This is a genomic window from Winogradskyella aquimaris, from assembly GCF_042676105.1.
GTDB classification, from domain to species: domain Bacteria; phylum Bacteroidota; class Bacteroidia; order Flavobacteriales; family Flavobacteriaceae; genus Winogradskyella; species Winogradskyella aquimaris.
Genome location: NZ_JBHTJQ010000008.1, coordinates 1 through 89,580 on the forward strand (window position 1 = coordinate 1; position 89,580 = coordinate 89,580).

The 89,580-nt window shown below is 34.0% G+C and carries 62 protein-coding genes and 1 tRNA gene; 34 read left to right on the forward strand and 29 right to left on the reverse strand.

Annotated features, from left to right (window positions below; translation table 11 throughout):
- From ACFQ1K_RS06520 to ACFQ1K_RS06530, 3 genes are all read right to left on the reverse strand, one after another.
- The coding region (locus ACFQ1K_RS06520; RefSeq protein ID WP_386133983.1) for a hypothetical protein at nucleotides 1-1,734 on the reverse strand (1,734 nt) is incomplete at its 3' end.
- Between the two features lie 12 nt (nucleotides 1,735-1,746).
- Nucleotides 1,747-2,883 (reverse strand): tail fiber domain-containing protein, encoded by a 1,137-nt coding sequence (locus tag ACFQ1K_RS06525; protein WP_320556695.1) that lies wholly within the window; start codon nucleotides 2,881-2,883, stop codon nucleotides 1,747-1,749.
- A gap of 176 nt (nucleotides 2,884-3,059) precedes the next feature.
- Complete coding sequence (locus ACFQ1K_RS06530) at nucleotides 3,060-6,383, reverse strand: CHAT domain-containing protein (RefSeq protein ID WP_320556694.1); 3,324 nt, start codon at nucleotides 6,381-6,383, stop codon at nucleotides 3,060-3,062.
- A 167-nt stretch (nucleotides 6,384-6,550) separates the two neighbouring features.
- On the opposite strand from ACFQ1K_RS06530, the gene ACFQ1K_RS06535 reads away from it, so the two are divergent.
- The 4 genes from ACFQ1K_RS06535 (at nucleotide 6,551) to ACFQ1K_RS06550 (ending at nucleotide 11,268) form a co-directional block, all read left to right on the forward strand.
- The gene (locus ACFQ1K_RS06535) at nucleotides 6,551-7,732 is read left to right on the forward strand and encodes a CHASE2 domain-containing protein (protein ID WP_320556693.1); all 1,182 of its coding nucleotides are present in this window, start codon (nucleotides 6,551-6,553) and stop codon (nucleotides 7,730-7,732) included.
- A complete protein-coding gene (locus ACFQ1K_RS06540) occupies nucleotides 7,725-8,516 on the forward strand; it encodes a hypothetical protein (RefSeq protein ID WP_320556692.1) in 792 nt (263 codons plus the stop codon). Before ACFQ1K_RS06535 ends, ACFQ1K_RS06540 begins: the two co-directional genes overlap by 8 nt.
- 463 nt (nucleotides 8,517-8,979) lie before the next feature.
- Nucleotides 8,980-9,534 carry a LemA family protein gene (locus ACFQ1K_RS06545; protein ID WP_320556691.1) on the forward strand — a complete coding sequence of 185 codons (555 nt, stop codon included), beginning with the start codon at nucleotides 8,980-8,982 and terminating at the stop codon, nucleotides 9,532-9,534.
- 3 nt (nucleotides 9,535-9,537) lie between these two features.
- Nucleotides 9,538-11,268 (forward strand): DUF2207 domain-containing protein, encoded by a 1,731-nt coding sequence (locus ACFQ1K_RS06550; RefSeq protein WP_320556690.1) that lies wholly within the window; start codon nucleotides 9,538-9,540, stop codon nucleotides 11,266-11,268.
- 357 nt (nucleotides 11,269-11,625) lie between these two features.
- Here the strand turns inward: ACFQ1K_RS06550 and ACFQ1K_RS06555 are convergent, their stop codons facing one another.
- Together ACFQ1K_RS06555 and ACFQ1K_RS06560 are read right to left on the reverse strand one after the other, a co-directional pair.
- Entirely contained in the window at nucleotides 11,626-14,895 is a 3,270-nt protein-coding gene (locus ACFQ1K_RS06555) for a VPS10 domain-containing protein (RefSeq protein WP_320556689.1), read from the reverse strand.
- A gap of 316 nt (nucleotides 14,896-15,211) precedes the next feature.
- A complete protein-coding gene (locus tag ACFQ1K_RS06560) occupies nucleotides 15,212-16,660 on the reverse strand; it encodes a YiiX/YebB-like N1pC/P60 family cysteine hydrolase (RefSeq protein WP_320556688.1) in 1,449 nt (482 codons plus the stop codon).
- Between the two features lie 227 nt (nucleotides 16,661-16,887).
- Here ACFQ1K_RS06560 and ACFQ1K_RS06565 point away from each other — a divergent pair, with 227 nt between their 5' ends.
- The 9 genes from ACFQ1K_RS06565 to ACFQ1K_RS06605 all read left to right on the forward strand — a co-directional run bounded on the left by ACFQ1K_RS06565 (nucleotide 16,888) and on the right by ACFQ1K_RS06605 (nucleotide 39,140).
- Nucleotides 16,888-18,435 carry an ankyrin repeat domain-containing protein gene (locus ACFQ1K_RS06565; RefSeq protein ID WP_320556687.1) on the forward strand — a complete coding sequence of 516 codons (1,548 nt, stop codon included), beginning with the start codon at nucleotides 16,888-16,890 and terminating at the stop codon, nucleotides 18,433-18,435.
- Between the two features lie 13 nt (nucleotides 18,436-18,448).
- Nucleotides 18,449-19,867 carry an alpha/beta hydrolase gene (locus ACFQ1K_RS06570; RefSeq protein ID WP_320556686.1) on the forward strand — a complete coding sequence of 473 codons (1,419 nt, stop codon included), beginning with the start codon at nucleotides 18,449-18,451 and terminating at the stop codon, nucleotides 19,865-19,867.
- Between the two features lie 22 nt (nucleotides 19,868-19,889).
- Nucleotides 19,890-21,314, forward strand: coding sequence for a hypothetical protein (locus ACFQ1K_RS06575; RefSeq protein ID WP_320556685.1), 1,425 nt, complete (start codon nucleotides 19,890-19,892; stop codon nucleotides 21,312-21,314).
- A gap of 6 nt (nucleotides 21,315-21,320) precedes the next feature.
- Nucleotides 21,321-23,297, forward strand: coding sequence for a caspase family protein (locus ACFQ1K_RS06580; protein WP_320556684.1), 1,977 nt, complete (start codon nucleotides 21,321-21,323; stop codon nucleotides 23,295-23,297).
- Nucleotides 23,298-24,602, forward strand: coding sequence for a CHAT domain-containing protein (locus ACFQ1K_RS06585; RefSeq protein WP_320556683.1), 1,305 nt, complete (start codon nucleotides 23,298-23,300; stop codon nucleotides 24,600-24,602).
- A 121-nt stretch (nucleotides 24,603-24,723) separates the two neighbouring features.
- Nucleotides 24,724-28,578: a CHAT domain-containing tetratricopeptide repeat protein gene (locus ACFQ1K_RS06590; protein ID WP_320556682.1), complete on the forward strand. Its 3,855-nt coding sequence runs from the start codon at nucleotides 24,724-24,726 to the stop codon at nucleotides 28,576-28,578.
- Nucleotide 28,579: 1 nt separating this feature from the next.
- Nucleotides 28,580-31,792 (forward strand): CHAT domain-containing tetratricopeptide repeat protein, encoded by a 3,213-nt coding sequence (locus ACFQ1K_RS06595; RefSeq protein ID WP_320556681.1) that lies wholly within the window; start codon nucleotides 28,580-28,582, stop codon nucleotides 31,790-31,792.
- 16 nt (nucleotides 31,793-31,808) lie between these two features.
- Nucleotides 31,809-34,796, forward strand: a complete 2,988-nt coding sequence (locus tag ACFQ1K_RS06600; protein WP_320556680.1) for a caspase family protein — start codon at nucleotides 31,809-31,811, stop codon at nucleotides 34,794-34,796.
- A gap of 18 nt (nucleotides 34,797-34,814) precedes the next feature.
- Complete coding sequence (locus ACFQ1K_RS06605; RefSeq protein ID WP_320556679.1) at nucleotides 34,815-39,140, forward strand: caspase family protein; 4,326 nt, start codon at nucleotides 34,815-34,817, stop codon at nucleotides 39,138-39,140.
- Nucleotides 39,141-39,164: 24 nt separating this feature from the next.
- On the opposite strand, the gene ACFQ1K_RS06610 is transcribed toward ACFQ1K_RS06605, so the two are convergent.
- From ACFQ1K_RS06610 to ACFQ1K_RS06620, 3 genes are read right to left on the reverse strand one after another with little or no spacing between them, the layout of a single operon-like run.
- Entirely contained in the window at nucleotides 39,165-39,941 is a 777-nt protein-coding gene (locus tag ACFQ1K_RS06610) for a hypothetical protein (protein WP_320556678.1), read from the reverse strand.
- The gene (locus ACFQ1K_RS06615; RefSeq protein ID WP_320556677.1) at nucleotides 39,920-41,089 is read right to left on the reverse strand and encodes a CHASE2 domain-containing protein; all 1,170 of its coding nucleotides are present in this window, start codon (nucleotides 41,087-41,089) and stop codon (nucleotides 39,920-39,922) included. The genes ACFQ1K_RS06610 and ACFQ1K_RS06615 overlap by 22 nt, the downstream gene beginning before the upstream one ends.
- Nucleotides 41,090-41,989, reverse strand: a complete 900-nt coding sequence (locus tag ACFQ1K_RS06620) for a hypothetical protein (protein ID WP_320556676.1) — start codon at nucleotides 41,987-41,989, stop codon at nucleotides 41,090-41,092.
- A gap of 709 nt (nucleotides 41,990-42,698) precedes the next feature.
- Between ACFQ1K_RS06620 and ACFQ1K_RS06625 the strand changes: the two genes are divergently transcribed.
- The 6 genes from ACFQ1K_RS06625 (at nucleotide 42,699) to ACFQ1K_RS06650 (ending at nucleotide 49,421) form a co-directional block, all read left to right on the forward strand.
- Nucleotides 42,699-43,826, forward strand: a complete 1,128-nt coding sequence (locus ACFQ1K_RS06625; protein ID WP_320556675.1) for a helix-turn-helix domain-containing protein — start codon at nucleotides 42,699-42,701, stop codon at nucleotides 43,824-43,826.
- 85 nt (nucleotides 43,827-43,911) lie between these two features.
- Nucleotides 43,912-45,294, forward strand: coding sequence for a S41 family peptidase (locus ACFQ1K_RS06630; protein ID WP_320556674.1), 1,383 nt, complete (start codon nucleotides 43,912-43,914; stop codon nucleotides 45,292-45,294).
- Between the two features lie 228 nt (nucleotides 45,295-45,522).
- Nucleotides 45,523-47,148, forward strand: a complete 1,626-nt coding sequence (locus ACFQ1K_RS06635) for an alpha/beta hydrolase-fold protein (protein WP_320556673.1) — start codon at nucleotides 45,523-45,525, stop codon at nucleotides 47,146-47,148.
- A gap of 144 nt (nucleotides 47,149-47,292) precedes the next feature.
- Nucleotides 47,293-48,345, forward strand: a complete 1,053-nt coding sequence (locus ACFQ1K_RS06640; RefSeq protein ID WP_320556672.1) for a response regulator transcription factor — start codon at nucleotides 47,293-47,295, stop codon at nucleotides 48,343-48,345.
- A gap of 78 nt (nucleotides 48,346-48,423) precedes the next feature.
- Complete coding sequence (locus ACFQ1K_RS06645; RefSeq protein WP_320556671.1) at nucleotides 48,424-49,161, forward strand: hypothetical protein; 738 nt, start codon at nucleotides 48,424-48,426, stop codon at nucleotides 49,159-49,161.
- Nucleotides 49,162-49,347: 186 nt separating this feature from the next.
- Nucleotides 49,348-49,421 (forward strand) — tRNA-Pro (locus ACFQ1K_RS06650).
- Between the two features lie 15 nt (nucleotides 49,422-49,436).
- On the opposite strand, the gene ACFQ1K_RS06655 is transcribed toward ACFQ1K_RS06650, so the two are convergent.
- Complete coding sequence (locus ACFQ1K_RS06655) at nucleotides 49,437-51,479, reverse strand: HD family phosphohydrolase (protein WP_320556670.1); 2,043 nt, start codon at nucleotides 51,477-51,479, stop codon at nucleotides 49,437-49,439.
- 113 nt (nucleotides 51,480-51,592) lie between these two features.
- Between ACFQ1K_RS06655 and ACFQ1K_RS06660 the strand changes: the two genes are divergently transcribed.
- Together ACFQ1K_RS06660 and ACFQ1K_RS06665 are read left to right on the forward strand one after the other, a co-directional pair.
- Nucleotides 51,593-52,771, forward strand: coding sequence for an acetyl-CoA C-acyltransferase (locus tag ACFQ1K_RS06660; protein ID WP_320556669.1), 1,179 nt, complete (start codon nucleotides 51,593-51,595; stop codon nucleotides 52,769-52,771).
- 9 nt (nucleotides 52,772-52,780) lie between these two features.
- The gene (locus ACFQ1K_RS06665; RefSeq protein ID WP_320556668.1) at nucleotides 52,781-53,530 is read left to right on the forward strand and encodes a C40 family peptidase; all 750 of its coding nucleotides are present in this window, start codon (nucleotides 52,781-52,783) and stop codon (nucleotides 53,528-53,530) included.
- Nucleotides 53,531-53,582: 52 nt separating this feature from the next.
- Here ACFQ1K_RS06665 and ACFQ1K_RS06670 read toward each other — a convergent pair whose 3' ends face one another.
- Nucleotides 53,583-54,869 (reverse strand): tetratricopeptide repeat protein, encoded by a 1,287-nt coding sequence (locus ACFQ1K_RS06670; protein WP_320556667.1) that lies wholly within the window; start codon nucleotides 54,867-54,869, stop codon nucleotides 53,583-53,585.
- Nucleotides 54,870-54,897: 28 nt separating this feature from the next.
- On the reverse strand, nucleotides 54,898-57,432 hold the full coding sequence (gene gyrA / locus ACFQ1K_RS06675) for a DNA gyrase subunit A (RefSeq protein ID WP_320556666.1): 2,535 nt from the start codon (nucleotides 57,430-57,432) through the stop codon (nucleotides 54,898-54,900).
- Between the two features lie 262 nt (nucleotides 57,433-57,694).
- On the opposite strand from gyrA, the gene ACFQ1K_RS06680 reads away from it, so the two are divergent.
- Nucleotides 57,695-60,247, forward strand: a complete 2,553-nt coding sequence (locus ACFQ1K_RS06680; RefSeq protein WP_320556665.1) for an ATP-dependent Clp protease ATP-binding subunit — start codon at nucleotides 57,695-57,697, stop codon at nucleotides 60,245-60,247.
- Nucleotides 60,248-60,329: 82 nt separating this feature from the next.
- The gene (locus ACFQ1K_RS06685) at nucleotides 60,330-60,701 is read left to right on the forward strand and encodes a hypothetical protein (RefSeq protein WP_320556664.1); all 372 of its coding nucleotides are present in this window, start codon (nucleotides 60,330-60,332) and stop codon (nucleotides 60,699-60,701) included.
- A gap of 15 nt (nucleotides 60,702-60,716) precedes the next feature.
- Here the strand turns inward: ACFQ1K_RS06685 and hutH are convergent, their stop codons facing one another.
- Nucleotides 60,717-62,252, reverse strand: coding sequence for a histidine ammonia-lyase (gene hutH, locus ACFQ1K_RS06690; RefSeq protein WP_320556663.1), 1,536 nt, complete (start codon nucleotides 62,250-62,252; stop codon nucleotides 60,717-60,719).
- A gap of 124 nt (nucleotides 62,253-62,376) precedes the next feature.
- On the opposite strand from hutH, the gene ACFQ1K_RS06695 reads away from it, so the two are divergent.
- Nucleotides 62,377-63,729: a TlpA family protein disulfide reductase gene (locus tag ACFQ1K_RS06695; protein ID WP_320556662.1), complete on the forward strand. Its 1,353-nt coding sequence runs from the start codon at nucleotides 62,377-62,379 to the stop codon at nucleotides 63,727-63,729.
- Nucleotides 63,730-63,769: 40 nt separating this feature from the next.
- Here ACFQ1K_RS06695 and ACFQ1K_RS06700 read toward each other — a convergent pair whose 3' ends face one another.
- Complete coding sequence (locus ACFQ1K_RS06700) at nucleotides 63,770-65,332, reverse strand: NAD(P)H-hydrate dehydratase (RefSeq protein WP_320556661.1); 1,563 nt, start codon at nucleotides 65,330-65,332, stop codon at nucleotides 63,770-63,772.
- Nucleotides 65,333-65,409: 77 nt separating this feature from the next.
- On the opposite strand from ACFQ1K_RS06700, the gene ACFQ1K_RS06705 reads away from it, so the two are divergent.
- A complete protein-coding gene (locus ACFQ1K_RS06705) occupies nucleotides 65,410-65,925 on the forward strand; it encodes a GNAT family N-acetyltransferase (RefSeq protein ID WP_320556660.1) in 516 nt (171 codons plus the stop codon).
- A gap of 83 nt (nucleotides 65,926-66,008) precedes the next feature.
- Nucleotides 66,009-67,100 carry a T9SS type A sorting domain-containing protein gene (locus ACFQ1K_RS06710; protein WP_320556659.1) on the forward strand — a complete coding sequence of 364 codons (1,092 nt, stop codon included), beginning with the start codon at nucleotides 66,009-66,011 and terminating at the stop codon, nucleotides 67,098-67,100.
- On the opposite strand, the gene holA is transcribed toward ACFQ1K_RS06710, so the two are convergent.
- Nucleotides 67,097-68,104 carry a DNA polymerase III subunit delta gene (holA, locus tag ACFQ1K_RS06715; RefSeq protein ID WP_320556658.1) on the reverse strand — a complete coding sequence of 336 codons (1,008 nt, stop codon included), beginning with the start codon at nucleotides 68,102-68,104 and terminating at the stop codon, nucleotides 67,097-67,099. The two genes, ACFQ1K_RS06710 and holA, sit on opposite strands and share 4 nt — an antisense overlap.
- 48 nt (nucleotides 68,105-68,152) lie before the next feature.
- On the opposite strand from holA, the gene ACFQ1K_RS06720 reads away from it, so the two are divergent.
- From ACFQ1K_RS06720 to ACFQ1K_RS06730, 3 genes are all read left to right on the forward strand, one after another.
- Nucleotides 68,153-68,602 (forward strand): type I restriction enzyme HsdR N-terminal domain-containing protein, encoded by a 450-nt coding sequence (locus ACFQ1K_RS06720; RefSeq protein WP_320556657.1) that lies wholly within the window; start codon nucleotides 68,153-68,155, stop codon nucleotides 68,600-68,602.
- Nucleotides 68,603-69,595, forward strand: coding sequence for a glycosyltransferase family 2 protein (locus ACFQ1K_RS06725; RefSeq protein WP_320556656.1), 993 nt, complete (start codon nucleotides 68,603-68,605; stop codon nucleotides 69,593-69,595).
- Between the two features lie 149 nt (nucleotides 69,596-69,744).
- Nucleotides 69,745-70,605 carry an OmpA/MotB family protein gene (locus ACFQ1K_RS06730; protein ID WP_320556655.1) on the forward strand — a complete coding sequence of 287 codons (861 nt, stop codon included), beginning with the start codon at nucleotides 69,745-69,747 and terminating at the stop codon, nucleotides 70,603-70,605.
- Nucleotides 70,606-70,678: 73 nt separating this feature from the next.
- Here ACFQ1K_RS06730 and ACFQ1K_RS06735 read toward each other — a convergent pair whose 3' ends face one another.
- The 4 genes from ACFQ1K_RS06735 to ACFQ1K_RS06750 form a co-directional block, all read right to left on the reverse strand.
- A complete protein-coding gene (locus tag ACFQ1K_RS06735) occupies nucleotides 70,679-73,069 on the reverse strand; it encodes a YfbK domain-containing protein (RefSeq protein ID WP_320556654.1) in 2,391 nt (796 codons plus the stop codon).
- A gap of 91 nt (nucleotides 73,070-73,160) precedes the next feature.
- Nucleotides 73,161-74,243: an AMP-binding protein gene (locus ACFQ1K_RS06740; protein ID WP_320556653.1), complete on the reverse strand. Its 1,083-nt coding sequence runs from the start codon at nucleotides 74,241-74,243 to the stop codon at nucleotides 73,161-73,163.
- A complete protein-coding gene (locus ACFQ1K_RS06745; RefSeq protein ID WP_320556652.1) occupies nucleotides 74,243-75,181 on the reverse strand; it encodes a CPBP family intramembrane glutamic endopeptidase in 939 nt (312 codons plus the stop codon). The genes ACFQ1K_RS06740 and ACFQ1K_RS06745 overlap by 1 nt, the downstream gene beginning before the upstream one ends.
- Nucleotides 75,181-76,218, reverse strand: coding sequence for an o-succinylbenzoate synthase (locus ACFQ1K_RS06750; RefSeq protein ID WP_320556651.1), 1,038 nt, complete (start codon nucleotides 76,216-76,218; stop codon nucleotides 75,181-75,183). The genes ACFQ1K_RS06745 and ACFQ1K_RS06750 overlap by 1 nt, the downstream gene beginning before the upstream one ends.
- Nucleotides 76,219-76,278: 60 nt before the next feature.
- Between ACFQ1K_RS06750 and ACFQ1K_RS06755 the strand changes: the two genes are divergently transcribed.
- Nucleotides 76,279-77,184, forward strand: coding sequence for a sterol desaturase family protein (locus tag ACFQ1K_RS06755; protein ID WP_320556650.1), 906 nt, complete (start codon nucleotides 76,279-76,281; stop codon nucleotides 77,182-77,184).
- Nucleotides 77,181-77,972, forward strand: a complete 792-nt coding sequence (locus ACFQ1K_RS06760) for an SDR family oxidoreductase (RefSeq protein WP_320556649.1) — start codon at nucleotides 77,181-77,183, stop codon at nucleotides 77,970-77,972. Before ACFQ1K_RS06755 ends, ACFQ1K_RS06760 begins: the two co-directional genes overlap by 4 nt.
- On the opposite strand, the gene ACFQ1K_RS06765 is transcribed toward ACFQ1K_RS06760, so the two are convergent.
- The 3 genes from ACFQ1K_RS06765 to ACFQ1K_RS06775 are packed head-to-tail and all read right to left on the reverse strand — an operon-like array spanning nucleotide 77,973 to nucleotide 80,440.
- Nucleotides 77,973-78,650 (reverse strand): metal-dependent hydrolase, encoded by a 678-nt coding sequence (locus ACFQ1K_RS06765; RefSeq protein ID WP_320556648.1) that lies wholly within the window; start codon nucleotides 78,648-78,650, stop codon nucleotides 77,973-77,975.
- A gap of 30 nt (nucleotides 78,651-78,680) precedes the next feature.
- Entirely contained in the window at nucleotides 78,681-79,586 is a 906-nt protein-coding gene (menA, locus tag ACFQ1K_RS06770; protein ID WP_320556647.1) for a 1,4-dihydroxy-2-naphthoate octaprenyltransferase, read from the reverse strand.
- A gap of 14 nt (nucleotides 79,587-79,600) precedes the next feature.
- Nucleotides 79,601-80,440: a 1,4-dihydroxy-2-naphthoyl-CoA synthase gene (locus tag ACFQ1K_RS06775; RefSeq protein WP_320556646.1), complete on the reverse strand. Its 840-nt coding sequence runs from the start codon at nucleotides 80,438-80,440 to the stop codon at nucleotides 79,601-79,603.
- A gap of 114 nt (nucleotides 80,441-80,554) precedes the next feature.
- Here ACFQ1K_RS06775 and ACFQ1K_RS06780 point away from each other — a divergent pair, with 114 nt between their 5' ends.
- Nucleotides 80,555-80,962: a hypothetical protein gene (locus ACFQ1K_RS06780; protein WP_320556645.1), complete on the forward strand. Its 408-nt coding sequence runs from the start codon at nucleotides 80,555-80,557 to the stop codon at nucleotides 80,960-80,962.
- Between the two features lie 23 nt (nucleotides 80,963-80,985).
- On the opposite strand, the gene ACFQ1K_RS06785 is transcribed toward ACFQ1K_RS06780, so the two are convergent.
- The 5 genes from ACFQ1K_RS06785 to ACFQ1K_RS06805 form a co-directional block, all read right to left on the reverse strand.
- Nucleotides 80,986-81,834, reverse strand: coding sequence for a CvfB family protein (locus ACFQ1K_RS06785; RefSeq protein ID WP_320556644.1), 849 nt, complete (start codon nucleotides 81,832-81,834; stop codon nucleotides 80,986-80,988).
- 108 nt (nucleotides 81,835-81,942) lie between these two features.
- Nucleotides 81,943-82,281 (reverse strand): DUF2853 family protein, encoded by a 339-nt coding sequence (locus ACFQ1K_RS06790; RefSeq protein ID WP_320556643.1) that lies wholly within the window; start codon nucleotides 82,279-82,281, stop codon nucleotides 81,943-81,945.
- Between the two features lie 104 nt (nucleotides 82,282-82,385).
- Entirely contained in the window at nucleotides 82,386-84,146 is a 1,761-nt protein-coding gene (gene menD, locus ACFQ1K_RS06795) for a 2-succinyl-5-enolpyruvyl-6-hydroxy-3-cyclohexene-1-carboxylic-acid synthase (protein WP_320556642.1), read from the reverse strand.
- 30 nt (nucleotides 84,147-84,176) lie between these two features.
- A complete protein-coding gene (locus tag ACFQ1K_RS06800; RefSeq protein ID WP_320556641.1) occupies nucleotides 84,177-85,292 on the reverse strand; it encodes a chorismate-binding protein in 1,116 nt (371 codons plus the stop codon).
- Between the two features lie 3 nt (nucleotides 85,293-85,295).
- A complete protein-coding gene (locus ACFQ1K_RS06805) occupies nucleotides 85,296-85,721 on the reverse strand; it encodes a PaaI family thioesterase (RefSeq protein WP_320556640.1) in 426 nt (141 codons plus the stop codon).
- A gap of 54 nt (nucleotides 85,722-85,775) precedes the next feature.
- Between ACFQ1K_RS06805 and ACFQ1K_RS06810 the strand changes: the two genes are divergently transcribed.
- Nucleotides 85,776-86,414 carry an alpha/beta hydrolase gene (locus ACFQ1K_RS06810; protein WP_320556639.1) on the forward strand — a complete coding sequence of 213 codons (639 nt, stop codon included), beginning with the start codon at nucleotides 85,776-85,778 and terminating at the stop codon, nucleotides 86,412-86,414.
- 1 nt (nucleotide 86,415) lies between these two features.
- Nucleotides 86,416-86,991: a GNAT family N-acetyltransferase gene (locus ACFQ1K_RS06815; protein WP_320556638.1), complete on the forward strand. Its 576-nt coding sequence runs from the start codon at nucleotides 86,416-86,418 to the stop codon at nucleotides 86,989-86,991.
- A 66-nt stretch (nucleotides 86,992-87,057) separates the two neighbouring features.
- Here ACFQ1K_RS06815 and ACFQ1K_RS06820 read toward each other — a convergent pair whose 3' ends face one another.
- The 3 genes from ACFQ1K_RS06820 to ACFQ1K_RS06830 form a co-directional block, all read right to left on the reverse strand.
- Complete coding sequence (locus ACFQ1K_RS06820) at nucleotides 87,058-87,381, reverse strand: YtxH domain-containing protein (protein WP_320556637.1); 324 nt, start codon at nucleotides 87,379-87,381, stop codon at nucleotides 87,058-87,060.
- A 246-nt stretch (nucleotides 87,382-87,627) separates the two neighbouring features.
- Entirely contained in the window at nucleotides 87,628-88,653 is a 1,026-nt protein-coding gene (locus ACFQ1K_RS06825; protein ID WP_320556636.1) for a DUF6090 family protein, read from the reverse strand.
- Between the two features lie 61 nt (nucleotides 88,654-88,714).
- Nucleotides 88,715-89,437: a DUF6090 family protein gene (locus ACFQ1K_RS06830; protein ID WP_320556635.1), complete on the reverse strand. Its 723-nt coding sequence runs from the start codon at nucleotides 89,435-89,437 to the stop codon at nucleotides 88,715-88,717.
- Nucleotides 89,438-89,580 lie beyond the last annotated feature (143 nt).

Consider the following 89,580-nt stretch of genomic DNA (forward strand, 5'->3'; position numbering starts at 1 on the left):
GATCAAATCAGTGTTCTGTACCTCGCCGTTACCATCTATATCAGCGTTGTCGTAACCATTAATTCCACGGAGTATCTCAACCTCTAGCCTATCTGTATTCTGTACCTGCCCATCACCATTGAAATCTCCAGAATAGAGCGCTAAAGTGCCATCAGGTAAAGTCGCTATCGCGTTGTTACCACCATCTACATCATCTATAAACAATGTGAAATTGAAAAATGATGTATTACCTAAAGTTAATGTTAATGTTTGTGCCGATAGCACACCAAGATGATTACGATGGCTTACTGATATATAGTAGTCTGCTTCAGGTACGTCAAAATTCAAGGGTGAAATTCCGTCCACCGCAACAATATCACCATCGCGTTGTAATAATGCAGATGTTTCAGAGATAACATTGCTTATATTAAAATCTTCCCTAAGCTCAACCCATACCCAATCTACAATAGCATCAGGACCTGAAATCGTAAAGACAGATGGGTCACAACTTAACGCATCAATGTAAGGACTCAATGTTGGAATCAATCCATTTACTCTCAAATCATCTCCCATCAAGAACTCCTCACCTGGAGCTGAGTTGGCCGCAAACCCTTGAAGTTTAACTTTGCCATCTACCAATATGTCACAAGATTCTACTATTGTTACAAAAACAGGTTCTCCTGCACAATCTGCCAAAAACGCCTTTGCGTTAAACTGATAGGTCCCTGGAGCTGTAATTTCCGTCAAGGGCGGAGTATTGGGATTAGCTTCCAAATCATCTGTTTCATTATACCATAAACTTGCTGGGTCAAAAATATTTCCATTTAAATCTGCTTCATTAAATGGACTCGTATCCACATCTATCTGAATTTCCAATTCTTCATATAATCCAATTAAATCAATATTACTAAAGTCACATCTCGTAACTGTAATATTCGGACCTGGATCAAAAGCGACGGTCACAAAATTAGCAGTACATTGGGTCGTACTTTCCACCGAAATACTCTCGGTACCGATTGAAATTGAAGTACTGACTTCGACATCAAAAATATAGGTAAATTGGCCCGCTCCAGTATCTGGAAAACGAACCGTAGTCCCGCTTCCTTCTTGAGAAGCTCCTGGCACTCCTGTTGATTGAGAGATGTTAAAGGTTGATGAATTATATTTAGGATCTGTGTAATCAACACCGGTATCAATGTTATTGAGATCAAAGGTGTTCTCACAGATAGCATCTCCATTTCCATTAAAAAAACCAGCACCTGCAAATTCATTAAATATTATGGATGAAGATATATAGTTAAAGTTACCTAGATTATCAGAAATTTCAAACTCTACCTGAACAATAAGTCTGTCTTGTATATCATCAAAATTAGGGTCTTCTAAAAACGTGCTAATCACAGTATAATTAATGGCAAAATTACCGCAAGGTGAAGTATTTACTAAAGTTTCAAAATCCTCTAACCATTGATTTACCTCGGATGTATTTCCTAATCCATCATAAACTAATATTAATTCATCTGGTGCTTCAATTGAGTTAATATCACAGTTTTGAAATGGTCCAATAAACCCTTCTGATATTATTAATGATCCTGTATTTACTTCATTAACCGCTACTTCTCCTATGGAGTACAACACCTCCAAACTTGAACCAGTGGAACTTGCTCCACCACTATCAATACTACTCTTTTCGACCGTTTGACCAAAGGAAAAAAATATGGAAAAGAAGCATAAGCTATTTAGAATAATCGATTTCATAATGCTTTCAGATTAATCTCGATTTTCTAAAGCTTCTACTCGTCTTAATAGGTCTTGTAAAAGTAATTGTTGCGCCTCAATTGTCTCATTTTGTTGCTCAATAATCTCTTGCTGTTCCTTTATGCCTGCTGTAAGTATTGGAATAAGTCCAATATAATTTACTCCAAGATACTCTATTATAGGATCTTCTTTTGTTTTGCCTGGTTGGATGTTGGTAGATACCAGATTAGGAAATACCTCTTGCAGCTCTTGCGCTATAAATCCTATCTGTGGTGCACTAGACATATTCATTTTTTTAATATACTCTTGTTTTATATTGTAACTTGTAGGATTTAGCTGAGCAATAGATTCCAAGGCATTATTTACGGTCTCGATATTAGTTTTTAATTTACGATCTGAAGCATTGATTAGGGCTCCAGTATATGCAAGATCACCAGAGGCATAGACCGCATAGTTTGTTGCCCCACCAGATGCAAAGCCGAAAATACCATAATTAGTGCCTGTATTCGATCCAAAGGAACCCCCATAGGTTCCATAATATGATCCGCTGCCCGAAGCCGTAACTTGACCACGAACACCCATATAGCCAGCTACACCAAATACACCATAACCATAAAAATCAGTTACAAGATTCTCACCGTAAACACCTGCATTATCAACCGATCCAATATGATTTTTAATTCCATTAACCGCATGATCAGTAAAATTAATTGAGTTTTCATTGACAGTTAACTTTCCATTTATAGTTACATCGCCTGAGGGAAAACCAGAAGAATTTAGAGCGTAAAGAGCATAAGGAACTGTTTTGAAATCTGTTGTACCAATATCAACATATCCAGAGCCTGAATCGATCTCAGTTCTTAAGGAAGTTGTTCCTCCACTCCAATCTATATTTGAAAAAATGTCACTTGTAGTTCCTGCGCCAATATTTACAATCGCAATTCCATTAGCATCAGTATCAGTGTTATGTATTTCTTGATAAACTTGAGATGCATCAACAAATATTGTAAATCTTATGGTAATATTTTGATTAGTCAATGTATTTCCCTGGTCATCTTTGACCAAAGCTTTATAGTTTATAGAATTGTTTTGGGAAAAGGATAAAAAAGTTACCAAAAGGGCAAGCCCTAGAAAATATGTTTTTTTCATTTAAAGAGTAAAAGCAATACTCAAAACATCCGAGCTTATTCTGATTTGGGAAAGAAACTACCTTAAGAAAGCGTTCTAAGTATTTGGTTAATAGCATGCTCAATTTAGGAAAAAAAAATTATATCAAATTAAAATAGTCTCAATTTCATAAAAAATACTCAATATGAGTATAGTAATTACTCAAAAAGAACAAAAGCAGCCCATTTACTTGGCTGATTTCTGTATTTCTTAACCATTTGCCTTTGCGTTTGAATAAAAGCTAAATTTATGGATTGTCTATTCAACCAATTATGGTAGAATGATTCCATAAATTCTGACGTTTCGAAATCAGGGACTTCCCATAAACTCATAATGATCTTATTTACACCTGCCATTTTAAAAGCTCTTTGTAACCCATAAACACCTTCACTTCCCTCTATATCTCCTAAACCTGTTTCACAAGCGCTCATTACAACCAAATTAGTTGCAGACAAATCTAAGTTAGAAATCTCTAGGGCTGTTAGAATACCATCCTCAATTATATTGAGAGGTTTACGAGTATATTTCCATGCGTAATTAGCATTAGCCAATATTAAACCTGAACGTAATAATGGATCTTGTGCTAACCGGTATTGATCTTCCATACTCAATTTGGATTGGTTACGACTTTGAAAAGAACTGTTTTCAAAGAAATAACCATGGGTTGCAATATGAATTAAACTAGGGCTAGAACCATCAAGACGTTTAAAACTTTCTTCAGTTGCTTCATTATTTGTAAGTAAGGATGCAGAAACATTAAACTCACTCAATATTTTGTTTATGCTGTTGATCTCTGATACTGTTCCTTCTAAATAGGTCCATGATTCTCCCCTGGTTTTTGTGCCTCGGACCTGACTAAATGAAAAATCATCAGTAGTATCTCCAAATGATGGTTCTACTTCAGTCTCAATTTCATTTTGCTTAAAGTCATAATTAACACCACCTATTAATAGTGAGGAATTAACGGCAATATTATCCCGTAAGTCTATTAAATTATATGTGCTGCTTAATTGTATTAAATTATATTTTTCAATAATTGGCACGTTATCTTTAGTTAGGGCTGCCAATGCGATCTGATTTAAAATACCTGTTGAAGAAAAATAGATGGTCTCGCTATTAGAAACAATAGATTCAAGTGGTTCCCATATTAATGAATACGTTTCGTCAGAAGTATAAATTCTGTCAATATCCATAACATTTAAGACATTCTTTAGTTCATTTTCCTTGAACAATGGAATCACTTTTGGCTCCATATTTGAATTATTGAAAACATAAGCTAAATATTGGATGTTCTCCGATAAAGATCCGTTTTCTACTATATTGAAATGAGCAAACTCAACAGCTATCTCATTTGGTTCCAAATAATTTTGGATATCCTTCCAATTTCGAAGGAATGATTGGCTTTGATTAAAATTTTTAGAATGTAAACGTACCAGTGAAGTCTCCGAACTATTAATGATTTGCTTTAGACTATCAACGTTTAAAGTTCTTTTGGATATAGGTTCCGTTAAAACTTTAGCTAACAATTTTTTTAAGCTTTTATACTCTTGTAACTTGTGGTTAATCGAGTTATCATTTAATTGCTTTAAATCTCTAAGTAATCCTTTGGTATTATTTAATAACAACCCTTTTAACAAAAGTTGATTGTTTAAATTGAGTTCTTTTAAATCACCAATTTGAATATCTTTAGTAAATGCAATGGACTGCATATCATCAAAATGTTTTGAAATCATTTTGAGGAATGCTTTCTTTTCTATTTCACTACTGAAACGAAATATTTTATCGACCTGATTTAAAAATACATTATTGGATTCCTTTAAAATTGCTACAGCATTATCATTTTCGTTTAAGCCGAAATAAGTTTCACTTCTTGTCTTTAAAAACCTCCCATAATCTTCATGATCCGAACCTAGAATTAACTTAATATTATCTGCAGCATTATCAATTAAAGGTTTGGCTTTTGAATACTGTTGTGTTAAGTTATAGAGCTTGGCCAGATCATGGTTACGATTGTAATAATCTTCATCATCTGGTAAATTATTATTTTTAAAATATGCTATGTTCTTCTTCATAAGCGCTTCAGCATTCTTTACATCACCTAATTGAAATAGGGTTTTTGCATAATCATTGAGCATATAACTATAAAACTCATGCCACTTCTCACCTTCTTTAACCTCAACTGCCTGTAACGCTTGTAAAAAATATGTTTTAGCCTCTTCATATTTACCTTCTTCAAAATATAACTTCCCTATATTATTTAAAAGCTTGGCAAATTCTTGATGCTCTTTCCCATGAGATAGCTCCATAGATTCTAGGGCTAATTCATAGGTTTCATGTGCTTTATCAAATCGACCTATATTTTCATAAAAATAGCCCATATCCATAAGTCGGGTACTCTTGGTATAATTAGAAATTCCTTTTACAGAAAGCGCAAGGTCACAATAGTGAATAGCCTTTTGATAATCCCCGAGCCTGTCATAGCAAAGACCTATATTACCTAACACAATGGCATAATTATCTAAATTATCAAATCCTTTTTCGATAAAAACATTCTGAACTTTCTCGTAAGCCTTAATCGACTCTTCATAATTATTATTCTCTTTTTCTATTCGACCGAGCATGTAATTTGCAAGTAAATATTCCATGCTTTCAAAATCACCCTTTTCTTCATAAATTCTAATGGCTTCAGTCTCAAAAAAAGCAGCCTTTTCAAGAAGGCCATTGCTTAAATAAATTTCACCAAGTTTATTGAGTTTATTTGTATAATCTGCGTGTTCCTTACCTTTAGTATTGCTAATATTACTAAGTATTTTCTCCGCAGATTGGTCTGCTTCTATTCTTTGATTTAATCGTAAATAAACATTAACCAAATCCGTTAATACATCGTTCTCAGACAATTCATCTGAAGTTTTATTTTTGATTATTGACAATGCCTTTTCCAAATTATTCTTTGCGTTTTCATAATTTTTTAAGGAAGCTAAATAACTTTTTCCTAAACCATTTAATACTAATGCGTAGTCTACACTCAACGTGTCACCTGCTTTTTTTAATGTAAATACTCTATCATTATTTAACAGGATAGCCTTTGAAACATAATTGTATCTTAATGCCATATTGGCTAAATGCTCAATTTTTTTAGAAAAAGTAACTCGATCTGATAGATTTAGAGATTCTGAAAAACTAAATATAGCATCAGTTAGATTTAATGAGTCAATAGTTTGTACAGATTTAAGCTTTAGATTGACCTCATAATAGGCTATTAAGGATTTGCCGTATTTTTCTTTATTCCTAAAATATTTCTCTGCAATCATGAAGGCCCTTTCAAGAGGCGCTAAAGCTTTTGAAATTGAATCATTTTTTAAATAATTAGTTCCTTCTTTATAATGTAATTTCCAATGACTTCTTTTTAATTCTTGGGAGAGCAATACTGATGTACAACAAATGAATACAGATACTAAACAATACGTTTTTATTGATTTCATAGGTTCATTAAAAGCAAATTATTAGTGTAGATGTAAAAATTTGAAGCGATTGAATATATCTTCTTTAAACCAAATATCAAAATAAGTAACCTCATAAATTGACATATAATGCTTACCAAAAGCGTATTATAAAATATTGATTATATTAGTAATGCTATTAATTCATAATGAAAACATCTACAAAACGGCTACTAACTAGTGCTTTTTACAGTTCACTCGTTTCTTGCATTATCTTAGGGATACTTTCAATTGCCTTTTTAAATATTCGGTTTTTTAATCCATTTGAAAAAGCATTTCAAGACTTTAGTTTTTTGGATGTGTACTTTTCAGAACAATTAAATGAAGACCCGAGCATCAATTCTGAAATTGTTCTTGTTAACATAGAAAAACATGACAGAACTGTTATTACTTCTCTGTTGAATTCTATAATAAAGGCTGACCCAAAGGTCATTGGTTTTGATATTATCCTAAAAGAAAAAAAACTTCATGACGCTGCCGACTCCTTATTGGCCAGACTTCTTAAAAATGATAAAATAGTGACCTCATTTGAGATTACTGAACAAGGTCTTATAAAGAATGATGATTTTTTTGGACACAATCCGAATGAAAGTTTTGTCAATTTCAATTTCAATGAAGAAAACGTTATAAGAAAATTTTTAGGTGTAAAGGAAATTGATTCTCAAATTTACTATTCCTTTGCTGCTAAAGTTGTTCAAAAATATATGAGCCAAGAGTATTGGATTAAACAAGATTTTAATAATAAACTAAAATCTGAACAATACATTAACTACAGTGGAAATTTAGAAAAATTCCCTGTATTGTCTGGCACGGACTTACTATTTAATGAACAAGACTTGTTTCTAAAAGACAAGATTGTTATCCTAGGCTATCTTGGTGTATCAGACATGGTTAATGATTATGATATTGAGGATAAAGAATGGACTCCTCTGAATAAGGAAATCACAGGAAAAAGTGATCGTGATATGTATGGTGCTGTTGTACACGCCAATATCATCAATATGCTTATCAAAAACAATACAATTAAAACAATTTCTAACTTTTGGTTGATTTTATTTACTATCCTCTCTATTTACTTATCTACAGTTGTTTATTTAAGATTATACATAAAATATAAAGACACATATGGAGTAAGAATTCAGATATATCAGCTTATCTTCTCGATTGTTCTTCTTCTAACTTCATTTTGGTTTTTAAGAAATAACATTGTTTTAAAACCCATATTAATTATTCTAGGTATCATCGTTTCTGGTAGTTATTTTGAGTATCATGATGAGGTATTCAAATTTTTGAGCAAAAAACTTAACATAAAAATCAATCATTATGAGTAAATCTACTGTCTATATTTTTTTCTTTTTTCTTGTTTGCAATACCATCTTTGCTCAAAATGAGTACTTATTTGTATTAAGATGGAAAGGACAGCCTTATCTAGTGGAAAAGGACTCAACAATACAAATTACAAGAGGCGCTGCCATTAACAAGAAAACCAAGTTAGTAATGGGTAGAAATGATGAAATAATTTTAATCAATGGTGATGGCAATGCAATTAAACTATACGAAACAGGTACTTTTAAGTTCAAGGAACTAGTCAGCTTACCACCATTAGAGAATAATAGCAGCTACTCAAGAAAACTAATGAACTATTTCATAAAAGAATTTACCTACTCATTAAACAATGACAAAGTAAAAAGTGGCGTTGTTTACAGAGGTGATTACGTGGAATTAATTCAACCTCTTGACAGTACAAAGTTCTACCAAGATGAAATTACCTTTAACTGGACTGCCATTGAAAATAAAACCAAACCCTATTACTTCATTATTAGAGAGGCTGGTTCAACTGAAGCTACTATGATCGGCTGTTACAGCAATAAAATTAGTCTTTTAGTAGATGGTGTTAATTTAAAGGTTGGGCAATCATACCAATGGACTGTAGTTGAAAGCAAATACGAAAATCTCGAAAAAATTAATTACAAGACTTTTACATTACTGGATGACAGTTCCTACCAAAATATTAAAAAAGAAGTCGATTACTTATCTGAATTTTTAGGTTCCATTGGTTTTTCTGAAAATGAAATTGAATCTATATTGTGTAATGAATACAAAACGTGTTTTTGATCATTAAAAATAATGATAATCCCTATTTTTATTTCCAAAAATTTTTAATTTGATAAAACATAAAAAATGTTGTTTCACCATTGCTTCACCAAGAAATCAAGGGAAGCTGGAAAATAAGGTAAATAAAGGCTTTAGCGATTTGAGTTTAATTCCTGTCGCGATCACAGAAAGCCATGTCAGTAATGACGTGGCTTTTTTGTTTCCTTAAATTTTAGAAGGAATCTATCTCAAATTTTCACTTCACTCTTGTTTCGTCATCAGAAGAAAGGAATCATCATCATGTCTTTAATTTAGGGGCATTCTAATTTTTTGGTTCAAATCCAATCTCCAGCTAGACTTTAGGAAATCGCCTTTAGTGGCTTCGTGTCAAAACATGCGCTTGAACATGATCTGATAAAACGCAAATCATCGTAAGATTATTAGTATTTTTTCAATACCTTTAATGGTATTAAAATTCAACACGATGATAGGATTATATATTTTTCTTGGTTTTTTAGTTTTGTCCGCATTTTACGGCATTGGCATTTACAACCGATTGGTAAAATTAAGCACGCTGGTCGATGAGGCTTGGAGTGGTATTGACGTGCAATTAAAAAAGCGCTATAATTTAATACCTAATCTGGTAGAAACTGTAAAAGGCTATGCAAGCCATGAAAAGGAAACTTTTGAAAATGTCACGAAGGCCAGAAGTCAAGCACAAAACGCCACAACGGTTGACGAACAACAAGCGGCTGAAAATCAGTTGAACAAGGCCTTAATCAATTTATATGCCGTGGCGGAACAATACCCTGAGCTAAAAGCCAATGAGAATTTTTTAAACCTGCAAAATGAATTATCGGTGATAGAAGGTGATATCGAAAAATCCAGACGTTATTATAATGGCACCACACGCGATTATAACATACTCATTGATTCGTTTCCGTCTAACATAGTTGCAGGACTCACCAAATTTGAAAAAGCAGCATTTTTTGAAATTGAAATGGCGGCAGAACGAGAAAATCCACAAGTAAAATTTTAAGCCTTGCGACAACTTTTATGCCTTTTACTTTTATTGAGCAACGTATGGGCTTCGTTTGCACAAAGCGAACGTGTACTGTCGTTTCATTCAGCGATTGTAGTCGATACCTCAAGCAGCATTACGGTAACAGAGTCCATAAAAATCTATGCTAAAGGATTTGTTTTTAAAAGAGGTATTACACGTACCATCCCAACCGTAAGTGCGGATAGTTCCGGCAACAGTGTAAAGCACAATTTTAAGATCCTAGCTGTAGAAAGGGATGGCAGGCCATCAAAATACCACACTAATAGTGGGAGTGGCAGCACTACCATTTATGTGGGAGACAAAGACGTGTTTTTAAGTGAAGGTACGTACGACTACACCATAACTTATCGCATGGGTGGACAAATTCGCTTTTTTGAAGATTATGATGAACTTTACTGGAATGTCAATGGTTTTGATTGGGCCTTGGATTTTGGTGAAGTGTCCTGCGACATTTCCCTGCCAACAAGTGGTACAATCATTCAGGAGGCCTGTTATACTGGACGCTATGGTAGCAGCAGTACAAACTGTAGTATAACACAAGTTTCTGATAATCGGATACGCTTTAGTGCTGGTCAAATGAACGCTGGCGAAAACTTAACTGTGGCTGTGGGGTTCAACAAAGGTAGTGTGACCCAACCTCCTCCACCTCCACCTCCAACATTTTTGCAAAAGTTTGGTGCCCTACTATTAAGCACCTTTATCAGTTTGGTACTCTTGTTTTATTATGGTTATACCTGGTTACGATTTGGTATCGATCCACCAAAGCCCACCGTTATTCCTCAGTTTGAAATCCCAAACAACATGTCACCTGCCTCTATAGGCATGTTAGATAAACTGCGCTATCACGGTGATTTGATAACAGGCACCATAATAAATTTAGCTGTAAAAGGCTATCTTAAAATTGAAGAACAAACCCAAGACTATGTATTTGGCTTGTTTAAAAGCCAAACCTTTGTTATCCATAAATTAAAGGACGATATAGGTATGCTAAAGGATGAAGAAGAAGTCCTATTCTCAAAATTATTTTCGGACACTGACCAACTCAAATTAGATGGTGAGTACGATTCTGATATAGGTAGTGCCGTTACGGCCTATAGAAGCTCACTAAAACAACAGCATCATGGTTTCATTTATGAAGGCTTTAATTACAAATTTTGGTTACTACCATTGTTCACCATAGTGGCTTATATAATCGCCTTTGTGGTCCTCGCTTCAAAATACTTTGAAGGCGAGAATGATGGAGTGATATTCGCTGTATTCTTGGTGTTTAATATTATCTTCTTTTTGATTTACCAATACCTGATACGAAAACCAAGTTTAAAAAAGTTGAAGCTCCGATCATTGATCGAAGGTTTTAAGATGTACATGAGTGCCGCAGAAGAAAAGCAAATCGCACATTTTAATCCACCAGATTTAACACCAGAAATTTTTGAAAAGCTTTTACCTTATGCCATTGTATTGGGCGCTGAGGATGTTTGGGGTTACAAATTTCAAAAGCTTATCAACACCGCTGTCGTTGACCCAAGTTACCAACCGACATGGTATGCTGGTCGCGTGACCAATTTCTCAAGCTTCAACCATAGCTTAAATTCATCCTTATCTAATTCCATTAGCAAATCTGCAACGCCTCCATCTAGCAGCGGCAGTGGTTCGGGCGGAGGTGGCTTCTCTGGCGGTGGCGGCGGAGGTGGCGGCGGAGGTGGCTGGTAGTCATCATTTTGAATATAATTTGTAAAATATTGTGGGATTAATTCAGGATGAATCACGTTGGACTATAAAAATTTATGTTTCGATTTTAGCCCAGTATTGCCAGTTACCTTAAAAAAAAGTGACTAAATGTATCCTTATTTTGGAAACTTAATATTGTAACATACCGAAAAAAAAGATTGGTTTCACAACTACTTCACCAAAAGAAATAATAAGCATGGAAGAGGCTATTAATTAAGAACTAATGAAAAAGTTTAAGTCCTTTTATTGATTATTTTTATAGGTCACTATCTAACTCCTCAAATACGCTTTATTTTATTTGACATAAAAACTTTTATCATCGAAATAGAACCGTACCCATCAATCCTTTGGCAGTGCTTCACCTTCCATCCATGGTGCACCCGCATTAACCAAATCTTTTGCTAACTTCGATAATTTCCCTTGACTCATTTCCAACTGTGACTTGGAAGAACTTAATTGCTTATTGATCAACTTTAAAGCATTTTTATGATTTGTCGTAGGGCCGTAAGTGGAATGATCAATTCCTATTTGCAAAGAAAATAATCTACCAACAACTGTTGGCTTTGTTTTTTCTCCCGGTTCTACTTTCGATTTTTGACCATTTAGTTCTTGGTCTATTTTCAAAAGTTCCATTCGTACTTCTGCCAATCGACTATCAAAGTTACCAGCCACTGTAGGTGAATTATTCAATACTTTTTTCATGCGCTCTACACGTGTTAAAGAATTCGTTAAGCTCATTTGAATTGCAGTATGTAAGCGTACGGCTTCTTCATATTCTCGCCAAAATCCAGCAACCTCTTTAGGGGCAGCTCCTTCTAATGCGCCTATATGCAAAGGCACAACCTCAAATTTTATTGGTTGCGACAACGCTTTCACCACTCCATTCACTTGCTCAAAAAGCGCAGCAGAATATTGTCCTGGGGCAACCATAAGCGCTTTTGGTCTATCGTCCCACATAGGTGTTGGAGGTTCAATCATGGAAATAGCATTAGGAGAAGGATACCTTAGATCCCAAGCAACTCTGTGAAACCCTTTCTTGGTTTTGCCCTCTACACGTCTGACAACAGATCCATTTGCGTCTTTAATTTCAACCCATACTTTCGGTGGGTTTTCCATACGTTCTTCTTCCAAGGCTTCCCAACCAGGGAAAGCAATATTGCCTTTATTTTTCTTTTCTTTAGCAGCTCGGATTTCTTGTTTTGTTTTTAAATCATCTTTCAAATAATAGGTAAAAACAGCACCAAAAGGAGGATTGTCAGCCACAAAGTGATCAGCACCCTGATCACCTTTTTTTCCTTCAAAACCTAGATGTCCTCGAGGAATATACCACCATGCTTTTCGTGTAGAAAACAAAGTAGCGTCATTTTTTAAAACTTCATCATTTACTTCTCTAAGTACGCTTATATCATCAAAAACATAAAAACTTCGTCCAAAAGAGGCTGCAACCAAATCATTTTCCCGCCGCTGGATGGCCAAATCCCGAAACGATATGGTTGGAACACCACCTTTAAGTTTTATCCATTTTTGACCTGCATTGGGAGAAAAATAAATTCCAAATTCAGTTCCTGCAAACCACAAATCTTCTTTTACATGGTCTTGTACAAGACGCCAGACTAAGTTCCGTTTTGGTAAATTATTTTGAATAGGTTTCCATGTTTTCCCTCGATCCATACTTTTTAAAATGTAAGGTTGATAATCGCCATACTTGTGATTGTCCATCGCTACATAGACTGTATTCGCGTCATGTAAATCTGCTTTAATATCATTGATATATGGAATTTTTGGCATCCCTTTTATGGTACTTACTTCTATTTTTCGCCAAGTATTCCCATAATCTTCTGTTATTTGTATCAACCCATCATCAGTACCAATGTATATTAAATTTTCATCAAGCGGTGATTGAGCAATAGAAGTAATTGTATTATAATTGGACATAGCGTTTAAGTCCCACGCATTGTCCCAACTCTGTTGTTTTCCCATAATTGGTAATTCCAAACGGTTTTGGTCACGTGTTAAATCACCAGAAAGGGTTCGCCAGTCATCACCTCGATTATCAGAAACCCAAAGTCTTTGCGATGCGTGAAAAATTCGTTTTGGAGAGTGTGGACTAACCAAAATTGGTGCGTCCCAATTATAGCGTTCGTAATCTTCGTCTGCTCCAGGTTGCGGTTGAATGTCCATCACCTCACCAGTAATTAAATCAATTCTAGATAGAGTTCCCTCTTGGCGTTGTCCGTACATAATGTTTGGGTTTCGTGGTTCGGTAGCTGGTTGATGTCCATCCCAATCCAAGACCACTTTCCAATCTGAATTTTGAATGCCATGTACATTATCGGTTCTAGAAGGACCGCCTTCTGTCGAATTATCTTGCGTTCCTCCGTAAATATTGTAAAATGGTTCGGCATCATCAACCGCTACCTTATAAAATTGAGTCAAAGGAAGGTTTGCCATAAAACGCCAATTTTCAGCTAAATCAAATGATTCGTAAACACCGCCATCTGTACCCATCAATAAATAATCAGGGTCGTCTTTTCTGAAAGCCAGCGCATGATTATCGGAATGTTTATGTTGTTCCTTCAAGCGACTAAAAGTTTTGCCTCCATCTTCTGAAACCTGTACCCTCACATCCATCAAATACAATCTATCAAACTGATGCGGTGAAGCATATAGTTCTTGATAATAATGTGGTCCGGTTGCTCCAGATACTGCGTCGGACATTTTCGTCCAAGTCGAGCCACGATCTGTTGAGCGGTAAACACCACCCTTCCGTCTGTCCAATTCAATAGCGGCATATAATACATCTGGCTTTTGAGGAGAAATCGCCAAACCGATTTTACCCATATTGGATTTAGGCAATCCACTTTTGAGTTTTTCCCATGTCTCGCCTCCATCCGAACTCCGATACAATCCCGTACCAGGACCGCCCCCCATATATGCGGCTACCGTTCGGTGTCTATCCCAAGTAGCAGCATACATTTGGTCTGGATTTCGAGGATCAATCGCAATGTCAGTTACACCAGTCCATTCAGAATTCCCCAAAGTCCGCTTCCACGTTTTTCCGCCATCGATAGATTTATACAACCCTCTTTCACCACCTTTTGTCCAGAGCGGACCTTGTGAGGCTACCCATATCACATCTGAATTTTCGGGATGAATTACAATTTTGGATATATGATTAGAATTTTTCAAACCCATATTTTTCCAATTCATTCCCCCATCATCACTTCGATATACTCCATCACCAAACGATAAATGACGGCCACCTACATTTTCCCCAGTACCTACCCAGACGACGTGGGGATTATTAGGATCAATGGTTACGCAACCTGTAGCAAATGAACCTTCATTATCAAAAATAGGATTCCAAGTAACTCCTGCATTTACAGTTTTCCAAACTCCCCCTGAAGCTACAGCGATATACCAAGTATTATCATTTTCAGGGTGAATTGCAATGTCCGCAATTCGACCAGACATAAACGCTGGTCCTATACTACGAAGCTTTAAGCCTTCAAAATTTTCATCTGACCAAGGTTCGACGGGTTTATCTTGAGCAAAAGTGAAAGTTGAACAAAGGAAACACAGCAGCAATGTGAAGAATTGGTTTTTCATGATTTTGTTTTTTGTGTGAAAGAATAATGTAAGTGTGACTGACTCAAACTTAATGAATTATAAGAAGAATATTTACAGAAGTTATATTTAATTTGTTGTGGTTTAAAACCTGAGGTGGTAGTTTAAATGAGAATATCTATTAAAAAGTCAGAATAAAAACTGCACTAAAAACAAGAATTACTACTTTATCTTAATCTACTAATAGTGAATATATTAGATAAGTTTTGGATTATTGGTTCATAAAATAAGCTATCGCGCCAACGCAACAATCAAGTATATTCAATTAGTATAATAGAGTCTTTATTTAATGTAATTTCTAAATATTTGGTTTAAACCATCGATGAAATAAGCTCTTACTTCTTTTTAACTTATAGGTTTCTAAATCTTTTATTTTAAGTTTTTCAATAAATTCAAAAAGATCCTTAGGAGGAATAGGATGCGCAATGGTTTTTTGATAAATATTTACCTCATCTTGAATAATTTCACCAACCTTATCTAAAACTAAAAATAGCTTTAACTGTTTCACATTCATGTTAAGAGGAAATTTTTCATCTAAGGCATTTTTAATAATAGGTGTTCTTCTTAATAACCAAGATAAATTACTAAAAACTGATATCTTAAATCCAGGTTTGAACCGATAATTTTCTTCATCGATCCATTCAAACATTTTCGTTAAAATAGCATCCTTTGTTCTAGAATCTTTCAGTTTATTAGGGTTTCGCCATTCTGCGATTAAAGAAAATCTATGGTCTAATTCAATATCACCAGGAGAAAAGGTTTTAAACTCCTTATAATTCTGATTGTTTATAGTAACCCCTAATTTATTTAAAAAGGGGATTAAACTATAATCAAAATAAGTTTTGTGAATAGGGACATCTACCTTCCCAGATGATACAGATTTAAATCCATCATAAATAACTTCAGAACAAAATAGTTCTTCAGAATTTTTATAGTCCATTCCAAAATCATAAGGAATATTCTTCCCCTTATCAGATTGTACTTTAACTTTATTGTACATATACTTGGCTGCTTCATGCGCCAAATCTTGATCTTCAAATCTAAAAATGACTGCTCTGGCATTATTTTGATTTAAATGGATTTTCAATGGAGCGACAACTGCACCAACCTCAATATGACTTTCTATAGTAAATAGTTCACCCAAATCATTTTTATAAACAAGGCTTAAATGACTAAATTGGGCATCTTTAATTCCAATTCTAGCAATCGCTGCGCTTGTAAATGCATTTCCCCTTGAAAGAATTAAATCACCAGATTTTAGATCATTATAAGTACTAAATTTGAAATTTTTATTAGTAAGTAATACTGGTTCTTCTCCAACGAGCATTTTATATTCTGTTGAATCTTTTGATAATGACTCTATCAGATAATCTTCTAAATATCTTAAAGCTCTGTTTAAGTTCTGGACTTTTAATAAACATACACCACTTGAATCCAAGGAAGATTCATAAAAAGCTAAATGCTTTCTAATATTTAATCTAGTCTCAAATGACAGTCTAATGAGTTCTTTAATTTTTGACTGTTCAATCCTTGTAAATGTTGAATCTAAAGAGGAAATAGAAAACAGTTTTTGATAATACTTGTCTGAAATTTGTACACAATTCTGATAGGATTCAACAGGATTTTGAGATTCTATGTAAATTGAGGATACTATTTTAAAAAGGTCACCCTCTTTATCTGCAATATAATTTGATTGACAGAATAGTGTAAAAGGTAAAAGAAAAAACAGTAGTCTTAGTTTATACATACAATATTTATTCTTGTTAGAATTACTTCAAAAATAATTAGTAGGCTTTCTTTTCAAAAAAGAGTAAAAACCATCCAAGTCATTATTACCAAATAAAATCATTCAAAAAAAGGAAACTTTCTTTTAAAGAATTACTTTCTCTCTAAGTAATTCAATATGATTTTGACATATTACTTGTTAAAATTATAAATTTAAATAACTTTATATCGCTATCAACTAACACAATTATGAAAAAATATTATTCTTTTTGGCTATTAGCATGCATTGTTATTTCTCTAAAAGCCCAAGAAAATTCCCAAACCAGAGAAATTGAATATCCATTTGCCGCCCCTGGAAGTGAGGTAACTAGAGGTGTATTTGGAAGTGAGGACGACAGAAAAGAGGTTAAAGATGCTGAGGGTTATGAGGATTTTGTGAGAGCCACAGCTGTTATGATTTCAAAAAGCAACATCTATAATGATGAATTCTATTCATGGTCTTTAAGAGAAAGGCTGCAAAGACAATTTGGGACTAATAAATTTGATGAAAATGTAAAGTTTCTTGATCAACCTGCTATAGGTTCATGCACAGGTTTTTTAATTGCCCCGGATATTTTAGTAACTGCTGGGCATTGTATAAACTCATTAGAAGATGCAAAAAAATACGTTTGGGTTTTTGATTACACGAGTGAATCAAAGTTTATTAATGGGAGAAAACTAAAGTTCAAACCCGAAAATATTTATGAAGTTGAAAGTATAATTTCAACCAAATTAGATGATAAAACAAAAGATGATTACGCCTTTATAAGATTGAGAAGAAAGTCAAATCGGGATCCTTACAGATTTAGAACGAGTGGAAAAGTTTTAGAAGACACAAAAATAAACACGATAGGCTCTCCAACTGGACTACCCTTGAAATTTACCACAAATGCTGTTGTTGTAGACAATAAACCAAAAAATTGGTTCTTAAGCAGCCTTGATAATTTTCCAGGAAATTCAGGAGGACCGGTTTTTGACCAAAATGGTTTTATAGAAGGAATTCTAGTTCGAGGAATGGATGTTTATAGTGTGGCAGATGGTAGATATACAGGCGACTATAAATATAACCCTAAGTGTAACTGTATTCAAACTGTGAGTATTAACAGTATTTTTCTCAAAGGTGACTGTGAATCCCACAAAATTACTGAGGTGCCAACTAAAATATTAATTGAAGCAGTCTATGAGAATATTGAGTATGCCATTAAAAATAATCTTGAAGACCGTTTTAATTCATGGAGCATTTACAGCTGGATTTTTAACCATAAATACACAAAGCAGCAAGGTCGGTTTGAAAATTTAGCTATCGAGCAAAACAACACCTATGCACTAAAACAAATTCTCAAATTAACCACTGAGAGCATGTCAGATCAGCAAGCTAGGCAACTCATTGATTTTGCTATTTCTAAGAACAATGATGAAATTCTTCAGATCTTATTAGATAGTGGACTTCTTGCAGATGCTGGTTTAGATTCAACTTATACCTCACTTCAAAATGCAGTTATTTCGGACAACCTCGCCATAGCAGAAACATTAATTTATTATGGTGCAGACACTAAGGTAAAAACAAGTTCTGGTGATAATCTGCTTCATTTGGCAGCTCGAAACGGCTCTTTTGAAATGGCAAAACTCCTAGTTAAAAACGGTGTTGATGCAGGTGCAAAAAACAGCAAGAAAAGACGACCAGAAAAAGTGGCCAAAAAATCTGGACATAAGAGTTTGGCAAAGTATCTGAAAAAAGCCAGAAAAGGAAGACTCTAAATCCATTTGAAAAATGCTTAACAAGATTTCATTCTTTTTATTGTTTGCTTTACTCTGTTCCGTTGTTAGTATATCGCAACTTAATGCACAGAACAATCAGCACCTTATTTTAGAAGACGAAACTCTAGTGAAAGGAGATTCTTGTCTATCTAACAGAAGTGATTACAGTAAATTTAGGCTGGCATATGTTAACGATTCGACATTAGTGAAAAATCTTCAGATATTAGTTGGAGCCAATTACAAAAGTGAATCTTTTTCTAGCGTCGAACAGTTCAATATTTTTGATTTTAAGTTTTGGTTACTTTCCAACGATAGCTATAAATCCAATGGAGACCTAGAACTAAAAATTACATATTCGGTCAATAACAATCCCATAGAGCAGGTATTTTCCATCTGTCTTATGTATGTTGACCCTAATCCTGTTGATAGAGGCGCCAACACACCAGACTTTGTAAAACTGCCAATCTATTTTGGTACAGACAGAAACTATGTCAAATCAAAAGATCTAAATGATGCTTTTGGGATTAAACGTTCTAAACTCAAATATGGCATTGTGGAAGTCAGCATTCCGCACGATCATCGCATAGGCGAAATAGAAAGCCCATCAATTTGGAAGTTTGAGTTTTCAGAAGACCCATCAAAACATGTGATGCTTCAAAGTATTACACTTTTGGACAAAAAACGTTTTTTTGACAAGTTAGCAGCAGATATAAAAACCTCTAAAAAGAAAAGTACGTTTTTATTCGTCCATGGTTACAATACATCGTTTAGCGAAGCAGCTAAACGTACAGCTCAGATTTCGTATGACTTAAAATTTGACGGCAAAGCAGTATTTTATAGTTGGCCATCGCAAGCCTCAACATTTAGATATGGTAAAGATGAAGAAAATATTGAATGGTCTCAACGAAATATCGAGCGGTTTTTAAGAGATTATTTATCCAAATCTGGTGCTGAAGAGATTTATCTAGTGGCACACAGCATGGGCAACCGAGGATTGACAAGAGCTATCGTTAAAGTTATGAAGGATAGGCCCGAACTTCGTTCAAAAATTAAAGAAATCATTTTGGCAGCACCAGACATTGATGCTGATGTTTTTAAGAATGATATTGCACCACAAATGGTATCCAATACACAAAAACCTATTACACTTTATGTATCTTCGGATGACTTGGCCTTAAAAGCATCAAAACTAATCAATGGTAATGCAAGAGCTGGAGATGCTGGTGAAAAAATGGTTATTCTAAACGGTATTGAAACTATTGATGCTACAGGAATTGATACGAGCTTCTTGAGCCATTCTTATTTTGCGGATTCAAATTCCATCATATCAGATATATTTGACATTATACAATCTGGACAACGTGCCCTAAACCGAAAACGCTTATTAATGGCAAAACTAAAAGACAATGTTTACTGGAAGGTAAAGCAATAAAGCACTATAAAATTAAGCTATTATGAAAAACATTTACACTAAAATATTATTTGTTCTAATTCTGGTGACTTCGGGTATCACTACTGCTCAAGAACGCTACAGAATTACTTATGATTATGCTACCGAAAAAGTCAATTACTTATTATTAGACAAGAATAGCAATATTGTTGATACCTTAAGTAACCCCAAACTAAAACGGAATAGTTTAGTAGAATTAAAACTTAAAAACGTTAACCCTTTTGCTGTCCAAGTACAAACCGATGTAAAGGAAGAAAATTTAATCGCTTCTGGTCAAGGCTTTAATTTCAGCTCATTATTAGGTGGTATCAACTCTTTTACGGGAAATCAAATAGACCTGAACACTTCTGCCCTACCAGACACAGAGGTTTTTAAATCTGAAGCTGGTACAAGGGGAAGTGCAGCTGCTACAAGCAATTTTGAAGATTTAAATAATACCATTACAAATATTTCAGCATTAAAGACTACATTTTTATCCAACCTACTAAATCCTAATTTAGATAAGGAAACCATAATGAAGAATTTGGTAGAAACTGCTGACGCAGAACAAGATGTACGCTTACCAAGTGCCAAGGATAACTTCTATGTGTATTTGTCCAAGGTAGAAAAATCCATAAAGGATAGTCGTTCCCAGTTAGAAAATAATATCAATACCATGTCAAATTCCATTGATATGGAAATAGAAAATAATAAGGACTTAACTCGTGGCGAATTGGTATCGCGTAACATTGCAGTAGCAGATCTGCAACGTTTAATGTCTAAACTCAATCAATCCACTACTCAAAGTTTACAGAGTCTAGACGAACTTAGGTCGCTATATACAGTTTTAGAAGCTTCGAATTTTGAACAGACCTATGACTACGAACTATCTGCCGATAAGGTTAATGTAGAACTTAAATTTGTACAAAGCGAGTTTTCAAACTCAATTGACAACGATAATGAGCCAACCACTTTAAAAACAAGAAATATCACAATGCTTTCTAAAGGTGGTTTTAAGATTAATACCAGTATAGCCATGACCTTGAATAATTTTGGCTCAAATTCCAAAGATTATTTTATTGATGAAAATAGTGTCATTGGTGCAGATGAAAATGACTTCTTTGTACCTAATTTAAGCACAATGATTAATTTCTATCCTTTTATGGGCGAAAACTTCAACATTGGTGGCAGCTTTGGATTATCTATACCTATTTCGGGTAATGATAATGTAAATGGAATTAACTTTCTTTTTGGTCCTTCTATGTTTTTTGGTAGTAAGAGTCGCTTATCACTTTCAGGAGGATTGGCCTATGGACCCGTTCAAAAACTCACCAATGGCTTAGAAGTAGGCGATACTACATCCTTTGGAAGTGTCGACAATTTTACCAAAAACGTTTATGACTTCGGATATTATTTCGGTATTTCCTTTAGCCTCTTTGATTTAAATTAAAATATTATGAAACACAGGATACTACTCTTATTGGCCCTCATGTTTAGCTTAAATGTTATGGCGGAAAAATATGCCATTATTATTGCCATTGGCGACTATCCAACAAAAACAGGCTGGTCATCAATCAGTTCGGTAAACGATGTGCCTTTAATTAAAAATACCTTATTGAAGCAAAACTTTAAGGCTGAAAACATTACAGTGCTATCAAATGCAGAAGCAACAAGAGCCGGAATATTAAGCGCCATCGAAGACCTACAATCTAAGATTAAACCCGGCGATATTGTAGTGCTCCACTACTCTGGCCATGGTCAACAGATTTTTGACAACAATGGGGATGAAATTGATGATTTGGACGAAGCCATAGTACCTTATGATGCATTGGTACGTTATACTTCAAATTACAAAGGCGAAAATCATATCCGTGATGATGAATTGGCCAACATATTTACAAATTTTAGAAACGCGTTGGGTAAAGACGGACAACTATTGGTGTTGTTAGACAGTTGCCACTCTGGTTCTTCTACAAGAGGTGGAAAAGCCAGAGGGGGTGAACCCGAATTTACTCCACCAAACTGGACTCCGACTTCAGAGAAAAACACACCAGGTAGTGGATTGGTTGAAAAAATTCAGATTAATAATGATGCTGCACCATTTATAATGTTATCTGGCGCTTCTGCCAATGAATTGAATTACGAATATGAGGGTTATGGCTCTCTAAGTTTTGCGTTTTCAAAAGCCATGAACGAGTTGGGCAGTGACTTTACCTATCGCAAATTATTTTCTGCTATTGCTGCAAACATGAATGTGATTTCCCCTAAACAGACACCAACTATAGAAGGCGATGCGGATTACAAACTTTTTAAAGGGGAGTACGTAAAACAACAACCCTATTTTGAAGTCACCAAAGTACCACGTGCCGATGTCATTAAAATTGGTGCTGGAAAACTACAGCGCCTTTTCGAAGGCACCACAGTGAATATTTTACCGGCAGGAACTTCAAAAGTAGAAGACAAAGACATCATCACTAAAGGTAAAATTACTAGGGCAACATTTAATGAATCAATTATCAAATTAGATGCAACTTTAGGCTCTACCAATGAAAAAGAATACTGGGTGTTTATAGATAAGCAAACCTACGGTGATCTGGCTATTAACATTTATTTTGACAAATCATTAAAATCAAAAGGGGTAAAAACGAATGTCGAAAATTTTCTTACCGAAAATAAACTTGGCCAAATTGTAAAGGATTCTACAAAAGCCGATTTAATAATTGAAGAATTAAATAAGAATAAAGAGCTATCTATCATCACTGCAAACGGTGGAAACCCGGTATATAAACAGACAAGAATCGATGGTGATTACAGTGCTAAATCAGTAACAGAAACGCTTTTTAACTACGCACAAGGTAATTACCTTAAAAACTTAAAGTTAGATAATCTGAACTATGAGTTTGAATTTAAACTTTTACCAGCTAAGGAAGATGACCTTACAGGGGAAGTTACTGAATTAGAAGAAGATGCTTTTACCAATGAGGCTGGTAAATTTCAAGTTAATACTGACTATGACAGAGTATATCTACAGGTCACCAATAAAAGTGATCGCCCTCTATACTTCAGTATTATAGAGATAAATTCAAAAGGTGAAATCGCACCTTTTATGCCTAATGATAATTGCACACTAAATGACAATGAACGCCTTATTGCACCAGGTAAAACCATGACCTTTAAAAACTGTATTTACAGTTTTGGAGATCCTTATGAGACGTTAATTTTAAAAGGTTTTGCAACAACATCACCTATTAATTTTAGACCAACCGTAACTTCGAGAGGTGCCCAATCCGGCACTCGTGGGTCATCTAATCCATTAGAGGGCTTTATAGGGCAAACCTATTCCCAGTCTCGCGGTAGTAGTAGTTCTTCCGTTAGTGGACCAATTGATGGGTACAGTACAGAGTTTGTGTATGAAATTGTAAAGGAAAAGTAAATGATTACCCAAAAGGTATTTTGTGTTATTGTAAACTTAACTTGTTTTGTATCAAGTCTATCGCTATTTAGTCAAGATGTTTCTGAACTAATACAACTACACAGGCAAAACCTAAAAGAACTTTACGAAACGAGAGGTGCTCCGCCAGATTGGTTAGAAACTGGCCATGTAGATGACCAATATTTGGAATGGTGCTTAGACCATTATTCTAAACCAACTGCAATACTTCTCTATACGCACCAAGAAGATACACTCACCATAAATCTTTTTGATAAAAAAGCGACTAAATTACAGACCAAAATACCTATAAAGGCTAAAGAATTGGTTGACCATATTAATAATGTTAATCTTTATTATTCTAAAGGTCGAAAAGATAAATCTCCTAAGTTGAGAGGTTCAAAATCTATTTCTAAGAAAAATAGACAACTAAAAACGAGTTTAAAAACCATAAACACACGTTTATTACCTGATACCTTTGACCTAGAAAACTATGAGCACATTATTATTGTTCCTGTTTTTAACATCTCTACACTACCCTTTTCTGCTTTCAAAATCAGAGATAAGGAACTTATAGATATAATGAGTTATTCTATAGCGCCTAGTTTATTTGAATTAATGGTGTCTAATAAGCTCAATAATGATGACTACTACTATAAAAAACAACAATATAATTGGGAAAATGCCCTATTTGTAGCTAACCCAGAATATCCTAATGATTCCATCTGGAATTTTCCGGACCTTCCAGGAACTATTAGAGAAGTCAATACCATTACCAAAGATTTCCCTAAAGACTCTCAAACAAAACTCATAGGAAAGGAAGCTACTAAAAAAAATGTACTAGATTCTATCTGTAATTACGACTTAATCTATTTTGCTACACACGGTATATCAAATTCTGAAAATCCATTAGAAAACAGCTTTTTGGTGTTATCAGAATCTGATGATGATTCTGCATATTTTAGTTTAAGTGAAATAATGAATATAAGAAAAGAATGTTCTTTAAAAGCAGATCTTGTGGTTTTAAGTGCCTGCCAAACAGGTTTAGGAAAATCTCATGAAGGTGGTATTATAGGTTTAGCGCGCTCTTTTCAAATTGCTGGAGCTAATCATGTAGTAATGAGCTTATGGAATATTGATGATGAAAAGACTGCAACATTTATGTCGTTTTTCTTTGAAGAATTAAGAAAAAGTAATGACTTAATGCCTCACGAGGCTTTAAGGCAAGCTACTTTAAGGTTTAAATCAGAGATAGATAATGACCCTAAATATTGGGCAGCATTTTCCATTTTTGGGGTACCATACTAATTTACAAACCGTTAAAAGTCAATGCAGATGCTTTTTGGTATATTTTCTATTAAAGTTTTAGTCAATATTTATTTGGCATAATCAGTTTTTAGTTGGTAATGGTCTTAAAAAATTATTTTTCATGAAATTAAAATTAATCTTCATACTGTTTTTAATGCCATCTTATTTGTGTTTTGCCCAAGATTACAAAACCTATGATACATGGCTAAAATTCTATAATGAAGGGTATGATTTATATTCTAAACAAAACTATACTGATGCTGTAGAAAAGTTAAAAAAAGCAGCTGAATATATAAATCAAATAAACTTTAGTACCGACGAGAAAACGCAGTACTACCCTATCTACAATTATGATTATTTGGGATTATCTTACCAAAGTCTCGGAGACTTTAAAAATGCAGCAGAGTCCTTTACCAAAGCAATGGAACTCTTAAGCAGCGTCGAAAATATGAATGTCGACTACGGTAAACAAATCCTAAACAGCCTAATATCTTGTTACGAAAAATACGACCTTAATAAAGCTTTAGAGTACAGGCAGCAATACTTAAACGGTATAGCCAAAGAGAGCGGTAAAATATCCATACCTTATGCTGAACAGCTTTTTGCAATATCTCTCATCAACAAAAATCTTCAAGAAACAAATGCTTTTATCGAAAATCTTGAGGAAGCCTATAGCATACATAAGCAATTAGAGTCTACAGATCATATACACTACCCTTATATAGTCTTTAATTTAGCTTATACCTATTATCACAGACAAGATTATGCTCAAGCTCTAATCTATTTTAAAAACATGGAAGCTAATTTAGAGCCTTATCAAAAAGACCCATATATCAATATTGGAAAGTTAAACTACGATTATGCTTTAAGTCTTTACAAACAAGGTTTTTTCGCGGAATCTGAATCTAAGTTTAAAGATTTACTCAATGATCCATGGTTAAAGAGTATAGAAAATGCTGAATTCTATCTCTACGCTACAAATTATATTGGGCTTTCAGCCTACTATCAAAATAAAATTGAAGACGCAAAATTAGCTTACGAAACTAGTTTTCCTCATTTAGAAAATGCTTTGGGTGCTACAAGTCCTTTATTTGCATTGCAAAAAACCAACTATATTAGATTACTTATTGATACGGCTAACTACGATCCTGCTTTAAAACTAAGTGAAGAGGTTTATAAAACGCTTCAAGTAAATGGACATACCGATTCTAAAGCCTATCTAAATGTCGTCAACAATTTAGGTATGCTCTACATGCAAAAGTCCGACTTCGAAAAGGCAGAAACGTTTATTAAGACATCTATAGACCTAGCTGAATTAAGCTTTCACTACAATGCTTTGGATAAATCTCATCTTAAAAGCAATTTAGCTTACATCTATCAAAAACTAAGCAAATATGACGAAGCAAAATCTTTACATGAAGAGGTTTTAAAAACTAAAACGGAGTTATTAAATCCTAACAGTCAGGATTATGCCATAGCTTTAATGAATTTTGGTACTTACTTATTTGAAACTGGCGAACATATTAAAGCTGAGGACTATTTTCTTAAAAGTGAAGCTATCTTTAAGAATAACAATGATACTGGCAGTATTGCCTTTACATCTCTACTACTAAATCTTGCTCAGCTATACGATACCAAAAGAAACCTCAAACAAAGTTTATACCATTACGAAAAAGCCATTGATATTTATTCTAAAAGTGGTTTAGAAACATCAGAGAACATGGCTCTTGCTTTACATGGAAAAGCTTCCGCACTTTTGTCTATAGGTGATATTAATGAAGCTACTAAAAGTGAAAAACAATCCTTTGAAATTATAAATAATAATTTTGATCATACCTCTTTACAATACGGCAATGCGGCTTTCAATTATGGCTCCTTATATTATTATTTAGGAGATTATAATAAAGCTCAAAACTATTTCACAGAAGCCTATAAGGTCTTTGAAAAGCATCTAGACTATGGATCTCCTGAGTTTATAAAAATAGCTGAATATTACATTAAAGATTTAGTAGCCAATAAAGATTACGAAACTGCGCTACAGCTTATAGTGAAAATTGAAGAGAATCTTATCTCTAATTATGGGTTTGAAAGTTTTTATTATGCCAAAGTACTTTATAATAAAGCAAAAATTTCCGCCTTAATGGGTAATTATGAATACGCATCAAGGTTATACCAATCCGTATCGACCGTTTTTCAAAAGACTGTAGATAAGAATAGCGATACATACAGTAACATGCTTTTCAATTATGGGAGAACTTTAGATCAACTAGGTAAAACCGATCAAGCTATAGAAAAATATAAAGAACAAGCAGAAGGTATTAAAAACCAGTTAAAAGATCTCTTCACATACAGAAATGAAGAAGACAAGAAAAAATTTATGCAACAACTTTCAATGTATAATGATTGGTTGAATGCTTCAATTTTTAAAGATGATGAAGAATATAGCAACTTAATTGGTATAGGACTCAATAATCAATTAATGCTTAAAAGTTTACTTTTAAATACATCTAAAGAGATTATATCAAGTTTATCAAAATCTAATGATCCTGAAATAAAGTCTAAAATTGATGATTACGGTAATTTAAAATATCAGCTCTCCGACCCAAAAATCTTAAGTAATACTGAGAAGACTGCAAACTTGAGAAGTCGAATTAATGCTCTAGAAACAGAGCTGGTTAAGCTATATAATACTTCAGAAAACAGGAAGAGTACCGAAAATTTCGACAAAGATTGGTTAACTATAAAAAAGAACTTAACTCCAAACGCTATTGCTATTGAGTTTGTAGAATTCGAAACGAGAGAGGGTAATTATCTCAGCGGCGAACGTGCTTACGGAGCTTACTTAATTCATTCAACTTGGGACAAGCCAAAAATTGTGCAACTCGTTTCACTTGAAGACCTTAAAAATGCACTCAAAAAACAAGATCCAAATTCACTATATCAAACTAGAGGTTCCAAAGCAAAAAACACTACAAACACAAAAGGACTTTACGAACTTCTTTGGGCACCTTTAGAACCTTATTTAGAAAACATAGAAACCATCTACTACTCACCTAGCGGTTTACTTAACCAAATTCCCTTTGCGGCTTTAGACACCGAAGGAAAACATATTTTAGCTAGTCAATTCAATCTAGTTCAATTAACTAATAGTTTTAATATAACGGATCTTAAGAATACTATTAATAAAGAAAACACACTTTTTATTGGTGGTATAGATTATAATGGCATACCAGCTAAAACTTCAGATAAAAGTGATATTGCCTATGAACTTTCCAATTTAAAATCTGTTTCAGGAACAAGAAGTTTAGGATCGTCTTGGAATTATTTACCAGGTACTTTAAACGAAGTTAATTCGATTCAAAAATTATTTTCAAAACACGGAAAATCAATCTCAGTTTTAACTGACAAAGAAGCTACCGAAAGTGCATTTAAATCCTTAAATGCAAATAGCCCAAAAATTATTCATATCGCAACACATGGCTTCTTTTTTGAAAACAAAAACCATAACGATAGTGATAGATTCAATTCACCTGAAACCACCGTATACAAAAAAGCCGAAGATCCACTATTGCGCTCTGGCCTGTTATTTGCAGGTGCTAATATCGCATGGCAAAATAGTGAAAATGCCAATTCTGAAAATGATGGTGTTTTAACTGCTTTGGAAATTTCAAACTTAGATCTATCCAATACGGACATGGTAGTACTTTCAGCCTGCGAAACAGGACTGGGCGATATAGATGGTAGCGAAGGTGTTTATGGTTTGCAACGGGCGTTTAAAATGGCAGGTGTGGATATACTAATAATGAGTCTTTGGGAAGTACCTGATATGGAAACCGCAGAATTTATGAATATCTTTTACACCAACTGGCTTAATGGAGAACCTATAAGAGAAGCATTTAGAAACACACAATTAGAAATGTCAAATACATACAAAGACAACCCAGAAAAATGGGCTGCCTTTGTCTTGATTGAATAAAATGAAAACTATAAAATTTACTTTTTTTGCACTTTACTTTTCGCTTATAGCTTTTTCTCAAAATGATGAAGACTATAACAAATGGCAAGAACATATTGATAACGGAAACTATTATTTCAGCTATCAAGAATTGGATAAGGCTGCCAATGCCTATAAAAATGCACTTGATTTAGCTAATAAGATATTTAAGGTTGAATCTAATGAATATATGACAACTGCATATTCTTATGCGGTTGTCCTTGTTCAAACTGAAAAGAACGATTTAGCCCAAGAACCTATGGAAAAAGCTCTAATTGGGCTCAAAGCTTTATACGGAGAAACAAATGAACAATATGCTAATGCTCTTACCATTTTGGCAAATATCTATATTAACAACAAAGCCTTTAAACTTGCTGAAGAAAAATATATAGAATCTAACGATTTACTTAAAATTGTATATGGTGAAGACCATATGATGTATGGCATCGGACTTACAAATTTGGCTGGATTATATAGAGAAACAGGTGATTATAAAAAAGCACTTGAAATTTTAAATGATGGATTAGAAATTCTAAAGGATAATATCTATTTTGATAAAACTGCATACAACAATCTCAGATATAATAATCTTCCTAGTATTTATCAAGGTTTAGGAAGACTGGAAGATGCTATAGCAATAGAAAAAGAAAGTCTAAATTATATTAAGCGAAAATACGGTTCTAATAACTCTAATTATGCTAATCTATTAACGAGCATTGGTGGTATTTATGTTAATCTCGGTTATTTTAATAAGGCCGAAAATGTATTGTTAGAAGCCTCAAAAATCTTTGAAGAACTCAATGACCGCGAAAATGACAAGGCTCTTGGTAACACCTACATGTTTTTAACGGCTTGTTTTACTGAAACTTCAGATTTTAAAAAAGCCTTTTACTACGCCAGTAAAGGTATTGATCTAACAGAATTAGATGAAACAAACCCAAAAGTTAGTTCAATACAATACTATGAAATTTTAAGTGGTCTCCACTGGAAACTTCAAAACTATGAACAAGTAAAAGACTACCTAAATATTATTATTGGATTAACTAAAACTTCTACAGGCGAAAGTGCGCCAACGCTTCCAGTTTTAATGTCTAGATTGAGTTTGTGTTATCTTAATTTGGAAGACATAGAAAAAGCGGAAAAACTCGCAAAGGAAGCCTTTAACAAAGCAAAGACTTATAACCTATCAATAAAAGACAATGCCTATAGAGTATGTTTAGACAATCTTAGCGCTATTCTGGTTGAACAAAAAAAATACAAAGAGGCCATAAAAAATATAGAAAGTACGCTTAGTGAAGAAGATAAAAACTACCCTAATTATTGGCAAAAACAGGTAGAATTGGCTAATGTTTATCTTATGGATCATCAATGTAAAAAAGCTGCAGTACTTTTAGATGAAGCCATTAAGAAATTAAAAACCTACTATGGTAAAGACAACCCTGATTACATTGATGCGCTTAACAGTTTGATCATTTCTCAAAAATGTGAAAAACAATATGGTGACCTCATTAAAAATGTAAAACAAGCCAATGATTTAACAAAGCAGCAACTTGTAAAACAATTTAGTTTTAGCACTAATGACTTAAAACGAATATTTCTAACAGAAATTGAAGCGTCTTTTAACATTTACGAATCTATTAACTTAGACAATCCAAAAGATGAACTGACCGCACTTAATCTAGAAAACAAATACATATTAAAAGGCTTGCTATTAAATCAGGCAAAAAATATTATACAAAAACTCAAAACACTTAATGAGCCAGAAATCAACAAACTCATTAATGACTATGTAGATAATAAGCAATTTTTACAAAGAATAGAAGATAAAAACAACGAGAAGTTTAATGAGTTTAAAGAGGAATTTACTAAGACCATTCAAAGCCTAGAAATCGAGTTAGTGCAATTGTATAACGAGCGTTTTAAAGAACCCATCAACTTTGAGAAAAAATGGACAAAGGTCAGGGACCAACTCAAACAAAAAGAAGCTGCCATTGAGTTTTCGAGATTCAATTATTTTACTAATAAGGTTTCAGATAGCACTTATTATGTGGCTTATATTATAAAACAAGCCTATACTTATCCCAAGATTATCACACTTTTTGAAGAAACAGAATTAAAAGAGTTAATATCCAAGTCATCTGACCCAAAAGAACTATATAATACAAGAGGTTCTAAAGCAAAATCAACGAGTCAGACCTCAAATACTTCAGAATTATATCAACTCATTTGGAAGCCTTTAGAACAGGAACTTAATGATATAACAACTGTATATTTTGCGCCATCAGGTATTTTGCACAACATCTCGTTTTCATCCATTAAAATTAATGAAGATGTATTAATTAACAAGTACAATTTAGTTCAATTAAGTAGTACTTACGAAATTACAAATAACCTCAACAATCCAAAACCAAATGATGTAGTATTAGTTGGAGGAATAACTTATGATTATGAGATAAAAGAAGACATAAATGAAAAAGTACAAGAGCCTCAGTCTATTGACTTATTAGAATTAAATAGGTCGGAAAGAAATAACACATGGAATTATTTACCTGGCACTTTAGCTGAAGTTAATACTATAGATACTTTACTGTTGAGAGAAAATAAAGACAAAGAAATTTTGACAGGTACTCTTGCCAGCGAAAATTATTTTAAAAGTCTAAGCGGAAATAGTCCTAAAATATTACATATTGCTACACACGGATTTTTCTTTGAAAACAACGAAGAAAAAACATCATTACTTAGAACTAAAACAATTAATAAATATAAGACAGATTACAACCCATTAAATAGAACTGGCTTATTATTTAGTGGTGCAAACTACGCATGGGTAAATGGCAGCTGCCCACCCAACGAAAAAGAAAATGGCATTATAACTGCGGAAGAAATTTCAACATTAGATTTTTCACAAACAGAATTAGTTGTTTTGTCGGCATGTGATACAGGACTTGGTGATATAGATGGTAGTGAAGGTGTTTATGGTTTGCAACGGGCGTTTAAAATGGCCGGTGTAGACATGCTAATAATGAGTCTTTGGGAAGTACCCGATGCGGAAACCGCTGAATTTATGAGCATCTTTTATACGAACTGGCTCAAAGGAGAACCTATAAGAGAAGCATTTAGAAACACACAGTTAGAAATGTCGACTAAATACAAAGACAACCCGGAGAAATGGGCTGCTTTTGTGTTCTTAGAATAATATCTATATTTATGTAATGAGACAAGTACTTGTTTATACATTTTTATTTCTTGCTACCACTATTTTTTCACAAGACAAAGGACGTGGCTCTAAACCAAGTGAAATTAACATTTCAACTGAAGGTACAAAGCGTGCCTTAGTAATTGGTGTTTCCGATTATCAAGAAGAAGCCTTAAAACTTAATTATGCAGATAATGATGCCGCACTTTTTAAAAACTATCTAAGTGAAGTTGAAGGTTTAAAAGATGATAACATTAAGCTTCTTATTAACGAAGATGCTGTTGCACTAAACATTGTGCAAGAGCTAAAAAATCTATTTAATGCCTCACAAAAAGATGATATCCTCTACCTCTATTTTGCAGGTCACGGTGACGTTGTAGATGATTTTGGGCAAAAGGAAGGTTTCTTATTAGCTTCTGATGCCAATGCACACCAAGAATATTACTCTGGTGGTGTACTTACCCTCAACTTACTAAACACCGTAATTAACAATCTTTCTACCAAAGGTGTAAAGGTGTATCTCATATTAGATGCGTGCAGATCTGGTTTTGTATTTGAAGATGGTACCCAAAAAAATATGGGAACCATACAAGCTATGTTCGAGAATTCCTCTAAATTTCTAAGTTGCGGTTCTAATGAACTGTCCTACGAAAGTAACGATTTAAAACATGGTTATTTCACCTACTATCTCGTAAAAGGATTAGCAGGAAACGCTGATAGCAATGCAGACCAATCCATTATTTTTCGTGAAATAGATGATTATCTCTATGATAATGTAAATACCGCTGTTTCAAAAAAGCATAATAAAACCCAAACACCTATTGTTAGAACCAAAAATGACAGAGCTGTATTAAAAAATGTAAAGCCAAATGATAACCTCATCGCTTTTGAAACCCTCAGTAAATCCATAGAAAACACCAAAAAGCTAGCGGCTAGAGGTATCACAGAAACTGATTTAAAAGATAAAACTGCTGGTGCAATTATAAAAAAATTCAAGGATGCCATAGAACGGAAATCTTATTACGGTAAAAGCTCCAGTGCATATGAAATTTACAAAGCCTCGATCAATGACGTTTCAATACCAGATGCGGTTACCAATAAAATGAAAAGCACTTTACTAAAAATTTTATCAAGTGAAGCACAAGCTTTGATCAATTTATATATAGACGGAACTAAGACTTTACCCTATAGTAGAGAATTTTCAAAGCAATCAAAGCATCTTGAAATTTGCTTGGAGCTAATGGGTGAAGATGGTTTTTTAAAAGACCGCATTAAAGCCTCTCAATTACTTTTAGAAGCTTATGCTATTGTCCGCACTAATAATTATTCAAAATTTCCCAGAGCCAAACGTCAACTTCAGCAAGCCATAAAACTCGAACCTAGAGCTGCTTACATTCACAATGCATTAGGGGAGGTTTATAATGAGCTCAAGGTCTATGACAGTGCATTTTACCATTATAACAAGGCAAAACGTTTAATTGCCAGTTGGGAGAAACCAATTACTAGTATCAGTGATAATTTTATGGACCAATATCAGTTTGAAGACGCTAAAAACACTTTAAATCAAGCTCTAGGCGAAAAAGGAGTGAACGCGAACTTAAAACTAGGTGAAATTAATGAAAAGCAAGGAAAGCTCGCCGTTGCAGAGTCATATTACAAAAAGGTTCTTGAAACTGATAAAAACAATATGAAAGCCTTACAAGGGTTGAGTAACATTCAAAAGGCGAAAGGAAACACTAAAGCCTCTTTAGAATGGTATAATAAAGCCGTAAAAACAGATTCCATCAATTCTGTGTTTGGGTATGGGCTTTTAAATTACATTAAAGACAACCAAATACCAGAAGACAAAGCAGAACTGTTATTGCTAAATGCCATTGATTATGAGCCAGAAAATTCAGTAGTGTATTGTGAGTATGCAGATTTTTTAAGGTTTAAGAAATCTAAGCTTTCCCAATTACGCCTTGCGGATTCACTTTACAGGAAGGCCATAGGTTTAGACCCTTACAATGCAAAAGCTTATGCTGGTAGAGGTTGGTTATTATCTACAATGCGAAAACCTTTAGATGCTAAAACATCTTTTGAAGCGGCGATTAAGGCAAACTCAAATAGTCCAGAACCTTATTATTACTATGCCAATTACGCTAAGGATCAATTGAATGACACTGGAAAATCGCAAGCACTTTATCTTAAAACACTAGAGAAAAATCCATATTTCATTCCTGCCTATGAAGCTTTAATTTCGCTTTATAATTCTGAAAATCAACAGGACAAATCCATTGCACTTTTAAACAAGGCAATTGCAAGGAATAATGATATTCCAGATTTTTATCATCTTTTAGGACAAACCTATTTTGAAACCAAAGATTTTAATAATGCTATAAAAGCTTTTGAAAAAGCTGTTTCAATTGATGCAACATTTATAAAAGGGAATAAAAGTTTAGGATTTAGCCAAATTGAAACTAATCAGACAGAAAAAGCAGCGTCTAATTTAATAAGTGCGTCTCAAAGTTCCGCTGATAGCAATACAACTAACGAAATCATTGCGTACTTACATACAAAGGCTAGGGATAAAAGCAAATTTGGTACTCCGGAAGACGTAACCAAGCTTTATAAACTTGCATACAATATTGAAAACAACGGAAACACTGCCTTAGTATATGCCAACCATTTATATCTAATAAATAATCCTGTGGAAGCACTTAAGGTAGCTTTGCCAAACATCAGTAAAACCAATTCTAAATCCCTTAATGCGGATTTATTACGCGTTTTGACAAAAGCAAGTATTGACCTCAACAATTCGGAAAATGTTGATTATTACTACAATTACCTAACTAAGATTGATAAGACCACAGATTACTTATTGGCTTCGGTCTACTTGAAATTTAAAGGCAATTTTTCTGAAGGTGAAGCCATGAGAAGAAAAGTAGATCAAACACTTTTTAGGTCCAATAAACTAAAGGAATTGTATAGCACAAATACCATAACAAAGTATATCTTAAACTAAGCTTTCTCAAATCTGTCTATGAAGTATTTTCTAGCATTTATTTTATTGTTCTTTAATCTTCTCTCCTATTCTCAAGATAAAGTTTTACAGTTTGGCCATTCCGGTTGGATTAGTACTTTTAAGGTTAGTCATGATGAATTATCGCTTGCAACAGGTGGATCTAATGATGGGCAAGTCATTTTATGGGATATTAATCTCAGAAAAGTAAAGTCCAAATATCAAACCTACGGAAATAGAATTGATGATATCGCTTTTAATCCAAATAATAAGCAAATAGCAGCCATAGACGGTCAAGGCAATATTTTTGTTTGGAATACAGAAACAAACGAATTAAAATATCAATTTCAACCTGGTGATTATGGGCCTATAGTTTATAATTCAGATTCTGAAACTTCAAAATACTTTTCTCCCAATAAGTCTGAAAATATAGGAGGTGGAGTTTTATTGTTCACTGATAACACCTTATATGTAGGAATGGGTTTTCCTAGGAGTGGGTTTCAGTCTTCTCTTTTTAAAATAGACCTAAACAGTAAAATTATTACCGCCTTAGATAATATGCCCAAGAATGACTACAATGAATTTATAGGCATAGGGTTAATAAAGCAAATAGACAAGCAAAATGCAGTATTACAAATCGGTAAATTTTCTGATAAAACATCGGTAGTTTTATATAATCTCATAGAAGGTAAGATTGAAAGGTCTTTCATCAAGAATAAGTCTGATATAGAAAGTATAGCTGTGAGTGATGATAAAAGAAGAATCGCTATTTCCTTAGACGAGAATTATGACCCTATTACTTACATTTTCGATATTAAAAATGGAAAAAAATTAGATAAAGCTCCATATGGTGGCGAGCTTACATGGCAGGACAATGGGCTTTGGATGGGCGGAACTGATGATATTCGCTACTACGATACTGACAAAAAAGAATTTCAAAATTATTTTGAGGCTGGACGCTATGGTGTTGTAAATCATGTTCAATATTTACAAAAACACAAGAAATTACTGATTAATTATGGTAAAAACACTTATTTAATTGAGCCTCTAAAACTTCATCTTATAGCTTCTACCAAACGTTGGTTAAGTAAAAATTCTTCAAAAAGAATTATAACCTCTGAATTTTTGGATAACAAAAATGTCCTGATTCAGTACTTTAATTATAATTCAAATAAATCTTACACCGATTATGAAAAATACATTTGGAACGTTGAGACCAATACTATAACCGAAATCCTAACACATAAAAAGACTGCAGCCATACAAGGTGTTAAAAACAATCTTATTTACGGCTTTGATCTAGATAGTACAAAAGTGCCGGTTACGTTTTTTGATGAGACCCAATATCAAGATGCATCCACATTTGACTTCTACAAGTTCAATGATGGTAGATTTGAATTAGAAGAATCCTTCGAAAATCGAAACATTCTTAAAATAAATGAGAATGACCAATCAATGTTTTTATATGATAGTTCCAAAAACTTACATTTGGTTAACTACAAAACAAAAGACACCTTAAAAACCTTATACAACCAGTATACTGATCTGAGAAGTATTAAAGTGTATTATGATAAATCCTCTGGAATCATTGCTGTTTACAATGACAATTATCCCGAAGAGGACACATTAAAATTTTACAGGATATCAGAAAATTCCAATATTCCCTTTTATGAATACAAATCAAGTAACCTAGAAATTCTGGGTTACGATGGCAAAAAACGAATATTAACAAACAGTGATAGCTATGAAGAACGTATCATAAATATTGCCAATCCTGAGAGATTCACCATCGTTGATGATAACTTCGGTGAAATAGTATGTTTTCACCCAAGTGAACCATGGATTTTTTACATCGAAAAATATTCAAGCAATAGCGTCGTTTGCTATGACTACAATAAAGGTGTTACCGTTGGAGGATTTACAATTAATAATGATGATGATTATTACGCACAGATTAGCAATTTATCATTAAATGCCAAAGGCGATAAATTATTAGCTTGGTTAGAAGACAATCAACTCTTTGCTATTTCTGTGAATGAATTTACGGATATTAAAACGATAACAGAATATAACCAACCTGTAGATCAGATATCAGATAGCGGCAATTATTTAAGCTTAAACGCTTCAATAATTAACCTTTCAAACTTACAGGTAGAAAAGAAATTTAACCGTAGTAGCTTTACTAAGGTTTTTAAGAACTATGCTCTAAACTTTTATATAACAGACAACGGTTATAATGAAGACACACCTAATTATTTAATTAAAACCAGATACTTTTTTAATAACCAAAAAGTAAAAACGGATAGTCTGGATATTTCAAAGATTGGGATATCGAGGTATTATCAACCAATTTATCTAGCCTCAAACAAGTACTTATTTTTTACCAAACCTGGTGACCGTTATAATCCTGGTCTAATCATCGTTGATTTAGAAAAGAATAAAATTTTAGTTAATGAACCTGAACTTTATTACAACCAAAATTTCATAGATGCCGATAGCAGTATTACATTCTCGTCCTCTAATTTTTATTATTTCTGGGAGAAGGGATCTAACAAATTGCAGAAAAAAGACATAAGTTCTAATAATTTATATTTGTTTAGAACGGAAACTGGAGTTGTAAACATTGGAAATAATCAAATATTAAAGTCAGAATTAAACGCACTCATTAAATATGATCTAAAAAATAAAATATCTAATGATACTATCCTTATCCCAGAGCGTTTTTCGCGAGTTACACTATTAACTAAAACTAATGATTCTCTTATATGGTCTACGGTATTTTCCAAAAATCAAAAAATGTTTGGTCTATCAGCATTCGACCCTAAAACTACAAAATGGGGTGATTTTATTCCTTTAAAATCGAGACCAACCAGAGTGACACTAACCAATTCTAAAGAGTATTTGATTATTGTACTTTCAAATGGTGAAGTACAACTCCGAAATCCCTTCAACTCCAGTTTACTTGCCAGTATGTATGAAGACTATAATAGTGAAGTTATTACCGTTAATAAAGAGGGATTTTACACGTCTTCAGATGCTAATAAAGTCGCTTTTCTAAGGGAAATAAAAGGTGAGCTTTTTTACGATAAGTTATTAGACATTGAAAAAAACAGACCTGATAAAGTCTTGAAATCAATTGGAAAAACAACTCCAAGCAATCTGAAATTGTACAAAAAGGCTTCCGAGTTAAGACGAAAATTTTATGATATAAAAGACGACGCTCAAGTTAATAGCAGCAATGAATTATTGAATATAGACTATCCCCAACAAAACTTAGTAACAGATAGCAATAAAGTTGACATAAAACTAAAAAACGGAAATACAGTTGCTAGTATTACAAAACTAATAAATGGACGTACTGTAAAAAGCTTGAATGAAAAAGATAATAGTTTAAACGACCTACCGCTATCTTACGGAGAAAATCATATTCAAATATTTGCTAATAATTCAACTCTTGGTAAAGAAATCAAAGTGACCTCAAGATTGAAAGAGGCCAATAATAACTTAATAATATGCACCATTAGTGTGTCAAAATATCAGGATTCCATTTATGATCTTAAATATGCGGTAAAAGATGGACAAGATTTAATTAATGCTTTTAAAAAACAATCTGATGCTTATGATACTGTCAAAACCTTTGAGTTGTACGATTCTAATGTTACTAAGGAAAATATAGAGCAAGTTTTTCAAAATATGCAAACTAACCTGAATGATAAAATCATAATTTTTCTTTCAGGACACGGACTATTAGATAGTAATAATGACTTCTATTTTGCAACACATGATATTGATTTTGAAAATCCGAGTGCACGTGGAATGGGACTAAAACATCTTCAACAACTATTATCTGATCTCAATACACAAAAAAAACTACTCTTCATTGATGCTTGCTATTCTGGGCTTGTGGACGATTCAGACAATGATATCGAAGAAGAAACTGAGGTAATAAAAAACAACTCTACGGTCTTAAAAAAACAATCGTTTAAGACTAAAGGCGCTATAGGATCATCAACGAAGCCAAAAAACAGTACATCCACTACATCTGCCTTCGAACTGATGCAAAATGTATATTCCAGTTTTAGTTCCTCAACAGGTTTAGAGACCATCACAGCCGCTTCTGGTAACAGTGTCGCATTAGAATCATCAAGATGGCAAAATGGTTCTTTTACGTATGCCATTAAATTGGGGCTTTTGGATTATGAAGCAGATCTTAATGCTAACGGCATTATCACTGTAAATGAATTAAAAAGTTATGTACTTAAAACTGTTCCCGAAATAACAAATGGTGCACAAAAGCCTACTAGCAGAGAAACAAACAAATACCTCAATTGGGATTTGTGGTACTAAAATATTGACCACCAAATCTTAAAATTATTTACAAATACCGTAGGTATTACAGAGTGTCTCTTCAATTTCTATACTAGATAGACCTATAGCCTCTAAATCTGAAATCAAATCATCAAATTGAGACTTAAGACTTTCATATTCCGACCTATTGATTAAGGTAAAGGTATAAAATGGAATGTTTTTAAGATTTGGAAATTCTTTGGTAGACACCGCCCATTCAAATGATTTAGAACCAGAAAAGATTGGATTATCTTTATATAGTGTAAGTTCATTGCCATTGGTGGCAAATTTATGTACATCATCAGAGTTACTATCCTTTATAAAGACGTAATACTCAGAAATGCTTTCATCTGCTTTCCATTTAAACTTGATCTTTGAACTTGCAATCCTAGCACTATCTAATGGAAATTCCATAAACACATCACCTCTAAACACGCCTCCAATTATGGTTTTACCAGCATCTTTATTTGTAAGTTCTTTCCAAATCATTTTGAAATACCTAGAGGTTAAGCCCTTTTGGTTCTCTAAATGTTCGTTTTTTAGAATATCGCTATAATCGTAGGCACCTGTACTTTCAAGATTAAAGACTTTACCATCAGAATTAATTAGCGTTAAATTAGAAGTTGAGTTAAGATACACCGTGTTCTTTTCGTTCAAAATATCCCCTTTCTTTATTGGCTTTTTCGCTTTGTCGAATTTTGCTAAGGCTACTCCTTTAATTTTAAAAACACATAGGCTATCCTGCGCATTGGCAACCAGTGTAAACAAGCTTATTAAAATTAAAGTAAATGACTTTCCCATCCGTACTTTTTATTAAGTTGTATAACCAAGTGTTCATAGTAATCTATCATCTCAAGTCCCAACAAACACAGGAGAATTATAGGCACAACATTGATATAGATGTTAACCTGCAACAATACTAAAGCCAAATATAAAAAGACTACCGATATGCTCAGCTGCACCAGCTTTTCCGTGATATCAAAAACAAAACTATTGCGTTTATAAATTTTCATTCCAAAAAATATGGAAAAGAAGCAAAGTACAAACGCCAAAACATAGGTGGAAAAAACGGATATTCTGTACATTAAACTTTTTTGTGAAAGCATGTTTAGGATATTGGCATGGATAACTACTCCGTAAGTATCTGGAGTTGCCCTCCCAACCCATGCCTCGTTTAAAGGGGTAAAATGTTTATCCTCGATATCATACGCTTCGTTACCATCACTTAGATAGCCAAGAAGTACAACGGCATCTTTAAACGCCGGGATTTTATCTGAACTGAGAACCTCTTCTATTTCAAAATTTAGAAACACATCCTTATTGCCAATATAATTGATAGGAATTGGTTTTTTAAGTTCTTTTAAGGCATATTCTTCAGTAATAAAATCTGCTTCTAAAGCAATTTTAGTTGCAAACGAATATTCCTTTTCGTCCTTACCATTTACGCCAATAAATTCTCTGATCACCGTGTTTTGACCTTTTAGGTTTAAATTGATAAATCCTTTTTTTTCGGCATTTAGTTTGAAATAATCATGGTTATCGATAATTGAATCATTGTCATTGAAATACGCCGTAACTATATTTTTATGTCTGTGCAAAGTATTCTTTAAAATAGAATCTATGAACTCTTGTTTACGCTCTTTAAAAATGATATCAAGACCTATTACTTTTGGGTTTTGTTCTGCTATAGTATTTATGGCTTCAGCAATTTGAAAACGATCTGAATGCTTAATGTTTACGATAATGATCTTATCATTACGTTGCTCTTTATTGAATCTTTGAGAGTAAAAGATATCCGTAAACTTAAAATCCTTGAACGCTTTTTCAAAAGGATCTAGAATTGAAAGGTTCACAAATGCAAAATAAAGTAAGCCCGCTACAACAAATGTCATTACGGTACATAGCAATGCATCTCTATACAACAATTTATTGTGGAAAATTTTCTTCAACTAATTTGATATTTTTTCAATAGCAGAAGCCCCATCAGAAATTATAGCATCTTTATTATCACTTAGCATACTTGGTAATTTATTGATATACTTACTCTTATTACCTTCATACTCCTCTAGCCTTACGTTTATTTTCACCACTCCAAAATTGTCGTTGTCATCTAATTGTGTTGTAATTGGGATGTCATAATACCAAGGTGATAATATGGGCTTATCAATTAAATTATCTGGTCCATATTTCAGGTTTTTAAAATCGTACTCTTGCTCAATTAAAGTGGCACTTAATGGAGTACCATCATTTCCTCTCCATTGCCCCTCAATTGAAATTGAAATCTTAGCATTTAAATTCTCATCCGTGTAAACTTTAGTTTTAGAAAAGAAAACCCTAAGCTCATTAAAACTCAATCTGGTAATGCCAGGGTTTTGAGGATCACTAATTAATTCTATGACTGCAAAGAAATTCAACAGATCATCTTCTTCTATTCTTATAATATCATCCACACTTAAAGAAGCTGTATTACCTCTAGATTTTGGCATCGCATTGAACTCATTCTTGACTATAGACGTTATCTGTTCTTTTTCTTGAGGGTTATTGGGTTTGGAATATTTCTTTATATGTATTTCCTTATAGGTTTTTTCTACACTTCCTAAGTCTGTGTTGTAGTAATTGTTTAGGGAAAGTGACTGAGAATATCTACTCACTAAAGACTCCGATGTTTTTTCTGCCAAGTAAGAAGCACCAAAAAAAACACCCTGTAGAACGGTTTCAATCAATCCCCCCCTTGTGTCCGCTCTTTTCATTTCTATAACAAATTCTTCGTTAGATTGAATATTGGATCTTTGATGTACTTTACAAGAGCATAGTAATAGTAGTAGCAGTATAGAGGTAATTTTTTTCATATGTTTCAACTTTAGGCTTTGTAATTTAAAAAATTAAATTTAACAATTATAAAATTTAGCATCTACAGGTTATTTCTATTTGTTTATTGATTGTTTACACCCGTGTTTTTGATCATTAGATATAGAAGTAATACCTGTTTTTATATCCAAGAATTTTTAATGTTGGAAAACATAAAAATATCGTTTTACCATGGCTTCACCATGAAATTTAGGGAAGCTGAAAACATAGATGAATAAAGGTATTGGTGATTAGGGTTTAATTCCAGTGGCAAGATCACATTAAGCCATTTCTCTAAGGGAGTGGCTTTTTTGTTTGTCTTGTTTTTAGAGGTTACTACACATGTTTTTTCATAATTAGGTTTTACGTGGTGTTTTTGAGCTTATTTTAGAATTTGATTTAATTATTGCTCACAATGAAAGATTTTGTGTGCACAAGGTGCTATGTGTATATTTATGCGTAATAGCGAAATTCTATCACAACTTTTACAAGCCGAATATGAAAGAAAAATGTATTTACCTGTCGTGCTTGAGATTTAAAACTAGAGAAACAACACTATTATTACAATAAGTTAAAAAGCCAGTAATACCATCATATGATAGTTTTTTTGTTGGTATAATATACCTAAAAATTAATTTTGAACTTCAATCATATATTATGTAGATATTTGCAATACCTTGATAGTCGAACTTGGATACTTAATACTTTTAGATGGTTACATCAAACACTATATTGTTTACTATTATTTGCGTCTGCGGATTACAAGCCATGATTTTAAGTGGTTTGGTGGCCTTTAAGAAACCAAGAACTTTAGCCAATATATTTTTAGCGCTTTTAGTATTCTTCTATGCTTTAATTGCCATCAATATTGTGGTGGTTAATGTAATGAAGGACTACGACATGTTGCATGTATTTAGATATATGCAACTAGAGTTGTTATATGGTATTGGACCAGCACTATATTTTTACACAAAATGTATAACACATCCTCAATTTCAATTCCGAAAAAAAGATTTTATACATTTTATTCCACTTCTCCTAGAATTCATTTTCTACAGAACATCTATATACAGAACGGGTTCTGATGGCCTATATTTGGATGTTATGCCTACTAACTCCTATATCTATTTAACTCAACAATGGATTGGGGTACTTTCTATCTGGACTTATAGTATTGCTTCATTAATACTTTTAAAAAAATACCAAAAACAGATTAAGGAATATTATTCTAAAATTGAACACCTTTCACTTAAATGGTTACAAACACCAATTCTAATCTATATTAGCTATCATTTTTTATGGAGGATAGTAACAGAAATAGACCGATTCATTTTTGATAAAAGTTTACGTGAGTATTACTTTTTGCCAAATTTCACAATACTTGCCATAATAACATGTTGGATTGGATTTAAAGGTTATTTGAAGAAGACGCAAGACGTGGTTAATTTAAAACCATTTGAAAAAAAATCTAAAAATTCAAATGCAACTAAGGACCAAAACTTTCTTTCCAAATTTAAACACCTTATGGAAACCCGAAAACCTTATTTGAATCCCGATTTAAATTTAGCCATGTTAGCCGATTTACTAGAAATGAAACCAAGGCTCTTATCGTCAAAAATCAATGATAACTTGAATCAGAATTTTTACGATATAGTCAACACCTACCGTGTTGAGGCCTTTAAAGAAAGATTAATATCTCATGATAGAGATCAACTTTCATTATTAGGTCATGCTTTAGAGTGTGGCTTTTCTTCAAAATCAACCTTTAACAATGCTTTTAAAAAAATCACACAAAAAACACCAAGTGAGTATTTAAGAACATTAAAAAAGACGTCCTAATAGAAGCACTCGGTCGATTAAGGTGAGAATATTGTCTACGTTTACTGAAAAATTAAATTATCTATTATCAAAATTTATCGGGACAATGAATTTTAAACAAATTATTACTCTAATCGTTTTTCTTTTAAGCTTACCAATTACAGGCCAACAATTCTCTAAAGCAGATGTGTTATCTGATTTGAAATACTTAAAATCATCTTTAGAAGAAGCCCATTTTAATTTATATGGACATGTCACAAAAGCTGAATTTGATAAAAATTATTTAGCCGTTAGAAGTGAAATTCAAAAAGATAGTTTATCTCTTTTTGAAATTACCAACCTTTTTCAAAAAATGATTGCTAAGGCTAACAATGCACATACCACGATTAATTTTCCTGTGCAGGCTTACTATGACCATATGGATTTAGGAGGAACAAATTTTCCTTTAGAAATAGTTATTGAAAATGGCAAGGCTTTAATCAGAAAAAACTGGTCTACAAATGCCAATATCACTATTGGTTCAGAATTAAAATCAATTAACGGTTCTCAAATTGAACAGATTTTAAGGAAAATTTATACTCAAATTCCAGCGGAGCGACTGTATTTTAAAAATGCACTGCTAGAATCATTCAGCTTCCCAAGATATTATTGGCAAGTTTTTAAAGAAGCGAAGGAATTTGAGGTGGAAATTGAAAAAAATGGCGTTTTGACAAAGCAAAAGATAAATTCAATTAAGGCAGTGGATTATGAAACAGAGCGCTATAATTATGATATTATGAAGATGGATTGGAAATTTGAAAAACTATCTAATTCCATTGGTTACCTCCGACCGGGAAAATTTAATGGTGATTTGAGTAAGTACAAAAGTTTTATAGATTCTGCTTTTATCGAAATAAACAATAACAAATTATCAGATTTAATTATTGATTTAAGAAATAATCCTGGGGGAGATGATACTTTTGGGGATTATATGGTGTCCTATTTTGCCGATAGACCCTTCAAGTGGCATTCAAGATTTCAATTAAAGTCTAGTGCTATCTTAAAAGATTACATTCGTAAGCATAGGGATACAACAAAAGCTTATGCCAAGTCAATCTTAAATCACAAAGATGGAGAAATCTATGATTACAACTGGGATGAATATCAGCCCCAGAAGGAAGAAAAAAGGTATAAAGGAAATATCTACGTTTTAGTAAATAGACATTCTTATTCCCAATCGACAGTAACTTCCGCGCAAATTCAAGATTATGGATTTGGAACCATTGTAGGAGAAGAAACGGCCGAGTTTCCGAATTTATACGCATCAATATTTGAATATAAATTACCTAAAACTGAAATAACCGTAAAGGTGCCTAAGGGAAAAATTCAGAGGGTTAGCGGGATTGACAACGGCACAGGCTTAATTCCTGATATTTTAATTAATGATGAGCTTTCCAATGAAAAAGATGAAATTTTAGAAAAACTCTTAAAGAGAATAAAAACTGAATAGATTCAATGGTAAGAGATACTGATGGAACTCAATAGATAATCGAATTCACATATCAACGCATGCCTTGATTTGAAAAGTTTCAATACTCACACCAATAACCTTTAAAACCCAATGTTAGTAGAACATACAAAAAAATCATCCTAGGGACTAGTCCTAATTTCAGCCGTGGTTTTTAGCATATTTAAGCTATCCTCAAGGTACATTTGTCAAAACAAAATACATAAACCAATGAATCACAAAACAATTGTACTCGGACTAGCAATGCTTTTTTTAGGAAGCCTATTTGCACAAGAAAAAAGAACTATTAAGGTTATTGTTCCAAATAAAACAGATGAGGTTTTTATTACTGGTAATCAAGAATCACTAGGGAACTGGAATCCTGGAACTGTAAAACTGAATAAAGTCTCAGATTTTGAAAGAGAGATCACTCTGGATCTTACCTATCCTGCTGAGTTCAAATTCACAAAAGGCAATTGGAATAGTGAAGGTATCGTAAAACAGTTTAATGACAATCCTAACCTAAAACTCGAGAATGACACGACAACTAGTGATTTTATTATTAAGACTTGGTCGGATAATATTGATGCACAAAAGTTAGGTTTGAATTATGACATTCGCTATATCCATTCAGAATATATGAATACAAAAAGACTTCTTAAGATTGCACTGCCTATGAATTACGATTCGAATAAAGCGTATCCTGTTATTTACGTCACGGATGCTCAAAGTGCAAATTTTCAGGTTACAAAAAGTTATGTCAATGCATTATCACAAACCCAGTTTAACATGATTCCTGAATGTATTGTTGTTGGCATTTATCAAACACAACGAAACGATGACTTTTATGGGATTCGTAGCGGAAAATACTTCACAGAGTTTTTGATTGAAGAAGTGGTGCCTTATATAGATAACAACTACAGCACCTCTGGCTTCAACACAATGGTTGGACATTCTAATGGTGCGGAATACAATCATAAAATGATGCTTAATGAGAATAATCCGTTCAGAGGCTTTATTAGCATGTCTACCTGGTTGGAGAAGAAAGAAGAAGTCGCCCTGACATCATTCTTAAATGAATACAATCGTAAAACAATCTACTATTATTTAGCGAACGCTACACTTGATGGTCCTGGCAGGACCGCATTCGGCAACGATCTGGAGAAAATCTGTAAAGATAATCCCAATGAAAACTTCAAGTTTATTAAAAATACTGTAGAAGGAGATCACCAAACCATGGTACCAAACTCTTTATTAGACGGTTTAAAATTTATTTTTCAGGATTATTCGGCTGTAGACGGATATGACACAATTATGGATTTCGATAAAAACTATTTATCGAACGTTAAAGAAACTTATGGGGTTGATGCCATCTTTACTATGGACATGATGGGGACCTACTGGATGGATATCACCAATAAGAAAAGTAAAGAAGAGTGGGAATACTACGTCGATTTTGTTAATAGAGAAAAGCTATTTTATGGAAAAAATCTAGACTTTGTAAATATTGCTAATGGCTATTTTTCGATGGATATGTATGCTGAAAATATTGAGGCCTATAACAAGGCGATAGAGGATATTGACAACTGTGAGGACATTGTGTTTTATCTCAATATTCACCGTCCTATAACATCCTATATCAAAGAGGGGAAAGCCGTGGAATGTATCTCTTTCTTAGAACGCGCAAGATCAGTATTACCTAAGGAATACTACCTTGGAATGACTTACCACATTGCTAAAGTTTCTCTTGAAAATAAGGTTGAACTGGAAAAAGGAAAAGAAGCCTTGGCTTATTGTAAAGACAATTATAAGAAGAATAGCATCTTTACAGAAGAAGAGCTTGAAACATTGAGATAGAATTGAATGATGATTGATTATAACGAGCTAACCATTTAGTTTTATATGGACTTGCTCACACAAAAATGTGGCTAATAACTGAAGTTGTTAGTCACATTTTACATTTGAATACTACTTGAAATTCTTTACTTTTGAATTGCAGGTATGAAACGCATCTTATTCATTTTTGGATTTTTATTATTTACAGCTGGACAATTTTGTTTTGGGCAATATTCTATTTCAGGTTATCTAGATACACCCGAAAAAAATAAAAGAGTCTATTTAAGTCTCTTAAAGTATGATGAAGAAAACACAATCTATTTGGATCAAATTCTTACCTCTACTTTAACAGACAGTTTGGGTTATTTTTCTTTTGAAGGAAAGTTACTTTCTGAAAAGCATGGACTGTACCGTATTCACTCAAGGGTTATTGAAGATGAAAGTCCGATGCAAATGGCACATAATGAAGATATCAAGAATATGCACAATTTTGTGTTTTCTAATAACGATACCATTGTATTTGAGAAAAATAAAAAATACTGGTTTTCAACCAATACCAACACCAACCCTGTTGATAAAGAATGGCAAGAATTCAGTAACTATGTCTATCGACTAAATCAAGAACTGACATCAACGACTGATTTCAATTTAAGAAAAAAATCATCAGCACAAATCCTTTCGGAACTGAAGTCTTATGCCAAAAACAAAGAAGTACATCCATTAGTAACTTTGATTTTAATTTCTGGTGTGCAAGAAAATGTACTTAAAGAAGATTATAAAAGTGATCATGAGTTTTATTTAAAGCTTCAGGATGGCCTAAATGGTTATTATAATAATTCAAGTTACGCACTTCAGTTTAAAGATCTTATGATTGATCTCTCAAAAAATCAAACACAGCATGATTTAGAATTCTATAAACGATTAACTATTATATCAGGTGGTATTTGTTTGTTATTATTGATTACTGTCATCTTTTTATTGTTGAAGCTTAAGCGTAAAATGAACGAGAAGCCGCCCCAAGAAAATATTAATCTAACCAATCAAGAAGAGCGTATCGCGGATCTTATTGTACAGGACAAAACCAATAAAGAAATAGCCACAGAACTCTTTGTTTCCCTTAGCACGGTTAAAACTCATATTAGAAATATCTACGCAAAATTAGAGGTGAACAATAGACAGGAATTTATAGATAAACTTAAAAATCATACTAGGGACTAGTCCCTATTTCAGCCCTTATTTATAATTAAGTAGCATCATCTGGTATATACATTTGCTAAAACATAAAATGTATAAACCATGAAAATAAAATTTTTAACAATAATTCTCTTAAGTTCACTTTTAGGTTTTTCACAAGAAAAGGAATTTAAGAACCTTGAAGACTTACGTCAACAACAAATTGAGAATATTAGTAATTCTGACCTTTGGGACATGGGGCGTTTGGAAGGTGATGTTATATCACAAAATAATAACTTCCCCATAACCTTTGGCGCTTACCCTGTTCCTAATTATGATGAACTTGGACCTTATAAAGGTGGCGGATTAATTGGTAATGCCCAAGCAAGATCCTTAGATGATTATAAACTTATGGTTAAAGATAAAGAAGTTGTTTTTAATAGCTTCTTTATAGGTGATAGCCCTTTTTATGAGGAAAAGAATAAAAATCGAGTCTTTTTCACAATTATTACGGTTGCAGACAGTTTAGACTCAAATAACTTTGTACCCAGCAAGTCATTATTCCTATCACGAAATCATCCTGATTATGGTGGTGAGGGCTCTATTACGACAAAAACCAGTACAATTGATTTTGTTACATTCACTACACCAGATAAAGGTAGTTTTGCTATTGTAAATATGAGACTGTTTCATCTTGAGTATGGTGCTATCATTCTTATAGAGCCACAAAAAGATGGCTCACTAAGGTCACTGCAAATTGAAGGAAAAATCGTTAATAATGAAGAGATCTATGATTTCTTAAAAGATACCATTTTAAAACGAGAAGATGTAGTACAGTTTTTCACTGATGATACTGAATAATATGTCCTCGACATAAAAATATTAAGTAAAGAGGAGTAGTGTATTTTTTTATTTCCAAAAATTTTTAATTTTGATTTAATAATGGAATATAAAATTCATTTTGGCTTGACTTTAAAATCTATAGAAGTTAATTACCAAAAGATGGATGAAAGTATTAGAGTTTAGGATTTAATATCATTTCTAAATCGGGATGTAGCGCAGTCTGGTAGCGTACTAGCATGGGGTGCTAGGGGTCGCTGGTTCAAATCCAGTCATCCCGACTTTTTTCAATTTAATTATTCAGGATATTCTATTCTTAAATGATAGATGTTCGCCAGTTTATGCTTTAGCACCTTTTTGATGGCTTCGATTTCCTTAAAGGTTATGTTTGCATTTAAGAACTGACCCGTTTCCATTTGTTTGTTCACAATATTCTCTACAAAATCATTAATCTTTGTAGTGGTTGGTTCTTTTAAACTTTTTGAAGCAGCTTCAACACTATCACACATCATTAGGATTGCTGTTTCCTTACTAAATGGTTTAGGTCCAGGATAAGAAAAATCTTCAGTATTAACATCTTCATTGTCTGCTTTCTCTTTCATGTAAAAATAATATACAAGGCTCGTACCGTGATGCGTTCTTATAAAATCGATGACTCGGTCTGGTAAATTGTGTTTTTTTGCGATTTCAATTCCATTTAACACATGATCAATAATGACCATTGCACTTTCCTTACTGGAAAGCTCATCATGTGGATTAAGACCATTACTTTGGTTTTCGGTAAAATAGGTTGGATTCTTCATTTTACCAATATCGTGATACAATGCTCCTACCCTAACGAGCATCGCATTTGCGCCTATTTCATTTGCCGAAGCTTCCGCAAGATTCGCAACATTTAATGAATGATGGAATGTTCCTGGTGCTTTATTAGACAGCTCTTTTAATAGTTTGGTATTGGTATCTGATAATTCTAAAAGCGACACATCAGAAACCAATCCGAATATCTTTTCATAAATATAAATCAAAGGTTGAACGAATAGCGTTGCCAAACCACAAAGGATAAACAAACCGAATGTATCCCATTTCAAAGTCGTTATTTGCCCTTCGTGAATTACAAAAAAAGCAAAATAGGCTATGATATATATCAACGTAATTTGACCTACTGATATAAATAAATTAGCACGTTTATATAACTCAGAGACGGTTAGTATGGTAACAATTCCAGCAATGATTTGAAGAAACATATACTCATAACTATTGGGAACTATAAAGCCCAACAGCAGCACTGTCAAAACATGAGCAAACAGTCCTAACCTAGCATCAAAAAAGGCTTTTAAAACCAATGGCAAAATACATAATGGTACAACATATATGTATTGAGAGTTGTAATTGATTACCAAGGTGGTTAGAAATATCATTAGGGTAATATTGAAGAATATAAATGTTACCTTGGTATTGTTTTGATAAACTTCTAGACGATATTTTTGTAGAAACAGTAATAACATCAATAGTGCTAAGGCCACTAACAACGTATAAGCAACCAAAACCCAGTTGTAGTTGGCTGTATTCCAAACCTGTGATTCGTATTCAGATTTTAGGGATTTAAGTATGTTGTACTCTTCATCTTCCACCACCTGACCTTTAGAAATAATCAACTGTTCCTTTTCAATACTTCCACGCGTTAAGGATACCTTAGAAAGTTCCTCTTCTAAAGTTTTTTTGGTTAATGATTCATTTAGGGTAACATTGGGTTTTATAATATCGAAAAAGAGGGATATCATCTTATTTTTATTTTCAGATGACATGGATTGATCAAAAAAAGCCTCCAGTCTTTCAGGTAGCTGATTGATCTCTATTAAATTTTGATACTCTAGTCTTTTTTCTACAGTATTTGAAGCAACCAAAGTAGCAGGTTTATCGTTAGAATATGGATAATCAGAATCTAAAATTCCGTTTTCATACAACACCTCAATTACATCTGATCCTTTTTTAAATAAAGTTCTTTTACCTGATGTAGAGTCATTGAAAACTTCATTGAATTTCTCTGAATAACCTAATTTAACCTCCTTGGGTACTTCAAGATCTATATTAAAATAAACCGAAGCATTATTTTCAATCTCAATCTGTTCTTCATTGATTTCTTCTTGGGTCTTTTGTATAGCGAAATTAAATGGCGCATAAAGGTTTTCTGATTGCCAAGGTTTTCCTTTTTCAAATGAATATTTAAACTTACCCGTTTTAGGAAATAGATAAACGATAAATAAGGTGGTAACCAAGAACAATAGTATTTTATATACTAATGCATGATTTTTGTACCATTTATTGAGAAGCTTCTTCATACAAATCAAATGTAACAAATATTAGGATTTTAAAACTCTATAATCGACAATACATTCCTAAATATCTCAAAAAATCATTAATTTCGCAGCAATAAATTATAAACTAAATAATAATGAACAAGGACGTAGTTATTGTATCTGCCGTTAGAACACCAATAGGAAGTTTTTTAGGAAGTTTATCTAGTGTACCAGCTCCAAAGCTTGGCGCTGTTGCTATAAAAGGCGCATTGGACAAAATAAACCTAAAGCCAGAAATGATAGATGAAGTACTAATGGGCAATGTAGTACAAGCTGGTACTGGTCAAGCTCCTGCAAGGCAAGCAGCAATATATGCAGGTATTCCAAATACTGTTCCTTGTACAACCATAAATAAAGTTTGCTCTTCGGGTATGAAAGCCGTAATGCAAGCTGCACAGGCCATTAGTCTAGGTGATGCCGATATCGTAGTTGCTGGGGGAATGGAAAACATGAGCTTAATACCGCACTACTATCATGCAAGAAGTGCGACTAAGTTTGGACCAGCAACATTAGAAGACGGTATGCAAAAGGATGGTCTAGTTGATGCATATGATAACAATGCCATGGGTGTGTGTGCTGATGCCTGCGCTGTAGAATATAAATTTACTAGAGAGGATCAGGATGCTTTCGCTATCCAGTCATATGAGCGTTCAAAAGCTGCCTGGGAAAATGGGAGATTTGAAGATGAGGTTGTTCCTGTGGAAGTTCCACAACGTCGTGGTGACGCACTGATTGTTGGTAAAGATGAAGAATACACCAACGTAAAGATGGAAAAAATTCCTGCTCTACGTCCTGCATTCACAAAAGATGGAACCGTCACAGCTGCCAATGCATCGACCATAAATGATGGTGCTGCTGCCCTAGTTTTAATGAGTAAAGAGAAAGCGGATGAATTGGGCCTAAAGCCTCTTGCTGCCATAAAAAGCTACGCAGATGCTGCTCAAGAACCACAGTGGTTTACAACCGCTCCAGCAAAAGCATTGCCTAAAGCGCTTGCAAAAGCCAATATAGAATTGGGTGATGTAGACTATTTTGAGTTTAATGAAGCCTTCTCAGTCGTTGGTTTGGCAAATATGCAAATCTTAGGCTTATCTGATGACAAGGTAAATATAAATGGTGGTGCAGTTTCATTAGGTCATCCATTGGGTTGTTCTGGTGCAAGAATTCTTGTAACACTTATAAACGTATTACACCAAAATAATGCTAAAATTGGTGCGGCTGCCATTTGTAACGGTGGTGGTGGTGCTTCTGCAATGGTTTTAGAACGCCCTTAAATTTCTTCTATGCAATACGGAGTCTGCAATCTCGGGATTGTACCTATAAGATTAGAACCTAGCGACATCTCTGAGATGGTGACTCAGGCATTGTTTGGAGACTTTTTTAAAGTACTTGAGCAGCGAAAAAAATGGAGTCGTATACGTTTTGCATTTGATAATTATGAGGGGTGGGTTGACAATAAGCAATATATTGAAATTGAGGAAAGTGATTATAATCGCTTATCAGAATCGGGTCTCAATATTTCAAAAGATTTAATTCAATATGTATCGGATTTGGATAATAGTCTGTATCCTATTCCATTAGGTTCTGACCTGAATTGCTTAAGCCTCACAAAACAAAAGTACGAAGGTCAAAGGATTACTGAAAAAAGCGATAAATCCAATATTATAGATACGTCCTTTTTATACCTAAACACACCCTATTTGTGGGGTGGAAAGTCTCCCTTTGGAATTGACTGTTCTGGTTTTACACAAATGGTATATAAACTCAACGGATATCATTTATTACGTGATGCTTCACAACAAGCCACTCAAGGTGTAGCTTTAAGTTTTATTGAGGAAAGTGAACCTGGAGACCTAGCCTTTTTTGACAATGCTGAGGGAAACATCATTCATGTTGGCATTATTATGAAAGACAATTACATCATTCATGCACATGGGAAAGTAAGGATTGATCGTTTAGATCACAGTGGCATTTACAATATTGACAAAAAAATGCATACACACAGACTTAGGGTCATTAAAAAAATTATTTAAAAAAAATGCGACTACCAAAGAGTCGCATTTTTTTTTTAATTCAGTTTAGGACTTAGTTGCCTGCTTCAATAGCTTTGGCTTTTTCCTTATTGGCCTTAAATTTATCCATCTCACCTAATGCACTATAAATATTTGCTAACTGATTATAGATATCAGCATTCTTTAGACCTGGATTATTCGCTGCAAATTGTTCCAAAATTTCAGCTCCTGTTTTAAACAGCTCACTTTTTTGAGCTTTTAATTCCTCATAGCGCTTGTTGTCAGCAGCAGAATTACCGAGCTCATTCATCTCATCATTCATCATATTACCTTTGTTTACTTCTAAAAACGACAAGTTTAAAGCAGCATTGGCATAGTCTGGTTTAAGCTTGAGGGTTTGTTCAAAGGCTTTCTTAGCAACGTCATATTGCTCTGCTTCCATAGCAGTGATACCAACATTGTAATTTAAGTCTGGATTATTTGGATCCCTTTTAAGCGCTTCTTTAAATAATTCAAAAGCCTTATCATTGTTTCCAACTTTAATTTGAATGGTTGCTTCAGTTAAAATTAAGTTGTTATCATCCGGAAACTCATTTCTAGCATCATTGATAGCCGCTAAAGCCTTCTCGTTATCACCTTGTGAAACGTAGATAAAGGCTATATTCTTTACGATATTAGCACGTTTAGATTCTTCCTTTCTATCGACTGGCTTAATATGAGTTTTTAACGTCTTAACTGCAAAATCCCTATTCGCTTCTTCAGGAAAAAACTCTTCTCCACCAGTCTCTTTATTGGTTGCGATATAGTTCATTTTGATACCGGTAAAACCTAAATCCTTAAGCTTAATAAAGTGCTTTAGGGACGTTTCATAGTCGTTATTTTGTGCGGCTAGAAGAGCTGCATTATATAAATATATGGTGTCTTTTGGTGAGATTTTATAAATATTGGCATAAGCTTTAGAAGCAACACCTACATTATTCTTTTTAAAGGCCTCATTGGCTTTATTTAAAAATGAATTATAAATCTCAGTCTTCATTTCATTAGCATCTTCAGTATAACGTAATTTACCAATGGCCGATTCATGAGTTTTCAATTCGTTTAAAGTTTCGACAACTTTATTCATATCGGCATCTGATGCTGCACCACCTGCATAAAGCGTTTGTGCTTTTAAGAATAAGAACTTAGCTTTCAACTTATCATCCATGTTGCCCATTAAACCTTCAGCAACTGATACTGCAGATTTAGCATCGGCATAATTTGAATTTTTAAGTGCTTTTTCAATAGCCTTTACTTCATTTTTCTGAGCAAAAGACATTGTTGCAACGGTGAAAATTAGCACTAATGTCATTAATTTTTTCATGTTGTAATAAATGTTTATGTTGTTAATTTTAGTTTTCTGTTTCATTATTATCAATAGCCGTGCCATCTTCATTTTTAGTAGAATTCTCAGTGACTTGACCTTCTATCTCATCTGAATTTTCTTCATCATCTTTCATGACCTTTGCTACTGCAGCAATTGAATCATTTCCTTTGAGATTTATAAGTTTTACACCTTGGGTCGCTCTACCCATTACACGTAAGTCAGCAACTTCCATTCTTATGGCAATACCTGATTTATTGATAATCATCAAATCATCATCGTCAGTCACATTTTTTATAGACACCAAGTTACCTGTTTTTTCTGTAATTGAAATGGTTTTTACACCTTTACCACCTCTATTTGTGATTCGATAATCATCTAAGCTTGAGCGTTTTCCGTACCCATTTTCTGAAACAACGAGGATATTACTCTTCATATCATCTACAGCAATCATACCAATAACTTCATCCTTGTCGTTAGCGAGTGTAATACCTCTCACACCAGAAGCATTTCTACCCATTGGTCTAGTTTTAGCCTCTTCGAAACGGATAGCTTTTCCAGACTTTAAGGCTAGCATCACTTGGCTTTCACCTGTGGTAAGTTTTGCTTCTAGCAATTCATCATCCTCTTTTATGGTTATGGCATTAATTCCATTAGTTCGAGGTCTAGAATATTGTTCGAGAGAAGTTTTCTTAACCTGACCTTTTTTCGTTGCCATAATGACATAATGACTGTTTATGTAATCTTCATCTTTAAGATCCTGGGTACAAATAAAAGCCATTACTTTATCGTCTTGCTCGATATTAATTAGATTCTGAATAGCCCTTCCTTTGGATGTTTTTGATCCTTCTGGTATTTCATAAACACGCATCCAGAAACATTTACCCTTTTGAGTAAAGAATAACATATATTGATGGTTTGTCCCTACGAACAAATGCTCCAAGAAGTCTTCGTTTCGTGTTGTTGATGCTTTTTGGCCCACACCACCTCTATGTTGTGTTTTATACTCTGTTAATGAAGTACGCTTAATGTAACCAGCATGTGAAATTGTAATTACAACTTTTTCATCTGGTATCATGTCCTCGATACTTAAGTCCCCACCTGCGTATTCTATTGTTGAACGACGCTCATCACCATACTTATCTCTAATAACTTCAAGCTCTTCCTTGATGATATCCATACGGCGCTCTTTCTTATCAAGGATGTCTTTAAGATCTTCAATGGTCTTCATTAACTCTTCGTACTCAGCTCTTAACTTGTCTTGCTCCAGACCAGTTAATTGTCTTAGTCGCATCTCTACGATAGCCTTGGCTTGAATTTCAGTTAATTTAAATCGCTCAATTAACTTTTCCCTAGCCTCATCAGCATTTGCTGATGCCCTAATTAGAGCTATGACCTCATCAATATTATCTGAAGCAATAATTAACCCTTCTAAAATATGTGCACGTTCCTCAGCCTTTCTAAGTTCATAGGTAGTCCTTCTGACAACCACATCATGTCTGTGCTCAACAAAATAATGAATTAGATCTTTTAGATTTAATAGCTGTGGTCTTCCTTCTACAAGGGCTATGTTATTAACACTAAAAGATGACTGTAATGCCGTGTACTTATATAATTTATTTAATACAATATTAGGGATGGCATCACGCTTAAGCACATAAACGATACGCATTCCTTTTCTGTCAGATTCATCTCTAATGGTAGAGATACCCTCAAGCTTTTTTTCGTTCACCAAGTCTGCAGTTTTCTTTATCATATCTGCTTTATTGACTTGATATGGTATTTCCGTTACAATGATACATTCACGGCCGTTAACTTCTTCAATATTGGCTTTACCGCGCATTACAATTCTCCCTCGACCAGTATGAAAAGCTTCTTTCACACCATCATATCCATAAATAGTTCCTCCAGTAGGAAAATCTGGTGCTTTGATGTACTGCATCAATTCATCTACTTCAATATTATTGTTATCGATGTAAGCGATAGTTCCATTAACAACTTCCGTGAGGTTGTGCGGTGGCATATTGGTAGCCATACCAACTGCTATACCTGAAGCTCCATTAACCAACAAACCTGGAATACGTGTCGGTAATACTGTAGGTTCTTGTAAAGTATCATCAAAATTCAACTTATGGTCAACTGTTTCCTTATCGATATCTGCTAACATTTCTTCAGATATCTTCTGCATTCTAGCTTCAGTATAACGCATCGCTGCTGGGCTATCACCATCAACAGAACCAAAGTTACCTTGACCATCTATAAGCATATATCTTAAACTCCACTCCTGAGCCATACGTACCATTGTATCATACACCGAGGTGTCACCGTGAGGATGATATTTACCAAGAACCTCACCAACGATTCTGGCTGATTTTTTATGAGCTGTATTTGCTCTAACACCAAGTTCGTGCATACCATAAAGTACACGTCTATGAACTGGTTTTAAGCCATCTCTTACATCTGGTAAAGCACGTGACACAATGACCGACATTGAGTAATCAATGTAGGCTGATTTCATTTCATCTTCAATGTTAATCGGAATGAGTTTTTCTCCTTCTGCCATATATAAAATTTATTAGATTTTTTCTAGGTTTTCAAAACGTGCTAATATACGCAATTCAGTAGTGTTTAAAGCGATATTGAATGTTGTTTTTAAGAGTTTTTATTAACAATTTTTAATATCTTTTTAGTTAATAAGTATCAATAAATTTGCTTTGATTTAAAATCCTTTTTTAGTCTATTCGTTAAACCATTTTATTTAAGGTATGGTTTTTGCCATTTAGATAATATGTTTTTACTATTTTTAATGCAGAAAGGAGTTTACTATGGATGATAATTTTTCCCCAAGAGTTAAAGATGTTATAGCGTTTAGTAAGGAAGAGGCTTTGCGTTTAGGTCATGATTTTATAGGCACTGAACATTTAATGTTAGGGCTTTTAAGAGACGGTAACGGCAAAGCTATTGATATATTAAGTGCACTGGAGGTTGATCTGAATCATTTAAGGCGTAAAGTCGAGATTTTAAGTCCAGCAAATCCAAATATTGCTACAACATCCAACGAAAAGAAAAACTTGCATCTTACAAGGCAAGCAGAGCGTGCGCTCAAAACAACATTTTTAGAAGCTAAGTTGTTTCAGAGTACCTCAATAAATACAGCACATTTATTATTGTGCATCCTAAGAAATGAAAACGACCCAACTACAAAACTTTTAAATAAGTTGAAGGTCGATTACGATAATGTTAAAGACGAATTTAAATCTATGATTACAAGTGAAGAAGATTTCCTAGACGAACCTAAAGCCGAGTCCTTTTCAGACGATGATGTTAATGAAGATGATGACGCTAAGCAAAATCCATTTGGAGGAAGTCAGTCTAGTAAAACAAATAAAAAGTCTAAGACACCTGTTTTAGACAACTTTGGTAGAGACTTAACCATCTTAGCCGAAGAAGGCAAGTTGGACCCTGTAGTAGGTCGAGAAAAAGAAATACAGCGTGTTTCTCAAATATTAAGCAGACGTAAAAAGAACAATCCTTTATTAATCGGTGAGCCTGGTGTAGGTAAATCTGCCATCGCAGAAGGCTTAGCCCTAAGAATCGTTAAGCGTAAAGTATCACGTAACCTATTTAACAAGCGTGTAGTCACTTTAGATCTTGCTAGTTTAGTAGCAGGAACGAAATACAGAGGGCAATTTGAAGAACGTATGAAGGCGGTTATGAATGAATTAGAAAAGAATGACGATATTATTCTTTTCATTGATGAAATCCATACCATTGTTGGTGCAGGTGGTGCTACCGGAAGCCTTGATGCCTCTAACATGTTTAAACCCGCTTTAGCAAGAGGTGAAATTCAATGTATTGGTGCTACGACTTTAGATGAATACCGACAATATATTGAAAAGGACGGCGCTTTAGAACGTCGTTTTCAAAAGGTAATTGTTGAACCTACTTCTGTAGAGGAAACTATAGAAATACTGAATAACATAAAAGGTAAATACGAAGAACATCATAATGTTGACTACACACCAGAAGCTATAGAAGCTTGTGTAAAACTGACGAATCGCTACATGACTGAGCGTTTCTTACCAGACAAGGCGATTGATGCTCTGGATGAAGCAGGTTCACGTGTACACATAACAAATATTGATGTTCCCAAACAGATTATCGAACTTGAAAAGAAACTCGAAGAAGTAAAGGAAACCAAAAATAGTGTTGTTAAAAAACAGAAATATGAAGAAGCTGCCAAGCTGAGAGATGATGAAAAACGACTGGAAAAGGAATTAGCTACAGCCCAAGAGAAATGGGAAGAAGAAACCAAACAACATAGAGAAATTGTAACTGAAGATAATGTTGCTGACGTTATTTCCATGATGACGGGTATTCCGGTTAATAAAATAGCCCAGACCGAACTTAACAAGTTGGCTAAACTGCCTGAACTTATTAAAGGACGTGTTATCGGACAAGATCCTGCCGTTGCTAAGGTTGTAAAAGCTATTCAGCGTAACAGAGCTGGTCTTAAAGATCCAAATAAACCAATTGGTTCATTTATCTTTTTAGGTCAAACAGGTGTTGGTAAAACGCAATTAGCAAAAGTCTTGGCTAGTGAATTGTTTGACAGTAACGATGCCCTAGTTCGAATAGATATGAGTGAATACATGGAAAAATTTGCTGTATCTAGGCTCATTGGTGCACCTCCAGGATATGTTGGTTATGAAGAAGGTGGACAGCTTACCGAGAAGATAAGACGCAAACCTTATGCGGTAGTTCTTCTTGATGAGATTGAAAAGGCTCACCCTGACGTTTTTAACATGTTGTTACAAGTCTTAGATGATGGTTACCTGACGGACAGTTTAGGTAGAAAAATTGATTTTAGAAATACCATCATTATCATGACCTCTAACATTGGCGCCCGAAAACTTAAGGATTTTGGAACTGGAGTTGGTTTTGGCACTTCAGCCAAAGAAGCTCAAGAATCTGAATATGCTAAGGGTGTTATTGAGAATGCACTTAAAAAAGCTTTTGCACCAGAATTCTTAAACAGAATTGATGATGTTATTGTCTTTAATACTTTAGAGAAGGAAGACATCAATAAAATTATTGATATTGAATTAGTAAAACTTGTAAAAAGAATTAAGGATTTGGGCTATGAGCTTGTCCTTACAGATAAAGCAAAAGACTATATTGCAGAAAAAGGTTTTGATAAACAATATGGCGCAAGACCTTTGAATAGAGCAATTCAAAAATATGTTGAAGATGCCCTTGCTGAAGAAATTATCAATTCTAAAATTCAGGAAGGAGACACCATAACAATGGATTTAGATACTAAAAAAGATGAGCTTAAAATTAAAGTAAAAAGCTCAAGTAAAACTACAGAATCTTAGCATCCTTATCATTTAATATTTCAAAACTCCTTTTATATAAAGGAGTTTTTTTTTATCTTAAACCTAGCGAAAGGGTATTAGCATGAAAGAAACAATTGTAAAATTGAAGTTTTGTACACTCTCTTTCTTTGATAATTATGTCATATCGGTTATCAATGAAGGTGAGCATGTGGACTATACTTTGAACAAAATTCTAATCAAAAAAATTGAGAAACATTTTAACAAACCTTTTGTTTATATAACCAATAGAATTAATTCTTATTCGGTAGATCCTAATATTTATCCGCGAACAACTGAAGTTAAAAACCTCGCAGGTTTTGCAGTTGTATCAAAAGCACATATGGCAAAGGTCAATGCCCAAATAGAACAAATGTTTTTTGGAAAACCATTCGAAATTTTCTCAGAACTGGAGGAAGCGATTGCTTGGGCAAAAAAAATATTAAAACAAAGCTAAGGCCATTGTTTAAAATTAGTGTTTTTCAACACCATAATTATTTAAAAACAATTCCTCTACCTCTATTTCAACATCCTTCAAAAATTGAATCGATGCTTCAATATCATCGTGCAATACTTCGTCTTCTTTTACAAAAGGTACTACTCTTCTGTAATGCTCTAAAAAGGATTCTAGTAGCGGTGACGTTTTCATGGGTCTTCTAAATTCCAAAGCTTGGGAGGCATTCATCAACTCTATGGCAATAACACGCTCTACATTCTGTATCAAATTGTAGGCTTGTGTCGCTGCATTTGCTCCCATACTTACATGGTCTTCTTGACCGTTACTAGACACAATACTATCAATACTTGCCGGAGAGGCTAATTGCTTGTTAGCACTCACTATGCTTGCTGCTGTATACTGAGGAATCATGAATCCTGAATTTAACCCAGGATTATCAACTAAAAAAGCTGGTAAACCCCTTAAACCAGAAACTAATTGAAAGATCCTGCGCTCAGAGATATTACCAATTTCGGCCATAGCAATTTTTAAATAATCTAAAGCCAGTGCCAAAGGTTGTCCATGGAAATTTCCACCAGATATAATTAAATCTTCCTCTGAAAAAATATTAGGATTGTCCGTTACTGAATTTATTTCGGTTAAGATTACTTTTTCTACAAAGTCCAAAGTATCCTTTGTTGCACCATGTACCTGTGGGATGCACCTAAACGAATAAGGGTCTTGGACATGTTCCTTTTCCCTATTAATCAATTCACTACCCTCTAAAAGTTCATTAAACCGTTTTGCTACCTTACGTTGTCCTGGGTGTGGTCTCACATCATGAACCAAATCATGAAACGGATCCAATCTACCATCAAATGCGTCTAAAGATATCGCTGAAATAATATCTGCTAAATAAGACGTTTTATGAGACATTAATAATAAATACACGCCATATGCACTCATAAATTGGGTGCCATTTAATAAGGCCAACCCTTCCTTTGCTTCCAACTTAATTGGTTCCCAATTAAATCGTTCTAAAAGTTCCGACGCCTCATAATTCTGCCCATCATGAACCACGCGCCCTTTTCCTAAAAGGGGCAATGCCAAATGTGCCAAAGGTGCTAAATCGCCTGAGGCACCAAGCGAACCTTGAGTAAATACAAATGGGAAAATATCATGATTAAAAAAGTCAATTAGACGTTCTACCGTTTTTAGTTGAACACCACTGTGCCCATAACTTAAAGATTGAATTTTTAAGAGCAACATCACTTTCACCACCGATTCTGGCACACGATCCCCAGTACCACAGGCATGGGACATCACTAGATTTTCCTGTAACTTTGTTAAATCTCTATCTGATATCTTTACATTATACAAAGAACCAAAACCGGTATTAATACCATACATTGGTTTTTTATTGTTAGCCAATTTAGTATCGAGATAAGTCTTACAGTCTCTAATTTTTTGAACAGATTCCTCTGAAAGTTTTAATTTCTTTTTGTCTTTGAAAATGTTGTAAATAGTTACAATATCTAAAGCATCGGATGAAATAAGATGATAATTATCCATAATTCTATTTTGATGGTTTCAAAATTGGGAATAATTTTTCGTTTCTCAAGAAATTGTTAATAAATCCGTATGTCTTGTATTTAGCCTTTTAATTCCTATTTTTAAAGTCAACAAAAACCTAATTATGAAAAAACTATTTATCCTTTGCATGGTCACATTAATTTTTGCCTGCAAAGAAGAACCTAAAATGGACTACACATTATTAACAGGTCAAATTGAAAACCCTACAGCTCAAGTAGTCTCCATTTATAATGGCCGAGAAAAAGTAAAAGATTTACCTCTAAATGAAAGTAACTCTTTTTCCGACACTTTAAGAGTTGAGCCTGGTTATTACACTTTCAGTCATGGAAGAGAAAGTTCATCAATTTTTTTAGCACCTGGTTACGATATTAAAGTTACGCTTAATACCAAAGAATTTGACGAAACCATAAGTTATTCCGGAAAAGGCTCTGAAAACAACAACTATTTAGCCGCAAAATATATGGCCAATGAAAATGCAAACCTGGATTATACCAAAGTTTTTGCATTGGAAGAAGATGAATTTCTTTCTAAAATGAACGCTCTTAAAAATGATAAGCTAAAAATGCTTAATAACACAGCAGGTCTTTCTGAAGCATTTAAAACACAAGAGAGAAAAAACATTGAATATGAGTATTTTTCGGACCTACAAAATTATTGGTCTTACCATTCGTATTATGCCAAAAAAGAAGAGTTTACTCCGTCTGAAGATTTTATAAAAAAGTTTAATTCCATAGATTTCAACAATCAGGAAGATTACGCATCTTTAGATAGCTATAAGCGTTTGGTACAAAACTATTATAATAATAAGATCAGTAAAAGTGATAACCCTTTAGAAGTTTTTAAAGACATAAATTCCAATGGTTTCCCTCAACTTAAAGAGGACTTAGCCAATAGTTTACGTTATAACATTGGACCAAATAATGAACACAACGAAACGTTATATAAAGGCTTAATGGCCATGTCATCTAACGAAAAATTTAAAGAGGACATAACCAAAAAGTATAATAAAGTTAAAACGTTGGCCAAAGGAATGCCTTCCCCAGAGTTTGTAGAGTATGAAAACCATAAGGGAGGAACAACATCCCTAAAAGATCTTAAAGGAAAATACGTTTATGTAGACGTTTGGGCAACTTGGTGTGGCCCTTGTATCAGGGAGATACCTTCACTTAAAAAAGTTGAAGAAGAATTTCACGATAAAAATATTGCTTTTGTAAGTACTTCCATAGACAAAGCCAAAGACCATAACACGTGGGTTGAAATGGTAAAGAATAAAGATTTGGGTGGTATTCAATTAATGGCAGATAATGATTGGAACTCTCAATTTGTAAAAGATTATGCAATTGAAGGTATACCAAGGTTTATTTTAATTGATCCAGAAGGGAATATCGTAAGTGCAGATGCTCCTAGGCCTTCTGACCCTAAATTGATAAGAATGTTTAAAGAGTTAAAAATTTAAGCCTAATTAAAACAAAAAAGCCTTCCTAGTGAAGGTTTTTTTATTCTTCTCTTTGTTCTTCTTGTTGTGGCTGCTCTTGTTGTTCTGGTTCGCTAAAAAGATCAATGTAGGCATTACATAAGTTTTCGATTAAATGACTCGCTATTAAACTTTGATAGCCATGGTCTTCCAATCCAATATCCGCCGCCTTACCATGTAAATACACACCAAAAATAGTGGCAGCAATTGGCTCATAGCCTTGTGCTAACAAACCTGTTATTATACCCGTTAGAACATCACCTGTTCCAGCGGTTGCCATACCAGGGTTTCCTGTTGTATTGATATAAAGTTTATCATCTAAAACGGTAATGGTATTTGCACCCTTGATGACAACTATAACTTTATGAGTTTTAGAAAATACTTTTGCTTTTTTTAGTTTATCAAAATCATCTGACCACTCTCCTACTAACCGTTCTAACTCCTTTGGATGTGGGGTTAATATGGTATGTTCTGGTAATAGGTTTAATAAGTCTTTCTTCTTGGATAAGATATTTAAACCATCTGCATCTATAACCAGTGGAATTTTATTGTTTCTTAAAAATAGCTCTAAGGCTTTTATGGTTTTATCTGCTGTACCCATTCCTATGCCTATTCCTACAACGCTAGGTTCTATATCAAATGAAATATTCGTTATGCATTCTTCTTCTTTATCTGTAATAACCATGGCCTCTGGAAATGAAGCTTGCATACTGTGGTATCCACATTTTGGAATAAATGCTGTTACCAGGCCTGATCCTGAGCTCAAGGCTGCTCTACTGGCCAAATTTACGGCTCCCATTTTGCCAAAGCTTCCACCAACTATTAAAGCATGTCCAAAATCCCCTTTATGGGAAAACTTTTCTCGTGGTTTATATAATGGTAAGACTTCAAATTTTGAAATAAGCTCAGCTTCAGCCTGAGTTTGCATTAAATAGTCCCGATCCATACCAATATCCAAAACTTCCCACTGTAAAGTAAATTTGGAAGTTTCAGGCAAAAAGAAAACTAATTTTGGGGACTGAAAACTAAGGGTGAAATTAGCATATACCACGGCATTTTCATCTTCAATGGCTTTGTCTGTATAAAGTCCAGAAGGAATATCTACAGACAAGGTAAATGCCTTGGAAGCTCTCCATTTCTGAAACAATTCCTGTACCCATTTATTTGGTTGACGGTTAAGGCCTATGCCGAATACAGCATCGACTATGATATCTCTTTCTTCGATCACAACATCTGAAAAATCACCCGCACAACTTAGTACTTTTGGCCAATCTTTTGTTGTAGATTTTATCCGATCATAATTAATCAAAAAGTCCTTAGAACGCTTATCGCTACAATTGACTATATAGGTAATTACATGGTAACCATGGGTAATTAAATGCCTCGCTAAGACCAATCCATCACCACCATTATTACCAATGCCACAAAACACATGAATAGGGACTTGTGCACCTTGCATCCGTAGATGAATCCAATTAAAAATTTGAGTGCCTGCGCGCTCCATAAGATCTGTTGAGGAAATATCCTGGCGCTCAGTCGTAAGCCTATCACCTTCATATATTTGTTCTTTAGAGAAAATTTTCATCGATTATTCTGTATATTATGAATGTAAAAATAAGATATTCCAAACCAACTGAATAATAATGCTTTTAGATTAATTGAATGGTGAAACAACTTTTTGAAACCAACCGACTTCGCATAATACCAATAACCACTAATGATGCGTCTTTCGCTTTAACACTTATGAATTCACCCAAATGGATTCAGTTTATTGGCGACAGAAACGTAAGGACCCTTAAAGATGCTAAGGCTTACATTAAAGAAAAAGCCTTACCGCAATACAAGACTTATGGTTATGGTAATAATGTGGTCATCAGAAAATCTGACAATGAAAAATTGGGCACTTGTGGTGTTTATCACAGAGAGGATAAAAATCAACCAGATTTAGGGTTCGCATTTTTACCACCTTATGAAGGCAAAGGTTATGCGTTTGAAGCAACCTCAAAACTTATCGAAGTAATGAGAGATACCTTTGGCCTGCATGAACTGAGTGCATACACTTTAGAAGAGAATTCGGCATCAAGAAAACTATTAGAACGGTTAAATTTTGAATTAAAAGGTACTGGAATATTACCAACAACTAATGAAGAACTCTTGCATTACCATCGCAAACTATAATTTTAACTAAGATAAAGGCAACTCATGTGCTTTTTTGCTAGGAAAGCCTGTAGATATGTACATTTAAGCTTTAATTTTAAGATATGAGAACGACCTTTTGTTTTGTTATATTTTGGCTTTTATCCTTTTTTTGGCTTGGAGCCCAACAATTTATATTAGAAACTGCATTGGATGCTAATGTTAATGAAACCTCAGGTCTTCTTTACATAAACAATACTTTAATAACGCATAACGATAGTGCAAATACCAACCAGTTATTTGAGATTGATATTGCAACCGGAAATGTATTTCGTACTGTGACAATTACCAATGCTACTAATGTTGATTGGGAAGATCTTACCCAGGACGGAACCTATATTTTCATTGGGGATTTTGGGAATTATGAAGGGGATAGAACCAACTTAAAGGTGTATAGAATTGCTATCGCAGACTTTTTGATAAACACGACTGTTACAGCGGATGTGATTAACTTTAGCTATGCAGATCAGAGCGATTTTACAACAAGCCCATTCGCAACCAACTTTGATGCCGAAAGTTTAATACATTACAATAATAGCCTTTATGTTTTTACGCGAAACTGGCTAGACGGAAACACTAATATTTACGAATTACCAAAAACACCAGGATCGTACAGTATTTCTAAGGTAGATACCTTAACGGCTGGTGGATTAGTGTCTGGCGCCACATACAACACCTTAAGCAACAAAATAATGATTACCGGCTTTGATAATAATGGTTCGTTTTTAATTGAATTAAACGGATTTAATTCTGGCTTATTTTCAAACGGAAGTGTAACCAAGACTTCGATTGCAGTACCTGAAAACTATTCCTTTCAAATTGAAGGTGTTTATCCCATAAATGCTGATGAATATTATATTACGGCAGAAGAAAATGGCACACTACAATCTGCGTTGTACAGTTTTAATGCCTCTACGCTCTCTGTAGATGAAATCGAGTCTACTCCAATCTCATTTTATCCCAACCCTGCTTCTTCAAAAATTATACTCAATAAAGATCATCTCAATTCAAAAATATATTCATCAACAGGTCAATTGGTGAAAACTTCAACCCGAAAACAAATAGATGTTTCAGATTTAAATGCAGGTATTTATTTTATAACTATTGAAGACCCAGAGGTTCATATTACGACAAGAAAACACTTAATAATAAATTAATTCAATATCCTAACCAAGAGTTCCTTGAGTAAATCCCCTTGAGGTACTGCATTGGCACCAACACCTTTACTCTTCACATCAAACTCCCGCAACAACGCCACCACAGCGCTAACTTTTTTCATGGGATAATTTCGTGCTGCCGTTAAATATTCATTAACAAAATACGGATTGATTCGTAATGCCGAAGCGACACTCCTAGGATTTTTATCAGACATACCATGAAGGTGCAATAATTGAGAGAAAAAGTTAAATAATAACGCCACGGTCATTACCATAGGATTATCCTTGGGATTATCAGCAAAGTATTTAGCAATCTGATGGGCTTTAACAATATTACGTTCCCCTACTGCCTTACGAAGCTCAAAATTATTAAAGTCTTTACTTATTCCTATATTATCTTCAATATGCTCAGGTGTGATTTGAGTGCCTTTGGGCAAAACAATTTTTAGTTTGTTGAGCTCATTATTAATCTTACTTAAATCGGCACCTAAGAACTCGACCAACATTTGAGCTGCTTTAAGCGAAATATCATAACCTTGACCTTTTAAAACACGTCTTATCCAATCTGGCACCTGATTGTCATAAAGCCTTTTACTTTCATAGACTACTCCTCCCCCTTTATTAATTGACTTATACAGTGCTTTACGCTTGTCTATTTTTTTATACTTGTAATTAACCACCAATACTGTCGTTGGTTGAGGATTTTCGGCATAAGCGGCAAGTTTCTCAATGGAACGGCTTAGGTCTTGAGCTTCTTTCACAATTACAACCTGTCGTTCTGACATCATAGGGTAACGCTTAGCATTACTCACAATATCATCTATCGTTACATCTCTTCCATAAAGTACCATTTGATTAAATCCTTTTTCGGATTCATCCAGCACATTATCTTCAATAAAATCTGAAAGTTTATCAATATAATAAGGCTCTTCACCCATTAAAAAATAGATGGGTCTAATTTGTCCTTTTTTTATATCCTCAACTAATGCTTTTACTTCGTCCAATCTCCTAAACAGTTTGCTCGAATGATATTATAATTTTAATTTTGTGAAGTGCAAAAACTTAACTTCCCACAGTTTGAATACCGTTTCAAAAGTAAAGAAAATAAAGTTTCTATTTTTGATGTTATTCGGAAAAAATTCATAGTTCTCCAACCAGAAGAATGGGTGAGACAACACTGTGTTCACTATCTTATTAACGAAAAAAAATATCCCAAATCCTTAATTAATGTTGAAAAAGAGTTAAACCTCAATGGACTAAAAAAACGTTACGATATCGTCATTTTTAATACGGATGGCAGTATTCATCTTATTGTTGAATGTAAGTCTTACAACATCCCAATAAATCAAGATACATTTGACCAAATTGCACGTTATAATTTAGCATTAAATGCCCAATTCCTTATGGTAACAAACGGGATAAATCATTATTATTGCCTAATGGATACGAAAGCTGAACGCTATTTGTTTTTAGAAGATATTCCAAATTATAAGAAAGCATAAATGTATACCAACCAAGACATAGCAATTGTAATTTTAAACTGGAATGGTAAGGCATTATTAGAGCAGTTTTTACCTTCGGTATTAAACTATTCCCAGCGTGCTACAGTTTATGTTGCAGATAATGCGTCCACAGATGGTTCTATTGATTTTGTACGTGCAAACTTCCCAGAGGTAAAGATTATTCAGAATGCTGAAAATTATGGTTATGCCAAAGGTTATAATGAAGCATTAAAAGACCTATCAGAGGACCTTCTTTGTCTTTTGAATAGTGATATTGAAGTTACTGAAAATTGGCTGAACCCAATCGCAGAGGCTTTTAATTCGGAAGGTGATGTAGGTATAATTCAACCTAAAATTTTGGATTATAATGACAAATCTAAATTTGAATACGCTGGTGCTGCAGGCGGTTTCATAGATAAATACGGCTATCCTTACTGTAGAGGTCGTATTTTTAATCATATTGAAGAAGACAAAGGACAATACAACGATATTACAGATGTGTTTTGGGCTTCAGGTGCTTGTTTTTTTATAAAGAATTCGGTTTTTAAAAACTTAGATGGTTTTGATGAGAGTTACTTTGCACACATGGAAGAAGTTGATCTATGCTGGCGTGCATTCAATAGTAATTATAAAACCAAATATGTCGGTAAATCTATCGTTTACCATGTTGGTGGTGCAACATTAAGCAACTCCAATCCCCAAAAAACATATTTAAACTTTAGAAACAGCCTGGTAACATTGGTAAAAAATACAGATACCAACGTGTTTTCTAAAACCTTAACGCGAATGGTTTTAGATGGTATAGCTGGAATTAGGTTTTTATTGTTATTCAAACCAATTCATCTTTGGGCCATATTAAAGGCGCATTATTCATTTTATATACAATTGAATAGTACTCTAAAAAAACGTAAAGTGCTGCCAAAGCGCTCAAACTACTTTAAAATAAAGTCTATTGTATGGTCTTATTTTATAAAGAAGAATAGAACTTTTTAATTGTTTATAAAACTGTTAAAAGTTTTGTTAATCTCTATCCTAGCCTATTTACTTTTCTCTAATTTTGATATGTTAAATTAACAATTTAAACTACACTTAAGATTATGAAATTGCAGATTCACGAAAACAAAAAAAATAAAACAAACATCATGAGTAAAAAACTAATGTTATTAAGTGTTTGCTCAATGTTTTTGCTCGCCTCTTGCGTATCGAAAAAGGAATATGCAGCACTTGAAGCAAAACAGCAAGAAACACAAGACTTATTGAACAGTGCTACAGTAAAATTAAATAAATGCCTTTCTGATGCAGCTGCTGCCAATGCCAGAGTAGAGACCATGAAAGATCAATTGGCCGATTTACGCAAGGCTAACCAAGACTTAATTGATACAAAAGGAAACCTAACAACCTTAACTCAAAAAGGTGCCGAAAACCTTGAAAAATCCTTGGAAAGCTTAAAAGAAAAAGATTTAAAGATTTCACGTTTACAAGATGCTTTGACCAAAAAAGACAGTGTAACACTTGCTATTGTTACTAGCTTGAAGAAAGAGGTAGGAATAAATGATCCTGACATAGAAATTAATGTAGAGAAAGGAGTTGTATTTATTTCAATTGCTGATAAATTATTATTTAAAAGTGGTAGTTACAACGTAACGGATAGAGCAAAAGAAGTTTTAGCTAAAGTGGCAAAAGTTATTAAGAGCAAGCCAACATTTGAAGCTATGGTAGAATCTCATACTGACAATGTTCCATATAGCAAGCCACCGCTATTAGACAACTGGGATCTTAGTGTAAAAAGAGCAACATCTGTAGTACGTGTTTTAGAGAGCTTAGAGGTTAATCCTCAGCAATTAATTGCCGCAGGCCGCAGTTATCATGTGCCTTTAGTAGCTAATGACACTGCAGAGAACAAAGCAAAAAATAGAAGAACTCGCATTATTGTACTTCCAAAAATTGATGAATTCTATGAAATGATAGAAGAAGAAATGAAAAATCTTTCAGCAGGGAATTAATTTTTAAGTAGTATCACAACAAACAAAAAACCCAATGCTTTCGCATTGGGTTTTTCTTTGCCTACTATCTATTTTATTGTATATAGTGATATGCTTTTACTAACCTTAAAAATTCTGCTCTATAACCTTCCTTATCTTCTCCTCTACCATGTTCAGCAAGTTCAATCACTTGAGACAGATTAGCATTATTGTCATATTTGGAATGTCTTAATTTCATACCATAAAGTGCTACTGCTGCTGCAAAATTCATATCAACTGAAGGCGCTGACACCTCTGTATTTTGTATATGAACCATCTCTATACTTTTTTCTCCATCTGGCTTTTTGTACCTGAATTTTACGGTGAATAATTCATCATTGTAAGTATTAGAATTTTCAGTTTGAGTGTACTTTAAGTTTGGGGTATCCTTTAGATATTTCGTTTCAACTCCAAATGGAACAACTTCGTAAAGTGCCGTTACGGTATGTCCGCTGCCTAATTCGCCTGCATCTTTAGTATCATCTACAAAGTCTTCATCATTCAATAATCTATTTTCATAACCTATCAATCTATAACCTTGCACTTTCTTTGGGTTAAATTCCACTTGAATCTTTACGTCCTTTGCAATTGTATATAAGGTACCTCCAAACTCTTTACCAAATACTTTTTGCGCTTCTTGCATGTTGTCAATGTAAGCATGATTCCCATTACCCTTATCCGCCAATATTTCTAACTTTGAATCTTTATAATTCCCATACCCAAAGCCTAATACCGATAAGAAAACACCCGATTTACGCTTTTCTTCAATCAATTTCTCCATGGCCTTATCACTTGATGGCCCAACATTAAAATCTCCATCTGTTGCCAAAATGACTCGATTATTACCGTTCTTTTTAAAATGTTTCTCAGCTAATTTATAAGCTAGTTTAATCCCTTGCCCTCCTGCTGTAGATCCACCAGCTTCAAGACGGTCTAATGCTTTTAATATTTTATCTTTTTTATGTCCTGATGTAGGTTCTAAAATAACACCTGCCGCACCCGCATATACTACAATAGACACCTTGTCTTTTTCCCTTAATTGATTGACCAATAGCTTAAAGGCATTTTTTAATAATGGTAACTTATTCTGAGAACTCATAGATCCAGAAACATCAATCAAAAAGGTAAGGTTTGACGCTGGCAACTCTTCATTTGTATAGGTTTTACCTTGTATACCAATTCGTACTAATTGGGTCTGATAGTGCCATGGTGTTTTAGTAACTTCAGTATGAATTGAAAACGGATGTTTATCTGTAGGTTGCGGATAATTGTAGTTGAAGTAGTTTACCATTTCCTCAATCTTAACCGCATCTGGCTCTATATAAGTTCCGCTGTTTATCATCCGTCTGATGTTGCTATAAGACGCTTTATCAACATCTATAGAAAAAGTTGAAAGCGGTGAGGTCGCTGTACTTTCAAAATTATTTTCATGAATTACAGCATAACTTTCATTTTCAAATCTAAAATTGCCTTGACGTGTAGTGATGACCACGCAACCGTGTTTCGCAATTTTTCCAAATTTATCTTTAGCTTCTGAACCTTCATAAACTATTTTACTATCTATATCGCTCTCAGGTATACTTTCAATAACGTGATTGTTTGCTGCGTTTATAGGTCTCCCATCTACAATATACAACGGCTTGCTTTTAGTAACTTTTTGATTTTTAGTTGAAATCAAAATCACCCCATTGGCACCTCTACTTCCATAGATGGAAGTTGCACTTGCATCTTTTAAAACCGTCATTGAAGAAATATTTGAGGGATCAATAGATTGCATTGCGCTGTCGCTTACTGGTTGGCCATCTATAACATACAACGGTTGACTATTACCATTAATTGATCCGTAACCTCTAATTCTAACCTCTGAAGTAAATCCTGGAGTTCCAGATCTAGTAATTACATTTACTCCTTTTACTTCTCCCCTTAGAGTTTGTTTTACATTGTTTGATTGTACTTGACTCGCTAATTTATCATGATAGGCTTTTTTGGCTTGTCGTTTTAGCTGTGCTCTACTGGGTGATCTATTATGAGAAACTACTGATGCTGTTCCTGTGAAAGATTGTTTAGTCGTTTTAGAATAACCTACAACAACTACTTCTTCTAAATTATGTACTTCTTCTAAGATCACATCATAAGTGTTGCCTTCTCCAATAGTGACCTCTGCTGTTTCCATACCAACAAAACTTACCACGAGGATGTCACCTAATTTTACGGTAATGGTATATTTACCTTCAAAATCGGTATTAACACCTTTTGAAGTCCCTTTAACAATAACACTTGCTCCTGGCAAGGGCAAGCCATCATTCGCAGTGGTTACAGTTCCTGATACTTCTTTTTCTTGAGCATAGCTACTCAAGGTAAAAAGAGAAATACATAAAATGAGAAATAGGTTTTTACTCACAAGATTTCTATTGTTCTTTATGAGTTTGTGAATCTTTGATTTCATAATGATTGTGCTTTAAGTTCTTTACAAACTTATAGTCAATCTCAACTATGAAAAATCGAAAATGAGTAAACAGACCCTTTGGATGAGTATGTTAACCTAATACTGATTCAATGGTTTTAGCACGTTGTATTTTACCATTCACCGTTTCTACAAACTTGTCTGTAATGTAGATGTGCTTAGGCACTTCAAACTTGGTAAGCTCTTTTATAAACCTGATTCTATTGGCAATACTTTCCGCTGAGTCTCTCGGGTTTTCAACTATTAAAACTAAGCGCTCTCCTAAGGTTTCATCATCTTCACCTGCTACAATAAAGCGTTCGTCAATAACTGGCTGTAGCTTATCTTCTATTTGTTCTGGAAATAATTTTACACCACCAGAATTAATAACATTATCATAGCGACCTAATAACTGAAAACTTGTCTCAGATTTTAAGTCCACTATATCATTTGTTGCTAAAGGTGCACTTAGCAAGTTAGGTGCATGTATAACTAAACATTGCCTTTCGTCTTGAGTAAAGGTAACGTTAGGTATCGCCTTAAAATATTTCTCACCTTTAGAAGCTTTGGATGTTAGCTGTCTAACTGCGACATGCGTTACGGTCTCAGTCATTCCATAGGTTTCAAAAAACTTGGAATTACAGGTTTTAATCCGTTCCAACAAGGGTTGTGTTACCTTAGAACCGCCAACAATAATCGTCTTAATATTATTCGTATATTTTAAAGTGTGCTTTAATTGCAACGGAATCATAGCACAGAAATCATAAGGTTTTTCGTAATCGAAAATTGGATGTGCACTTGGCTCGACAAAATCTATTTCAAGTCCCAAAATCATAGACCTTACCAACATCATCTTACCCGCAATGTAATGACTTGGTAAACAATCCATAGCTGTGCCACCAGGCTCTAGACCAAAGAAATCACCAGTGGCAATAGCCGAGTTTACCATAGCCTGCTTTTTGAGTTTGATTAGTTTTGGTTGTCCAGTAGAACCAGACGTTTTTACTTCTATATACTCACTATCATTTAACCAATCAATCAAAAAATTACCTGTTGACTTTTCGTAAGGATCTCCTTCTTTTATAAGGCTGTAGGCCACTTCTTTTAGGTCTTCATGATCGTAGTGTAACCCATTTAATTTAAATCTATTATGAACTTTATCGAACTTTGGTGTCATTATTCTCCTATGATTTTATAGTCTTCTTTTGGTGGCTCGGAAACTTTACCAAATAAACGTTCTTGCCAATTTTTCCAACCATATCGTTTTGATAAAATTAATAACATAATCGGATAAACGACCAGTACTGGTATTAAAATTTCGCCAACAATACTCATTGAGGGTTCTGCTGTACTCTTAAAAATAGCATCGGTCTGTAAGGCGGTCCAATCTGCTGTAACCAATAACGATGCTAATAAATTATTACCTAAATGAAATCCTAAGGCCAGTTCTAAACCATCATCCATTAGCGTCATGATTCCTAACAAGAGACCTGTACCTATATAAAATATCATCATTTTCCAGAAACCAACATTTGCAACTTCTGGATTAGCGCTATGGGCTATGCCAAATAATACTGATGTTAAAATCAAAGGAAACCACTTATTTTTTACCATTACTCCAATATGCTGCATAAAATATCCTCTAAACAGAAATTCCTCTAAACCAATTTGAAAAGGAAAAAGTATGATACTTACGATAAATAAAATTGAAAACTTTTTTAAATTGAATTGATAAATTATCTCTGAAGAATCTATGCTATAACTGATAAAAAATGACCCAATAGTAAAGATGGCAATCATCATAAAGGAAAAGAATACTCTACCATAATCTATTTTTTGTCTTGCTGTAGTTAAGGATAATAAACTGCGCTGGTGCACAAACTTTACCATAACAAATAACAAACCCAATAAAAATGCAAATGGTATAAGATTAATGGCAAGGTTAAGACTTGAAGGGATACCTTTCATCATTTCATAAGCCGCCTCCATATCTGAAGGATCGGTTATTAGATAGAGTACAAAATTTGCCAAAAATATGCCTGCCACCAATATAGTGGTTAAGATAAACATCCATAGATGACGTTGGCCTTTATAAGCTTGTTGTATATAGTTCATCAGTGTAAATTAAATTTCCAATTTATATTTTTATCGTATTGCAAAGTACCATTTTTTACATGTAATGGCGAGTCAAAATTATTAGTAAATAAACTTCCTGTGCCAAGTCCTTGAGGCATGGTGTTATTTAGTGTATATGTCCACTGGGCAATAGCATTTAAGCCAACATTGCTTTCTAGTGCACTAGTAATCCACCATTTTATTTTTAAATCTTCGGCAACGGTTATCCATTGCTGACTACCACCCAAACCACCAACCAAACTTGGCTTAAGAATGATATATTGTGGTTTTATGGTTTGGAGAACTTTTAACTTCTCCTCTTTTGAAAAAACACCTATTAACTCTTCATCCAAAGCTATTGGTATGGGAGACGCTTCACAAAGCCTAGCCATATCTTCAAATTGTTTTGGCTTAATAGGCTGTTCAATAGAGTGTAGCTGGTATTCTGAAAGATACTTCAATTTATCCAAAGCATCTTTGGGCAAAAATGCTCCATTAGCATCTACACGCAATTCAATATCGGAAATCGAAAACTCTTTGCGGATAGACTTGAGAATATTGAGTTCGGTTTGAAAATCTATGGCACCAATCTTTAACTTTATGCAATCGAAACCAGCTTCAATCTTTTCTTTGACCTGCTTGCGCATAAAGGCTTCATCTCCCATCCAAACCAAACCATTAATAGGAACAACATCTTGACCCTTTGTAAATTTTGAAGGATACAAATCGAATTCGGACTCACTCTGTAAAGACTTAAATGCCATTTCTAATCCAAATTGAATACTTGGATAGTCTATAAGCTCACTAAGCAATCTGTCTAAACCTAAATGAATATTTTCACAAGTCCATTTTAGTTTGGCTTCATAGTTTGGTTTGTCGTCTATACTTAAACCCCTTAATAATCCGCACTCACCAATGCCCTTACCGTGTTCCGATTTTAAAATTATAAACCAGGTTTCCTTAGTGGTCATTACGCCTCTAGACGTACCGCTCGGTCGCTTAAAATTCAGTATATACTTGTGGTAGGTAGCTGTCATATTTCGATGGTAAAAATAGTTAATTATTTTCGTATTTTAGAAGCTCAAATACACCTACAAATGCCAGATTTTCCAAACATTATTCTTTACGCCATTCCGTTTTTTATTTTGGCTATGTTACTAGAATTGTATGTAACAACCAAAGCCCAATTAAAACATGTAAAGGGTTATGAACCTAAGGATGCTTTTTCCTCTATAGCCATGGGCTTAGGCAATGTCATTTTGGGATTTGCAAGTAAAGCTTTGGTGTTATTGGCGTTGTTTTGGGTTTATGATAACTTTAGACTCTTTACAATACCTATTGCGTGGTGGTCTTTTGTCCTTTTGTTTTTTGCCGATGATCTTTCCTATTATTGGTTTCATCGTATTTCACATGAATGTCGCTTGTTTTGGGCGTCTCACGTGGTGCATCATTCCTCCCAACATTACAATTTAAGTACAGCTTTAAGACAAACATGGTCTGGTGGTTTTTATTCTTTTGTCTTTTGGCTGTGGTTACCCCTTTTAGGATTTCATCCTGCCATGATTTTATTACAAATGTCCATTAGTTTACTGTATCAATTTTGGATTCATACAGAAGCTATAGACAAGATGCCCTCATGGTTTGAAGCTGTTTTTAACACTCCATCCCATCATAGGGTTCATCATGGAAGTAATCCAATTTATTTAGATCGTAATCATGCTGGTATTTTAATAATTTGGGATAAACTCTTTGGGACATTTCAGCCAGAATTGGAGGAAGAAAAAGTGAGATATGGCTTGGTTAAAAATATCAATACTTTTAATCCCGTAAAAATCGCATTTTTGGAATGGTGGTACATGATAAAAGATGCCTTTACAGGCAGAAAAACAGTCAAAGAGCGTTTTATGTACCTCATAAAGCCACCTGGTTGGAGGCATGATGGCACTGGTAAAATTAGTGATGAATTAAGGGAAGATTGGTTAAATTCAAATAAAAATTTATGACATTTAACAATAAAGTAATTTGGATTACTGGTGCTTCAAGTGGCATTGGCCGAGCTGTAGCTATGGAACTCTCAAAACAAAACTGCAAACTCATTTTATCCTCTCGAAGAGAGCAAGCTTTACTCGAAGTTAAACAGGAATGTACCGACCCAAAAAGTGTTGAAGTCTTAACACTTGATCTTTCAGACTATAAAAACATGCCGAACATTGTTGATAATGCTATTTCCATTTTTGGTAGGGTTGATGTGTTAATCAATAATGGCGGTATAAGTCAACGTTCTGCTATTATTGACACCTCTATCGAAGTGGACAAAAAACTCATGGAAATAGATTATCTTGGAACCATAGCGCTTTCAAAAGCCCTATTACCTCATTTTATTACTAACAAAGGTGGGCAATATGTAGTGGTATCAAGTCTTATGGGAAAATTTAGTTCTCCTTTAAGATCTGCATATTGTGGAGCTAAACATGCGCTTCACGGTTTTTTTGATGCCCTACGCTTAGAGCATGATAAGGATAATATAAAGGTAACCATGATTTGTCCTGGCTTTGTAAATACAAACGTCGCTCGCAATGCCCTAATTGGAGATGGTTCTACCCAAGGTTATCAAGATACCATGACCGAAAATGGATTAGAAGTCCACAAATTTGCTAAGAAAATGATAAAAGCTATCCAAAAAGAAAAGTTTGAAGCTTACATTGGTAAATTTGAAAGGTTTGGTGTCTATGTAAAACGGCTTTCACCAAGACTCATCCATAAACTTGTATTGAGAAGTAAGGTTAGGTAATTATACTTCCATACTACCACCTATTTCTAGCAACTTGAGTGTTTTTAGTTTAGAATCGAATTTTGCTTTAGCTCTTACCTTATCAATTTCAATATAACCAAAGGTATCATAATGGTAACCTAAAACTCTATCGCATTTTAAAAATCGGGTAGCGATAATGGCATCTTCAACACCCATTGTAAAATTATCGCCTATTGGTAAAACTGCAAGATCTAAATCATAATTCTGACCTAATATTTTCATATCGTAATGCAATGCCGTATCACCTGCTATATATAACGTCTTTTTATCTGTTTGTATTACGAAACCACCTGGCTGTCCTCCATATTTACCATCTGGAAATGATGATGTATGAACTGCGTTGACATATTTTACCTTTCCAAAGTCAAAATTCCAAGAGCCACCATGATTCATGGGATGTCCCTTAAAACCTAAATTCTGGTAATGCACGACTATTTCATAATTAGAAACAATAACTGCATTTGTCCTTTTGGCAATCCTTTCAACATCCAAGATATGATCTTGGTGTGCATGGGTTATTAAAATATAATCCGCTTTAATACTATCAATATCTATATGAGATGCTTTTTCGTTTCCAGAGATAAACGGATCCACAAGAAGGTGAACATCGTTAATCTCAATTCCTAGACATGCATGACCGTAGAATGTAATTTCCATTTTATTCAAATTTAGAACCTGTACACTAAATTAATATAAAATGTAACCAACACCTAATAACAATGCAAAAAGAAATGTAGATAAGGCTAATACTTTTAACTGACTATCAAAATCGTCAGGCTGTTTTGCCAACCGTATTTTCCTTAGGTGCAAAATTAAGGGGACAAATGCTAACAGATATAAAAAGTTGTAGGGTGCAACATAATAAAGTACCGAAAAAATTACTGCGACTAGCATTGCACCTAATATCAGGAGATAATGATAGCGTTTTGTTTTTTTCATACCCAGTTTCACAGCAATGGTAATTTTACCAACGTTTTTATCAGCCTCCAAATCCCTCATGTTATTCAGATTTAAGACACCAACACTCAACAAACCTAATGATACTGCTGGTAATACAACCATATGATCAATGGTATGTACATAAAGCAAATAGCTACCAATGGTACTGACCAAGCCAAAAAAGATAAATACAAAAACATCACCTAAAGCTCTATAACCATAGGGCGAATCACCCATTGTATAATTTAATGCGGCGTACACGGATAAACCACCTAGAAAAACAAATAGCATTAAAAATAAAAAGTTATTGGGACCAAAGGCAGCAAGAATTAGTGATAAGGTAAGTATAATCACCATAACAACATTAAACTTAATGGCATCTAGCATCTCATCAGGAGTTATTTCACCACTTTGAATAGCTCTTTGTGGTCCAACTCGGTCATCATTGTCTGTGCCTTTTACGCCATCACCATAGTCATTAGCTAAATTGGAAAGGATTTGAAGGCTAACCGTTGTTAAAATAGCCAACACCAACACCCACCAACTAAAGCGACCGTTATATATGGCAAAGCAAGTTCCTAAAATAATTCCAGAAACAGAAAGTGGCAGGGTTCTGAGCCTCATGGCCGAAAGCCAAGGTTTAATTTTTTTCATTAAGCCTTAATATTTTATGGAATCCACTTTTTTGGAAAGTTAGGTTTTCTTTTTTGTAAAAAGGCATCACGCCCTTCTTTGGCTTCATCTGTCATGTAAGCTAACCGTGTAGCTTCACCAGCAAAAACTTGCTGACCCACCATCCCATCGTCAGTAAGGTTCATGGCAAACTTTAGCATTTTTATAGATATTGGAGATTTTGCTAAAATCTCTTGAGCCCATTCATAGGCTGTATTTTCTAATTCACTATGTGGTATCACTGCATTAACCATACCCATTTCGTAGGCTTCCTGTCCAGAATAGTTTCTTCCAAGAAAAAATATTTCCCTTGCCTTCTTCTGACCAACCATTTTTGCCAAATAAGCTGAACCATAACCACCATCAAAACTTGTCACATCAGCGTCAGTTTGTTTAAATATAGCATGTTCCTTACTTGCAAGTGTTAAATCACACACCACATGCAAACTGTGACCACCGCCAACAGCCCAACCTGGAACCACTGCAATAACAGCTTTAGGCATAAAACGAATAAGTCGCTGTACTTCTAAAATATTAAGTCTATGGTAGCCATCATCTCCAACATAACCTTGATGACCTCTAGCTTTTTGGTCACCACCAGAGCAAAAACTCCAAACACCATCTTTTGAGGAAGGCCCTTCTGCACTGAGTAAAACAACTCCAATATTTACATCTTCGTTTGCATCATAAAAAGCGTCATAAAGCTCAGAGGTTGTTTTTGGACGAAAGGCGTTTCGTACATCTGGTCTGTTGAAAGCTATTCTCGCTACTCCATTACATTTATGATACGTAATATCTTCATAAGATTTGGCAACTTTCCAATCTATATGGCTCATACTTTTCAAAATTTTGAGAACAAAAATAATGAATTAATAATTATAGGAGAACCACCAATTTCTATTTGAATTTATTATGTATGCATACTATATTTGACGTCGATATTTTTTATAATGAGTAATAGTATTGCTCATAACACAACAGAAACGTACAAACACCTGAAAGTAAAATTAGGAGACATCTACCTTTTTGATGATTTTTTTGTTGGAGAGTTTGACGAAGGTGTTGATATTAATTTTAGGAATTTTTCTGATATTTCGGAGATTGTAAAAACCTATTTTGAAAATCGCCCTTTTGGATTTATCTCAAATAGAGTAAACTCATATTCATTAAATTTAAATGATGCTGAGCTATTTAACGAATCTTTTCCGAATCTAAAGGCTTATGCGGTTGTGGCATACAATTCGATAACAGAGAGAGTCTTTGAAATAGAAAATTACTTTTTCAAATTTAATCGGAAGGCGTTTAAAGATATTGATGAAGCCATTTCTTGGATCAAAAATTTATCTTGTACTAATTAAAATTAAAAACCAACACTGGTTTTTCAACTACCTTTTTGGGAATTAATTAGGGTAATTCCATTTTCATCAATTATAATTAAACGGTCTTTGTAGAGTGAACCTATAGCCTTTTTGAAGCTCTTTTTACTCATCTGCAACTGCTCCTTTATTGCTTCTGGACTAGATTTATCATGCAATGGCAAAAATCCACTATTATCGTTTAATTCATTTAAAATAAACTGAGCATTAGGTTCTATATTTCGATAACCTATTTGACTCAATGAAATGTCAAGCTTATTATCATGGCGTACTTTCTTAACGATTCCTTTTAGCCTATCGCCAATACTAATATCCTTATAAATGTCGTCTTTAAACACCAACCCTAAATGCTTTTTGTTAACAATGACATTCATACCAATTTCAGAGGGATGTGATACGATTAAATCCACCTCATCGAATTGTTTAACGGTAAGTTCTTTATTATCTAAAAATTGATTGGTTTTACTAGAGGCTACTAAACGCTCTGTCTCTTCATCTAAATAACAATACACTAAATACCAGCCACCCGCTTTCATTTTAAAAGCTTGTTCCTTAAATGGGCAAAATAATTCCTTTACCAAACCCCAATCTAAAAAAGCACCAAACTTGGTTACTTGATTGCAACGCAGTAGTGCAAAATCTCCTTTTTTTATGAATGGCTTATCCGTAGTAGCTACAGGTCGTTCTTCATTATCTAAATACACAAAAACTTCAAGTTTATCACCTATTTCAAATGTTTGTGGAACATATCTGTTTGGCAACAAAACCTCTCCATCTTCTCCATCTCCAAGAAATAATCCGGGTTCCGTATCTCTAAGAATTTCTAATGTATTGTATTCTCCTAATTGTATCATGCTGCAAAGGTAGAAATAAGTTGCAAGCGAAAAGTAGAAAGTTTCAGAAATAAAAAAAGGCCTCTCTAAACAAGACAGGCCTTTAAGGTTTTATTATTTTATTGACTATTAATAAACTGAAGCTTTATTAAAATGTGTACACAGCAAATAATAGACTACAGCTCTATACTTATTTCTATTAGACTGACCGTACTTATCCATAACCGAAGCTATAGCACCATCTAAGTCGTCACTCTCGCTTAAACCTAATTTTTTAATCAAGTAATTATTTTTTACAGTTGCTAGTTCCTTTTCATCTGATCCAGAAACCGTAGAGGAATCTGCGTTATAAATAGAAGGCCCTAAGCCAACCGTAATTTTAGTTAACAAATCCATATCAGGATTTACACCACATTTATCCTTTAAATCCGCAGCATATTTTGTGATTAATTCGTCTCTTTTACTCATTTTATTTGTGTTTTAGGTTAAATAAATTGTCTCATTAAAGATAAGTAATTTTTAGACACCTTAAAAGAAGATAAGTCACATGTCTCTTAGAATTAACGATAAGTTTACTTTATAAATTTAAAATAATCCAAAAGCACCTCATCATTAACCGTAGACGGTGTAAAAATCTCCAATAACTTAGGTCGTTTAGAGGTATTATAAAACTTGTCCAAGGCGTCTGTTAAAGATTTTTCATCTGTAGCTTTAAAATAATCTAAGCCATACATTTCACAAAGTTGCTTAGCCGTTAAGTGATGCTTTGTTTCAAAATAGGTATCAAAGTTATCGGTATTCTTATGTCCAGGCAAAATCCTAAAAATACCTCCACCATAATTATTAACAACAATAATTCTAAAATTATCAGGAATGTAGTTATTCCAAAGGGCATTGCTATCATAGAAAAAGCTTAAATCACCCGTTATAAATGTGGTACGCTGCTTTTGTGCAACTGCTGCCCCTATAGCTGTACTTGTACTACCATCTATACCACTTGTACCTCTATTACAAAAAATTGCAATATCCTTTCTTAGTTGAAATAACTGTGTGTAACGTATTGCCGAACTATTACCTACCTGCAATTGACTTTGCTTTGGAATACTTTTTAATAAAGCATTAAAAACCGTAAAATCTGAAAAAGGAATGGTTTTTAAATAGTCGTCATGAAGCTTTCTGCGCTTTTGCCTCACCTTTAACCAGCTACTTTTATAATCGCTTTTAGTATGATGAGTTACCTGAGGCAAGAATGTTTTTAAAAAGGTGTTTGGAGTCAATTTAATGTGTTTATCCAAACAGAAAAACGTGTCATTTGCCTTAAATAAATCTACGTGCCAATGACTTTCTGGTTTGTATTGTCTCAAAAAGGCCTTAATCTTTTTAGAAACGACCATACCGCCAAAGGTTAAAAGAATATCTGGCTGCAATGCCTCAAAGTCTTCTTGATCTAGTGGAGCAATCATTTTATCAATTCCTGGAAAAAAATCGGGATGGTGTACATTTGAAGTTGTTTCGGTAAAAACGAATACACTATCATCATCTGCCAATTCTTGTAACCACTGCTCTTCTATTGCGCTTGGATGTAAAACACCAATCAGAATCATTTTTCGTTTAGCGGAATGCCAAACATCCAAAAGGCTTTTAATTTCAAACTCGTCAATTTTTTCGGTTCGGTCTGCTATACTGAAAGGCTTAGGATTTATGCCCAATTCGTCCACTGTTTCATAAAGGGGCTCATCAAAAGGTATATTGATATGTACCGGACCAGACTTTAATCTAGCCACAGTAATCGCATCGTGCACTTCAGATTCGTTATAGGACTGTATGTCTTTTTGAAGTCCTAAAAAGCGTTCAAGTTTGTTCTCTATACTTCGCATGATAGGCAACTCATCGTCTGCTGCCTTAGGATCTTTATCCTTTAAATCCAATTTTAGATTAGCACTATACAACACGTGTTCACCATAAACATTTTTTTGCTTTATGGTCTGTCCATCCCCTATATCAATTAAATGTTTTGGCCTATCTGCCGATAATACCAATAATGGAATATTACTATAATATGCTTCCGATATGGCAGGATAATAATTGAGAAGCGCACTACCAGAAGTACATACTACAGCAACGGGTTCTTGAACTTGTTGTGCAATACCTAAGGCAAAAAAAGCAGCACATCGCTCATCGACTATGCTATAGCATTTAAAAAATTCATCATGCGTAAAACCTATGGTAAGCGGTGCATTTCGGCTACCCGGAGAAATTACAATGTGTTTCACATTATGCGTTTTGCATAACGTAACCACCGTTTGAGATAAGGGAATTTTAGAGTATTTCATCAAAAAACAAAGATAAGAATTCTCTATGGTTTAGCTCAGCACATTAACGATAGTTTTAGCTTTATTTACTGTCTCTATCCACTCATTTTCTGGTACAGAATCTTTTGTTATACCACCACCAACATAAATAATAGCTTTATTATCTTTTAACTGCATACACCGCAGATTGACATAAAAGTTAGAACAGGTTTTTACCATGGCATAAGCATTGTTCTCCACATTGCGCTTATTCGTGTTTCTGTTTTTGGTTGTTTTTAAATTAAGTTCACCTAAAAATCCAGTATAAAACTCACGGTTATAGTTTTCATTATTTAGAATAAAATCTTTTGCAACTTCCTTTGGAAATCCGCATACAGCTGGTGTAGGATGCAAGGCTTCAATAACAGATTTTAAGGTGCTGCCAGGTTGGATACGACTATGTATATAAGTCTTTAAATGCAATAGATTTCCTGCTCGTACAGTCTCCACCTCTGAAATTTTTACATGACTCGTATGTGGCTCTATTTGTTTGGCGATGTAATCCGTAACAATTTGTTGTTCTTCATACTCTTTATTCGTCCAGGTTACCGCCGCGTCAGCTGTATATGGTTGCGTTCCTGCCAAAGAAATCGTAGTCAGGTTTTGACCCTCCACTTTAAACAATAGTTCTGGCGTTGCACCAAGCCACAGACCCACTTTAGGATGGTACCAACAATAGACCATAGCATTTTTATAGGTATTAAAAAGGCGCTTAAAAATGGTAAGCGGATTTGGATTTTCTATCGTTTTTTCAATCTTTCGAGACAACACCACTTTGTCCAAATTCCTTTTTTTAATACTAGAAATGGCTTTAGTAATCAATTGTAAGTGATTGTTCTCTCCATTCTTACTTATGTCTATCTTTTTAAAGTACTTCTCAACATTAATATCCGAAATTTCTAAACTCAGATGTTCACATTCATTTTTAGGAAGTACGATACTCTTGTTGCTTAGATTAAAAGGTGCAAACACAAAACCACTTTCTGAAAAATCTGAAGTAGTATGTAAAACATCATCTTTCTGCAACCAGCATTTGATGATAGAGTTTATTGCTCTACTATAGACTACAAAGGGTAATTGTTGCTCATACTGACGCTCTAATGCTTCAAAAAAAGAATCTTGGGTCATGTATTACTTTTTAAGCGGTAATGAAACGGTAGACAAACGACAAACCGAAATTAAATTATCCTGCTCATCAGTAACTCTAATATCTAATAGTTGTGTAGTACGGCCTTTATGCAAAAAGGTGGCTCGAGCATAAACATAGCCTTCTTTTACACTTTTTAAATGGTTGGCTGTAATTTCTATACCTCTTACAAAATACTGTTCTAAATCTGTAAACATATGTGATGCAAAACTACCAACGCTTTCTGCTAATGCTGCTGTAGCACCGCCATGCAAAACACCATCAGGTTGGTGTACTTTTGGGGTAACAGGCATTCTGGCAACCAAAAAATCCTTACCATAATCAACCATCTCAATATCCAACGTTTCCATTAAGGTGTTTTTTGAGACCTCATTGGCTTTTGCCAAAATCATTTCCTTAGATAATTGCATATAAAACCTTTATTTTTATCGTCGATCACAAAAATACTGAAACTACCAAGAATAATGAATTCGGAGGAAAAAGAAATCACATATACAACAAGCAACTCATATTCTACACTCAACGCATTGACTTCATCCACAAAACATGTTTGGTTTGTATGCCATGGTATGGGGTATTTGAGTCGTTACTTTTTACGCTATTTTAAACAACTAAATCCTGAAGAGAACTATATTATTGCACCACAAGCGCCGAGCAAATATTACATTCAGCCAAAAATGCATGTTGGTGCCAATTGGTTAACCAGAGACCATACCGAAAGTGGTATGCAAAACATCCTCAATTATTTTGATGCGGTTTTTGAAGCTGAAAAGATTCCTGAACATTTAAACTTTATTGTTTTGGGTTACTCTCAAGGAGTAAGTGTAGCGATGCGCTATTTGGTAAAACGAAAAATGAAATGTGACCAACTGGTATTACATTCTGGAGGTATTCCCAAGGAACTAACCGCTAAAGATTTTGAATACCTCTCTGATAATACGCAAGTAAAACTGATATATGGTACCGAAGACCAATATTTAGACACGGATCGTATAGCTGAGGAATCCCAACGGGCAAAAGCCCTATTTGGAAATAGGTTAAGAATTCTGCCGTTTGAAGGAACCCATGTGGTTAATGTAGATTATATTAATCATTTGGTTTGATATGACAGTACCAACCCTTGAAAACAACCGTGTAAAATTGAGTCTACTAGACTTAAGCAATTACAAACACCTGCAACGCATAGCGCCACAAAAGGACCTTATCTACTACTCGCCTTCTGATATTTCTACATCAGAAAAACTGAAGGACTATGTACAACTGGCCGTAGATGGCTACTATCATAAAACCATTATTCCATTTATAGTTTTTGATAAATTACATAAGGCTTATGCAGGGTCTACACGTTTTGGACTCATCAATTGGAAAAATAAACTACTGCATATTGGTTGGACATGGATTGGCCATGAATTTCAAGGTACTGGGTTAAATGCCAACATGAAATTTTTAATGTTGCAATATGCTTTTGAAACCTTAGAGTTTGAAAAAGTAGAGTTTAGAATTGATGAGCGCAATAACAAATCAAGGCGTGCAGTTGAAAAGCTTGGTGCCCAATTAGAAGGTATCCTGCGGAAAGATGTACTGATGAAAGATGGCTTTAGACGCAGTACATGTTGTTACGGTATTTTAAAAGAGGAATGGCCAGAAATAAAATTGAAACTGATTAACGTAATTGGGTAGTTATAAGGTCACTTCGAGTGATTGTGTAGAATAAAAAAAGCCACAACTCAATTGTGGCTTTAATTATTAACTCGTTTGTTGTAAGGTTTTATTCTTTTCTTTTAAGATGGCCAACTGCTTTTCTAAAAAGGTAATGGCCTCTTCTGTTTTGTAACTGGCTTTTGAGGCAAAGTCTTTAAGGTCTTCCTTAAACTTGTCTTTACCAGATTTGGCAGCTTTAGATAAATCTTCTTTTACTTCCGTAAAGTCATCTACCAATTTATCTTTTATCTCTTTGCCTTCTTTTTTTAGATGGTCTCTGGTGACATGACCTTTATCTGGTGCTAATAAAACGCCAGCGGCTGCACCGATTAATGCTCCTAATACTAATGCTCCTTTATACTGAATCATAATTTTTCTTTTTTAAGTTGAACCTTGTTTTACTTATTGGTAGTAAAATCTTATGTTTTGTTACAAACAAATTCAGTGCCAAGTATTTGAGGTACAGTTTTAAACAGTACACTTATCGGTCTCGGTTATGAGTAGTTCCGTGGGTTAGGACTATCTTTTGCAAGTATACGCCAAACTGAAAATCTGCGATACTTTTCAGAAGTAGGCATGAACAAGCAATTACATATAGCCATTGTTGTGCTTTCGTTAATTCTCATCCTTCTCCCATACTATTGGATCTTTGTCAATAAATTGGGTTAAGACTTTGTTTGTAGAATCAACACCACTAAAATCTAATGTTTGATTCCAGTTAATAGCGTAGAAAAGAGAATTATTCAATTGTACGAGCTCTGATTTTGCTCCGCCCCACCCTGTAACATATAGAGATTCATTGGCATAACTAATTTTTATTGGTTCAACATCTTTATTAGTGTAGTGTCCTATATATCTGCTGTATACCTCTTTTTCAGGTGTGAGTTCACTAAAATTAAATTGATATAAAACCTTATTTAAAAATTTGAGTAATTTCTTTTGGTGTCTGGCTCTTCCGTTTTCCCAGCGTGTTCTTTGAAGCAAATACGCTAAAAATGATTCATTTTCATAAAGACTCTTAACGGCTATTTCTTTTTCTTGCAAACTGTATTTCTTTTTAAGAGCAACAGATCTCCTCACAGCATCATCGCTCAAAGGGGAAAAAAAGTCTTTCGAAGCGGTCATCATTAAATTTAAAAGATTATCAGATTTAGCTTCATCTTCAAACCCAGCGTGATATTGCGAAGAGAAGTTTGCTAAAGCTTTAAGTAATTCTTTATTTTTTAGAATTGAGGTTTTTCCTGAACCTATAATTGCGTTATAACTTCCGGTAATAGCTACAGCTTGATGATGTGAAAATGCACCCCTACGAATATATTCTCTAATGACATCTGGATGAATTGAATAATCTTGAGATTCTATGGCATCTATTAAATCCCGAGAGCTTAATATGGCTCTTTCTTGATCTTTTATGGTTTCAAGAAAATTTAAACGTGTGGCTATAAAGTCTTCTTTAATGTCTGAAAGAATTATAGCTTCTTGGTCTTTTTCTTTTCTTAATTCATTACTATTGTTAATCTGCAGAGCAATCAAAATACCAATAACAACAAGTATAATTTCACCAAAAGCATATTTAAAATACCTTCCAGTTTTATTTTCCGTAAGCAAATTTTGGCGAATTTTTCTAAAGAATTTTATCATCGTTTATTGGTTTGTTGCAATAGCTTGTCGAGATGAAGTCAATATTATTGTGCTTTTATTGTTAATTATTTTTTTCGACCTCTATATCAATGAGTTTTATTAACTGTTCGTTTTTTTCTTTTAAACTTTTAAACATTTGTACTTCCCATTGTCTCTGACCAAGTGTATAAGTAAGCCAGGAATAGTAATAATTGTTTTTAACGAGTTGATTATAATCGACTGGCTTTATTTTTCCCCAAAAACGCCCACTTTTAAAGAGTACAAATTGCCTTTCTTTAGCTAAATTAAAACTTTCTAGACTGCTTTTTTGCAGGTCAAATTGATAGCCAATCCACTTATCATAATATTCACCAAGCATCAACCTTAAACTATCATTTTCGATAAGGTCAGGTCCTTTAATTTTCAGTGTCTCATAGGGGCTTGAGGTGTGGATGAACCTAGTTGTGTTTAGAGCGTTTGCAAAATGAAAATCCAACGAATCACTGTAAGGTAACTTTTTAGAAATATGGTTTATTAAAATTGAACAAGATTTTGCTGTGAACAAGTGTTCACTCGTATTTGAAATGATATCCTCTTTATCACTAAGCAGTGCAGACCTCATTTCTTTTAGCAGTTTAATTTCCTCAGTTTTTAATTTACTTTTTTCGTTCCAGTTATTAATTTGAAGAGCTATTAATATCCCAATAACAACCAATACAATTTCACCAAGAGCATATTTAAAGTATTTTCCAGTTCTATTTTCTATCAGCAAGTTTTGTCTAATTTTTCTAAAGAACTTAATCATTGGTTATTAATTGGTTGTAATGTCTCGTCCTGAAATATGGCTACAGGTTAAAAATTGATTTACGCTGTTAATTTATATACCATATCAGGTGTTTTAAAATCTAAAGATAAATGTAATCTTATTTCATTGTACAGATTAATTGC

Excerpts from the sequence above, each read along its gene's own strand:
- ACFQ1K_RS06670 (WP_320556667.1), bottom strand. The coding sequence starts at position 54,869 with ATGAAAAAATTAATGACATTAGTGCTAATTTTCACCGTTGCAACAATG.
- ACFQ1K_RS06525 (WP_320556695.1), bottom strand. The coding sequence starts at position 2,883 with ATGAAAAAAACATATTTTCTAGGGCTTGCCCTTTTGGTAACTTTTTTA.
- ACFQ1K_RS06610 (WP_320556678.1), bottom strand. The coding sequence starts at position 39,941 with ATGGGAAAGTCATTTACTTTAATTTTAATAAGCTTGTTTACACTGGTT.
- ACFQ1K_RS06790 (WP_320556643.1), bottom strand. The coding sequence starts at position 82,281 with ATGAGTAAAAGAGACGAATTAATCACAAAATATGCTGCGGATTTAAAG.
- ACFQ1K_RS06660 (WP_320556669.1), top strand. The coding sequence starts at position 51,593 with ATGAACAAGGACGTAGTTATTGTATCTGCCGTTAGAACACCAATAGGA.
- ACFQ1K_RS06545 (WP_320556691.1), top strand. The coding sequence starts at position 8,980 with ATGATAGGATTATATATTTTTCTTGGTTTTTTAGTTTTGTCCGCATTT.
- ACFQ1K_RS06605 (WP_320556679.1), top strand. The coding sequence starts at position 34,815 with ATGAAGTATTTTCTAGCATTTATTTTATTGTTCTTTAATCTTCTCTCC.
- ACFQ1K_RS06695 (WP_320556662.1), top strand. The coding sequence starts at position 62,377 with ATGAAAAAACTATTTATCCTTTGCATGGTCACATTAATTTTTGCCTGC.
- ACFQ1K_RS06750 (WP_320556651.1), bottom strand. The coding sequence starts at position 76,218 with ATGACAGCTACCTACCACAAGTATATACTGAATTTTAAGCGACCGAGC.
- ACFQ1K_RS06620 (WP_320556676.1), bottom strand. The coding sequence starts at position 41,989 with ATGAAAAAAATTACCTCTATACTGCTACTACTATTACTATGCTCTTGT.
- ACFQ1K_RS06765 (WP_320556648.1), bottom strand. The coding sequence starts at position 78,650 with ATGGAAATTACATTCTACGGTCATGCATGTCTAGGAATTGAGATTAAC.
- ACFQ1K_RS06825 (WP_320556636.1), bottom strand. The coding sequence starts at position 88,653 with ATGATAAAATTCTTTAGAAAAATTCGCCAAAATTTGCTTACGGAAAAT.
- ACFQ1K_RS06815 (WP_320556638.1), top strand. The coding sequence starts at position 86,416 with ATGACAGTACCAACCCTTGAAAACAACCGTGTAAAATTGAGTCTACTA.
- ACFQ1K_RS06600 (WP_320556680.1), top strand. The coding sequence starts at position 31,809 with ATGAGACAAGTACTTGTTTATACATTTTTATTTCTTGCTACCACTATT.
- ACFQ1K_RS06755 (WP_320556650.1), top strand. The coding sequence starts at position 76,279 with ATGCCAGATTTTCCAAACATTATTCTTTACGCCATTCCGTTTTTTATT.
- hutH (WP_320556663.1), bottom strand. The coding sequence starts at position 62,252 with ATGGATAATTATCATCTTATTTCATCCGATGCTTTAGATATTGTAACT.
- ACFQ1K_RS06805 (WP_320556640.1), bottom strand. The coding sequence starts at position 85,721 with ATGCAATTATCTAAGGAAATGATTTTGGCAAAAGCCAATGAGGTCTCA.
- ACFQ1K_RS06710 (WP_320556659.1), top strand. The coding sequence starts at position 66,009 with ATGAGAACGACCTTTTGTTTTGTTATATTTTGGCTTTTATCCTTTTTT.
- ACFQ1K_RS06725 (WP_320556656.1), top strand. The coding sequence starts at position 68,603 with ATGTATACCAACCAAGACATAGCAATTGTAATTTTAAACTGGAATGGT.
- ACFQ1K_RS06685 (WP_320556664.1), top strand. The coding sequence starts at position 60,330 with ATGAAAGAAACAATTGTAAAATTGAAGTTTTGTACACTCTCTTTCTTT.
- menA (WP_320556647.1), bottom strand. The coding sequence starts at position 79,586 with ATGAAAAAAATTAAACCTTGGCTTTCGGCCATGAGGCTCAGAACCCTG.
- ACFQ1K_RS06580 (WP_320556684.1), top strand. The coding sequence starts at position 21,321 with ATGAAACACAGGATACTACTCTTATTGGCCCTCATGTTTAGCTTAAAT.
- ACFQ1K_RS06730 (WP_320556655.1), top strand. The coding sequence starts at position 69,745 with ATGAGTAAAAAACTAATGTTATTAAGTGTTTGCTCAATGTTTTTGCTC.
- ACFQ1K_RS06590 (WP_320556682.1), top strand. The coding sequence starts at position 24,724 with ATGAAATTAAAATTAATCTTCATACTGTTTTTAATGCCATCTTATTTG.
- gyrA (WP_320556666.1), bottom strand. The coding sequence starts at position 57,432 with ATGGCAGAAGGAGAAAAACTCATTCCGATTAACATTGAAGATGAAATG.
- ACFQ1K_RS06745 (WP_320556652.1), bottom strand. The coding sequence starts at position 75,181 with ATGAACTATATACAACAAGCTTATAAAGGCCAACGTCATCTATGGATG.
- ACFQ1K_RS06780 (WP_320556645.1), top strand. The coding sequence starts at position 80,555 with ATGAGTAATAGTATTGCTCATAACACAACAGAAACGTACAAACACCTG.
- ACFQ1K_RS06645 (WP_320556671.1), top strand. The coding sequence starts at position 48,424 with ATGAAAATAAAATTTTTAACAATAATTCTCTTAAGTTCACTTTTAGGT.
- ACFQ1K_RS06740 (WP_320556653.1), bottom strand. The coding sequence starts at position 74,243 with ATGACACCAAAGTTCGATAAAGTTCATAATAGATTTAAATTAAATGGG.
- ACFQ1K_RS06565 (WP_320556687.1), top strand. The coding sequence starts at position 16,888 with ATGAAAAAATATTATTCTTTTTGGCTATTAGCATGCATTGTTATTTCT.
- ACFQ1K_RS06655 (WP_320556670.1), bottom strand. The coding sequence starts at position 51,479 with ATGAAGAAGCTTCTCAATAAATGGTACAAAAATCATGCATTAGTATAT.
- ACFQ1K_RS06785 (WP_320556644.1), bottom strand. The coding sequence starts at position 81,834 with ATGATACAATTAGGAGAATACAATACATTAGAAATTCTTAGAGATACG.
- ACFQ1K_RS06735 (WP_320556654.1), bottom strand. The coding sequence starts at position 73,069 with ATGAAATCAAAGATTCACAAACTCATAAAGAACAATAGAAATCTTGTG.
- ACFQ1K_RS06640 (WP_320556672.1), top strand. The coding sequence starts at position 47,293 with ATGAAACGCATCTTATTCATTTTTGGATTTTTATTATTTACAGCTGGA.
- ACFQ1K_RS06555 (WP_320556689.1), bottom strand. The coding sequence starts at position 14,895 with ATGAAAAACCAATTCTTCACATTGCTGCTGTGTTTCCTTTGTTCAACT.
- ACFQ1K_RS06625 (WP_320556675.1), top strand. The coding sequence starts at position 42,699 with ATGGTTACATCAAACACTATATTGTTTACTATTATTTGCGTCTGCGGA.
- ACFQ1K_RS06540 (WP_320556692.1), top strand. The coding sequence starts at position 7,725 with ATGAGTAAATCTACTGTCTATATTTTTTTCTTTTTTCTTGTTTGCAAT.
- ACFQ1K_RS06530 (WP_320556694.1), bottom strand. The coding sequence starts at position 6,383 with ATGAAATCAATAAAAACGTATTGTTTAGTATCTGTATTCATTTGTTGT.
- ACFQ1K_RS06800 (WP_320556641.1), bottom strand. The coding sequence starts at position 85,292 with ATGACCCAAGATTCTTTTTTTGAAGCATTAGAGCGTCAGTATGAGCAA.
- ACFQ1K_RS06775 (WP_320556646.1), bottom strand. The coding sequence starts at position 80,440 with ATGAGCCATATAGATTGGAAAGTTGCCAAATCTTATGAAGATATTACG.
- ACFQ1K_RS06630 (WP_320556674.1), top strand. The coding sequence starts at position 43,912 with ATGAATTTTAAACAAATTATTACTCTAATCGTTTTTCTTTTAAGCTTA.
- ACFQ1K_RS06820 (WP_320556637.1), bottom strand. The coding sequence starts at position 87,381 with ATGATTCAGTATAAAGGAGCATTAGTATTAGGAGCATTAATCGGTGCA.
- menD (WP_320556642.1), bottom strand. The coding sequence starts at position 84,146 with ATGAAATACTCTAAAATTCCCTTATCTCAAACGGTGGTTACGTTATGC.
- ACFQ1K_RS06585 (WP_320556683.1), top strand. The coding sequence starts at position 23,298 with ATGATTACCCAAAAGGTATTTTGTGTTATTGTAAACTTAACTTGTTTT.
- ACFQ1K_RS06705 (WP_320556660.1), top strand. The coding sequence starts at position 65,410 with ATGGTGAAACAACTTTTTGAAACCAACCGACTTCGCATAATACCAATA.
- ACFQ1K_RS06810 (WP_320556639.1), top strand. The coding sequence starts at position 85,776 with ATGAATTCGGAGGAAAAAGAAATCACATATACAACAAGCAACTCATAT.
- ACFQ1K_RS06575 (WP_320556685.1), top strand. The coding sequence starts at position 19,890 with ATGAAAAACATTTACACTAAAATATTATTTGTTCTAATTCTGGTGACT.
- ACFQ1K_RS06760 (WP_320556649.1), top strand. The coding sequence starts at position 77,181 with ATGACATTTAACAATAAAGTAATTTGGATTACTGGTGCTTCAAGTGGC.
- ACFQ1K_RS06665 (WP_320556668.1), top strand. The coding sequence starts at position 52,781 with ATGCAATACGGAGTCTGCAATCTCGGGATTGTACCTATAAGATTAGAA.
- ACFQ1K_RS06570 (WP_320556686.1), top strand. The coding sequence starts at position 18,449 with ATGCTTAACAAGATTTCATTCTTTTTATTGTTTGCTTTACTCTGTTCC.
- ACFQ1K_RS06635 (WP_320556673.1), top strand. The coding sequence starts at position 45,523 with ATGAATCACAAAACAATTGTACTCGGACTAGCAATGCTTTTTTTAGGA.
- ACFQ1K_RS06830 (WP_320556635.1), bottom strand. The coding sequence starts at position 89,437 with ATGATTAAGTTCTTTAGAAAAATTAGACAAAACTTGCTGATAGAAAAT.
- ACFQ1K_RS06560 (WP_320556688.1), bottom strand. The coding sequence starts at position 16,660 with ATGTATAAACTAAGACTACTGTTTTTTCTTTTACCTTTTACACTATTC.
- ACFQ1K_RS06700 (WP_320556661.1), bottom strand. The coding sequence starts at position 65,332 with ATGAAAATTTTCTCTAAAGAACAAATATATGAAGGTGATAGGCTTACG.
- ACFQ1K_RS06680 (WP_320556665.1), top strand. The coding sequence starts at position 57,695 with ATGGATGATAATTTTTCCCCAAGAGTTAAAGATGTTATAGCGTTTAGT.
- ACFQ1K_RS06535 (WP_320556693.1), top strand. The coding sequence starts at position 6,551 with ATGAAAACATCTACAAAACGGCTACTAACTAGTGCTTTTTACAGTTCA.
- ACFQ1K_RS06595 (WP_320556681.1), top strand. The coding sequence starts at position 28,580 with ATGAAAACTATAAAATTTACTTTTTTTGCACTTTACTTTTCGCTTATA.